The following is a 115,343-nucleotide window of genomic DNA, read 5'->3' as shown; positions in this document are numbered from 1 at the left end:
GCTGCTTCTTTATATGACCTTATACAAGCTGATCCAAAAAAACCAATGAATGCAATTGGAGAATGGAATACAGCAAAAATTATATCTAAAGATAATCATGTTGAGCATTGGTTAAACGGAATGAAAGTTCTTGAATATGAAAGAGGAAGTGATGAGTTCCTAAAACTTGTTTCCGAAAGTAAGTATGAAAAATGGCCAAACTTCGGAGAGCTTGAAAAAGGAAGTATTCTTTTACAAGATCATGGTAACCGTGTTTCATTCAAAAACATCAAAATAAAATCCCTTTAAACCAACAAAATTATGACAACTAGAAGAAACTTTATAAAAAATACCGTTTTAAGCAGTACAGCTATTGCTGTAGGTAGCTCCGTTATGGGAATGCCAGCAAGTAGTTACCGTAGAATTATAGGTTCTAACGAAAGATTAAACGTAGCAGTTGCTGGTTTAGGAAGAAGACTTGGCGCTTATTATGAGCCTATTTCTAGAAAATCCAGTAATGTAAACTTAATGTATCTGTGTGACGTAATGGAAAGTCAGCGTGCAAGAGCCATGAAAAACTTCGCTGAACGCATCGATTACAAACCGAAATTAGAAAATGATATCAGAAAAGTAATTGATGATAAAGATGTAGATGTTCTCGTTAACGCTACTCCAGACCATTGGCATACACCAGGATCAATTATGGCTATGAAAGCAGGACAACATGTTTATGTTGAGAAACCATGTAGTCATAATATGAACGAAAATGAGCTTTTAGTTGCTGCTTCAAAAAAATACAACAAAGTTGTTCAAATGGGAAATCAGCAACGTTCTGCTCCCCATACAATTCAAATCATAAACGAAATACATAATGGTATTATAGGAACTCCATTCAAAGCTGTTGCTTTTTATAACAATCAAAGAGGTGAAGTTCCTGTACAAAAGAAAGCTGCTGTTCCTGAAGGATTAGATTGGAAGTTATGGCAGGGACCAGCTGTACATCGTGAGTATACAGATAATACATGGGATTATAACTGGCACTGGTACGGATGGAATTACGGAACTGCTGAAGCTGGAAATAATGCTACTCACGAATTAGATATTGCTCGTTGGGCACTACAAGTAGATTTCCCTCAATATGCTGAAGTTGAAGCTGAAAAAAGACACTTCCTTAACGATGGTTGGGAAATGTACGATACTATGGAAGCTACTTTTAAATTCGCTGATAAGAAAATTATCCAATGGGACGGAAAAAGTAGAAACGGATACAGCACATATGGCGGTGGCCGTGGGACTGTAATTTATGGTTCTGAAGGTACCGTTTTTGTAAATAGAGGTAAATATATGTTGATGGATAGAGCTGGTAAACTTATCAAAGAAGTTACAGCCGACTCTCAAGAAGCTGGAACTGCTCTTGGTGGTGGTGGTGATATTTCAACGGACCATATGGTTAACTTTTTCGACGCTATTCGTGGAAAAGGCACCTTAAATGCCCCTATTGCTGATGCTAGTATTAGTATGGCAATGGTTCATTATGCTAATGTTGCTTACCGAACAGGAAAAGGCTTCAGAATAGATGACAATAATGGAAAAATGTTAGATCCTGAAGCAATGAAGTTATGGGGTAGAGAATATGAAAAAGGATGGGAACCAACCATATAAATATATAAACTTTCAAAGTAGTGATTGTAGAATCACTACTTTGAAAGTCCTTTTATCATTCAATCTATAAACCTACACGCTCCTCTATTCTTTTTTTAAAAATTGAATACTTAGAAAACTATAGGATCAAGCATTTTAATCGATGCTATCAATCCAATTCGAGGAGATTTCAGCAACAACTGATAAACACATAATTGTTTCATAAAAAATTTTAGAATGAATAATTTGAAAGATAAAGTAGCTATAATTACTGGTGGAAATGGAATTTTAGGTGGCGCTATAGCTAAAGGTCTTGCTTTGCAGAAGGTTAAAATTGCGGTGCTTGGAAGAACAGAAGAAACTGTTAATCAAAGAGTACAAGAAATAAACAATAATGGCGGAGAGGCAATTGCTCTCGTTGCTGATGTATTAGATAAAGAATCTTTAGAAACAGCAAAAACGAAAGTTATAGACACTTGGGGGAGTATTGATATTCTTGTAAATGCAGCTGGTGGAAATAGAAAAGGGGCAACTATAGCTCCAGATGAAACTTTCTTTGATCTTTCGTTAGAGGATTTCGGAAAAGTAAACGATCTTAATTTTAAGGGCACCGTTTTACCTAGTTTTATTTTTGGAAAGGTTATGGCTGATAATAAAAAAGGCAGCATTATTAATATTTCTTCTATGGCTGCTCAACAAGCTATTACAAGAGTTGTAGGCTACAGCGCTAGTAAAGCTGCTGTAGACAATTTCACAAAATGGTTATCCGTAGAAATGGCTTTAAAATATGGAGATGGTATTCGTGTAAACGCAATCGCTCCGGGCTTTTTTATAGGAGAACAAAATAGAGCACTATTACTTAATCCTGATGGTACTCTTACCCAACGAGGGCAAACTATTGTTACACAAACACCAATGAAACGCTTTGGTGAAGCAGAAGAGTTACAAGGAGTAGCAAATTGGCTTGCTGGAGATGACGCTTCCTTTGTAACTGGTATAGTGGTGCCTGTAGATGGTGGATTTAGTGCATTCAGTGGAGTTTAAAAAGAGAAAATGGAGTTACAATTAGAAAATACATGGCGTTGGTACGGCCCAAACGATACGGTTTCTTTAGCTGATATAAAACAAGCTGGAGCTACTGGTATTGTCACAGCGTTACATCATATCCCAAACGGAGAAATTTGGTCTATTGAGGAGATTAAAAAAAGAAAAGATACTATAGAAGCTAACGGTCTAACTTGGTCTGTTGTAGAAAGTGTTCCTATTCATGAAAATATAAAAACTCAAAGCGGAGATTATAAAAAATATATTGAAAACTATAAGCAAACTATAACAAATTTAGGGAGCTGCGGAATTGATACTATTTGCTATAACTTTATGCCTGTTTTGGATTGGACACGTACCGATTTAAATTTTTCTATGGAAGACGGCTCTACAGCTTTACGGTTTGATAAAATAGCTTTTGCTGCATTCGAATTATTCCTTTTGAAAAGACCTGGAGCAAAAGATCAGTATTCAGATAGTGAGATTGCATCAGCCGAAGCTCTTATTGAAAAAATGACTTCAGAAGATAAATCTCTATTGATAAATAATATTATTGCTGGGCTTCCAGGTGCCGAAGAAGGATATACTTTAGAAGAGTTTAATGAGATTCTCGCTACTTATAATAACATAGATGCTAAAAAGCTTCAACAGAATCTTTTTAGCTTTTTGGAACATATAATTCCTTCAACAGAAAAAGCAGGTGTAAATATGTGTATCCATCCAGATGACCCTCCCTACCCTATTCTTGGTCTTCCAAGGGTTGTAAGTACAGAACAAGATATTCTAGATCTTTATAAAGCTGTAGATAGTCCAAATAATGGACTCACATTTTGTACGGGATCCTTTGGTGTAAGAAGTGATAATGATTTAGTAAAAATGGTGGAAACACTCGGAAAGCGGATTCACTTTATCCACTTAAGAAGTACCAAAAGAGATGCTACAGGAAATTTCTATGAGGCAAATCACTTAGAAGGAGATGTAGATATGTTTGGAGTAATGAAGGCTTTAATTGCTGAACAGAAGAAAAGAAAATCTGAAGGGCGCAAAGATATTAGAATGCCTTTTCGTCCTGATCATGGACATAAAATGCTCGATGATCTTAATAAAAAAACAAATCCAGGCTATTCTGCAATAGGTAGACTTAGAGGCCTAGCAGAGCTTAGAGGATTAGAACTAGGTATTAGAAAGTCCTTATACTAGCTGTTTTTTCTTAAAAGAAAAGATTTAAGCTACTATCAAAAAGACTAATTAAAGAAGATAACGTAATGAAACATACCAACTTTATATACGATAATTTTTTACTTCATAATAAATATGCAGAGGAGCTGTATCATAACTATGCGAGTAAAATGCCCATTATAGATTATCACTGTCATTTATCTCCTAAAGATATTGCCGATAATAGAGTTTTTGAGAATATAACTAAAGCATGGCTAGATGGCGATCACTATAAATGGAGAGGTATGCGAGCTCTAGGGATTAACGAAAAGTTTATTACTGGAGACGCTTCTGATCAAGATAAATTTAAGCAATGGGCAAAAGCGGTTCCATACACAATGCGTAATCCATTATTCCATTGGACACAATTGGAGCTTGCTCGCTATTTTGATATTTATGAGCTTTTAAATGAAAAGAATGCTGAAAAAATTTATCACCAAACTACAGAAAAATTAAACAGTGGTTCTTTTAGCACTCAACAATTACTTTCTAAAATGAATGTAAAAGTGGTATGCACAACAGAAGATCCTACAGACTCTTTAGAACATCATCAAAAACTGGCAAAAAGTGATTTTAACACACATATAAGTACTTCTTTTAGACCAGACAAGGCAATTACTATAGGGAATGATGGTTTTTTACAATACATCGCTAAGCTTGAAAAAGCTGCTGAGATTTCTATTAACTCCTACCAAGATCTACAAGATGCATTGGTAAATAGAATTCAATATTTTAATGACAATGGATGCAAAGTATCTGACCACGGATTAAGTTCCATCCCATATACAAATCATACGGAGGTAGAAGTAAATAATATTCTGAAAAGGAAATTAAAAAATGAAACGCTTTCAAAAGATGAAATCTTAAAATTTGAAAGCGCTGTATTACAATTTTTATCAGAGCAATACCATTCTTTAGGTTGGGTGCAACAGTTTCATTTAGGAGCACTTAGAAATAATAACACTCGTATGTTAGACAAATTAGGTCCAGACACAGGGTGGGATTCTATTGGCGATTATTCTCAGGCTGAAAGTCTTTCTAAATTTCTAAACAGTCTAGACAGTAAAAATAAACTAACCAAAACCATTATATACAATCTAAATCCTGCCGATAATGAAGTTATTGCAACTATGATCGGTAATTTTAATGACGGCTCGGTTAAAGGAAAAGTACAATTTGGTTCCGGATGGTGGTTTTTAGACCAAAAAGATGGAATGACCAAGCAATTAAATGCTCTTTCAAACATGGGACTAATTAGTTGTTTTATAGGAATGCTTACAGATTCTCGTAGTTTTCTTTCTTATCCTAGGCATGAATATTTTAGACGTATTTTATGTAATCTCCTTGGTGAAGAGATTGAAAATGGTGAACTTCCAAACGAAATGGAATGGATAGGGAAACTTGTGGAAGATATTTCATACAACAACGCAAACGAATATTTTAAATTTTAATCATACCATAACAAAACTTTAGATATTGAAAAAAGTAGTAGCATTAGGAGAAGTTTTATTAAGATTATCTACAAAAGATCACTTAAAATTCTCACAAGCCATAGAGATGAATGCCGATTATGGAGGGAGTGAGTTAAATGTACTCACTGGATTGTCTAATTTTGGGATGCAGTCTGAAATGGTTACGCGCTTACCCGCAAACGATATCGCTACAACGGCACTTATGCAAATGCGTAAGTACAATGTAGGAACTAGCCATATTGTAAAAGGTGGAGACCGACTAGGACTTTATTTCTTAGAAAAAGGTGCCTCGGCAAGGGGAAGCAAAATTATCTACGATCGGGCATATTCTTCCTTTGCTAATATAGAAAAAGGAATGATCGATTGGAAGTCGGTTTTTAAAGATGCCACATGGTTTCATTGGTCGGGAATAACACCTGGCGTTTCTCAAGGAGCAGCCGATGTGTGTATGGAAGCCATCGAAGTAGCTTCGCAAATGGGGCTTACCATTTCTACAGATTTTAATTACCGTGCTAATTTATGGAACTACGGAAAAACTCCTGGAGAAGTCATGGAGAAAATGGTGGCCAAATGTCATATTATCTTAGCTGGAGATTATGCCTCCAAGCAATATTTTGATATTACTGCGGATGGAACTACCGAAGTGGAGCTTCAGGAATCACTTTGCAAAAAACTAAGAGCGCGTTTTCCAAGCAGTGATAAAATTATTATTACCAATAGAAAGAACATCAGTGCAATGCATAATATTTGGTCCGCTGTTTTATATGACGGTACCAAAATGCTTAGCTCTAAATCTTATGATATTACAGATATTGTAGATAGAATTGGTGCTGGAGATAGCTTTATGGGTGCATTAATTTACGGACTTAATAATTATGACGATCAAAAAGCCCTCGACTTCGCCGTTGCTGCCTCTTGTTTAAAACACACCATTTATGGAGATGCTAACTTAGTTTCTAAAGAAGATGTAGCACAACTCATGGCAGGAGATGCCACTGGAAGGGTAAGCAGATAGTAAAGAATTAAATACCAACTGATACTAATAGTTTATAAAACATAGTAATGAAAACATTTACAAGAATTGAAGTCGCAAATACCATGAAAGATACTGGCTTAGTGCCACTATTTTATCATGAAGATGCCGAGATTGTGAGTCAGGTTGTAAAAGCCTGTTATGATGGCGGCGCAAGACTCTTTGAATTTACTGCAAGAGGAGCCTTTGCCCACGAAGTATTTTCAGAATTAAGAAAATTTTGTTCAGAGCATTGTCCAGAGATGATTCTCGGGGTAGGATCTGTTACCGATGCTGCCGCAGCTTCGCTATACATGCAAATGGGAGCACAATTTATTGTTACTCCTGTTTTTAGAGAAGATATTGCAATCGTTTGTAATCGCAGAAAAGTATTGTGGTCTCCCGGTTGTGGTACCCTTACAGAGATTTCTAAAGCCGAAGAATTAGGTTGCGAAATTGTAAAATTATTTCCTGGAGATATCTATGGTCCCGGTTTTGTTAAAGCGATAAAAGGGCCTTGTCCATGGACAAGTATTATGCCTACTGGAGGAGTAGAACCTACAGAAGAGAATATCACTGCTTGGTTTCATGCAGGGGTAACTTGTGTAGGAATGGGATCTAAACTAATCACAAAAGAGCTTATAAAAAACAAAGATTTTAAGCTACTTACTGCCAATGTTCAAAATGCCATTAATATTATAAAATCTATAAAAGGATGAAGATTTATTTAAAATTAAGCTTCACTATTATAGCCCTATTATCTCTTATTTCTTGTAATCAAATAAGCGAGCATAAAACACTCAAGCTTGCTCACGGGCTGGATGTTAGCCATTCTGTACACAAGGCGATGCTACAAATGGGAAAAGATTTGGAAGAGATCTCTGGTGGAAAAATGGATATTAAAATTTATCCGAATCAGCAATTAGGCTCTGAGCGCGAGTGTTTGGAATTACTTCAGATTGGAAGCTTAGATATGACAAAGGTATCTGTGGGAGTGATGGAAAATTTTGCCCCTAAAATGAAAGTATTAGGACTGCCATTTCTCTTTAAAAACAAGCAACATTCTTTTAATGTACTAGATGGACCAATTGGAAAATCACTTCTTAATGAAGGGACTCAGTTTTGGTTAAAAGGACTCTGCTATTATGATGCTGGAAGCAGAAGTTTTTACACAAAAGAACGTCCTGTAAATTCTCCTGAAGATTTAGAGGGGATGAAAATTAGAGTTATGGAAAGTGTTACAGCCATGAATATGGTACGTAGTCTAGGAGGCTCTCCAACGCCAATTTCTTGGGGAGAACTTTACACCTCTTTACAGCAAGGTGTGGTAGATGGTGCCGAGAACAACCCACCTAGTTTCTACTTATCAAAACACTACGAGGTTTGTAAATTCTATTCTTTAGACGAGCACACAGTATTGCCAGATGTTTTGGTTGTGGGAACTCATTTATGGAATAGCTTAAACAAGCAAGAGCAAAAGTGGCTTCAGGAAGCTGCAGATAGATCGGTGAAAAATCAGCGTAAGCTATGGGCAGCTTCAGAAAAAGAAGCTTTAGAAGCTGTACAAAAAGAAGGAGTTGAAATTATCTATCCAGACAAAGAACCTTTTGCTAAGCAAGTACAAAGTATTTATGATACCTATAAAGAGGATAAAGAAATGTACTCGATAATTCAAGAAATAAGAAATACTAAATAAGATGAATTTTAGAAAAAAAGTAGATCTGATACTAAGCAGGGTGCTAATTTTTATAATGGCAATAATGGTAATTAATGTATTGTGGCAAGTATTTACAAGATACATTACAGGTTCTCCTAGCTCATTTACAGACGAATTAGCTCGTTATCTTATGATTTGGGTGGGAATATTGGGCGCTGCGTATGTTTCTGGAAGAAATATGCATGTAGCTATCGATGTACTGCCGTCAAAATCTAGTCCGAAAGCTCAGAAAAGAATGGCCACTATTGTAAATATATTGATCATTACCTTTTCGTTTTTGGCTTTTGTAATCGGTGGACTTCGATTGGTTTATATAAGTTACATTTTAGGACAACATTCTCCAGCATTAAACATGCCGTTATCTGCTGTCTATCTGGTAATCCCTATTAGTGGATTACTTATCATTTACTACAAAACCTCAGACCTCTTAAAAAAATAAATTATGGAATACATTCCCGTACTCATATTAATAATAAGCTTTTTATGCCTTTTGGCAATAGGAACTCCAGTGGCGTGGAGTATTACCATTTCATCATTACTAACCATGCTCGTTACGATTCCTGCGATGCCAGCTTTTACAACAGTTTCCCAACGGATGGCTACCGGTTTGGATAGCTTTGCACTGCTTGCCATTCCCTTTTTTGTTCTCTCTGGGGAACTCATGAATAAGGGAGGAATAGCACACCGACTCATTGCTTTTGCTAAAACACTGGTAGGCGCTCTTCCTGGAGGATTAGCACTTATCAACGTTATTGCAGCCATGTTAATGGGAGCTATTGCAGGCTCTGCAATGGCTTCTGCATCTGCCATGGGAAGTATTTTAGGTCCAGAAATGGAAAAAGAAGGCTATTCTAAAGAGTTTGGAGTTGCTGTAAATATTACATCTTCTACAACTGGACTTATCATCCCTCCAAGTAATGTTCTTATTGTTTACTCCCTTGCTAGTGGAGGTGTTTCTATTGCTGCACTTTTTCTAGCAGGTTACATCCCTGGTATTCTAACAGGTTTATTTTTAATGATTGTTGCCTCTATTTGGGCTAAAAAGAAAAAATATAAAGTAGGAAAAAGAAGTACTTTAAAACAAGTTTTTAGAACATTTATAGATGCTGTTCCGAGTCTTCTTTTGTTAGTTATTGTAATTGGTGGTATTGTCGTTGGAATTTTTACAGCTACAGAAGCATCTGCCATTGCTGTACTCTACACTCTAATTCTAGGTTTTATATACAAAGAGATTTCATTTAAAAACTTACCTGAAGTATTGCTTAATTCGGCTTCTACAACGGCTATTGTTATGCTATTAATTGGAGCTTCTATGAGTATGTCTTGGGTGATGTCTTATGAAAACATTCCTCAAAATATCAGTAGCTTATTATTAGGACTTAGCGATAATCCTATTATCATCCTTTTGATTATCAATCTAATATTGCTTTTTGTTGGGATTTTCATGGATATTACACCTGCGGTACTCATATTTACACCTATATTTTTACCAGTAGTGACAAAACTAGGTATGGATCCTGTTCAATTTGGAATCATAATGGTGCTTAACTTATGTATTGGTCTTTGCACCCCACCGGTCGGCTCCGTCCTCTTTGTGGGTGTTGGTGTTGCTAAAACAAGCATTCAGAAGGTTGTAAAGCCGCTATTACCACTATTTTTAGCCATGATCTTTGCATTATTCTTAGTAACGTATTTCCCACAACTTACGCTATGGCTACCTAGCTTATTCGAATTGTAGATAGATATAAAATCATTCAGAAGAAAATATTTTTTATAAACTAAAAAAGCTTCCTAGTAAATTCTAGGAAGCTTTTTGTCTATCTATAAAGCAGTAACTAAACCCCGCTGTATAATATAATTATTTAAATGTTGGCTCTACTTTTCTCTTGGAAACTGTAACCTAAAGAGAGTAACACATAGAACACAATTATTAATGGAATTGCTGCAAATTGAAGAGCCACTAATAAAATAGCGCTCAATATTAAAAACACATATCTAATACTATTTTCTTTAAATCCCCATGTTTTAAATTTTAATGCGAATAATGGTACTCTGGCATTTAACATATAGGTACTTAATATTGTAACAATTACTAAAAACCATTTATTTAAAATAATAGCATCTAAAAAACTACTATTTTGAAACTCTAATATTAAAGGCAAAGAAAGTATAAATAATGCGTTTGCGGGTGTTGGTAGCCCTATAAAAGAGGTTGTCTGCTCTTCATCAATATTAAACTTTGCTAAACGATAAGCAGATCCCAAGGTTATCAATATACCGAATAATGCTATTGGTGAGAAATTAAGTCCTTCTATTTGCATTACCGATGCGACCGTTTCATGATTTCCCCAAGTATAATTCCCTTCACTCATATTGAACAACTGGAACATTACAATTCCAGGAACTACTCCAGAAGTAACCATATCTGCCAAGGAGTCTAACTGTAAACCCAATTCACTTTGAGCATCTAATAGCCTAGCTGCCAATCCATCGAAAAAGTCAAAAAAGATTCCTGCAAAAACAAAGTAAGCGGCAAATATTAAATTTCCTTGTACAGCTAAAATCACAGCAATCGTACCACATAAAAGGTTTAATAATGTTAATCCGTTGGGAATAAATTTCTTCATTAGTTTAAAATTTCAGTTGTGTAAAATTACTACTTTTAAAATTCATCAGAATCAGATATTTTTTAAAAATCCAATAATTACACTTATCTCTTTTAGCTTCTTGTGGTGCTATCAAATATTATTAAGATATTAGCAGTATTAAAATTATTACATGAGAAATTCATACTTCCTTGCCATACTTTCAGGTTTATTATTAGCGTTAGCATGGCCTACATATGGCATTCCGATACTTGCTTTTATAGGTTTTGTTCCACTACTTTTAGCAGAAAAGCATATTCGTGAATCTTCATATAAAAGAAAGGGAGGGAAAGTATTTTTAGTTTCTTACGTCACTTTTATCATATGGAATTCCATCACCACATGGTGGATTTGGTATTCCACCCCTTTTGGTATGTTTTTCGCTTTAGCAGTAAACTCACTTTTAATGGCAATTGTATTTTCGCTATACCATTTTGTTGCTAAAAGATTACCTGCCAAAATTCACCTTATTTTCCTTCCTGCGATTTGGATGGCTTTTGAAAAATTCCACCTCAATTGGGATTTCTCTTGGCCTTGGCTTAACCTCGGAAATGTTTTTTCTGAATATACTACATGGATCCAATGGTACGAATATACAGGAGTATTTGGGGGTGCACTTTGGATATGGATTATTAATATTGGAATATATAAAACCGTTGTCAACTATAAAAATAACGGAAACAGAAGTATCTTGACTAAAGGAGTTGCGAGAAATGTATTATTAATTGCAATTCCTATTATCTTCTCTTTATTTCTACTGAATAATTATGAGGAAGGAACAAAAAAAGCACAGATAACATTGTTACAACCAAACGTAGATCCCTACTCACAAAAATATGATATCTCAAACATTCAAATGGCAAAAAATCTTATTGCCCTTGCAAAACAAGATATCAATCAGAATACAAATTATATCATAGCTCCTGAAACGGCGCTAGCAAAAGGCTCTTCTATAGATCAATTTGATGATAGTACTGAAAAAGTAATGCTACAAGATTATGTGAATCAATTTCCTAACATGCAATTTATTACAGGAGTAGATTTTTACCGTCATTACCCACAAAAAGAGAAGCCAACTATAACAGCAAATTTTTATGGGAGAAATGGATGGTTTGACTTCTATAATGCTGCTGTTCAGATAAATAAAAGTAATACTTCAGAAAAATACATAAAATCTAAGCTTGTTGTTGGAGTGGAAAATTTCCCATTCAAGACTGTTTTAGAGCCGCTTTTAGGAGATGTAATGCTCGATTTAGGCGGAACGGTTGCCATGCGAGCAACTCAAGAAGAGCGTTCTGTTTTTAAATCTAATGATAATGCATTTAGCGCTGCACCAATTATTTGTTACGAATCTATTTATGGTGAGTTTGTTACAGGTTACGTAAAAAAAGGAGCCAATTTCTTGGCCATAATTACAAATGATGCTTGGTGGGACGATACTCAAGGACACAAACAACATTTAAGCTACGCTAGATTACGCGCCATAGAAACAAGAAAAAGTGTTGCTAGAAGTGCGAATACTGGAATTTCTGCTTTTATAAATGAAAAAGGAGAAATTACTAAGACACTCGCTTTTAATTCTAAGGGAAGTTTATCTGGTGAAATTACTGTTAATAATAAAGAAACGATTTACGTTAAATACGGAGATTATATAGCCCGTATAGCGGTACTTTTTACAGTTATGATATTATTATATGCTATCGCTAGAAAGAAAAAGGTATAATATTAGGAAGCATCATTAGTTGCTAATAATGGATTCTTAAAGTCTATTTCTAAAATGTTTTTGACTATTTATGATTAAACTTTTTAACTCCCGCAGTAACAGCAATATCTAAAGTATTTTCTTCTGGAACAATAGGACAAGAAAATTTCTTGTTGTATGCGCAATATGGATTATATGCTTTATTAAAGTCTATAGTTATAGAATCTCCTTCTGGAATTCGAAGATCTAAATACCGCCCACCTCCATAGGTTTCTTTTCCATTAGTTTTATCAGAAAATGGTAAAAACAAATAATCTCTGTATTCTAAAGTTTCCTTTAACTCTTGATTCTGGTATACATTCAATGAAAATTTTTCTCCTTGCAATTCAAAGTATAAAACACCGTACAAAACCTCTTTAGATTTTCTTTCTGTTGTTGTTGGCATTAAGAAAGGTTGTTCGTTTGGAGTACGTTCTAATTTTGCAACTAGATTAAAACTAGTATCTATTGGAAAAAACTCTAAACTCTTAAAGCCTGCAAAATCTTCTTTTGTAAGTGGTGTTTTCTCAGCATCAGAAAACTCTTTATTGATCTCTTCTTGAAAATTCAATATTGATTGCTGAGCCGTTAAAATTGTATCTTTTTCTTTTTTTGCAACCTCAACAACATCTTTATCATCATGATATTTTTTATCATCCTTACAAGACATAAATAATATTAGGAAGGCTAATGTAAAAATGTAAGATAATCTCATCTGTGTTTATTTTTATTGAATTTTTTCAAAAAACAAAAATACAACTTATAGCTATTTTAAGTAGCTTTGTTGATATAAATTAAAAATGATGCGACTTATTACAACATATACTAATATTTCGGTGTGCTCAAAGCTACGCTGTAGGTGCTTTTGTATGATGTAATATGTAATTTCATTACTATTTTATAAAAGCCCAACGCCAAAACGTTGGGCTTTTTTTATAACCACTAAAACTATCAACCGATGAGAAAACTATACTCAGGGTACATTTCATCTTTTCAAGGACTCTCTAAAGAGGTATGGTGGCTTGCTCTAATTACATTAATTAATAGAGCAGGAACTATGGTAATCCCCTTCCTTTCATTATATCTAACCCAAAAACTAAATTTCACTTTAGGTGACGTTGGCTGGATTATGACATTCTTTGGTTTGGGTTCTGTAGTTGGCTCTTGGATTGGAGGAAAACTTACCGACAAGATTGGATATTATAAAATAATGACCTTTAGCTTGCTATGCTCAGCTGTATGCTTTATTGCGCTTCAATTTTTACAGACATTTTGGAGTATTTGTATAGGAATTTTTATAGTCATATTAGTTGCAGATATGTTTCGTCCTGCGGTATTTGTGGCACTAAGTGCCTATAGTAAGCCTGAAAATAAAACAAGATCTGTAACTCTTATTCGTTTAGCTATTAATTTAGGGTTCTCTGCTGGCCCAGCTATTGGCGGACTCATTATTACTAACATGAGCTATGGTGGACTTTTTTGGGTAGATGGAATTACTTGCTTCTTTGCAGGAATTCTTCTTTTAAATGTATTAAATCCTAAAAAAGCTAAGGTATTAGACGATTCTAAAAATGAGGCTCCAGAATCAGCATACAAGGATGTTCCATATTGGATTTTCTTTGTCGCAATGATATTATTCGGATTTATATTCTTGCAATATTTTTCTACAGTACCGTTGTTTTATAAAGAATTATTTTATTTAACTGAAAGTGATATTGGCTTGTTATTAGGCTTCAATGGGTTTTTAATCTTTCTTTTCGAAATGCCTTTAGTTCAGTATTTTGAGAGAAAATCTTGGGGTTCTATAACAAACGTAATCATTGGATGTGTATTAACACTTTTAAGTTTTTTAGTGCTTAATATTTCATCGTGGATTGGTGTTCTCGTGATCGGAATGATATTAATGAGTTTTGGAGAAATGCTTGTATTTCCTTTTTCGAATGCTTTTGCATTAAACCGTGCTAAACGTGGAAACCAAGGTGAATACCTAGCTCTTTACAGCATTGCTTTTTCTTTTTCGCACATCCTAGGTCATAACTCTGGATTTCATTTAATAGATTCTTTTGGGTATGAATTTACTTGGGGAATTATGACTTTCCTTGGAATTATAGCATGTGTGCTATTGTATTATTTAAAACATAGAATTACCAAAAATATAAATGAATGATGTCCTAGTTAAAGCTAATATTCATTAATTCTTTAAAGACTTATTCCATGTAAACGACAAATAGACTCTAAAAAGGAGTCTATTTGTCGTTTTTTATATTATGATAAATAGTTAGTACATAGCTTCTAAACCATATGCTTCTAGCAAGTCATTATATTCTGGCTGAATTCTTAAAAGTGTAATTCCTTGTTGGGTGTTCAATTTATCAGTATCTGTAAACCCATTATCTAACATCTTTTCAAGATAATATAATGCGACTCCATAATCCCCTCGTTTCACAGTATATTTTAGAACAGAGAGATAGGCATCATATGCTTTTGGATTAACAAGTGTTTCAAATATATTAATATACAAGAGGTTATCAAGTGCTTCGGTCTCGTTATATGAAGACGACAACTCATTTGGCAGCACACTCAAAAAATTAAGAACTCTCTTCCCCATTTTTCGCTTTGCTTCACTTGAGCTATTTATAAAATCTTTATTAATTGATTTCAACTCATCTTCCCAATAAATTAAAGAACCTAAGTCTCCAGCAGCAATATCTTTTGGTAAATATGTTAAGTAATCCACATAAAAATTAGACTCAATTTCATCTACTTCATATTCATTATTACGTTGAGTTCTATATATTTTATTTTTTCTGATTTCTTTTTGACGCTCTTTCATAGTATCATCATCAAAATAAAAACGATAATTCTCCATCATTTCATCCAAATCGTTATACGCACGGAGCAATTCCAATTTGCCAACCAACTTATCGTTAAATTCTAAATCTTCAGCATAAAATTCTTTTATTCTATTTTGGTCTTTAGGAATAATATTACGAGTCATTGATTTTAAAGTTAGTAACCTAACCCCTTTGGTAATATATTCTTTAGGAGGCCATACATGTTCCCCCGAAAATAAAAGAAGATCTGGATCGAATTTTAATCTAGTAAGGTAAGAATGTGAGTTTTTCATTTCTCTATAATTAAAATCCTCATCCCCAACTATTCCAACATATAAAAAACTATTCTTTTTAGGAGTATATGCATCTACACTTGCAAAAGAACCGCCACAGGCAATCACTCCTTTTATCTTTTTAGCAATGACAGCAACAGAAACTGCTAACCTAGCGCCGCCGGAAAAGCCTCCTAGATAAATTTTACTCTCATCAATATTAAAACGTCTTAAAACTTCACTATAAAAAACTCTTGCATCACCAAGACTTTCTTGATATGTAGTATTTTCAACCCCATTAGATCCAGCTATTATATAACCGTACTTATCTGCAGCTTCTACAAAATTTTCAACTGCAACTTTTCCCCTTCCAGAGGGATCAAATAACATAATTACTGGCCACTCCTTTTCCTTATCATAATTAGAAGGAAGGTAGACTGCATATGTGTCTTTTGTATTATTTATTTTAAGGGAATCTTGAACAACTCCTAAGGTTATCTCTTTCTCTTGAGCAAATCCTATAGTGCTTAATAAAAGAAGTAATAATATTTTTCTCATAAATCTAAATCTATCAAAAATCTAGCCAAAATTTGTTTATAAATTTATTGAAATTAATAGAGTTTGAGTAATCTAATTAAAAAAATATTAAAACACTAAGAATAGCTGTAACTCTATTCTAATTCTCTAGTAAAAAATATATCTTTGACCTCAATATTAAGACTTCTTAAATGACTTCAGAATTAAAACTTTTTATGGTGATGTTAGGCTGTAAACCCGAAGGTAGATTTACAGAGCAACATGATATTTTTTTTGGAATAGGAACTTCTTTGAAAGACTTAATTCCTCACATGAAAGCATTTTGGCCAGAAGCAAAAGGACAAATTCATATTGACGCTTGGCGAGAAGTCACTACAGTAGGGAATTTTAATATTACTGTAGAAGAAAAAAAAGATTTAGTAAAGAATGATGTCCAATTATTCTTTATTAATCTTGGAGGCTATAAGGAAAATGAGTTTGAAGAATATCATTATAAAATAGTATCAGTAGCTAAAACAAAAACTGCTGCTATTAAGGAGTCTAAACAAACTACCTTTTATAAACACTGCGGATTTAAAGGTGCAGAATCTCATATTGATGATAAATATGGAATTGATGTAGACGACATTTATAATATAGAAGAAATGCTGCCTGCTATTTTCAAGGAAAAGTATCAATTAAAATATACCGAAGCACCACAATTAAACGAGGACCAACTACATATTGGATACGTGAAAATTGCGAGTTTATAGCGCATATTTTTTTGGCTATCTATTTCTTCCTATAGGTTGATTTTCTACTACATTTGATAAAACTATAGAGGTTCTCACTTCTCCATAGGTAATGAGCTTATCTATAAATTCTTCTAAATGAAATTGGTCATACAACACTACTTCCATCACTAAATTTTCGTTTCCTGTAATTCTATAGCAATTTAAGACTTCCTTAAATTCTTTTACTTTCTCTAAAAACGGTTTTAACTTCCCCATAAAAGCTCTTAATGTTACAAAGGCTTTTAGCTGATATCCCGTTTCTATATGATTTACTTCTGCTCTGTATCCACCTATTACTCCAAGGTCTTCTAATTTTTTTATGCGTTCTGCAACGGCTGGAGAAGAGAGTCCTATTTGTCTTCCAATCTCTGCATTTGTAAAGCGTGCATTTTGCTGCAAAAGCCTTAAAATCGCCCAGTTAAGCTCGTCTATTTTCATTTTAAATGAAATTACTATTAATACCTTTGATTTTATTGCAAAATACGTATTTTACTTTAAATTCGAAATAATACTTTTTGATTTACGGAGTAATTTTGTAATAAAGTTGCAATGATGAAAAAGAATTATTCACGCTATAGCTATAGGAGGCGCAATGTAACCAAATTACCGGTTTACAAAAAGGCGCTCTATATCTTTAAGTTAAGTAGGCAAGTTGTAGAATATATAAGAGGAGATAAGTCTATATTAGAACTTCATTCTTCTAAAATTATTGCGGATCAGTTTTCTGACAAATTGGTAATGGCATCTTTGGGATTGGCCCCAAAAATAGCAATGGCTGAAGCTTCTGCAGATCCATCCATCAAATTAGAGTCTGTATCTTCACTAGAAAAAACAACTGTAGCTTTACTTCACTACTGTGAAAAGTTAGAGCTAAGCCACGGGCAAGGTAAAGAGTTTTTAAGCTTGCTGCGTAAAGAGGTTAAAAAATTTGGTCATTTACAAAACAAATGGGCTGTAGGAATTTGTAATAAAAACTAAATCTCCTTAAATTTATAGTCCTTAAAAGGCTATTAATCTCACATTTCACTTTCTTGTAACAAATGAAAAATATACTTATAACAGGAGCTACTGGAAACATTGGCAAGGAAGTAATTTACTACCTAAATACATTAGAAAACAATAGTCGTATAATTGCGGCTGTAAGAGATATATCTAAAGCAAAAACTACCTTTGCTACTTCTCAAGACATAAGCTACAGAACATTCGATTTTAAAGATAAAAGTACTTTTACCAAAGCACTTCATGCTGTAGACATTCTATTTTTATTGCGCCCGCCAGAGATATCAGAAGTAAACAAATATTTTAAACCCCTGTTAGAAGCCGCAAAAAAGGCTAACATCACTAAAATAGTATTTCTATCTGTTCAAGGCGTAGAAAGAAGTAAGGCAATACCACATCATAAAATTGAAATATTGATAAAGAATTTAGACTTTGAGTTTATCTTTATTCGTCCAAGTTATTTCATGCAAAACCTTACCACTACCCTTTTATCAGAAATAAAATCAAAACAAAAAATTACCCTTCCTTCGGGAAAAGCCAAATTTAATTGGATAGATGTAAAAAATATTGGAGAAGCTGCTGCGGTTTTAATCAATGATTTTTCAGTTTATAAAAACCAAGCGCTAGAAATTACAGGTTCTGAAAATCTTAATTTCTATGAGGTAACAAAACTGATCGACGAAGAGGCTGGAATTCCGATATTATATAATAGCGTAAACCCTATTAAGTTCTATTTTGTAAAAAGGAAAGAAGGGATTCCTAGTGAGTTTATAATTGTTATGCTTCTGCTTCATTTCTTACCACGATTTCAAAAAGAACCAAAAATTAGTAATTGGCATAAAAAACTAACTAGTAAAACACCTACTAAACTGGCTACTTTTATAAAAAGAGAAAAAGAAAGTTTCCTTCCTTTAAGCGTTACTAATTAGAAAAGCTACTCCATAATTATTATTTTTTAGTTCCTTCTATTTTTATCGCTTCACAAATCTAAATTGCGTTAATTTGCAAAAAATGTTTTAGTGAATTACTTATCAGTAGAAAATATAGCAAAATCGTTCGGAGAGAGAGTTTTATTTAAAGATGTTTCTTTCGGAATAAATAAGGACCAAAAAATAGCATTCATTGCTAAAAATGGTTCTGGAAAAACTTCTTTATTGAATATTATAACTGGAAACGATGCTCCCGATGACGGACAAGTAGTTTCTAGAAATGGTATTAAGATATCTTTCCTTTCTCAGGAGCCAGATTTAGATCCAAACCTAACAATCGAAGAAACTATTTTTGCTTCTGATAATGATGTTTTAAAAACAATTCACTATTACGAAAAAGCATTAGAAAACCTAGACGATACAGAAACGTATCAAAAGGCATTCGAGCAAATGGATATTAAAAATGCTTGGGATTTTGAAACGCAATACAAGCAGATTTTATTTCAACTAAAATTAGACGATCTCGATAAAAAAGTAAGTAATCTTTCTGGAGGACAAAAAAAGCGTTTAGCACTAGCTACGATATTATTAAATTCTCCTGATTTATTAATTCTCGATGAGCCTACTAACCATTTGGATTTAGAAATGATTGAATGGTTGGAGCAGTATTTTGCTAAAGAAAACATTACTCTTTTTATGGTTACTCACGACCGTTATTTTCTTGAGCGTGTTTGTAATGAAATTGTAGAATTAGACCACGGTAAAATATATCAGTATAAAGGGAATTATTCTTACTATTTAGAGAAAAAGGAAGCGAGAATACAAGCAGAAAAGGCTTCTGTAGATAAAGCAAAGAATTTATTTACAAAAGAACTAGACTGGATGCGTAGACAACCAAAAGCACGTACTACAAAATCTAAGTCTAGAATTGATGATTTCTATAAAATCAAAGAAAAAGCTAGCCAACGTAGACAAGACCATAAAATCCAATTGGAGATTAATATGGAGCGCTTGGGGAGTAAGATTGTAGAGTTCCATAAAGTATCTAAAAGCTTTCAGAATAAAAGTATCCTCGATAAATTCGAATATAACTTCCAAAAAGGAGAACGTATTGGTATTATCGGTAAAAATGGTACTGGAAAATCTACTTTTTTAAATATCCTTACTGGAAGAATAGAACCAGACGGAGGGAAAGTTATTGTAGGAGAAACTATAAAGTTTGGATATTACACCCAAAGTGGTATTAATCCTAAGCCTGAGCAAAAAGTTATAGATATTATAAAAGAGTATGGAGAGTACATTCCGCTCACAAAAGGACGACAAATCTCTGCTGCACAACTTTTAGAACGCTTTTTATTCGACAGAAAGAAGCAGTACGATTTTGTAGAAAAATTAAGTGGTGGAGAATTAAAGCGTTTGTATTTATGTACGGTTCTTATTCAGAATCCCAACTTCTTAATTCTCGATGAGCCTACAAACGACTTAGACATTGTAACCTTAAATGTACTAGAAGATTTTCTGTTAGATTTCCCTGGTTGCCTGTTGGTTGTTTCTCACGACCGTTATTTTATGGATAAGATTGTAGATCATTTATTCATTTTTAAAGGAGCTGGTATTGTCGAAGACTTTCCTGGTAATTATACCGATTATAGAGCTTATGACAGTAGTGAACCTCAAAAAGAGACTAAAGTTGTAACTGAAGATACTTCTAAAAAAGCATGGAAAAAAGATAGCAATGCTACTTTAAGCTATGAAGAACAGAAGGAGTTTAAAAAACTGGAGCGTGATATAAAGAAGCTTGAAGAGAAGAAAAAAGAAGCTGAAAATGTATTCGCTTCAGGAGAATTAGAAGGTGAAGAGATCGATAAGCAGTCGATTAAACTACAGGAAATAATTCAAGAGCTCGAAGACAAAACAGAAGCTTGGTTTGAGCTTTCCATGAAAATGGAAGAATAATAGTTTGCATAAAAGCATAGAAGTTGTTCCTTTAGAAATAACAATTTAGATTAAACATAATAGCTATTTTCAACCTTAAAATTGTTGTACTTAAGATTATCATACATAAAATATTTATTTCAATCGACCAATCAACACGGGGTGCACTCCCCTTTTGTGTATTGCTTGGCTACAAAAGCACTTTATAAAAAGTCAGATTTAACGACAAATATGCTGCTTGAAAATTGGAAAAAGGAAGTTTCATTCGATCCTAGGAAAGAAAAAATCATCAATAGAGCGTTGACATATTTCAATAACAGCTCTTTTTCTTCTGAACACGAAAATGCCTTCAGCAGTAACAAAACAACCTATTTTTCATTAAAAAACAGTTCTCTTGAAGATATTCTAGATGCTAAGAACGAATTTTCATTTTTTATAATAGATCATATAAACAACAGTTTCGAGGCTAAAAACCGTTGGCAACAATTAAAAGCAAAAGCTGCGTTTGATGTATCCATCGATTTTTATAATATTGGTTTTTTATTCATTAAAAACGGACAAGCAAAAGAAGATTTTTGTATTCGGATATAATTTGTTATTTTATATATTAGTTGGAAAATCCAACGAGTAAATTAGAGTTAGTTTTTCGAATATAATATCGTTTAACTACCTTTTGAAGTTAAAAGTAATTTAATATGGAAACTCATATTATTTGGATTGTTATTTTAGCTATCCTCTGTATCTTCGTTTTATTGAACAACAAACGGAATATGAAAAAGAGGAAACAAAGAAAAGCATACCGATTTGGCGATCGGTTTTCCTCAGAAAAAAACATAAAATAACATAATTTGAAGATTTACACTAAGACCGGAGACAAAGGAACTACAGCATTGTATGGAGGAACGAGAGTTCCTAAGCACCATATTCGTATTGAAGGATATGGAACTGTAGATGAGCTGAACTCATGGATTGGACTTATTCGAGATCAAGAAATCGAAGAAAGTTATAAATCTGTTTTAATCGAAATTCAAGACCGCCTCTTTACAGTTGGCGCTATTCTAGCAACACCTCCTGAAAAAGAGTTCCTAAAGAATGGAAAAAAGCGTTTAGATATCCCCGTAATATCGGCTAACGATATCTCACTATTAGAAAATGAAATCGATAAAATGGATGGTTCACTTCCGCCAATGACACATTTCGTTCTTCCAGGAGGACATACAACAGTGTCATATTGTCACATAGCGAGAACTATCTGTAGAAGAGCAGAACGAAAAGCCACTTATTTATATGAGAATGAACCTTTTGACGTATTAGTTCTTAACTATCTAAATCGTTTGTCAGACTATTTATTTGTATTGGCACGAAAGTTGACTTCTGATTTGAAGGCAGATGAGGTAAAATGGATTCCAAATAGGAAAACATCGAATCAATAGCATCAATTTATTGATTTATATTCAATATAACGCCCTAAAAACTACGTTCTTAGAAATAATATGTAAATAATATAAATTTTACTTGACTTTTTACTATAAAAATTTATTTTTGCACAAAATTAAAAATCAATAGCAGATGTATTGGACTTTAGAATTAGCATCATATTTAGACGATGCGCCTTGGCCAGCAACAAAAGATGAATTAATTGACTATGCTATTAGAACTGGCGCTCCATTAGAAGTTGTAGAAAACTTACAAGCAATGGAAGACGAAGGTGATATGTATGAATCCATTGAAGAGATTTGGCCGGACTATCCAACTGAAGAGGATTACCTCTGGAACGAGGATGAATATTAACAAACACATTAACATTATAAAGCAAAAAAGTCTCTGTCGAGGCTTTTTTTTTGCTTAATTTTGAAATATAAACACACATACAGACATGAGTTTACTCAATTCAGTTTTAAAAGTTTTCGTAGGAGATAAGGCGAAGAAAGATGTAAAGGCCTTACAACCTATTGTAGACCAAATAAAATCTTTCGAAGAAAAACTATCTCAACTCTCCAACGACGAACTACGCTCTAAAACACAGGAGTTTAAAGATAAAATAAAGGCATCTTGCGCGTCTTTAGAAGAAAAAATACAAGCGCTTAAAACAGAAGCAGAAGCATCTAACGATATCGACAGGAATGAAGATATTTATACTGAAATTGATGCGCTTAAAGAAAAGGTATACGAGAATACCGAAAAAACACTTAACGAAATCCTTCCTGAAGCATATGCAGTCGTTAAAGAAACTGCAAAACGCTTTGCCAATAACGAAACAATTACTGTTACAGCTTCAACTTTTGACAGAGAAATCTCTGGAAATAATGACTACGTTACGCTACAAGATGACAAAGCAATTTGGAAAAATTCTTGGGATGCGGCAGGAAAAGAAGTTACTTGGGACATGATACATTACGATGTACAGCTTATAGGTGGTATTGCTATGCACCAAGGTAAAATTGCTGAGATGCACACAGGAGAGGGAAAAACATTGGTAGCAACTTTACCAGTTTACCTAAATGCATTAACTGGAAATGGAGTACACCTTGTTACAGTAAATAACTACTTGGCACGTCGTGATAGTGCTTGGATGGGACCACTTTTTGAGTTTCACGGTCTTTCTATAGACTGTATCGATAATCACCAACCAGGATCTGTAGGACGTAGAAAAGCATATCTAGCAGACATTACTTACGGTACAAATAACGAGTTTGGTTTTGATTACCTACGTGATAATATGTCACACACTCCAGAAGACTTAGTACAACGCCCTCAAAACTATGCTATTGTAGATGAGGTCGATTCTGTACTTATTGATGATGCGAGAACTCCACTTATTATTTCTGGCCCGGTACCGCAGGGAGATATTCATGAATTTGATGCACTAAAACCTCAAGTTAGTGATATTGTTACTAAACAACGTCAGTACTTAACGGGTGTTTTAGCAGAAGCTAAAAAACTAATTGCAGAAGGAGACACTAAAGAGGGAGCTTTTCAATTATTAAGAGTTCACCGTGGTTTACCTAAAAATAAAGCATTAATTAAGTTTTTAAGTGAAGAAGGAATTAAGCAATTACTTCAAAAAACAGAAAACCATTATATGCAAGATAACAACCGTGAGATGCCTAAAATAGATGAGGCGCTATGGTTTGTTATTGATGAAAAAGGAAATCAGATTGAGCTAACAGATAAAGGAATTGAGTACTTATCTGGTGATACAGATCCAGATTTCTTCGTGATGCCAGATATAGGTACTGAAATTGCTCAGATTGAAAAACAAGGATTAGGAGCAGAAGAAGAAGCTGTACTTAAAGAGGATCTTTTTAAAGATTTCTCTGTAAAAAGTGAGCGTATCCATACTATGAATCAGCTTTTAAAAGCTTACACCCTATTCGAAAAAGATGTAGAGTATGTGGTGATGGATAATAAAGTTATGATTGTTGATGAGCAGACGGGTCGTATTATGGACGGTCGTAGATATTCAGATGGATTACACCAAGCAATTGAAGCTAAAGAAAGTGTAAAAATTGAAGCTGCTACACAAACATTCGCATCTGTAACGCTACAAAATTACTTTAGAATGTACAGAAAGCTTTCTGGTATGACAGGTACTGCCATTACAGAAGCTGGGGAATTCTTAGAAATCTATGAATTAGATGTTATGGAGATTCCTACTAATCGCCCAATCGCTAGAGATGACAGACAAGATCTTATTTATAAAACTAAGAGAGAGAAATACAACGCTGTAATTGAAGACATTGAAAAGTTAGTAAACGAAGGTCGCCCTGTTCTTGTGGGTACTACTTCTGTTGAAATTTCTGAGTTACTCTCTAAAATGTTATCAATAAGAAAAATAAAACACAACGTATTAAACGCTAAGTTACATAAGAAAGAGGCGGACATCGTTGCAGAAGCTGGTAATCCAGGTATTGTAACTATTGCTACCAACATGGCAGGTCGTGGTACAGATATTAAGCTTAAAAAAGAAGTAAAAGAAGCTGGAGGTTTAGCAATTATAGGTACAGAGCGTCATGACTCCAGACGTGTTGACCGTCAGTTGAGAGGTCGTGCTGGACGTCAAGGAGATCCAGGTAGCTCACAATTCTATGTTTCTTTAGAAGATAACTTAATGCGTCTTTTTGGTTCTGAAAGAGTAGCCAAAATGATGGATAAGATGGGACTTGAAGATGGAGAGGTTATTCAGCATTCTATGATGACTAAATCTATAGAACGTGCTCAGAAAAAAGTAGAAGAAAATAACTTTGGAGTTCGTAAGCGTCTATTAGAATATGATGATGTGATGAATGCTCAGCGTGAAGTTGTTTATAAAAGAAGAAGACACGCATTAGAAGGAGAGCGTTTAAAACTAGATATCGCAAACATGGTATATGATACCTGTGAAGATATTGTAGAAAATAATAAAGCAGCAAATGATTACAAGAATTTAGAATTTGAATTAATAAAATTCTTTTCAATCGTTCCTCCTGTTTCTGAAGATGAGTTTAAAAGCAAGTCTTCTAAAGAGCTTACAGGGATCGTTTATAAGGAGGCGCTAAACTATTACCAAAATAAGATTGAGCGAAATGCAAAAACAGCTTTTCCTGTAATTAGAAATGTATATGAGAATGAAAACAATAAATTTGAGCGTATTGTAGTTCCATTTACTGATGGAATAAAAACACTTAAAGTTGTTACCAATCTTAAAGAAGCATACGACTCAGAAGGAAAGAAATTAATTGCAGATTTCGAGAAAAATATTACACTTGCTATTATAGATGATGCTTGGAAAACCCATTTAAGAAAAATGGATGAGTTAAAGCAGTCTGTGCAACTTGCTGTTCATGAGCAAAAAGATCCATTACTTATTTATAAGTTTGAAGCTTTCGAACTTTTTAAAGTAATGATCGATAAAGTTAACAGAGAGGTAATTTCTTTCTTATTTAAAGGAGAGCTTCCAACAGAAGAATCTGGAAATATCCAAGAAGCTAGAGAGGTTAAGAGAAAAGAAAACCTACAGACTTCAAAAGAAGAAATTCCAAATAGTGATGAGTTAGCCGCTCAAAATAGAGCTGCTGGACAAACACAACAAAGACCGCAGGTTACAGAAACTATCGTAAGAGATCGTCCAAAAATTGGAAGAAACGATAAAGTAACTATTAAAAATGTAATGTCTGGAGAGAATAAAACTATTAAATTCAAACAAGCAGAACCATTACTTACAAAAGGAGAATGGGTTATTGTTGAAGAATAGGAAGAAATATATTTTCAAAAATCAAAAAGGGGTCAGAATTTAAATCTGACCCTTTTTTGATTTTCTACTATTTTATTTCAACTGAATAAAACAAAAACATACGTTATTTATAAATTCCACTGTTTCCTTTTTCTAATAACGGCATTAAATCTGCTACAATATCAGGATGTTCTGCTGCAACATTTACAGACTCTAATGGATCCTCTTTATGATCGTATAGCTCTATGGCTGGTTGTTGCTCTCTGTAATATTTTGTGAGGCGGTATCTTTGAGTTCGCATCGTAATTCCTTTTCTAAAGTAGCTGTACGCAACATTATCATCTTGGGCATTACTTCCTTTTAAAACCTCAACAAAACTCTCTCCATCAACTTTATGAGGCATTTTAACGCCACATAATTCTAAAAGACTTGGATAAATATCTACTGTTTCTACAATTGGAGTAACTTCTTGATTTTGGAATGCTCCAGGAACTTTTATTATCAACGGACTCTTCAATGCATTTTCAAAAATTGTATGCTTTCCCCATATTTGTTGATCTCCAAGATGCCACCCGTGATCACCCCAAATTACAATAATTGTATTTTTATCTAATCCCTGTGCCTTAATTTCGTCAACAATATTTCCTATCTGCTGATCTATGTAGCTTACACAAGCATAGTATGCATGTCTAAGTTTTCTTGAATATTCTGGAGACATAGGATGATCTAATGTAGCTTTTTCATCTCCTAATTTATACCCATTAAATTCCCCACTCCTAAAGATACTTGCTAGGTTTACATTTTCAGGCACCAAAGGGTTTTCAGAAGTTGGAATAGAATCACGATCATATAAATTCCAATACTTTTCAGGAGAATTAAAAGGTAAATGTGGCTTGAATAAACCTACCCCCATAAAAAAAGGCTTTGAACTCTCCTTTAAATCCTTCAACTTAGAAACAGCCAATTGAGCTGTAAGTCCGTCTACATAACCTGTATCACTTACAGCTCCTTTTTCGTATGGTTTCACTTGTCGGTTTAAACTCTGTCGGTTTTCTCCATTTTCATATCCAAAAAAAGCATTCCAACCAGTTCCCCATTTTCCAGAATTAAATAACAATTCGTCCCAACTATAAGGAAGCTCCTTCTTATCGGAAACTTCCTCTTCATAACCATATAAGTAACCATCAACAGAATGTGTTATTTTACCAATACCTACTGTATGATAACCATTTCGTCTTAACTGATGTATAAAAGATTCAGGCTCCTCCCCTTCTGGTTTATTAGAAATTACTTTTTCTGTAATACTATTTCTTAAATATTCATTAGATGAAGGACGTATTCCTGTAATCAAACATTGACGTGAAGCTCCGCATGTAGGAACGTTTACAAAGTGATTTTTAAACACCACCCCTTCAGAAGCCAGTTTATCTATATTAGGAGATTTTACAACCTCATTACCATAACATCCTAAGTCTGGACGTAAATCATCTACAGCAATAAATACAACATTAGGTTTCTCTACTTTCACTTCTTCCTTTTTTTCAGCACAGGAATATAAAAAAGAAGTTACAATACTAAATACAATCGATTGTAGTTGCATTTTAGATAGTGTAGGGTATACAATTTTCATTATTTATATAGATTGGTTTTAATTATAATAATGGTAGGTGGAATAGATAATAGCTTGCATTTATTTTTAAAAATACTGTTAGCCATATAAACGCCACTGCACAAATATAAAAATATATGGTTAAGGGACTTCTATATGGCTAACAAAAAAGAAGTTTGAGCTCCCTCCTGTAATTACTATGTTATACTTTAAAAACTAACTACCCTTTTATTTTTGAAGTATTAATCGTTCCATATTTATCAATAAGATATATCAAAGAAGTCATTGTTGCTGCTCCAAGTTCTAACTCACGTTTATTTACATGTTCAAAAGTATCATTTTCCGCATGATGATGATCAAAATAACGTTGAGAATCTGGTCGCAACCCAGCTAATACAGTTCCATCCCCTTTTAAAGGACCAACATCGGCACCACTTCCTCCTTTTTCAAAGAAATGAATCAGATAAGGCTTAAATAAGGGTTTCCAAGAAGTAATCTGTGAAAAATTAGCATCATCACAGTCAAAAGAAAATCCTCTTGGAGTAAAACCACCAGCATCACTTTCTAAAGCAAAAATATGATTCTCTCCTTTTTCTTTGGCTACCTCTGCATATTTATTAGCTCCTCGTAAACCATTCTCTTCATTCATAAATAAAACTACACGTATCGTCCGTTTTGGCTTATAACCCGTTTGTTTTAATAATCTTAAAACTTCCATACTCTGTACACATCCAGCACCGTCATCATGAGAGCCATCACCTAAATCCCAAGAATCTAAATGTCCGCCAACAGTAATAATCTCATTTGGAAAAGTAGACCCTTTAACTTCCCCTATAACATTATACGATTTAACATCTGGAAACACTTTACAAGTTTGACGGAAATAAAACTTAAGGTCATTATTAAGAGCTAAAAGACTACTTAACAATTCTGCTCCTTTAGTACTTATGGCTGCAGCAGGTATTCTTTTATTTACTGGTAAATCTCCATAACTCATACTTCCGGTGTGTGGAAACTCGTCTAAACGTAAATTCATGGAACGTACTATTACACCAACCGCTCCATATTTTGCAGCTTCTTCAGCACCTGAATATCGTTGATCCACACAACCTCCATAAGCTTCAAAAGTCTGAATTACATCCACCTGCATTGGTCGGTTGTAAAAAACAATCTTTCCTTTTATCTTTTCTTCTCCTAATTCTTTTAATTCTTCCAAGCCTTGAACCTCGATTACATTTGCTTTTAATCCTCCCTCTGGAGTAGCAATCGAACCTCCCAAAGCACATACATTTACGGCATTTGTATTTCCAGGAGCATTTTCAATGTAAGCGTATTCTTTTATTCCTCGTGTCCATTTAGGCACCATTACTGGTTGCAACCAAACACGATCTAAGTCAAGCGATTCTAACTCGTTTTTTGTATACTCAACGGCCTGTTCCGCATTAAAAGAACCAGACAAACGCCCTCCTATTTTATTCGATAAATAGTCTAACCAGCTATAACTTTTCCCTTCTGTTAATGAGGAAGTATATATTTCTTTTAATTGCTTTTCATCTTCTGTTTGAGAAATCCCTAACAGAGGAACTAATATTAGTAAGATTAGGTAACTTTTATTAATCATTAATTATAAGTTTATTCATTATTTAATTGTTCACGATATTTACTCAAATGTTCCTTAATAGCAGGATCCAATTCAGGATAAGCAATATCTTTATACTCTTTCAATTCATCATATAAAATATCTGCAACTATAGCTCTAGCAGCCTTTTTATTATCAGCAGGAACCACATACCATGGAGCATATGGAGTTGTAGTTTTATTTATTGCTTCTTCGTAATAAACTTGATAATTATCCCATAAAGCACGTTCTTTTAAATCTGAAGGTGAGAATTTCCAATTCTTTTCTTCGAGATTCAATCTCCTTAAAAGTCGGTTCTTTTGTTCTCCTTTCGACAAATGAAGGAAAAATTTAAAAATTATAGTTCCGTTATCCGATATATGCTTTTCAAAGTTTTTTATTTCTTCAAACCGCTTATCCCAAAAAGCATCTGTTATATCTTCTACTGAATCTATCCCTGGGATATTTTCTCCTAGAACATATTCTGGATGCACACGTGTAACCAATACATTTTCATAATGCGTACGGTTAAAGACTCCAAACTTACCCCTTCCTGGAAGGGCTATATAATGCCTCCATAGATAATCATGCTTACGCTCTAATTCAGTTGGAACTTTAAAACTATGAACCAATACACCCCTTGAATTAAAATCTTTAAAAACTTCTCTAACCAAACTATCTTTCCCTGCAGTATCTATTCCCTGTAAACAAATTAGCACACTATATTTTCCGTGTGCATAAATAACATCTTGCAGCTTCCCTAATTTCTTTCTTGTATGCTTTAATCGATCCTTTAATTTATCATCGGAAGCATTAAGATTATTAAGTGTTGGAATGTTTGCTAGTGTAGCTTTTTCATCAATTCTATAATCTGATGTTTTTATTGAATCCATATATCTTTTTTTAATAAAAAATGAAGGGTACACATATTCTATGAATAAGTTCACCACAAAGTTTTTTAAAAATACAATTTATATTGTAATATTGCTTTGCCCAAATAAATAAACCCAAATTTCATGAAGAATCCTACACTCATCTTGTTATGTTTTCTACTTTCTAGTTATGCATTTTCACAATGTAATTCTGCGTATTCTCAAGCAAGTTATGCTTTAGCCCACACAAAGAAATCTTTAAGCTCCGATAATTTTGATCATCAAAAATATTATGCTGGTAGAGCTATAGACGCACTAAACAAGACAAAATCTTTAGTTGAAAGCTGTGGTTGTAAAGAAGCAGTAAGTCCTATTCTTGATGCGCTCGATAATTTAACCCAAGCTGAAGACCCTGTAGATTGGGAGGCTGGTCGCTTTTACGCTAAGCATGGGTATGAACACCTACAAACATTAATGAACAAAATGGATGTTTGTACCAGTAGCGGTTCTAGCATTAACTATGCTGTTGAAACCCCTAACACCAATTCTAAAAATACCAACACGCCACCTACTAGTACGCCATCTGTATCTTCTACAGTAAAAACTGATAATAGTTTACAATCGCAGCAAGAGCAGCTAGAGCTAGAAAAACAAAAATTGATAGAACAACAGCGTCTTTTAGAAGAAAAAATACAAAGACAAAAACAATTGGCTGAGGAAGCTCGAATAAATCGACAATTAGAGCTAGAGGAGCAATTAAAATTAAAACATCTAGCTGAGCAAGCATTATTTGAAATGGAAAATAATTTTAAAGAGCTTACATCATTACTAAGCTGTAAAAATACATCTGCTATCTTACAAGGAGGTTATGCTAGAGAAGATAATGTTCTAAATAACGAGTCGTTAGCAGAAACTCGTTCTTATTACCTCAACTTAACCTTAGAAACTCAACAAAAAATACAAGACGCATTAAAAAACTGCTCTTCAAAATAGAACATAAAAAAGCTGTCTAATACATATTATAATTAGACAGCTTTTTTTATAATATATCATTCCTTGCTATTTACTAGCAAAAAGTTTTACATCTTCTTCACTTACTTCTGCATTCCCAAGAATAATCAATCTTTCAATTACATTTCGTAATTCCCTTACATTTCCTGTCCAATCATATTCTTGTAGCAGCTTAATAGCTTTATCAGAAAACTCCTTTTTTGTATCTCCGTGTTCTTTTGCTATCTTACTTGTAAAATGCTCAATAAGCAACGGTATATCATCACGACGATCGTTTAAAGCAGGTACATTTATTAAAATAACTGCCAAACGGTGGTATAAATCCTCTCGGAAATTTCCCTCTTCGATTTCTTTTTTAAGATCTTTATTTGTTGCTGCAACTACACGAACGTCTACTTTTATGTCTTTATCACTACCTACACGTGAAATCTTGTTTTCTTGTAATGCACGTAATACTTTTGCTTGCGCAGAAAGGCTCATATCTCCTATTTCATCTAAAAAAATAGTTCCTCCATTAGCAGCTTCAAATTTTCCTGCTCTATCTTTTACTGCTGAAGTAAAAGCTCCTTTTACATGTCCGAAAAGTTCACTTTCTATAAGCTCAGAAGGAATAGCAGCACAATTAACTTCGACCATAGGAGCTTTGGAACGATCGCTCTTCTGATGAATCCAATGAGCAACCAACTCTTTCCCTGTTCCATTAGGACCAGTAATCATAACACGAGCGTCTGTAGGAGCTACTTTTTCTATCATTTCTTTAATAATAGAAATGTTTTCGCTCTCTCCAATCATTTCATAATTCTTCCCTACCTTTTTCTTTAGAAGTTTGTTTTCCACAACTAATTGCTGCTTATCTAGAGCATTTCTAACGGTATTTAACAAACGATTTAAGTCTGGTGGCTTCGAAATATAATCATAAGCCCCCATTCGCATTGTATTCACCGCTGTTTCTAAATCTCCGTGTCCAGAAATCATCACGAAAGGAAGTTCTGGTTTTATTTTTTTCCCAGCCTGCAAAACCTCAACACCATCCATTTTTGGCATTTTTATATCGCATAAAACCAAATCGTAGTCGTTCTTTTTTATAGCTTCAATGCCTTCTAAACCATCATTTGCTTCTTCTAATTGGTAATCTTTATTTTCTTCAGAAAGGATTTTTACAAGCACTCGCCTAATAGCTGCTTCATCTTCTATAACAAGAATTTTTGCCATTATATCTTAAATTTTATTCCCCCTCTAATATAAAGGGTATTTGTATCATTTATTGTATACACGTCATCTAAATCTGCATCACGTAATCTGATGTTATTCATTAGCGTGTATCCGGAATAAAAATAAAACAATATATGCTCATTAAAAAAATGTTCGTAACCTATTCCTGATAAAATTGTGGTCATCGATATACTTTCTGCTATATTATTCTCTATTGCGACCTCTTTTTGAATATTGGAATAAAAACCATCTAGTGTAACAAATGCTTGTAAAACGTTGCTATTATTTATTTTATACTTAAGGTTTGTTTTAGGAACTCCCAATGTATATGCCCATGTATCATTAATTTCTTTATGATAATTAACATACGGGAGAGGTAAAGGAATACCAGAAACTGTATTGTATTGAATTCCCAATATAAGACGTCCTTCTCTACTATCTTTAGCTTTATTTCTTCTTTCTCGAATAAAATATATAGCGGCGTTCAATAAAAAATCATCTCCTATAATACCATCTTCAAAATTAGAAGCTAATTGTGGATTAACAACAGCACCAAAACGCCAACGCTCACTAAAACGAAATGTATAACCAAGTGTAAACTTAAAACTTTGCAACCTCTCAAAATCACTAGCCACAAAAGGATACCCATCTTTAAGTTCCATGTTAACATTAGAATACTCTACTCCCGTTACAATGTATTTATCCTTTCCAACTTTCCATGGAAAATTAAGCAACGTTTTAAAACGTTTAAAGGAGTTCTCTGAAGACGCCTGTGGAAAATAAGTGTATTCTATCCTAGCAAGATCTGTTAGTTGTGCTTTTGCTTCTAATGAACTAGCAAACACAACAAACAATATTAATGATATTCTTAAATAATTATTTAGATATCTCATTCACTTTATTTTTCAAGATGTAATTATTTATTAAAAATATGAACATCTCTCTGAGGAAAAGGAATGCTAATTTTATGTTCTCTAAATAGTTTATCAATTCTAAAACGTACTTCGCTTTTAATTCTTGGGTCTGAAAAACTGTCGTTTATAAAAAAATTGACATCAAATATCAATGCAGAATCTCCAAAGTCTTTAAAAACCACTGTAGGCTTAGGACTTTTTAAAACTCCCGTTTGCTCGGCAACACTTTGCAGCAACAACTTTTCTACAAGTCTTGTGTCACTTCCATAAGCTACTCCAACGGTAACTGTTTCTCTGGTAGTTTTATGGTTTTGTGTGAAGTTATATACAACTTCAGCTAAAAATATATGATTTGGAATAATAATTACTTTATCATCTCTGGTTATTGCACGCGTAGTTCTTAATTTAATATCTAGAACTTTTCCTACTTTTCCATTTATCTCTATAACATCACCAACGTGAAGCGATTGATCCAAAATGATTAATATTCCTGAAATAATATCTTGAAATAAATTTTGTAATGCAAACCCTAAACCTACAAATAAAGCTGCTGAAGCTGTTAAAAGCACAGTTAAATCGACCCCCGAAGAATTTAACACCGTAATAACAACTAGAATGTAAACTATATAATTTGTAAACTTAAAAATGCTTACAAATTTTCTTTTATCATCCAAAGGGAGTTTATCTGTTACAAGCTTTCTTATAAGTTTTAACAAATAATATGCTAAGACACAACTAAAAACAATAGCTAAAATGGTTCCTATTGTTATAGTAGAGCTATCCCCTTTATACAAGGGATAAGAAAAGAATTCCTTTATATTGCTGATTATACTGCTTATAATTTCTTTCATCTCAATTAATGTTCCAAAACTAGATGCAATATAGAATATTATCTATTTATATTTTAACCATTTATAAATTTCTTTATAACTAGGTTTTTTTCCATACATTAAAATACCTACTCTATAAATCTTAGCAGCTAGCCATACTATTAATAGAAAGGTAATAATTAAAAATAAAATAGACGTAATAAGTTGCCACCATGGCACTCCAGCTCCACCAACCCCATTTGGTAAACGCATCATCATAACTATTGGAGATGTTAGAGGAAATAAAGAAAAGGCGACGGCTATAGGACCATTTGGATTCTCAAATACCGAGAAAAAACCTACATAAATACCTAACATTAAAGGTGTAATTACTGGGAACATGAATTGCTGTGTATCTGTTTCATTATCTACAGCAGCTCCTATTGCAGCATAAATAGAGCTATAAATTAAGTATCCTAAAGAGAAATATAATAAAAAGCTTATAATCAATGTTCCCCATGGGATTTTCACCAGTTCATTTACATATAATTGAATAGTATCTTGAGAACCCGCAGCTTCATTAAGTGTCTGCATGGCTTCAGGAGAGATATTTGCTTTATAATGCATCGCATCAATCTCTATTCCCATAAATGATAATACCACATATGTTAAGACACCCGCAGAAATAATCCAAATTACAAATTGAGTAATTCCCGCCAAAGAAGTACCCAAAATTTTACCTAGCATTAATTGAAAAGGACGTACCGAAGATATTATTACCTCTATAATTCTAGTAGTTTTTTCCTCAATTACACTTCTCATGACAAAGGCTCCATAAATAATAATAAACATCATTATTAAGTATCCAAAACCACCGCCAATAAAAACTTTAAGTTCGCTTATACCCTTTAGATTTTTCTCGCCACTAAAGTTTACGATACTCATCTCATAATTATTCTCCAAATCTTTTAATACTTCTGGAGAAATGTTTAATTCCGCTAACTTATGCTCACGAACTTTATGTTCTATTTTCCCTTCTATACTGCCAAGAATATCAAGGCTTGGCGACTCTTTAGTGTAAAACTGAATCTTTTGAGCTACTTTATCTATTTCTTCCCCTTCAGGAATATGTAATAATCCATAATAGCCTGCTGCATTTACAGAGTCTATAGCTTTATCCAAAGAAATATTAGCAAAATCGATATAAGAAGCCTCTACACCTTCCGTAAACTGGTGACTAAAATATGGGCTTTCATCTAAAACAGCAATTACTCTCTTTTCATCTGCGTTTACTTTAGCTAAATAAACCACTAAAGCAATCATTGCAACGATAATAATAGGACTTAAAACAGTAAGAACAATAAAAGACTTGTTTCTTACTTTCGCCATATATTCGCGCTTAATTATAAGTAATAATTTATCCATTTAATTACGTTTTACCGTTTCAATAAAAATTTCGTTTGCTGTTGGTATTACCTCTACAAAATGTGTTACTGTACCTTGAGTAGTGAGATATAAAAGAAGATCGTTGGCTGTATTTCCATCTGTAAGCTGAATTCTTAACTGCAACTCGTTTCCTAAAGATTTAAATTGAGCCTTGGTAATTATATGCTTCGCCTCTAACGTTTGTCTTAAAACTTCCGGTTGATTGGTTTCTATACCAACTTCATAAGTTCCATTTCTAAACTCGCGTTTTATATCTATTAGCTTCCCGTCGAGAATTTTATTCGACTTATTTATTAATGCTATATGATCACATAATTCTTCTACGGATTCCATTCGGTGTGTAGAAAAAATAACTGTAGATCCATTTTCCTTTAAACGTAGAATTTCATCTTTAATAAGATTTGCATTTATAGGATCGAATCCACTAAAAGGCTCATCAAAAATTAAGAGTTTAGGCTCATGAAGTACTGTAACAACGAATTGAATCTTTTGTGCCATCCCTTTTGATAGTTCTTGCACTTTTTTATTCCACCAATCGCCAATTTCGAGACGCTCAAACCAATATTTAAGCTTCTTCTGCGCATCACTCTTACTCATTCCCTTAAGTTGAGCTAAATATAATGCTTGCTCTCCTACCTTCATACTCTTATAAAGTCCACGTTCTTCTGGCAAATACCCGATCATTTTAACATGTTCTGGTTTTAAATCTTCACCATTAAAAATAACTTTCCCTACATCTGGATATGTTATTTGATTGATGATTCTTATAAAAGTAGTTTTACCAGCCCCATTAGGGCCTAGGAGTCCGAAAATAGTTCCTTCAGGAATCTCTAAAGAAACATTATTTAGTGCTTTATAAGCTCCAAAACTCTTGGAAACATTCTGAGCAACTAATAGATTCGCCATATATAAATTGATTTTTCCAAATATATTGGATATTGATATACTATAAAAGCCAAACGCAATTATAGTTTATCATATCTCTTAAATAAAAACCCACCCTTAAAAAAATATCAAGGATGGGAAAAAATTGCTATGAAAAAGAAAAAATTGACACTAGGTTAGAACTAGTGTCTTCACAAAGATATATTTTTTTATATAACACAAAAGTTAAATTATGAAAACATATCTTTTACTTTTTCAAAAAACGATTTATCACTTTTCTCTGGATTAGGAGAAAAATTATCATCTCCTACCATTTTTTCAAAAAATTCTCTTTGTTCTTTATTCAGTGTTTTTGGTGTCCATACGTTAATATGCACTAAAAGATCACCTTGGCCATAACCATTTATACTAGAAATACCTTTTCCTTTAAGGCGTAAAATTTTCCCTGACTGAATTCCTTCCTCAAGTTTTATACGCACTTTACCAGATACGGTATCTATTTCTTTAGAAGTTCCTAACACAGCCTCTGCAATACTCACATATAGATCATAATGAAGGTTATCCCCTTCTCTTTTAAGTGTATCATGCACCAACTCTTCAATGGCAACTAATAAATCACCTGGCATTCCATTGTTTCCTGGAGCTTCATTCCCTTTACCAGTTACTTTAAGCTGCATACCTTCAACAACTCCTGGTGGTATTTTTATAGAAACTGTTTCCTCTTTTACCACAAGTCCTTGAGCATCTGCTTCAGAAGATCGTTTATCGATTACTTCTCCTGCTCCACCACAAGAATTACAAGTAGTAGCTGTTTGCATACGCCCTAAAATAGTATTCGTAACACGCATCATTTGCCCGCTACCGTTACATGTAGGACATGTTTTATAAGTTACATCCTTAGATTGGATTTTTCTCTTAACTTTTACTTTTTTCTCAACACCTTTGGCTATTTCTTCCAAAGTAAGCTTCACACGAATACGGAGGTTGCTACCTTTAACTCTAGCTCTTCCGCCACCGCCACCGAATCCACCAAAACCGCTGAATCCGCCACCGCCGCCGCCAAAGGCACCGCCAAAAATATCTCCAAACTGACTAAAAATATCATCCATGTTCATATGGCCACTACCGCCACCAAAACCACCAGCACCATCAAAAGCAGCATGCCCATATTGGTCATAACGCTGTTTTTTATTAGGGTCACTTAAAACCTCATATGCTTCTGCAGCTTTTTTAAACATACCTTCCGCCTCAGTATCTCCTGGATTTTTATCAGGGTGATACTGTATGGCCTTCTTACGATATGCTTTCTTTATCTCTGCAGCCGATGCATTCTTATCAATTCCTAGTATTTCGTAATAATCTTCCTTCATGTAAATATCTTAGAAAGGTATTCCCTTCGATTTATTTATTTTTATTTAATTAAGACTTAAAAATTGGTCTCTAGAATATAAAAATTCTTTGATTTTCTTGTTATGACAAAACGTCTACAAGTTTATTGTCCGACAATAACTTTTGGATGACGAATTACTCTCTCTCCAAGTTTATATCCCTTTTCGATAACGTCTACTATTTTTCCTTTTAAATCGTCTGATGGCGCTGGTATTTGCGTAATAGCTTCATGCAAATCTGCATCAAAAACATCTCCTGCTTTAGCTTCAACCGCCTCTAATCCTTTGCCTTGCAATGTATTTCTTAACTTATTATTTATAAGTTCTACTCCTTTAAAAAGCTCTTTATCTTCCGTTTTAGAAATCTCATTCAATGCACGATCAAAATCATCTAATACTGGTAACATTGAAACCATAATATCCTGACCCGCAGTTTTAAATAACTCAACACGCTCTTTAGATGTACGTCTTTTGTAATTTTCAAACTCAGCAAATAGGCGTAAAAATTTATCTTTTTCTACTGCCAAATCGTTCTCTAACTTCTCTTCGTTGCTAACTTCTTCAACAGTTTCAGTAGTTTCTTCTGCTGTTTGCTCTGTTGCCATATTCTCTTCTGCAGCTACCTCTTTATTTTTTTCTTCTTCCTTAGACATACGTTTGTTGTTTTTATTGACAGCTATCTGCCTGTATATTTTATTGAAAACACTATCTGTCAAGACACTATTTTCCTAACTTTCTTTAAACTCAATAACAGGAGGCAAAAGTATTGCCATTTATTCTAAAATGTCAAAATGTCACCAAAAAAAATTATTAAATATTTAATATAGTTATCCGAGGTTATTTATATTTTTGAAGACTAATCAAAAAAAATAATTCAAATGAAAAAGAATATCTTATCAATCTCATTGATAGCATGTCTTACAATTTTTACAGCTTGTAAAGATGACAAGAAAAACGAAACAACTCCATCTGAAGCGGAAGCTGCTAAAGAAGTAAGCGCTACGGCTACTAAATTTAAAGCTATTCCTGCTGAAAGTACTATCGATTGGAAAGGAGCTAAACCTACAGGAGAACATACAGGAACAATAGCTATTGAGTCTGGTGTTATTGCTGTAAAGGATGGTGCTGTAGAAAGTGGGAACTTTTTAATAGACATGAATTCTATTACTGTTACTGATCTTGAAGGTGACAAAAAAGAAAACCTAGAAGCGCATTTAAAAGGAACTGTTGAAGGTAAGGAAGATCATTTCTTTAATGTAAAAGATCACCCTACTGCTTATTTCGAAATTACAGGAACTGAAGTTAATAATGGGAAAACTTTTATAAAAGGAAATTTAGCTGTTAAGGGGATTAAAAGAAATATTTCTATTCCTGTTACGCTAACAGAAAATGGAGATACAATATTATTAGCTAGTGAAGCTTTTACTATTGACAGAACACAATGGGAAGTAAACTATGGTTCAAAATCTGTTTTTGGAGATTTAGGAGATAAGTTTATCAATGATGATATAGAACTAAAAGTTTCTATAAAAGCTAATAAAGCATAATTTATTTCAGAAAAAATTAAAGCTTATGAGGCCAATTCTTCACGGAATTGGCTTTTTTCATTTATAATATCTTTAAGTGCCAAACAAACATTAGAGAAGTTAAAATTATAACCTGATTCTTCAATTTTCTTAGAACTTACCCGCTGACTCGCGTATAAAATATAAGCCATTTCCCCTAGAGCCAATTTCAACAATGCCTTTGGAGCATTTGGCAACACTATTGGTTTATTATAAACACTAGCTATTTCGTGTGTTAGTTTCGTATTAGTTACTGGATTTGGAGCTACGCCATTATAAACGCCCTCTAACCTGTTTTCTATTACATGTAGATAAATCCTAGCAATATCAGAAACATGAATCCAACTTTGCCATTGCTCTCCACTTCCAAAAACGGTTCCCGCATAATAACGAATAGGCTTTGCCATTTTTGGTAAAGCTCCTCCATCCGAGGATAAAACTAACCCTGTTCGAATTTTTGCTACTGGAACCTCATGAACTTTTAATTGGTCGGCAGCAGCTTCCCATTTAGAAACTACTTCCCCTAAAAAAGAATCGTCTATTGTAGTAGTATCCTCTTCGTAGTAATTGGTATAAGAATCTGGGTAAATACCTATTGCAGAAGCAGAAACTATAGATTTAATATTATGATCTATTTTGGATAATGAATCGTTGAGTAATTGAAGTGAATCTACCCTGCTATTTAATATTTTCTTTTTATTCATAGGTGTCCAGCGCTTAGAAATACTAACGCCAGCTAAATTAATTATAGCATCAACACCTTCAAAACAAGTCAAATCAATTTTCCCTTTACTGGGATTCCAATAAAAGCCTTTATAATTTTCTCTATTCTCAATCTTAGATTTGCTAGTAGAAAGATAATTTACAGCATATTTCCTATTATGGCATACGCGCACAATTTCCTCTCCTATTAAACCTGTCGCCCCTGCAATTAAAATCCTCATACCTTGATTTTTGATAAAAATAGGGAAATTAATCTATCAGCTAGCAGTAATTAATTTACCTTTAACACTCTAGTTATAAGTTTTTAACGTATTTAAAGAATTTTCTTATCCTCTCTTAACAGCCCTTAACATTTCTCGCTTACCAGGAGGCCCCGGAAGTCTTTCTACTTCAAAACCAACTTCTTGCATCGCTCTACGAACGCTACCTTTTGCGGCATAAGTAACTAACATTCCATTACTTTTTAAAGCGTCATACATTTTTTTAAAAATAGATACTTCCCATAATTCTGGTTGTACGCGAGCTCCAAAAGCATCAAAATAAATGATATCAAAAATATTTTTATCTGAAATCTCATTAAAGAATATCTTTCTCTTTTTTAACTGAAAAGACTCTGATAACTCATGATAATCCCCCCAAGTTATCTGATGCATCTTATCAAAAACATCAGCCTTGTTTATAGCTTTAAGCTCTGCTACATAATTAAGGTGCTTCACCTCTTCTAAAGACACAGGATAAGCTTCTACTCCGTCATAAGTAACTCTCACACCTGTTTTCTCTGCTTCAATAAAGGTTATGAAGCTATTAAGTCCTGTTCCGAATCCAATCTCAAGTATAGAGAGTTCAGTACTGCTATTTTCTTTCAGAAATGGATAAAAACCACTTTTTATAAATACGTGGTAAGCCTCTTGGATTGCTCCGTGTTTGGAATGATAATGTTCATCTAACTCTTCAATATATATGGTAGACGAACCGTCGGAAGTTTGTATTATTTTTCTCTTCAAATCTATTTTTTTAGTAGCACCCCATTTGCTTCAAAGGCAAAGGTACGCTCTGGAGCTGTTATCGCCGCAATTTCCTCTTCTGTCTTCCCAGCATCTTGAGCATAATGTTTTAGATCACTTACAGAAACTTCATCTACAAAAGCATTCCCTTTTAAAATTACTTCTTTTCCAGCGATATCTTTAGGAACAAAAAAACCATAATCTTTAAATTTCACCATTGCCAACTCTCCATCTGGTAAATCGAGTTTCATCCAACATCCTTTCTTCTGGCAGACCTCCACAACTTCCGCTTTAACTACAACTGTAGTAGAATCTCCTACTTCTATAGAATGATATTTACTAAGGAGTTGTTCCGTATCGATACTATTATTCAACATAATAGTATCTCCATAAACATTATAGTTTTCTGCAATCTCTTTATTGTTATCGCGTTTATTTCCTGTACAAGAAGCTAGTAAACCTGCTAGAACTATGACGATTAATTTTATTTTCATATCAATTATTTTTTAATGTAAAGTGAACACAAAATAACTTATTTTTGCATTAAATAATACATGTTTTGCTAGAATATTTTCTAATTTAGCAGAATTAAAGATGAGTTATGAGCAAGGAAACAGTTACAAAAATTGAAATTGAGAAAGCAACTACTTCAAAAATTAATGAAGTAGATTTTAACAACTTAGTGTTTGGAAATATTTTCACTGACCATATGTTTGTATGTGATTTTGAAGATGGAGCTTGGCAAACCCCTAAAATCACTCCATACCAACCACTTACACTAGATCCTTCTGCAAGAGTTTTTCATTACGGACAAGCGGTTTTTGAAGGAATGAAAGCATATAAAGATGAGCACGATGATATTTGGCTTTTCAGACCAGAAGAGAATTTTAATCGTATCAATAAATCTTCTCATAGATTAGCAATGCCAGAATTCCCTAAAGAATATTTCTTTGAGGGACTAACAGAATTACTAAAACTAGAAAAGGATTGGATTAAAAAAGGATTTGGAAATAGTTTATACATCCGTCCTTTTGTAATTGCTACAGAACCAGGTGTATCTGCTTCACCAGCAAAAAAATATAAATTCATGATTATTTGCTCTCCTGCACAGTCTTATTATGGCGGTGAAGTTAGAGTAAAAATAGCTGATCACTACAGTAGAGCTGCTAGTGGCGGATTCGGATTTGCGAAAGCTGCAGGAAATTACGCTGGGCAATTCTTCCCTACAAGTATTGCAAACGAAGAAGGTTTTCAACAAATTATATGGACAGATTCTGAGCACCATGAGTATTTAGAGGAAGCTGGTACTATGAATATCTTCTTTAGAATTGGAAATAAACTCGTTACTTGTCCTATTAGTGATAGAATTTTGGATGGTATTACCAGAAGAAGTGTTATTACTATGGCGGAAGACATGGGTATCGATGTAGAAGTTCGTCCAATTAAAGTGTCCGAAATAATTGAGGCTGTAAACAAAGGAGAACTTAAAGAGATCTTTGGTAGTGGTACAGCTGCAGTTATAAATCCGATAGCTGGTTTTGGCTACAAAGGAGACAAATGGGAGCTTCCTAAGACAGAAAACACATATGCAGCAAAAATAAAACAAGCCATTATGGATATTCAATATAATACTGTTGAAGATAAATTTGGATGGAGAGTAAAAGTTTAAAATAAACGAAGTTTATTTTTCAAAAAAAAGGCATTAAAAAAGTTCTTCAACTTTTTTAATGCCTTTTTTTGCTACTGATCTAATACTTTAGCTATAGCAGGCTTGAAATAATCTGGCCCTTTTAAAACTTTTCCATCTTCCCTATAAATAGGTTTGCCGTCTGCTCCTAGCTTACTCATGTTACTTAATTGAATTTCATTAAACACATCTTCGATTACATGCTGCATTCCATGTTCTAAAATTGTTCCACAAAGAATGTACAACATATCCCCCAATGCATCTGCAACTTCCACTAAGTCATTATTTTTGGCGGCCTCTAAATATTCATCATTTTCTTCTGCCATTAAATTATGACGTAAAGCTATTTTCTCATCTTCTAATTGTGCTCTAAGAACATCAGAAACCCCTAAACCGAATGCATTATGGAATTTCTCTACTGCTGCTAATTTATTTTTCATCTATTGAATATGTTTAATTTTTATTTAAAAAGAAGTTTTTTATAAATGGTTTTTACTACAGCTAATTTGATTAATTTTGCCGAAAATTAAAAATATATGTTTAGCAGTGGTCAACTAATGTTTGCCGGATTATTTGTTGTTATTTTCGTCATTATAATGATAATTAGCTACAAAAGAGATAACAAAACACATAAAAAACAATATAAAGGCACTATATGGGTTCTTATATTTTTTATCATTTTCATATTTAGCATAGCTTTTATTAAGTATTTAACAAAAAACTAACATTTAAAACAGAGTAACCTCATATTTAGCGCCTTAATGTTAATTTTAGTGCTCGATATGAGATTTTATGTTATAATTTTCTTTACAATCTTATTCAGCCTGTTAATAATTAATGTGGTACTATTATTATTCAGTGTTAATAAACTTCCAAAAGCAAAAACCAAAACTGCTGCTATTTACAATACGCAACATAGTAAAGGTTTAAAAGCTGAGAAAGAGGTTTCTAGCAACGAACATGAAGTGGTTTTAAAAGAAGCCATATAATACACCAAAATTATTGACATTTAATGTATTTAAAAAATCTTTATAGAAACGTACATTTTTTGTACATTGGGTATAACATATACACTTTTTTATGAGAATTTTAAAATACCTTATCTTCTTACTCCTTATAACTGCTATAGGGGTAGCTATCTATGTAGCAATACAACCTGACAATTACAAGGTTTCAACAAACGCTACCATACAAGCACCTCAACCAGTAATATACAACTACATTAACGATTTAAAAGAATGGCCAAAATGGAGTCCATGGCATGAAAAGGATAAAAATGCTTCTGTTTCTTTTGGAGAAGTCTCTAAAGGACAAGACGCATCTTATTCTTGGAATGGAGAGACCATGGGAGAAGGTACTATTAAAACCAATTACAGTAAAAAAGATTCCATAAACCAAACTATTAATTTTATAACCCCTTACGAATCTACTTCAAAAATTTTCTGGACACTCTCTCCTGTTGAAAAACAAAAAGAAACAGTGGTAACTTGGGGGATGGAAGGAAAACTCAGCTTTACAGAGAAAGCTATGATTCTACTAAAAGGCGACATGGAAGCTGATTTAACAAAAGACTTTAATAGAGGACTACAAAAGTTAGATAGCCTGATTATATCAGACATGAAAAAATACAGTATTTCTATCATTGGAGAAACTGCATACGGAGGAGGCTACTACTTATACCAAACAGCTAGCGCCAAACAAAACGAAATTGATATTGCTACTAAAAGAATTTTTCCTGAGATTAAATCTTTTATGGAAAATAGTTATGTAACTGCAGCTGGAAATGAGTTCATCTTATTTCAACAGATGAACGATAATAACGAAACTGCCATCTTTTCTGCTAGTATTCCTATTAAAGAAAGAATAGGCACACCACCTGGAAGCACTATACTATGTGATTTTATTGAACCAGGCAACTATTTTAAAACAGTATTAAAAGGTGATTATAGCAACATTAATGAAACATGGATCAAGGCTAGAGAAGCAATGAAACAGCAAAACCTAGAACCAGATCCTACTAAATACCCATTTGAAACACACATTAGAACTTCAAAGGAATATCCTAATCCAGCTGATCATTTAACTGAGGTTTATATTCCAATACTATCATCTGTAAATACATCTTCAGTAATTAATACTGAACAATATTAGATATTCAATCAACTAAATAACAACATCTATATATAAGGAGTGATAATTACATCACTCCTTTATTATTTACAAGAATTTTGAGCATCTTCTATATGACTCATAAAATAATCATCCGATTAAGCTGTTATCAGATTGTTGTCAAAAATATTATGACAACTATCTCTCCCCTTGTTACGAGCACACCTTAGTAAGTTACCCTTTCTCTCAACTCCCCTCTTCTTCTGAATGCAGTAAAATCATCTACAACTATTGTATAAGAAGAAAGTCATAAACTATTATTTAGTAAGAATTACCTTCAGTCTTTGTGGCAATTATAATTCATTTCAAAAAATCCGAATTAACTACACTAAAACTTCATCATTTTTTAATTGCCCCTAAAAATTAAGCGTTTAAAAATTTAAAAATAACATCAATATTATATTTACCCCTAATTTTAATAGGGGTGTTATTAATAATTCAATAAAAATTAAACGAATACCCCCTATTTTTTTTCCCATAACAATTTTTTAACATAGTTTTAAGCAAACAAATCATTTAAATATGAAGAAAATTGAAGCCATTATTCGTAAATCAAAATTTGATGACGTTAGAGATGCGTTACATCAAGTAGAAGTAAACTTTTTTAGTTACTGGGATGTTACGGGAGTAGGTAACGAGAAAAAAGGCCATGTATATCGTGGGGTAAGTTACAGTACAGCCGACATCCAAAGACGGTATTTATCAATCATTGTTTCAGATGAATTTGCTGAACGAACGATTGAAGCAATCCTTAAATCAGCATATTCAGGAAATGTTGGTGACGGTAAAGTTATAGTATCTCCTGTAGAAGAAGCCTATCGCATTAGAACGAGAGAAAAAGGCAAAGAATCATTAAAATAAACCAACTAAACTAATTAAAAAAACTCTTTATGGAAACAAACGTTATAGAAGTGAACGCAGTTCTAGATATAATGTGGATAATGATCGCGGGAATCCTCGTGTTTTTTATGCAATCAGGTTTTACACTTGTAGAATCTGGTTTCACAAGATCTAAAAACGTAATCAATATAGTAATGAAAAACTTTGTGGATCTCGCTGTAGGTTCATTAGCTTTTTGGTTTATTGGTTACACATTAATGTATGGAGAGTCTATCGGTAGCTTTATCGGTACTCCTTCATTATTCTACAATGTAAGAGAAGATATGCACAACTTATTCTTTCAAACAGTATTCTGTGCAACGGCAGCTACCATAGTTTCTGGAGCTGTTGCAGAAAGAACTAAGTTTACTACATATGTAATCTTTTCTTTAATAATGACAACACTAATCTATCCTATCTCTGGCCATTGGGTTTGGCAAGGAGACGGATGGTTAACAAAACTAGGTTTTATAGATTTTGCTGGATCAACAGTTGTACACTCCGTTGGAGGATGGGCTGCTTTGGTGGGAGCAATTCTAGTAGGACCAAGAATAGGAAAATATACAGAAGGAAAATCAAATGCTATCCCAGGACACAATATGATGTTTGGAGCACTTGGAGTATTTATCCTTTGGCTAGGATGGTTTGGATTTAATGCTGGATCTGAGTTAGCAATTAGCGGAGAAAGCTCATTCAACGCAGCAGGAATTATCATCACTACAAACCTTGCAGCAGCAGCAGGTGCAGTTACTGCACTAGCGCTAACATGGATTCGCTACGGAAAACCAGAGGTATCTATGACTCTTAACGGTGCTTTGGCTGGTCTTGTTGGAATCACGGCAGGATGTGCTGCAGTAAGTCCTGGAGGCGCTGCTATTATTGGTGTCCTTTCTGGCTTAACAGTTGTTTTCTCTATAGAATTTATTGATAAAACTCTAAAAATAGATGATCCAGTTGGAGCAATTTCTGTACACGGTGTATGTGGAGCTCTTGGAACTTTACTAGTAGGTGTTTTCGCTACTGATGGAGGACTTCTTTACGGAGGAGGATTCGGTCAACTTGGAGTTCAAGCTATTGGAGTTGTAGGAATTGGTGCATGGGCATTAATCACCTCATTTATTGTATTATTCATTCTGAAGAAAACATTAGGATTAAGAGTTACAAAAGAAGAAGAAATAGAAGGATTAGATATGCATGAGCACGATGGTGCTGCATATCCAGATTTCACTATAGATCGTTAGTTAGTTAGTTTTTAATTAAGGGAAATGAACGGAGCGGTATTTGGCGGTACGCTCCGTTCTGCACCCACTTTCACATAGCTAACAATTATTATTTGATTCATTAAACACATAAACCAAACAACTATTAACTATAGAATTATGAAAGCGATTACAAAAACAAATATCGTAAAAAATATATTTATCCTAGCAGTATCTTTCGCTAGCTTTAGCACATTTGCCCAAGAAGACAAAAAGTTCTCTTTTAGCGGTTCTGCAGATGTGTATTGGAAAACTAATTTTACTGGTACTAATGAAGCTGATGAAGACGGAATGTTCAACACTCCTCCTACTTCATTTGCCAATAGAAGCGGTTTCGCCCTTGGAATGGCAAATCTAATAGCATCATACGAAGGTGAAAAGGTAGGATTTGTAGCCGATTTAGTATTTGGACCTCGTGGGGAAGACGCTGTATTCTTATCTACAGGATCTGCAAATATTGTTAATCAATTATACGTATACTGGAATGTAAGCGAGAAAGTAAGACTTACTATGGGTAACTTTAATACATTTTTAGGGTATGAAGTAATCTCTCCTGTAGGTAACTTCAACTATTCAACTTCTTATATGTTCTCGTACGGACCATTCTCACATACAGGAATTAAAGCAGACTTTACATTATCTGATGATTTCTCTTTAATGTTAGCTGTTATGAACAGTACAGACTTTACAGAAATTAATTTAGACGGAAGCTATACAGCTGGTGCTCAATTAGGATATAAAGGTCAATATTTAAACTTTATCTATGGAGCGCAGACAGGATTACCAGGAAAGACTTTCCAAGTAGATTATACAGGTGGATTTGATTTATCTGATGCTTTTTACTTAGGAATAAATACAACTTATAATACTACTGATGACTCTGGATTCTACGGTTTCGCACTATATCCGCAATATGACACTTCTGAAAAATTCTCTATTGGACTACGTGGGGAATACTTTAAAGAATTTGATGGCGGTGTAGGTGTTTTCGGATTAGCTCCAGATAGCGATGCTGATGTTTTTGAATTTACACTGACAGGAAATTATAAAATAAGTGATTTAACTATAAAACCAGAATTAAGAATTGATAGTGCTTCTGAAGACATCTTTTTAAATAATGACGATGAAGCCACTGGAAGTCTAGCATCATTCTTAGTAGCGGCAGTTTATTCTTTCTAATCAACCAAAAATATTCTTAGGTTATAATAAAATAATCCCTAAACGATTAATAAAATAAATAGCCAAAGAATAAAAGTCTTTAAAGACTAAAGAAATTTAAAATTAGCCGTTTACTCGTTCTAAGTGTAACCCTAGGGTTACGAAGCCTGGTGGTGGCTCCGCCAGGCTTTTTTTTATTCACTATATTTTGAGAACGTAACAACCTCAAACATAAGCCGAAAAAATCTCCAACCTTATCACTACTTATATTCTACATTATTATTCGATTAAACTATAATCGATTAAAATTTTCTTTACTTTTGATAGTCATCAGATTAATTGACTACCAAAAAACGGAAAGTGGCTGTACAAGATATTATAACATATGGTTTTAATGATATTTTCAATATAAGCATTGTTGACTTCGACAAAGCTTGCCTCATAAATGAATCTGGTCAACTAAATACATATACCATCTATTGGATCAAAGAAGGTAAGGCCGACTACAATATAGATTTCAAAACGTACGCTATAGATAAAAGTGTGATTTTCTTTCTTTCTCCTGGTCAAATATTCAGTGTTGATAATGAAAAAATAAAAACAGCTTATAAGCTCTCTTTTAAAAGAGATTTTTATTGTATCCAAACGCACGACAAAGAAGTCTCTTGTAATGGTGTTTTATTTAATAATCTATACGAAACACCTTTTGTAAGTCCGTCAGAAGAAGAGAATAAAAAGCTTCAGTTTATAATCGACAGCTTATTAGATGAACTAAAAAGTGAAAATACAGGACAATACGATCTCTTACAAGCGTATTTAAAACAGTTTATTGTTAATTCCGTTAGAATAAAAAAAGAAATTACTCCTTTAAAAACAGATGAAGAAACTGTACTTTTTAAAGAATTTAGCCTATTAGTAGAGCAATTTTATAAAGAAGAACACACCGTTACCTCATATGCTAATAGATTGGGTATTTCTCCAAAATCTTTAACCAAACATTTTCAAAGGTTAGGATTTGATACTCCAAGTGACATTATTAAAAATAGAATTATCCTCGAAGCCAAAAGGCAACTAAGCTATACAAACAACTCCGTTAAGGAGATTGCTTTTATGCTAGGCTTTAATGATCCTGCGTATTTTACTCGCTTTTTCAAAAAGGCATTAACTGTTTCTCCTCTTCAATACAGAAATAAAGATGCCAATTAAAGCTGTTAATAATTCAGCTAAAAGAAAAATACTACTCAAACTCTGTTTTTTCCACTTCAATCTCATAAACACCACATGTGCATGTGCTAGGAACCTTTGTCCATTTTTTCAACACTGTAAAGATCACATCTTTGTACCATCAAATTATAACAACTAAAATTATCAAGTTATGAAAACAGGAAATTATTTAATTCAATTAGGATTCGGTTTATTATTTATATGGGGAGGGATCGAAAAATTCATCGAAGGTTTTATGGGAGGAGTAGGTCTAGAAAATATGGCCGCTTTATTAATGAATAACGGATTATCATTTTTAGGAGAAAGCGGAGCTATTATGCTATCTGGAGTATTGGCTTTTTTAGAATTAATTGCTGGTATATTACTGGTTATCAATAAAAAAATATTTTACTCCTACACTTTCCTAGCATTTATAATGTTAATGGCCTTAATAATAGTTCATATCCCTTCTGGAAACTGGATGAATATAATGATACACATTGCATTACTATTAGCGCTATCTGGATTGGCAATTAATACACAAACCTCAACAATTACAAAAGTACAAGCGTAAGGAACTTTTGTCCATTTATCAGCCTCACTATATCCTTCATCTTTGTATCAAACAAAAAACAATAAAATAGAATATATATAAATCATTAAAACAAAATATTATGAGTACTAGAATCAAAACATTAAACCCAGAAACTACAACAGGAAAATCAAAAGAATTATTTGATGCTGTGCAGAAAAAATTAGGATTTGTTCCTAATCTATTAAAGGTATTAGGAAACTCTCCTGCAACATTAGAAACTTACTTAACACTAGGTAGTTTAACCGAAAAAGGAAATTTTAAGCACAAAGTAAGAGAACAATTAGCGCTTACTATTGCAGAAACCAATAATTGTGATTACTGTTTATCAGCACATTCAAAAATCGGATCTGGACATGGTTTAACTGCTGAAGAAATAAATAAAAACAGAAAAGGAACTTCTGAAGATGCTAAGATTGAAGCGTTACTTCAGTTTACAAAAAAAGTTACTGAAAATAAAGGAGTTGTTTCTGATGCCGACTTAAAAACCTTTAAAGACGCAGGATATACAGACGAAGACGTTCTTGAAGTAGTTTTAAATGTAGTTGCAAATACACTTACAAATTATGTAAACCATATTGCAGATACAGAAATAGACTTCCCTGTTGTAGAAGCAGGAAAATTCAACTAATTAATAAGTAACCAAAAAAATATAAAATTATGAGTACTACAAGCAACAATCACGAAACTGAAATTAAGAATGCTTTAAATGAACTAGAATCTTTACTTGGAAAAGGAGAATTCCTAACGGCAATGGATAAATACTTAGATGACGATGTTGTGCTTCAAGAAGCAAATAACGATCCTAAAATAGGTAAAGAAGTATGTATTATTGCTGAAAAAGAATTATTAGAAACAGTTTCTGAGTTTATCCGTTATGAAATTAAAAACATTGCAGTACAAGGGGATATTTCTTATTACGAAGCTATAATGGAGTTCAAAACAAAAGATGGTGAACATCATAAATTTGAACAAGTTAATAGAACACAATGGAAAAATGGAAAAATAATCAACGAGCGTTATTACCATTCATAAATAAAATTTCCCTTCATTAATCTTTGAGAGCTGCTTCCGAAAGGAAAGCAGCTCTTTTTATTTAAGAATCATGAAGCAATCGCTTCATACTTACATCTTCATAGTTTCTTCGTACAAATTCTAAAGCAACCCTTACAACTTGCCCCATTGAACGACATCTCTTAAACTTCATATCCAACGTATAGTTATAAAGTTCATTTTTTAACTCTTCCAAATTTTCAGGAGTAGTAATATGGTCATTTATCATGCAACGCAACAATGCCTTTAATCGCTTTTTTGTAGTTAAAATTCGCTTTGCTAATAACGAACGCTCTTCTTTTTTATATTGCTCAATAGATGCTGGCTTTAAACGCTCTTGCACCATTTCTACCATTTTAAAGTTTTCTTTAAAAAACTGTGGTTTATACACTTTAAAATTCCCTTCATAACACTGTTGGTCAAAATCAATAGCCCGGATTTTAAAAATCACATTGTCAAAATCATGAACAGGAATAATCACATAATTATAAGAACGCATATCTCCCAACAAGCGTATCATACAGCGCTCATTAAACTTAACAAACTCTTTTGCTATTTGACTTTTTTGAATATCTGTACATTGAGGTAATGAGTTTTTAATAAATTCATCTCCAGGAATTCCAGAAATATGCTCCTCAATAAGAGTATCGTCATATACTGCAAAATTCATTCTATTTGGGGATAATATATGCTCTAACTCTAAGCCATAAACACGAGAGGCATCTGCCTTTTTCACATATATATACGTATAATTATCATTTAAAACATTACGTACTTTTATACGAAAAGGTTGCGAATTTCCGAAGGTACAGAAATCAATAGCATCGATATTTAAATATTGAAAAGTATCTTCATTACCATCAGAAAAAATCAATGTATACACCTGCTTCAAATGGTAATCTATCTCCGGTCTTTCAAATTCAGAATAGTAAACACGAATCCATAACGTATCATTATCATCTTCGTCATAAACTACTACGGAACCTGAAAAGCGTAATAAATCATCATAAGAAATAGGAATCTTAGTGGTTCTGCTATAACGCTCCAAATAGGTTAGTAAACGCTCGCTCACCGGATAAGAAGGTTTTTTCTTCGACATTAATTTTTCACTCATATCCTTTTTCTTCTAATTTAATCAAATTTAATCTATATTATTGTAACAATTCTATTCAGAATTCGTCAAGTTAATAGAATCAACTCGAAAAAAGAAAAATTTGGAAACTATTCTTACTGTAAATAATCTTACCAAGAAATTTGATCTTTTGACTGCTGTGAACGATCTTTCTTTTACTATTGAAAAGGGAAACGTATACGGTATTCTAGGTCCTAATGGAAGTGGGAAGTCTACCACTCTAGGTATTGTGCTTAATGTAGTTAATAAAACTGCGGGAGAATTCTCTTGGTTTGAAGGAAATGTATCTACACACCAAGCACTAAAAAAAGTAGGCGCTATTATTGAGCGTCCTAATTTTTATCCTTACATGACGGCTATCCAAAACCTCAAATTGGTATGTAAGATAAAGGAAGTTCCTGAAGATAAGATCGAGGAAAAACTAGAACTCGTTGGACTTTTAGATCGTAAAGACAGTAATTTCAAGACATATTCTTTAGGGATGAAGCAACGCCTTGCAATTGCTTCTGCATTATTAAACGATCCTGAAATATTAATTCTAGATGAGCCTACAAACGGATTAGATCCACAAGGAATTCATCAGATAAGGGAGATTATAAAAAAAATAGCTGCCATGGGAACTACAATCCTTTTGGCCTCCCATTTATTAGACGAAGTAGAAAAAGTATGTTCACATGTAATCATTCTTAGAAAAGGAATAAAATTATATGCAGGCCGTGTAGATGAAATGATTGCTAGCCACGGATTCTTTGAATTGAAGGCTGAAAACGAAAAAGCTCTCATCGATTTATTAAATAATAACCCTGCTTTTGGTTCTATAAAAACTGAAAATGGACTTATTACAGCATTTCTAAAAGAGCCTATGGATGCTACTACATTTAATAAATTCATGTTCGAAAATGGAATTGTACTTTCCCATTTGGTAAAAAGAAAAGAAAGTTTAGAAGAGCAATTCCTAACCCTAACAAAAAATTAATCTCACTGATGAAAAGACTACTTCAAATAGAATTTATAAAACTCTGGAATAACCGCGCAAGCAAGTTTTTAATTATTGCATATTTTGTTTTACTAACCTTTATTGCCCTTTTTGCTACTGTAAAATTTGATATCGGTGAGGTTAATTTCCAATTAGCAGATCAAGGGATTTTTAATTTCCCATATATCTGGCATTTCAACACTTATATTGCCGCCTTCTTTAAGCTATTTCTAGCGATTGTTATTGTATCGATGATGTCGAACGAATACAGTAACAAAACAATAAAACAGAATCTTATTGACGGACTTAGTAAAAAAGAATTCATTCTCTCTAAGTTCCTTACTGTAGTTGTTTTTTCAATCGTCTCTACGATATTTATTTTTATAATATCTCTAATATTGGGGCTTTGTTACTCTGATTATAATGAGCTAAGTATTATTTTTTCTGACTTAGAATACCTATTTGCTTTCTTTGTAAAACTTCTTGGTTTTTTCTCCTTCTGTTTATTCTTAGGGATTTTAGTAAAAAGATCTGCATTTGCATTAGGTTTCCTAATTTTATGGCAAGTTATAGAAGGTCTTCTATTTGGACTTGTTCGTTGGCAAACTGATGGAGAAACTACGAGTTTGATAACACAATTTTTACCATTAAATGCAATGAGTAACCTTATCCCAGAGCCTTTTAGCAGACTTGGGGCTGTACAATCTGTAGCCAACCAAATGGGAGAACCTCTAAGTAAAGATTATGCTGTGCATTGGTACACGGTATTAATTGTTTTATTATGGACATTCATCTTTATTTACCTATCATTTAAACTTCTAAAAAAGAGAGACTTGTAAACAAATACTAAATGCCAGCCCTAAAATATTACCTACCTATACTTTTACTACTTTCTTTTGTAGAATTTAGTTCAGTACAAACACTATCTCCGCTCCCAAATGATTGCGTTAATGCAATAACTGTTTGCGGAGATGGCTCCATTTCTTCTAATGCTATAGGAAATGGCTCTACTGACTTTAAACCAAATGATATTTGCAGCGGAAGAGAGACAAATAGCATTTGGATAAAAATTAATATTTCTAGTACAGGAACACTTGGCTTTAATCTTAAGCCTCAGAACCCTGACCTATCTGTTGACTATGATTTTTTTGTATTTGGCGCAAATAAAGCATGTGGGAGCTTAGGCCAAGCAATTCGATGTTCAACTACAAATCCGCTCCAAGCAGGACTCACAACAAATATGACTGGGATGAATGGTAGTTCTATAGAAACTTCCGAAGGTCCTGGTAATGACGGAAACAGCTTTGTTAAATGGCTCGATGTTACCGCAGGAGAGTTTTATTATATTATGATTGAACGCCATTATGGTGATAGTAGTTTTAATATTGAATGGACAGGAAGCGCTACAACTGGAAAATCACCTTTCCCTCCAACTCCAACCGCAGCAAAAATTAAAGATGATACTATTTGTAATAATAGCGGAACAAATGTATTTAACCTCAACAATTATTCATCATCTATTAACTCAAACATCAATAACACTATAACATTCTATTCTTCGGAAAGTGACGCTTACGATAACATTAATCCGATTGCTTCTAATCAGACCCTTTCAGAAGAAGAAAAAACAATTTATAGCAGGGTAACCAATGTTAATGGTTGCTTTGACGTTACAAGTTTTAAAATTTCAGCATATAAAAATCCTACAGCTACTAACACCACTTTAGTGCAATGTGATCTAGATAATAATTCAACCGATGGAATTACAAACTTTAATCTAACACAAGCTGAAAATGAAATAACCAACGGCAACTCAGATATTCTAGTTTACTATTACAAATCTATTGCCGATAGGAATTCAGATAATTACATTATAAATCCTAATGATTTTAGAACTGATAAAACAATTATCTATACGAAAATAGTAAACAAAAATGGCTGTAATGACTTTGGAGAAATAAAACTAGAAGTTACACCTACACTAGCTAGTCTTAATGAAATAGGTCCTTTTTATACTTGCGAAAATGATGAAAACAACATTAATCCTGAGGGAACCTTTAATTTAAAAGATGTTAAAGAAACCTACTTTAAGAATTTAGACATTGCTTTTTATAGTACACGAAATGATGCCTCTTTAGAACTCAACAAAATCAATAACGATTTAATTACGTCGACTGATAAAGCAATTTTTGTTAGAATTGAAGACAACAATAAATGTCAAGAGGTAAAAAAGTTTGATCTAATTGTAAGTAAAAAACCTCTAGTAAATCTCCCCGATCCTCTTCCTAAGTTATGCCTTAACAATCCAACAGCTAGAATATCCGCAGAATCGGGTTTTGATAAATATGAATGGATAAAAATTAACAACAATGGAACTGAAACTACTATTGGGAATAATCAAAATATAGTAATCACTTCAACAGGTAATTACAAACTTGTTTTAACAAGCATATACTATAACACTTCTGGAGGCATAAAAAATGAATGTTCAAATTCTGAAGTTTTTACAATCAACGCTTCTAACATAGCAACTTTTAGACCAGAACCTGAAATAAATGATATTCATGGCAACAATAAAGTCACTGTTTTTGTTGAAGGCGAGGGCGATTATTTATATGCAATAGACAATCCCTCTGGCCCCTTCCAAGTAAGTAATATTTTTGAAGATGTTCCTAAGGGGTTTTCTACTATTTATGTCCAAGATAAAAATGGCTGCGGAATTGTTTCTAAAACCATTTCTGTGATTGGTTACGATAAGTTTTTCACCCCAAATAATGATATGCAAAATGACTATTGGAAAATTTATGGCATCAATTCATCTACCCAATCGAAATCACTTGTATTTATTTATGATAGATATGGAAAGCTTGTTAAACAACTGAACCCATTGAGTAAAGGTTGGGACGGCACATTTAATGGAACTCCACTACCCGCCTCTGATTATTGGTTTCGAGTAAAATTAGAAGATGGTCGTGATTTTAAAGGCCACTTCTCCTTAAAACGATAAGGTCTTTTAATTAACAATCACTTAAATTCACTCCTACAGCCAAGCCACCTTCTGAAGTCTCTTTATATTTAGAATTCATATCTTTTGCAGTTTCCCACATAGTATTTACCACTTTATCCAAAGGCACTTTTACGTTCTTCGGATCAGTTTCTAAAGCTAATTCTGCCGCATTAATAGCCTTTATGGCCCCCATAGAATTACGCTCAATGCAAGGCACTTGAACAAGCCCTGCAATAGGGTCGCATGTTAGTCCTAAGTGATGCTCCATTGCTATTTCTGCTGCCACTAAAACTTGATCTGGACTTCCTCCAAGAAGTTCCGTTAGCGCTCCTGCAGCCATTGCTGATGAAACCCCAATTTCTGCCTGACATCCACCCATTGCTGCTGAAATTGTAGCTCCCTTTTTAAAGATACTTCCTATTTCTCCTGCAACTAATAAGAACTTTTTTATTTCATCAAATCCAGCTTCATGATTTTCGATCACCATATAATACATTAAAACTGAAGGAATTACTCCTGCACTACCATTTGTTGGTGCTGTTACAACTCTCCCTAAAGCTGCATTTACTTCATTTACAGCAATTGCAAAACAACTTACCCATTTTAGAATTTGGCGGAATTTAACCTCCGTATGACGAATAGATTCCAACCATTCTTGAGGGGTATTATACTTTATATCTCCTATTAATTTTTTATGCGTATCATAAGCTCTTCTACGAACATTAAGACCGCCAGGAAGATTTCCTTCAGTATGACAGCCTGTATACATACATTCAAGCATGGTATTCCAAATACGGTGCAACTCACGATCTATCTCTTCATCAGAGCGTAAAGAACGTTCGTTTGCCAAAACAATTTCAGAAATACTTGAGTTTTCTTGAAGACAATATGCTAAAAGCTCTGTTCCCTTTTGTGTTGGAAAAGGGAATGACTTTAAAGTTTCTAAATTCTCCTTTGCGTGAATCAACTCTTCTTTTACAACAAATCCTCCACCAATAGAATAATACGTTTCTTGTACCGACTCTCCTGTAATTAGTTCTGCTTCGAAAGTAAGTCCGTTTGCGTGAAAAGGAAGAAAATCTCTGTGAAAAATAATTCCCTCTTTGAAATTAAAATCAAGTTTCTTTTCACCATTTAAATCCAAACGATTTTCAGTCTTTATCGTATTAACAATACCATCAATATCTTCGATAGGAATATACTCTGGATCTGCTCCAGTAAGACCTAATAAAATTGCAAGATCTGTAGCATGCCCTTTCCCTGTTAATGAAAGAGACCCATACACATGAACTTTTACGGCTACCACTTTATCAAATAAACCGTCTTCCTTCAATTCTGAAATCCATCGCTCTCCAGCTCTCCACGGTCCTAAGGTGTGGGAACTAGATGGTCCCACTCCAATCTTTAACATATCGAAAACACTAATACACTCCATTACGCAATCGTTTTAGGTGGCCGCAAATATACATTTTGTTAGTGAAGTAAAAAGTATTCCAAATGAAAGTTATAAACGAAAATTGAAAATTCTCACTTCTATTACATTCTTTAAACCAACTTATAAAAAACACCCTATATTTTGAACGAAAAACATACATCATTCTTTTTCATCTATCGTTCTAAAGGTTAGATTCACTCTTGGTTTCATTTTTAGTTTTGTAGGAGGAAGCCGATGTAGCCAATATGTTTGTGTAGTTCCTTTCATTTCTAACAAACTCCCATTTTCTAAGAAAACATCGATTTTCTCCTTGCTGCTTTTATGTTTAAAAGAAAACTTACGCTCAGCACCAAAGCTTAATGATCCAATAGATCCATTTTTTTTAAGAGCTGTCTCTCCATCGCTATGCCAAGCCATACCCTCACTCCCATCATGATATAGGTTTAATAAACAAGAGTTAAATGTTTCTCCAGTGGTTGCCTCAACTTTTTCCTTGAGTTCTAATAATGTTTCCGTCCAAGGAAGGGCAGATTTTGTAGTTTTTGAATAGGTATAATCAAAGGGTTTATCTCCATACCATGCCACTTTTCGCTTTGTAACAATAAGTTTACCAAAAATAATAGCCTCATCATTTCTCCATTGGATCTCCTCTAACAGCTGCTCATAATAAGCATTTGCTTCTTTCCTACTAAACAAAGTCCCGTAATAAAAAACTTCCCCATCATTAGGTAAAAGATTGCGTTCACTTTGGGGTGCTAAATTAAATAAGTCCATTGGGATAATATATACAAAAAGACGAATAGTTAAAAGCTATTCCAACTAAAAAATGTGTTTTGTAAACTGTATTATTCTTGAGAAAGTAAGCACAAACTATCCTCTATTGCAACTACAGAATGTGTAACTTCAACTGGAATATCAAACTCCTCATATTGATTTAGTATAATCGTTCTTCCCTCCTCGACATACTTTACAGCTCCTTCTAAAACTGTTAACTTTGAAATTCTATGCGCTTTATGTTCTTTTAAAACCATATCCTTCTTAAACCCCAAAACCAACACTTTAAAATGTGTATTTTGATGAAGCGATTGCGCAACTGGACTCTTACTACTGTCCAATTTTCGTTTTACATCTATAATAGTCATAACCCCTTGTGATTTACTGTTCTAATTCCTCTAATTTACGAAATAACAATAGTAAAAAGGGAGAATGTATATTAAAAAAACTTTCACATAACATAAACAACTTTCTATAGTAATGTTTGTTAAATTTGTAAGATGCGATTCAACATAAAATCAGACTATAAACCTACAGGTGATCAACCCAATGCTATTAAAGAATTGGTATCTGGAATAGACACTAACGAGAAGTACCAAACACTTCTGGGAGTTACAGGTTCGGGTAAAACTTTTACCGTTGCCAATGTTATTGAAACGGTTCAGAAGCCAACTTTAGTTTTAGCTCATAATAAAACTTTAGCTGCTCAATTATATTCGGAATTCAAACAATTTTTCCCTGATAATGCAGTAGAATACTTTGTTTCTTATTACGATTATTATCAGCCTGAAGCGTACATTCCTGTTACTGGAACCTATATTGAAAAAGACCTTTCTATTAATGATGAAATCGAGAAGCTCCGATTAAGCGCTACTTCTTCATTACTTTCTGGTCGAAGAGATGTGCTGGTGGTTGCTTCTGTTTCCTGTTTGTATGGTATTGGTAATCCTGTGGAGTTTCAGAAGAATGTAATTTCTATTGAAAAAGACCAAGTGATTTCTCGGACTAAGCTTTTACATAGATTGGTACAGAGCTTATACGCTCGTACTACTGCAGAATTTACACATGGTAGTTTTCGAGTAAAAGGAGATGTTGTTGATGTTTTTCCTAGCTATGCTGATGATGCATTTAGAATTCACTTTTTTGGGGATGAAATTGAAGAAATTGAAGCTTTTGATCCTAACACAAATAAAGTATTAGAAAAATATGATCGTTTAAATATCTATCCTGCCAATATGTTTGTAACCTCCCCCGATGTGTTACAAAATGCCATTCATCAAATTCAAGATGACATGGTAAAGCAAGTAGATTATTTTAGAGAAGTTGGAAAACCTTTAGAGGCAAAACGTTTGGAAGAGCGTACTAATTTTGATTTAGAAATGATTCGCGAATTAGGATATTGTAGTGGTATTGAAAATTACTCTCGTTATCTTGATGGAAGGCAACCAGGAACTAGACCTTTCTGTTTACTAGATTATTTCCCAGATGATTATTTAATGGTTATAGATGAAAGTCATGTTACCATTCCACAAGTACATGCTATGTATGGAGGAGACAGAAGTAGAAAAGAGAATTTAGTAGAGTATGGATTTAGGCTGCCTGCTGCAATGGATAACAGACCATTAAAATTTGAAGAATTTGAAGCCCTTCAAAATCAGGTTTTATATGTAAGTGCAACCCCTGCGGATTATGAATTACAACTGAGTAATGGCGTTTATGTAGAACAAGTTATAAGACCAACTGGGCTTTTAGACCCTATTATTGAAGTACGCCCAAGTGAAAATCAAATTGATGATTTAATTGAAGAGATTCATCTCCGAGTAGAAAAAGACGAACGTGTTTTGGTTACAACACTTACCAAAAGAATGGCAGAAGAACTCACTAAATACTTAAGTCGTATTCAAGTTCGTTGTCGATACATACATAGTGATGTCGATACATTGGAACGAGTAGAAATTATGCAGGATTTAAGAAAAGGAATCTTTGATGTTCTAATTGGTGTCAACCTTTTAAGAGAAGGACTCGATTTACCTGAAGTATCTTTAGTAGCTATTTTAGATGCTGATAAAGAAGGTTTTTTAAGAAGTAATCGTGCTTTAACGCAAACCGTTGGACGTGCTGCTCGTAATCTTAACGGTCGTGCTATAATGTATGGTGATAAAATCACAGCTAGCATGCAAAAAACGATTGATGAGACCAATTACAGACGTGAAAAGCAAATAAATTATAACACCAAACACAATCTTACGCCTACCGCTCTGAATAAAAGCCTCGATAGTGCTTTGGGTAAAAATTCTGTTTCTACTTATCAATTAGAAAAGGAAGCTGCTAAACAAGCTGCAGAACCTGAATTGGATTACTTACCGAAAGAGAAAATTGAAAAAATAATTCGCGAAAAACGTAAATCCATGGAAAAGGCAGCCAAAGAGCTAGATTTCATGGAAGCTGCAAAGTTGCGTGATGAAATAAAAAGTTTACAAGAAAGGGTTTAAGAATAAAAATGTCAAAGCAATTTACGATACAAGGAGATAACATTCATGATATTAAATCTTTTTACAAAGAAATAAATCGGTTGTTTATGAGTTCCGAAGATTGGGAAATTTCGGAAAGCCTCGATGCTTTTAACGATTTACTATATGGTGGTTTTGGGTCTCTAAGCTCTGATGAAGATATTGATTTGATTTGGAAAAACATCAGTAAAAACAAATCTGATTTAGGTATAGAAACTACGCTAGAATTTTATAAAAATAAACTAAAAGAGCCCACTATTTACAATACCGATTTCATTCAAGAAAAGATAACAGAATTAGAACAAGGTTTTGGTAAAACCTATTTTGAAATCCTAATGGAAATTATTGTAAATCAATCAAGAATACATTTGATAGAAAAGTAATTTTTTATTTACTTCTCTATGTCTAAACAAAAAAGCGCCTCGATAAAATCGAGGCGCTTTTAACTAACTAACCAACTTAAACATTATGAAAAAACTATCAATATGTATTATGCGATATCGATAAGCCTTTTTGGTTTTGGTAAGGCTTCTTCTTTTTTAGGTAACGCTAAGGTCAACACTCCTGCTTCATAAGTAGCATTTATCTCGTCACTGTTTACAGTATCTGGTAATGTAAATACTCTTTTAAATGAAGAGAAGCTAAATTCTTTTCTACTATAAACTTCATTTTCCTTAGAAGCCTCTTTTTCATTTTTTACTTCAGCAGAAACAGTTAATACATTTTTATCTATCTCTACTTTAAAATCGTCTTTTTTCATCCCTGGAACTGCTAATTCTAAAGAAAATCCGTTATCATTTTCTTTAATATTTACAGGAGGTACAAATGACTTTTTATTTTCAATTCCCCCGAACCAATCAGGATTAAATACTTCATCAAAAAATGATGGATAAACTACATTGTTTCTTTTTACTAAGCTCATAATTATATATTTTTTTAATTAAACTTTTAATTTTAATAATCGTTGCTAGCCTTAGAACAAAATCAATTCCAATTATATTTAAATGACAAAAAGTCATTATTCAACATTTAAACAATGACTTTTTGTCTTGTTTTACTTATTTTGCTTCAATATTTAAAAAAAGAACTGTCAATTAAAGCGAATACTTTATTTTTAAAATAGAAAAACAAGCCTTAATGAAGTTACTATTCAGAAAACTCAAAACTTTTCTAGACACCATAGAAAGTCAGATTGCCTTCTACCCTACGCTAATCGCAATTGTTGGATGCTTATTTGCTTTCACCATGATATATTTAGAGAGTTTAGGAGTTTCAAAATACTTAAGAGAAAACCTACCTATGCTAGTTTTAGACAACGAAGAAACAGCAAGGTCTCTATTAAGTGTATTTATAGGCGGACTTATTTCTTTGATGGTTTTTAGCTTCTCCATGGTAATGGTATTATTGAATCAGGCCTCCAATAATTTTTCGCCAAGAATTTTACCAGGTCTTATTTCTAATAGAAAACATCAATTAGTATTAGGAACTTACTTAGCAACTTTATTGTATTGCATATTTATATTGGTTTCTATAGAACCAACTGCAGACAAAGATAAAATACCCGGTTTCTCCGTTTTAATAAGCATTATTCTTACCGTTTTCTGTCTCGCTGCATTTGTTTACTTTATTCATTCAATCTCACAATCCATACAGATAAATAATATTTTGGAAGGAATTTTTAGAACTTCTAAAAATCGACTGCTAGCTATTGTAAACGACCAAAAAACGTATAAGGATAAATTTCCAGACACTACAGAATGGCATTCTTACAACTCAAATAGATCTGGATATTTTCAAAATATAGCAATGGATGCTTTATTAGGCATTGCCGAAGAAAAAGATACTAAATTTAAAATATTGGTTGCTAAAGGAAATTTTGTACTACATGGAGTTCCATTATTTTCTACTGAAAAAGAACTAGACGAAGAAACCGTAAAAGATATCTTGAGCACTTTTATCTTCGCTAAGGGAGAACTAATAGAAAACAATTATGTATTAGCTTTCAAACAAATTACAGAAATTACAGTGAAAGCAATGTCTCCAGGTATAAACGACCCCGGAACTGCACTAAATGCAATTGATTATCTGACGGAGCTTTTTGCTATAAGAATGAAAAAAGAAGATACAAGCATCCATTCTAAAGGTAAAAAACTTCTTATTTATCAAGCTTCGATAAGCTTTGAGGAGTTACTTTACAATGTAATGGCTTCTATAAGATTATATTGTAAACATGATATTATAATTATTCAGAAACTTATGGTTATGTTTAGGTTTTTACACTTCCAAGAATGTGCAGATGAAAACTATAAAAAATCTATCCTTAATGAAGTTAGAACTCTTGTTGACGAGGCTAATAATAACCTAACCAACAACAGAGATAAAGAAACATTAAGCAAGCATTTGGATTTCTTTAATATAGATATAAAGGAAGCCTAATTATAATATGTTTTAAAAATGGAGATTAATACATCTGGCGGAACTATTCCATTAGGATAATTATCTACTATTTGTAATACGCGATCTATCGCGAAGGGACTTAAACCCATTCGAACTCCAAATTCTTTTAAACGTTGAATTTCATTTGGATGCTTTTCCTTATCGATATTCATTAATAAAACCAAACGATGAAACTGAAGAATTCTTTCAGATTCTGGAGATGGCGGAATGTATTTTGCCTTATTACTAACAAACAAAGCATCTAACTCCTCTTTTTCTACATCCATATGTTTTGCTATAGTATAAATAAAATTATACTCTCTTTCGGTGACCAAATGATCTGCTTCAACTAAAGCTATCATTTCGGAAAGCAGGCTAAGTTTTTGTTCTTTCTCACTCATTTTGTTGGGACGATATTGAGTTGATATATAACCCTAAAATAGTAATTATTCTAATTGAATAATTAAAATAATCTTAATTTTCGATGAGAAACAACATAATATGAAGTGAAAAACGATTAAAATAAGTATATTGCGCCATTAAAAGCAATACTCTATCGAATAAATAGACTTTTATGATTTCAACAGAAAAAAGAGTGTATACTGAAAATGAGATTCAGTCTTTAAATAAAAAATATAAACCTCTTAATATACATGAGCGAGTAGCTGAATTGTATAACGATTTTTCCGAAGAGGAAGTAATGCTTACAAGTTCATTTGCTGCCACTTCAGCTTTTTTATTACATCTTTTTTCCGAAGTGAATAAAGATCAACGAGTTTATTTTATTGACACTGGATATCATTTTCCAGAAACATTAGCTTATAAGGAAAAACTAACGAAGCTATATGATCTCAATGTTTCTTCTATAAGTGCATTGCAAGAAGAGTATGAATTTACAGTACGTGATGAAACCTATAAGAAAAACCCTGAGTTCTGTTGTAGTATTAATAAAGTTAAACCACTAGATCTTATAAAAAAGAAATACAATGTATGGGTTTCCGGATTGATGGAATGGCAAAGCGACCACAGGTCTACGCTGGATATTTTTGAAATGAGAGGTGAAATATTGAAATTCTACCCACTGTTAGATATTAGTAAACAAGAAAGAGATCTATACATTAAGGAACACACACTTCCATTCCATCCATTAGTATCAAAGGGATATAATTCGATTGGATGTAAACATTGTACAGTTCCTGGAGATGATAGAAGCGGACGTTGGAACAATAGTCCTAAAACTGAATGCGGTCTTCATCTATAATTTGGACATTCATTAGGTATAATGAATTAATCATCCATAAAAAATAACATTCTTTAAGACAAAATTACCATCTCTTTGTGATATTATTCCTGTTAATAGTCAGAACTTTAATGTACTAATTATTAATTAAAAATATTAATATTATGAACAATCAAGAGTTAAAAGGAAAATGGAATCAAATAAAAGGTAAAGTTAAACAACAATACGGTGAACTCACAGATGATGACCTAACTTATGTTGAAGGTAAATTTGATGAAATGCTAGGTCGCATTCAAGAAAAAACCGGAAAAACAAGAGAGGATATCGAAAGAGAGTTTAAAAAGCTATAATATCCAAAGGCTTGACCTATTGATAAAAAGAAAAGCTTCCGATTTCTCGGAAGCTTTTTTACATATGTGAAGAAGATAATGGACTATTTTGCAACAATTCTTACATCTATTAGATACTCTTCACCAGCTTTAAGAGAAGAATTATTAATCTTCTTGTAGTTCATTCTACTTTTAATATAATCTTCTACCATTTCATTTTCTGCAGTTACAGTGAGTACAATTAGCTCACTTTTTTTATTCACCATAAAATGAACTTTTGCCAACATATCATTATCAGAAACTCTAAAGGATGGAGTTCCTAATATTAGAGATAGTTGTTTAGAAACTTCGCTGTTTGTTGGTTTCGGATCGTTGTTGCTAGCCATAACAATATTCGATACTGCTAGTAATGCTAGAATTAATGCTAATTTGAAATTTCTCATAATGCTTTTTGTTTTTTGATTACATGTCAAAAGTACAACGAGAAAACAATATAAAACACTATAAAATAGATAGTTAACTAACTCTTAAATAAGGTAACATTGTGGTAATAATGAAGATTTATAAATAGACATATGCATTAAATACGTCAGTAGTAATAAAAACAAGGTCTAGAGAGATTTCTATAAAAAGATAAGAAAATATTATTAAAATGAAGCTTTCAATACTTCAGCAAATTATATAAATAGGATGAAAAAAAATTGTGTAATACTTACTATAAAAGCAAAAATAAGTCGTTTAAATTAACAGACCCATATTTTGACATGAAATGAGTTTCTGGATAACGTTCGCTTAACAGATGAAAAGAAAACGAAACTAGCTTTACAATTTAAAAACAAAAAGCCCCGACAATGTCAAGGCTTAGCGTTATATATATTTTAAAAACCTTACGATAAAACAGCTTGTACTTTATCTGCAGCTTCTTTAAACTCGATAGCTGATTCTACAGCAAGACCAGAATTATCAATTAATTCTTTAGCGATCTCTGCATTTGTTCCTTGTAAACGTACAATGATTGGCACTTGAATTGCGTCTCCCATGTTTTTATATGCATCAACAATACCTTGAGCAACACGATCACAACGTACAATACCTCCAAAGATATTTACTAAGATAGCTTTTACATTAGGATCTTTTAAAATGATTCTAAAAGCAGTTTCTACTCTTTTAGCATCTGCAGTACCACCAACATCTAAAAAGTTAGCAGGTTCTCCTCCAGCCATTTTAATTAAGTCCATAGTTGCCATTGCAAGACCTGCACCGTTAACCATACACCCAACATTTCCGTCTAGGTTTACAAAGTTAAGTCCAGCTTCTTTTGCTTCTACCTCAATTGGATCTTCTTCTCTAAGATCTCTCATTGCCTCATAGTCTTTATGACGGTACAATGCATTATCATCTATAGATACTTTCGCATCTACAGCCATAATTTTATCATCAGAAGTCTTCAATACTGGGTTAATTTCAAACAATGAAGAGTCAGAAGATTCGTAAGCCTTGTATAAAGCAGTAACAAATTTTGTCATCTCTTTAAAAGCTGTTCCGCTTAAACCTAAGTTAAAAGCAATTCTACGAGCTTGGAAAGGTAATAACCCTGTAGCAGGATCAATCTCTTCATGGAAAATTAAATGTGGCGTTTTATCTGCTACCTCTTCAATATCCATTCCTCCTTCAGTAGAATACATGATCATATTCTTCCCTTTACTTCTATCTAACAATACCGACATGTAAAACTCAGAAGTTTCACTCTCTCCAGGATAATAAACATCTTCAGCTACTAAAACTTGGTGTACTCTTTTCCCCTCTTTACTTGTTTGAGGAGTTACTAAGTCCATTCCAATAATATTTCCAGCTATTTCTTCAACTTCTTTAAGGTTTTTAGCAAGCTTAACTCCACCTCCTTTTCCACGTCCACCGGCATGAACCTGTGCTTTTATTACGTGCCATCCAGTTCCGGTTTCTTCAGTTAATTGTTTTGCAGCAGCTACAGCCTCTTCAGGATTCTGTGCTACGACTCCACGCTGTATGCGCACTCCAAAACTTGCTAATATTTCTTTTCCTTGATATTCGTGTAAATTCATAACGATACGTTGTATAATTTAAAGCTGAACAAAAGTAACAAATGGAGTTTAATAAACCCAATCTAGATTTATTTTTTTAAAAATGATAACATTTTATACTGATTAAGCTCCTATTTCATACCAATTAACCCTTATTTACAATGTATACATTTATATACTTATAAAGACAAGAGAGAACAGAATAACATAATAGACTTAAAATAAGCACAGTATACATTTTACAATGTATTGGATTCTTTCATCTATAAATATGTGTTATAATTGCAGATTTATTAATTTTACAAAAAAATAATTCCATTTATAATTTAACCAGCAAGAGGAAAGTTATAAATATAACAATGTGTTTTATTTTTATTTATTTAGTGAAAAATATTTTTAATCAGGGATCACTTTTATAATTTTGTCCTCTAATATATATTGTAGTATGAATAATAGCGACCTTTTAAATGTAGCCAAAGAATTTGGCAGTCCGGTATACGTGTATGACTCAGAAAAAATAACCTCCCAATACCAAAGGCTTACTTCTGCTTTTAAAAATGTAAAACATTTAAAGCTGAACTATGCAGTTAAGGCGTTATCTAATGTTGCCATCCTTAAGCTAATGAATTCTTTAGGAAGCGGTTTAGATACTGTTTCATTACAAGAAGTACAGCTAGGATTAATGGCAGATTTTAAACCTGAAGATATTATATTTACTCCTAATGGGGTTTCTCTTGAAGAAATTGAAGAAGTTGCCAAACTTGGAGTACAAATAAACATAGACAATCTTTCGATCTTAGAACAATTTGGAACTCGTAATCCTAATATTCCAGTTTGTATCAGAATCAATCCTCATGTTATGGCAGGAGGAAATTCTAATATTTCTGTGGGACATATCGATTCTAAATTCGGAATAAGCATACATCAGATACCACATATCTTGAGAATTGTAGAAAATACTGGGATGCGAGTAAACGGTATTCATATGCATACAGGAAGTGATATCTTAGATATTGAAGTTTTTCTTTACGCTTCTGAAATCTTATTTGAAACTGCCAAGAATTTCCATGACCTTGAGTTTATAGATTTTGGTAGCGGATTTAAAGTTCCTTACAAAGAAGGTGATATTGAAACGAATGTTGAAGAGTTAGGTAAAAAACTAACAACTCGTTTTAATAAATTCTGTAAGGAGTTTGGGCGTGATTTAACTTTAGCATTCGAGCCTGGGAAATTCCTAGTTAGTGAAGCTGGTTTTTTCTTAGCGAAAGTAAATGTTGTTAAACAAACTACGTCTACTGTTTTTGCAGGAATCGATTCTGGATTTAACCATTTAATTAGACCTATGCTTTATAATTCTTACCATAGAATTATAAACATATCTAAACCAAAAGGGAAAGAACGCTTCTACTCTATTGTTGGTTACATCTGTGAAACAGATACTTTTGGTAGCAACAGACGTATTAATGAAATTTCTGAGGGTGATATACTTTGCTTTAAAAATGCAGGAGCATACTGTTTCTCAATGGCAAGCAACTACAACTCCAGATTTAGACCACCAGAGGTTTTATGGCACAATGGCAAAGCTCATTTGATTCGTAAGGGAGAAAACTTTAACGACCTTATAAACAACCTTGTGGAGCCTAACATTCCAGAACTTAATAAAAAAGAGCTTGTAAAAGAAGCTTAACAGATAAATTCAAAAAAAAAGCTCGGCAGAAATGCCGAGCTTTTTTTTGCCCATTTTTCAATAAGAACAACTTCTTTCATTAAAAGGTTATTTTAGTATCTTTACGAATGATGGCTCACTCATATTGTAAGCTTACTTATATAAAAACGTCTGAGCTACTGAAACACAACAAGCATAAAAATGAAAGAAACGATCCTCCTTTTTACGACCCTACTATTTACCTTTACTACACAAGCTCAAGAAATCGAATGGCTTTCTTGGAGTGAAGCAGTAGAAAAAGCCAATACCGATAAAAACCCTAAAAAGCTATTTGTAGATGTATATACTGACTGGTGTGGTTGGTGTAAAAAAATGGACAAAGACACCTTTAATAACCCTAAAGTTGCATCGTATATGATGGAACATTTTTATATGATAAAAATGGATGCTGAAGGAAAAGAGGAGATTGTTTACAAAAACAAAACCTTTAAATACATCCCCCAAGGGAAACGTGGTTACCATGAATTGGCAGCAGCATTATTACAAGGAAAAATGAGTTTCCCTACTGTAATATTTTTAAACGCTAAACAAGAGATTTTATCGCCAGTTCCTGGATACCAAAAGCCTGATGGTTTCTTAAAGATTGCTAAATATTTTGGTGATGACATTTATAAAGATAAAAAATGGCAAGAATACGATGCTGAAAAAAGCTAAGCTATAATTAAAACCTACCTACAACTTATGAAAACCTACTTAAACTCATTTATTTTATTACTTTTTGCCTCTCTAATAATATCTTGTGGAGATAAAAAATACAAAACTGAAGATCCATTAAAAACTGTTCTTAAATCTGATAACCCGCTAATAAAAAAAGTAGTTGATAGCGCTGATGCATATGAAGTTCAGATATTATTTAGCACTATTAATCGGAAAGAAGACAATGTTGAATTTACAGATTATAAGTTTAGAGTAAACGATTCTAATTACTTCTATCCTGCCAGTTCTGTAAAATTCCCTATAGCCGTTTTAACCTTAGAAAAGCTAAATAGAGACAATCGATTAAATATTAAAACACCTTTTTCTGTTGAAGGCGATTCTGTAGAAACAACATTTGAAAAAGAAATAAATAAAATTTTTGCTGTAAGTGATAATGACGCCTACAATCGTCTTTTTGAATATCTCGGTAAAGACTACATTAACAAATCACTTCATGAAAAGGGCATTAGTCCAGTAAGAATAAGTCATCGTTTATCTACTGATAATGCTTATGAACTCGATACAAAACCTCTTATTTTTAATACTGAAGATTCTATAATAAAAGTCCCTGGGACTAAAAATTCTGCTATAAAAAAACTAGACCTAAATAATATTCAAAAAGGAATAGGATATACAGAAGGAGACTCTATTATTAATCAACCAATGGATTTTTCTTTAAAAAATTACCTCCCAATAAATAGTTTACACGATATAATGAAACGTGTAATTTTCCCTGAATCTTTTTCAGCAGAAAAACAATTTTCATTAAGTAACACCGATAGAGAATTTCTATTAAAGTCGATGTCTACTTTACCTAAAGACCAAGGCTACGATCCTAAAGAATATTATGATAGCTATGTGAAATTATTCATGTATGGAGACAAAAAAACTGCTATCCCAGAACATATTAAAATCTACAATAAGGTAGGTTTTGCATACGGTTACCTTACTGATTGTTCTTACATTCATGATACTAAAAATGATATTGAATTCATTGTTACTGCTACAATTCATGTAAATAAAAATAAAATTTACAATGATGGCATTTATGAATATGATGAAGTTGGAATTCCTTTTTTAGCCGAATTAGGAAGACAATTATACAACACACAAAAAAATAACACCAAATAACCGCCAATTAAGATGAAAAAGTCATTTAAACCAATCGCACTTATAATTTTAGTATTATTATTTATGACCACAAAAACAAACGCTCAAACTTTTAAATTAAGCTTTGACCATCATGCCATTTTAGTTAAAGACCTCACAGAAAGTTCTAACTTCTATTTGAATATTATGGGACTAGAGGAGATTGAAAATAAAACTGGAAAATCTCATATCCGTTGGTTTTCCATGGGAGGCAACACTTCATTACATGTTATAGAAGATTCTAAACATAATGTTCCAGATGTAAAAGGGGTTCACTTTGCACTCCATACCAAAGATTTAGATGGTTTTATAAAGCATTTAAAAAACAACAATATTTACTTCGAAAACTGGCCAGGAGAACCAAATACAACAAATAGTAGAGCCGATGGAGTTCGACAGATTTACCTTAAAGATCCCAATAATTACTGGATAGAGGTAAACGAAAATTAAACACGTATAGATAGCATATAAATATTCTTTAGTCAACTTAAATTATTTCTGATGTAAGAATATTATTCTTTACACTTTGTAATATATTCTCAAAATATAATACCTTAGATAAGAAATTATGAAACTATAATACAACTCCTTATTGCTAAATCTTAGCTCCAAGGAGCTTTTAAATATGAACCAATCTACTACTTTACCTACAGACAGATATAAGGAAAAGGCTAAGCTAATTCTAAATGCGAATTATTTTTCTTCTATTCTGATGATATGCTTGGCTCCGCTATGCTATTATCTTCTTGACATAAAAGAAATAATTCCACACACTTTTGTTATTTATGGCGTGTTAAATATTCTCAACACGCTTTTATTTTACAAACACAAAAAGCTTATTTACACCTTTCTTTTTACTTCATGCATCGGTATTTTATCTGCTGCAATTGTTACGCTATACAGCGGTGGAATTAATAGTCCTTTTACTTTTGTTTTGGCTTTAATTGTTTTTGCAGGTTATATTTCCACTCAAAATTATGGTAGGCTTCATCTTTTTGTAATTATCCTTTTTATTCTATTCATATATTTCCACGACGTGTTTCACTTCACTTTTAGAAACGTAGTCCCTGCAAAATCACAAGATTCTTATAGCTTGATTGGCATTTTATTTAGTGTTTATATTTTGGGAGGAATCTTTGGAAAAATATTACTTACCAACTATAACAACCTATACATTTCAAAAAGAGAAATTGAAAAAAAGAATAATGAAAATGAAGTCTTATTAAAAGAAATTCATCACCGTGTAAAGAATAATTTACAAACCATTTCTAGCCTATTAAATATGCAAGCTAGAAACACAGATAATTTAGAAACAAAAGCTATGTTAACCAGTAGTCACAACAGAGTTTTATCTATGGCTATTGTACACGAAATGCTTTATGCTAAAGAAGATCTTTCTAAAATAGAATATAAAGATTATGTAACACAGCTTGGAGGGTTTCTATTGAAGTCGATAAACAAAAGCGATAAGGATATAAAATTTAATATTGATATTATAAATATTAAATTCAACATTGAAACTGCTATTCCATTGGGGTTAATTATTAGTGAATTCGTTACTAATTCTCTAAAACATGCCTTTATTAATACTGATGAAGGATCTATTTCGATCCAAATAGAGAAAAATGACCCTACATTTTACGAACTTACTTTAAAAGACAATGGAATAGGTTATGATACAGAGCTACACTGTAATGCTAAAAACTCTATGGGACTTAAACTTATAAAAAACTTAACCAGACAATTAAGAGGAACCCTCGATAAAACAACGTCCCTAGGTGATGGGGTTACCTATATTATAACATTTAAAGAAATACAAAGTCCTTAATTCTTATCCAAACGTTTTTTTAAGATAGGTATTTGAACTATTATTAAGCTCCCTACTGCTAAGATTCCGTAAATAAAAGTATTTGGTAATTTGATTGATAATAAATCTATATAAGATGATAACTCATTTACGGCTGGCTCTATTATATCATCACTAGGTAAAAAAGTAGACAACACAATAATTCCTACTAATAATACAAAAACAGCTACTTTAGCTTTATTAGAAATTAAGGATTTAAAGCGAATAACTTTTGATTGTGCATTTAAAGTCTCCATTATATTCAGCTTTAAGCTCACTGAAGGTCGCTCTTTACCAACTTCATGAACAAGTCTTCGAGTAAGTTCGTCTAATTTATGCTCTTCGTTCGTACTCATAGATTTATATTTAATTCTGACTTATTTTTTAATATTTTAAAAAGCTTTTTTCTGGCTCTAAAAAGTTTAATTTTCACATTATCAGCAGAAATATCAACAATCGCTGCTATTTCTTTTATAGAGAGGTCATCAAAGTAATACAACGTAATTATTGTTTGCTCTTCAGTATCTAATTTTCCCAAAGCATCTTTAATAACTTTTATGCGCTCTTTAGATTCTAACATATCCAAAGCATTATCAACCTCATCAAGTTGCTTATAAGACGCTTCCTCTATCACAATAGTTGCTACATTTCTATCATTTTTACGACACTTATCTAATGCGCTATGGTATACAATTCTATACAGCCAAGTGGAAAATTTAGAATCTCCTTTAAAAGATCTTAGAGAATGATAACACTTTATAAAAGCATCTTGTACAACATCTTCAGCTTCCTCCCTATTTTTTAAGATACGTATAGCCACTGTAAAAGCTAAATCTTGATACGTATCTACAAAATAAGAAAAAGCATTGGTGTTTCCTTCTAAAACACGCTTTATATATTCTTTATCTTTTTGGCTAGTCATTCACACATAAGACGTTGCTGTCTCACTATTGGTTACAAGATAATTCATCTTTATTAAAAATATTTGTAACCGAATTATTTAAACGTACGTCATAATAGCAAACAATAAACTAAAAAACATAAATTATGGAAGGAGTAATTATAGTTGCAATTATTTTTGGAGCAATATTCGGGGTTATTTATTTATTTATTACTGCAAGACACAAAGAGCGTTTATCTTTAATAGAGAAAGGAGCTGATGCTTCTATATTTTATAGTTCTAATAAAAGGAGAACTGCCCCTGTATGGAAAATATTAATCCTTAATACTTCTTTATTATTAATAGGAGTTGGTGTAGGGATATTTTTAGCAGGAGTATTACACAACAATTTTAATGTAGATGCAGAAGTAGCTTTCCCTGGAACAATCTTCACTCTGGCTGGAATTGGTTTATTTGTTGGATTTACTTTATCTAAAAATTTAGATTAGTAACATTTTACAAGCATAAAGTAAGGAATTTGGTTAATTTTAGACTAACTAGAAAAATAATTTTATGAAACTTATAAAACTAAATTCCTTACTTTTTTTATGTCTATTTACCATAAGTTGTCAATCTTCTACAAAAAAAGAAGCTTCTAAAACAACAGATGAAACTGCCAAAGTAGAATTTGAAAAACCTATTCAAGATTTATCAGAATATGAGACCGCATATTTTGCTAGTGGGTGTTTTTGGTGTGTAGAAGCTGTTTTTGAAAGTGTAAAAGGAGTTAAAGAAGCTGTTTCTGGTTATTCTGGAGGTACAGAAAATAATCCTACCTATCAAGAAGTTGGAGGAGGAAGAACAAGTCATGCTGAAGCAGTAATGGTATATTATGATCCCGCAGAAGTTTCTTATGAAACCTTAGTCCGTGTATTCTTTGGGTCTCAAGACCCTACGCAGTATAACAGACAAGGTCCAGATAGAGGCGCACAATATAGATCGATTGCTTTTTATAAAAATGATAAAGAGAAGGAAATTATAGAACGTTATATAAAACAACTAGAGGAGAAAGAGATTTATTCAAAGCCTATTGTTACTCAGGTAGTTCCATTTGATAAATTCTGGAAAGCCGAAGATTATCACCAAGATTATGAAAAAAGAAATCCTAACAATCCATACGTCCGTAATGTATCGATTCCTAGGCTAAAAAGGTTTCAAGAAAAATATCCTGAATTATTAAAAGATAATATTCATTAATTATTTTAGGACAACATCACTAAAGGTAGCAACAAGATTAATCGTTTTGTTGCTATTTTTTTGTGAAAAATATCCATTTGCCACTTCATTATCATACCTCTTAGAAACATCTAAAATTAATGCTTTTGAGTATTTCACCATAGAATTAGAGGCGTTACTATAAAAATTGAAGGCCGATTTTGGTAGTGTTAGCTCCGCTTCCGAATTATCTAATATGATATTAAGTGTATTAAAATCATCTGCTATTTGGGCAATTTCCAATGCTCCAAAACTTCCATTAATTATAGCATCCCCTGAAAAATTCTGAATAGCTACGTTAGAAGATTTAGAAACTAATTTTATACTGCTTACATGGGCTATATCTACAGACTCCACAAAGTTTACATGAAGTTCTCCTTGGTTCCAATTTCCAACAGAAATGGGAGAATAAGAAGCATTAATAACCGATTTATCGCCATCTACCCTTGAAGCATGCAACCTTGTATAAGACAAGGTTGCATTTATATTTGTTGTGTTTTCTGCTAAGGTTACCTCTCCATGACGAACATCCATATCAAGTTTAACTCCTTTAGGAATCTTAATCTTAATAGTCTTTTTTATTTTCAAATTATTGTTCGCTTCATTAGAGTTATAGTAAAAAACTTGATTTCCATTTCCTGAATTACTGCTACTTCTAATTTTAATAATTTCTTGTCGAGCTTCTTGCATAGCTTTTCTTGCTTCTACCGATGCTTTTCTAGCTTCTTTTTCAGCATCAATAATCTCTCTCTTATGAGATTGCCACTCCACTTGACGCTCTTTAACATTATTCTTCCATTCTTCTAAATTTGCTTTTACCTCATCATTAAAACTCTCATTAAATTGTTTTTTCCATTCTTTTAAATACGCATCACCATCTTTTTTGTAAGCCTCATAATCAAAAGAAAAACTTTCAAAATCCATAGGTAACGGAGGCATTGGCGGTATAGGAGCCATAACCATCATTGAATCCATTGGAGGCATTGGTGGCATTGGAGGCATCGGAGGCATTGGAATTGAATCTGGGAAATCAAAATCCATATCGTTTAACCCAGACAATACAATTACATTATTTCCTTGCGACCATCTAACTCCATTTGCAGTGGTAATTTTAACTTTACTTGAATTTCCCACAGCTTTAAAACCCCATTCCTCAAAATACTTGGCAGCTTCTTCTTTAGAGACGTCTTCTATTTCTATGGTCGCTTCTACTTCTACTCTATTTTTATTCCAAGTCTCAAAAGTTACATCGGCGTAGCTTGTATTAACTTCCACTACAGCATCATTATTTACTTCAAAAGACTCTTTATAATTTTTAGTTTGCTTTTGGGCTTGCATACAAAACGATACAAGCATAAAAAATGTAAAGCATCTATACATTTTTGTCATTGAATTTTTCATTTTCAGTTTCTTTAAGTTCTTTGATCTTTTCTTTTAATCGGTATAGTAACTGTAAACGTAATTGTAAATTATTGATAAGCGCATCAATGGTTTGACTATTCGGACCTACTTTATTCAACTCGACGGTTAACTCATTATATGCATCATTTAATTCTGAAAGCCGATTCATATAACCATCTAACAGCTTTTTATTAGCTGCTGTCAAATCGATATCAGCGAGTTCTAAGTTAATATTGGCTACATAGTATTGCTCTACCTTTTTTAAATCTGGAGAGATATCTCCTAACGTAATTTTAGAATCTTCAGAATTCTCTTTCTTTTGCTGAACATCAACAACAGTATCCTCTGAAACATCTTTATTATTCATAAAGACACCCATCCCAACTCCAAAAATTACGACGATAGCAGCTGCAACTTTCCATAGCATAAAAGATTTTTTCTCTTTTTTCTTTGGAAGTTCTTTCTCTAAAAGATCTGCAAAACGTTCACGATGACCTTTAGGCAATCTTTGTATTTGCTCTTCTGAGTCGTTATTTAATAGCTCTTTAATATCCTTTGCCATAATTCTTTTCTTTTAAAAGCATTTTTAATTTCTGCTTCCCTCTTAACAAATGAGTTCTTGATGTAGTATTATTTATTCCTAATATCTGAGAAATCTCCTCATGGTCATACCCTTCAATTAAGTAAAGCATCAAAACATATTTATACTTTTCAGGAAGCTCCTCTATCGCTTTTTTAACCTCAGAAACATCTACATCTTCATCAACTTTCCAATTATTATCAGCTACTAACTGTAAATCTGTTTCCTCGATAGAGATTTGAAATTGCTGCTTTGATTTTAAAAAGTCTAAACACTTATTAATTACAATTCGCTTTAACCAAGCTCCAAAAGTCACTTCTGCTTTAAACTGATCTAATTTCTGAAATGCCTTAATAAAAGCTTCTTGCATAACATCTTGTGCATCATTTGTATTCTTTACATAACGCATAGAAATACAATACATGCCATCGCAATACATATCGTAAAGTCTCATTTGCGACTTCCGATCGTTGTTCTTACACTTCTCAATTAAATCAATTTCAAGCATGCCGGCTTGCTTCTTTTAGTTGGTTATGGTTACTATTCATCTCTAAAGACGATTCAAAAAATAAAACGTTGCATTAATTTCTATAAAGTTACAATTAAACACTAATTACATTTTCGTAATTTAGCCTTTCAACAATAATAAAAGACCTTCACTTCTGATGAAAAAATATACAATAGAAAACAGCCTTATAAAATTAGTTACTATTGATTATGGAGCTACAATACACCAATTGATTACAAAAGATAGAAATGGAAATGATGTAAATGTAGTTATCAGTTTTAAGGAATTGGAGAATTATAAACACAATTCAAATTACCTCGGTGCTTCCGTTGGACGTTTTGCTGGTAGAATTAGAAAAGAAGGATTTAAATTGAACGGAAAACAATACGACCTCTACACAAAAAACGATGCTCATTTACATGGAGGTAAAGAAGGGTTTTCTTTTAAAACCTGGGAAATGGAAAGTATCACCGAAGGAGAAAATCCTAGTATTAAGTATTCTTACTTCAGTAAAGATATGGAAGAAGGCTATCCTGGAAACCTAAAAGTATATGTTACCTATACACTGATAAAAAATGAACTCACTATTTTATTCGAAGGAGAATCAGATCAAGATACTGTTCTAAATCTTACCAATCATAACTATTATAACTTAAATGGCAAGGGCAGCATCTTGGATCATGAATTACAGATAAATGCCAAAAACATTCTCGATACAGATGAAAACGCAATCCCAACAGGGAAATATAAAGCTGTAGAAAGCACCCATTATGATTTCCGTGAGAAAAGAAAAATTAATAGTGATTATGAGTTTAAAGGGATAGACGACACTTATGTTTTGGATGAGAAGGAACCGCTAGCTAAAATATACAGTGAAGAGAGTGGCATTGAAATGATTGTTGCTTCCAACCAACCCGGAGTTGTAGTTTATACACCAGAAACTATGGATGAATCTAAGATATCCAACAAACCTTTGGAAAGATACCCTAGTATTTGTTTTGAAACAGAAAAATTCTCTGATTCTCCTAATCATAATAATTTTCTATCTACAGAATTAAAAAAAGGAGAACACTATACAAATGAAACTACTTTGACTTTTAATTTAAAATAGTTTTTCCATAATAACATAATCAATTCCCCCTTTTGTAAAGGTTTCTTGTGTTGCTACAAATCCAAATTTTTGATAAAACGTTATTTTATCAACCCGGGCATTGCACCATATTCTTTTTACATCTGAAGGTATTCTTTCTTTTAAAAGATTATTTAATAAAAAAGAACCGTACCCTTTCCCCTGCTCATCGATGCAAGTTGCAAATTTTCTAAATTGTGCAACTTCTCCTTTTATAAATAGAGAAACTACGGAAACTAATTTATCCGCTATAAATAGTCCATAATGCAATCCCTCCAAATCATTAGAAATCTTTACATATGCTAACGGCTTATTAGGCCACATCACTTTATGTCTTATTTCCCAAGTCTGCTCGGCCTTTATCTTTTTAATTTTCATTATTAATGAATATAAAAAACCTCAGAATTGAGTAATTCTGAGGTCGTATTATCATACATTTTTTTAATGATATAATTATACCATTAAATTTAATGTTACATCTATATTGTCTTCGGTTGCTCTAGAATAAGGACAAACTTCATGCGCTTCGTTAACAAGCTCTTCCCCTACCTCTTCATCTATTCCTGGTATGGTTACGTCTAAGACTACTTCTAGTAGAAAACCTCCCAATTCAGGATGCTTTCCGATTCCTACAGTAGCTTTTACATCAAAATCAGTTCCTATATCTACCTTTTTTTCTTTAGCTACATGTTGCAATGCGCTTCCAAAACACGCAGAATAACCTGCTGCAAATAGCTGCTCTGGATTTGTAAATTCACCACCATTACCTCCTAATTCTTTAGGTAATTCTAGCTTCATATCAATTACTCCATCGTCGCTTTTTACGTGTCCTGCTCTTCCGCCAGTGGTCGTTGCACTAGCCTTATATAATGCTTTCATTTCTATTTATTTTTTAATTTAACCCTAATATACCCTTAATAAGACAGAATATCACAATATTAGTTATTAAATTTGTTTTAAAATTTTGCCATTTTGCCTACCAAAAAACCACATAAATCCACTTTAAAAGACAAAGAAGGTATTTCTATAAACGAAATAACAAATGCAGCTGCTATTGCTAAATTTAAAGCTAGGAGAAGTGAAAACATTTCAGCAGAAAAATTGGCTTCCTCTATTATTAATGGAGATACCATTGCTTTAAGTCGCGCCATAACACTTATAGAGAGTTCTAATCCTGAGCACACAGAAAAGGCTAATGCGGTTCTAAACTTATGCCTTCCGCATGCAAATAATTCCATTAGAATAGGAATTACAGGGGTCCCTGGAGTTGGAAAAAGTACTTTTATAGAGGCTTTGGGAAACACCATTGCTAATAAAGAAAATAAACTTGCTGTTTTAGCAGTAGATCCAAGCAGTTCGGTTACAAAAGGAAGTATTTTGGGAGATAAAACCCGCATGGAAGACCTCGTTAAAAATGAGCATGTTTATATCCGCCCTTCACCAGCAGGATCGTCTTTAGGGGGCGTTGCTCAAAAAACTAGAGAAAGCATTATTTTATGTGAAGCCTGTGGTTTTAAAACTATTTTTATTGAAACTGTAGGTGTCGGACAAAGTGAAACTGCTGTTCATAGTATGGTAGATTTTTTTTTATTACTGAAGTTAGCCGGAGCTGGAGATGAACTTCAAGGAATTAAAAGGGGGATTATAGAACTTGCAGATGCCATTGTTATTAATAAAGCAGATGGAGATAACCTGAAAAAAGCAAAAATTGCAAAAACAGAATTCAATAGAGCACTCCATCTTTATCCACCTAAAAAAAATGGTTGGATTCCTAAAGTGCTTTTAACTTCAGCTACTGAAAACATAGGAATAGAGAAGGTTTGGAAACTCCTTGAAGAATATATACAAAAGTCTAAAAGTGATGACGATTTTATAAACAAAAGAAAAGAGCAGAATAAATTTTGGCTCTATCAAACTATTAATGACCATATAAAATCAAACTTCTATCAGAATAAAAAAATCAAAGAAGCCTTAGAGATACAAATAAAAACAATCGAGCTTAATAAAACAACGCCATTTGCGGCAGCTCAATATTTACTTACTTTATTATAATTATTGCGCTAAATACCTACCTTTGCAAATCTTTTGTCTCAAAAAGAGCTCAAAAAATAGTTTAGATATATGGATTACGAGTTTACGATAATTGTTCCGGTTTATAACGAAGAAGACAATCTTGATAGAGTCGAAAAAGAATTTATCAAATACTTCGAAATAGCAACAAAAACTACGAAAGTACTTTTTGTAAATGACGGTTCTAAAGATAAAAGTCAGGAACTTATAGAAAGTATCTGTGCTCGTTCTCCACATTTTGAATACATCTCTTTTTTAGAAAATAGAGGATTAAGTGCCGCTATTAAAGCGGGGTTTGATTATGTTGACACTCCTCTTTTAGGATACATTGACTCCGACTTACAAACAGCTCCTGAAGATTTTAATCTTCTTTTAAATCATACAGAACATTATGATTTGGTAACGGGAGTACGTGCAAATAGAAAAGATTCATTCGTTAAAAATATGTCTTCTACCATTGCTAACGGAATTAGAAGAACATTTACGCATGATGGAATGGACGATACTGGTTGCCCGCTAAAAGTTATAAAAACAGACTTTGCAAAACGTATTCCAATGTTTAATGGATTGCATCGTTTTTTACCTGCAATGATATTACTGCAAGAAGGTAAAATTATTCAGATTCCAGTACAACATTTTCCACGTATCGCAGGAACCGCAAAGTTTGGTTTTTGGAACCGATTAATTGGTCCACTTCAAGACTGCTTTGCTTATTTATGGATGAAGAAAAAATACATAAATTATACCATCGCTAAAAAGGGATAAATGGCAAATTGGATTATATATTCCATAGGTTTCCTAGCACAAATACTCTTTTCGGGAAGGCTTATTTATCAATGGCTAGCTTCAGAAAAAAGTAAAAAAGTACTAACTCCTTCTTTATTTTGGAAATTAAGCCTATTCGCTTCTTTTCTATTATTTGTTTATGGATGGCTAAGAGATGATTTTGCTATTATGCTAGGGCAAATGCTCACTTATTTTATTTATATAAGAAATTTACAGTTGCAGGGAGAATGGCAAAAAGCTCCAAAGCTACTTAGAATATTTTTACTTATTTTTCCAATCCTTATCATCGTTTATGGTTATAACAACAATGCTTATGATGTTGATGATTTGTTTAAAAATGAAGATATCCCCTTTTGGTTACTAACTTTAGGAATTGTAGCGCAAGTGCTATTTACCTTTCGGTTTATTTACCAATGGATCTATTCAGAAAAAAGAAAAGAATCCTCACTACCAGCAGGTTTTTGGCTTTTGAGTCTGGTAGGCGCTTTACTTATATTGAGTTATGCCATCTTCAGAAAAGATCCTGTACTTTTAGTTGGGCATTCTTTAGGGACTATTATATATGCCAGAAATCTATTCATTCTAAAAAAACAAAATGATTGATTATATAGAAAAAAATACAGTTAAGATTATTCTTTTTGTTTGTATCGCCATCTTCTTAACCAATCTTAATGTGATTTACGTTAATATTATGGAAGCTCGTAACTTCGTCACTGCACGAGAAATGCTCCATAATGGAAATTGGATTCTTACAACTATGAACGATTTTCCTAGGTACGAAAAGCCTCCTTTTCCAACATGGCTTACCGCAATTAGCGCTAGTTTGTTAGGTGTTCATAATTTATTTGCTTTACGCCTTCCAGCAGCACTATCTGCAATTATATTAGTCTTCTTTGTATATAAAATATCAAACTTACTTTTCAACAATAAAAAGCTAAGCTTCTATGCTTCATTAATTCTCGCAACATCATTCTACATCATTTTTTCTGGAAGAAATGGACAATGGGATATTTTTACCCATAGCTTTATGTCTATTAGTATTTATTATTTAATAATGATGCTAAAACATAAAGAGCATTTGTGGCGAAACTCGCTGATTTCTGGGGTTTTCTTTGGAATTGCTTTTTTGTGTAAAGGCCCCGTTTCTTTATATGCATTATGGCTACCTTTCTTAATCGCTTACGGAATAACCTATAAAGAAGAAGTTAAGAAAAATAAAGTTTTACCATTTGTTATTAGCCTCATATTAGGACTACTTATTGGTATTTCTTGGTTTGCATATGTACGTATTGCAGACCCACAATCGTTTCTTGATATAGCAAAAGAAGAGGCTGGAAATTGGACAAGTTATAATGTGCGCCCTTTTTATTATTACTGGAGCTTTTTTACCCAAAGTGGGATATGGACAATTCCTGCTTTTGTAGCCTTACTTTATCCATACCTTAAAAATAGAGTTAGCGATAAAAAAGGTTATACATTCACTTTTGCATGGACAATGGCTTCCGTTATTTTACTTTCTATTATCCCTGAGAAAAAGTCAAGATATTTATTGCCTGTTCTTATTCCGATGGCACTTAACACTGCTTTTTATATTGAATATTTAATCCTTCATTTTAAAGAGCTAAAAAAAGGAGAGCGTTTTCCAGTTTACTTTAACTTCGGATTAATTGGATTGATTGGAGTAGCATTTCCTATCGGGGGATTTATATTTTTAAAGGATAAACTCGAAGGTTTTTATTTAAGCTTTATAGTAACATCAATATTTCTTTTTTCTATTGGAATATGCATTTTTTATTTTCTGAGGAAGAAAAAAATGGCGCAGGTATTTTACCTTACTATTTCGTTTATTATGACCATTCTAGTTTTTGGTTTCCCACTAGCAAAAACATTTAATACCAACTATCATTATAACAACATTGAAAACCTAAAAACAAATTTAAAATTATACTCTTTAGGAGAGCCCTCTCCGGAGATGATTTGGCATTTAGGGAGAACTGCACCAGAAATAAAACACGGGTCACACCTAACTATACCTGAAGAAAGTGTCTTTGGGATTTTAGTTAACAAAGATAATGAAGAAGAATTTAAACGTATCTTTGAAGATAAATATGTTGTAGAATTCATCGAAGAATATGATGTTAACTATACAGCAAATCCAGGCGAACGCGCATATAAAAACCGATTAACAAGCAATTTTTACATTATTAAAAAAGTTAATTATGACAATTAATAAAACCGAAAAATTAGGATATGCTTTTCTAGCAATCATTTTTATTATTAGTTTATATTTAGGATTTAGTAATCCAGAATATTTTAATAATACATTTGCCGCTGAAGATAAAGCGGTAGAATCTGGAACTGCAATTATGCTATTATTCATTAGTTTACTTTGCTTATTCCGTTTATTCACTATCAGCAAAGGAAAACCTATTACTTGGAAAATTGGCGTGTTCCTTTTCGCTTTATTGTTCTTTTTTGGTGCTGGAGAAGAAATCTCTTGGGGACAACGTATTTTTGGAATCGAATCTGGAGATTACTTTTTGCAAAATAATGCACAAAAAGAAACCAATTTACACAACTTAGTTGTAGAAGGAAAAAAGATAAACAAGATCATATTCAGTCAATTATTAATGGTAGCAATGGTTATTTACCTATTGGTTTTACCAGTATTATACCGCAAAATGGAATGGGTAAAAAACTTAGCTGATAAATTCGCCGTTCCTGTAGTAAAATGGCACCAAACAATTGCTTTTATAGCTTCAACTATTTTGGTTGCTATTATCCCTCCAGATAGAAAGTGGGAAGTTTATGAACTTGCTTTTGGAGTGATTTTCTTTTTGATATTCCTATATCCATTAAACGGATACATTTATAATAAAGAGTAAAACATTTTGAGTTAATTAAACTCAAAAATGAAAATAAAAATGACTAGTTCTTAGCTGAACTAGTCATTTTTATTTTAGACCAATTTGAAATCGTCAAACTTATATTAAATTATCTGCGCCCTCCTCCATAAACTCCAACGCCAACGCTAGGCACTACTCTTGGACCATGTGAGCCCCAAACAACATCTACTCCTGCATGACTAGAAATATGTGCATTAGCACAAGATGTTATACTTAGAACTGAGAAACATATAAAAACGAATGCTAAAAATGTTATTACTTTTTTCATCTGATTTGATTTTCTTAATTATTATAATTCTGTAAACAAACGGTTGCTCCATTAGGATCTTCAAATACAACAATAGTTCCTTGCCTAACATTCATATCTGGTTTGATATAAATATGTGCATCGGTTTGTTGCAAAGTTTGATATACCCCGTTAATATCAGAAATTTTAATATATGGCACCCATTGTGTATTTGCACCTTTTAGCGGATTATTCATCATTCCCGCTACTTTTTTATCATTGCTGTCATTAAAAATCCAATAACTCCTGTCATCATCTTTTGTCAAAGTAACTTCAAGATTAAGCACTTTGGTATAAAAATTTATGCTTTTATCAATATCTGTACTCCATAATTCTTCCCAAATCCACTTTCCTTCTACATTTTCTAATAACGACATAGCTGGATTGTCAGTTTGAATAAATGACATTTTTTCTCCCAAAGGACCCTCCACTATTACTTGCTTTCCTATGTTTTCTCCTATTGTGAACTTGTCGATTATAACACGACCTCCATTGGTTTTAACGCTGCTTATAGAAGCATCTATATTATTAGTTTTTACAGATGATATCCATGTCGAAGCATCCGCATTTTTTATTTCTATCATACTTCCAATGGGTTTTCCATTATTAGAAATAATACTAATGTTTTGACCTTTCTTATTAATATCCTTGAAAGTCCACTTACAAATTTTAGCATAAAAGGCTTTAGATTCACTAATATTCGGAGTCACTAGATTATACCATACAATCCCTCCATTTGTTTGCAAATATGTTTCTGCAACAGGAATTGGCGCCTCATAACTTCTTGAAAAGCCAAACTGAACGGTTAGCAATAATGCTACAAAGGCAATAAATTTTTTTCTCATAACTTATTTTAATTTAATCTATAATAGTAAAGTTATACAAAAAAAGTAACTTAATCACTTGATTTACACAACGTATCACCTAATCATAAAACATTCATCAATCAATACTTTTAAACTCTTTAATAGCTTCGTTTGGTGCTATAATATTATATCCCTCCCAAAATGAAGAGTCATAATCTGGCAAATATGTTGGAATTACTGTAGGTTCAGGAATAAATTCTTCAAACTGTTGTTTATCGACTGGATTACTTTCAAAAACTACTAATTCAACTTTAACTGAATTCTGAAGTGTAAAATCGACATCTGTTGCTATCTCATTTTGCTTTCTTCTACCTTTTACATTTTTATTCTTTTCAATAATAGTTACAGGTCTATCAAAACCTACTATCTCTCCACTATTTTCTTCTAGATATTTTAAACTATACTTTCCTCTGTCATTTTTAGTATATAGAAATGTTCCTTTTAAAAGGTAATCCTTATATGAAACTCCAAAGAGATTTATATTTTTTAAAGGTTTTACATTTTCATAATCTAGTCTTACAATAGCATAATCATCAGCATTCACATACATCATTCCTTTAAAATCTGCTCCTCCATCTGGCACAAAACTTATTTTATACACCAAGTCGTCTTTTAAGTACAATAGCTCTTCCAAAACAAAATCATACTTCCTTGACTTATGAATAAAATTTAGGTCGCTATCTTCATATATAAAATTTCTCTTTAAAATTATATTCATATAAGAAGATCTATATTTTAAAAAGTTCTCTTTTCTCTCTTTCTCCTTCTTGAGTTTGGCTTCCATAAGTGTATCCAACTCTTTATCAGCAAAAACTGATGAATCGATATCCGATTTCGCACCAATAAGGCCTGATTTTATTTTAAAGTAAGAATCGCGTTTTACATGCTTTCGCATTATATTTTGTAACTTCTCTTCTACTCCTTTAAATGAAAGCTGATTATTTTTATCATATAATTCTGAAGCTTTTAAAATCGCCAATTTAGAAGTTTGGTTATCTTCCTCCATTTTGACATAAAGGTCTCCTAAAATTTCAGTATGATACGACGATTTACTTGGTACCGCCATTATTAAACTGTCTGTAAACTGCTGATTAATTTCTGGAATTGAGCTTTCTTTTATCTTTACACTTTTATTTTGAACATTGGTATAGTCTGAAGTTCGAAAAAATACTTTTTGCTCAACATAGTCAGTATCATAATTCATTTCTAAACTATCTTTCACCCTGTCTAAAATTTCTTCTACTGAATAATTTTTATTCAACAAAACAATCTCATCAAGCTCTATTTCTTTTGTCTCTAATTGAATAATTTTATCAGAAAAATCATTAGCAGCATAACGAACTTCATTATAGCCTAAACAACTTATAAACAAGGAATCAGTCTCAGAAATCGCCTCATCTATATACAAAGTAAAGTCTCCTGTATCTGAGCTTATTACTCCATTCTTGTCATTATAAGAAATGGTAACAAAAGGAATGGGTTCTTGAGTTTTGGCATCTACAACCTTGGCTGTAATCGCTTCTTGAGAGAACAAATTATGAAGCGCTATTAAACAAAAGAAAAATGATAAGTAAATGTGTTTCATATAATAGATTTTAATCGAAAATAGCATATATACTGAATAATATACTCTCTTTTATAGTTTTGTTAGGTCAGTTTTATAACTATTTAACATCTTCTATAAAAAGTACATATCGTTATAATAATCACCAATTTGTACTCGTTAATTAAGAACCTTCCAATTTCTCAAAAAAATTTACCCTTTAGAAAGTTATTCCGTAACTTCGTAACCGCAAAATTTCAGATAAATAAAAAATCTACGATATGAGTAAATACGATGTAATCGTTTTGGGTAGTGGTCCAGGAGGATATGTAACTGCCATTCGCGCTTCGCAACTCGGTTTTAAAACCGCTGTTATTGAGAAGGAAAGCCTTGGAGGTGTATGTTTGAACTGGGGATGTATCCCTACAAAAGCCCTTTTAAAATCGGCTCAGGTATTCGAATACTTAAAACATGCAGACGATTACGGTATCAAGGTAAGCGATGTAGACAAAGATTTCGACGCTATTGTAAAAAGAAGTCGAGGTGTCGCTGAAGGAATGAGCAAAGGAGTTCAATTCCTAATGAAAAAAAATAAGATTGATGTTATCCAAGGTTTTGGAAAACTAAAATCTGGAAAAAAAGTAGACGTTAAAGATAAAGATGGGAAAACTACTGAGTATAGTGCAGACCATATTATTATAGCTACTGGTGCTCGTTCTAGAGAATTACCAAGCCTTCCACAAGATGGTAAAAAAGTAATTGGATACCGTGAGGCTATGACACTTCCTAAGCAACCTAAGAAAATGATAGTTGTTGGTAGTGGAGCGATTGGTATTGAGTTTGCTGGTTTTTATAATTCTATGGGAACTGAGGTTACCGTTGTAGAATACCTACCAAACATTGTTCCTGTAGAAGATGAAGATATCTCTAAACAATTAGAGAGAAGCTTCAAAAAAGCAGGAGTGAAAATAAAAACTTCAGCAGAGGTTACTAAAGTAGATACTTCTGGAAATGGAGTAAAAGCAACCATCAAGACTAAAAAAGGAGAAGAAGTTTTAGAAGCTGATGTTGTTCTTTCTGCAGTTGGAATTAAAACCAATATCGAAAACATTGGTTTAGAAGATGTGGGAATTTCTACAGACCGTGATAAAATTTTAGTTAACGATTACTACCAAACTAATATCCCAGGATATTATGCCATTGGAGATGTTACTCCTGGACAAGCATTAGCACACGTTGCATCAGCAGAAGGAATTCTTTGTGTTGAAAAAATTGCTGGAATGCATGTAGAAGCTTTAGACTACGGTAATATTCCTGGATGTACTTATTGTACACCAGAAATCGCTTCTGTAGGGTTTACCGAAAAACAAGCTAAAGAAAAAGGATTTGACATTAAAGTTGGAAAATTCCCATTCTCTGCAAGCGGTAAAGCAAAAGCTGCTGGAACACCAGATGGTTTTGTAAAAGTTATTTTTGACGCGAAATACGGTGAATGGCTAGGTTGCCATATGATTGGTGCTGGCGTTACTGATATGATTGTTGAAGCTGTTATTGCAAGAAAGCTAGAAACAACAGGACATGAAGTACTTAAAACAGTTCACCCTCACCCAACAATGAGTGAAGCTGTTATGGAGGCTGTTGCAGATGCTTATGATGAAGTAATTCACCTGTAGTATTATATAGTATTAAAACATATATTTTCTAAATGCTGTTTGAGTATATACACTCAAACAGCATTCTTTTTATGCCCTAAAACGAACAAACTTCTTACATGTAAAGTCTCAAGAAAGATGTTTTAACATCCCTTTAATTCAATATTAACAGTATTTAACAGCATAAAAGCCGCACATAGAGACTAAAAATATGTTAATTTTTTTCTATAAAACACTGACAGATAATACTCTATAATATTTTTTATAAAACGTGATTAAAATCATTATATAGAAGTATTTTTTCTACATACATTTGCTGTCGAATTTAAAAAATATCGAACATGAAGAAATTATTTTTTATTGCAGTAGCTGTATTTGGTTTTATAGCTACTACAAACGCACAAGGTTTTAATTACGGTATTAAAGGGGGAACAAACTTCTCTAATATTAGTGGAGACAATGGTGATGTAGACAATGCTAGAGTTGCATTATACGGAGGTTTATTTGCTGAATATGCATTTTCTGATAGAATTTCTATTCAACCTGAGGTGTTGTACTCTTCACAAGGAGCTCATGAAACTTTTAAAACTTTTGATGCTTCTGGAGTTAACTCTTTAGAAACTACAGTAAGATTAGAGTATTTAAATGTACCTGTTATGCTTAAGTATAGAGTGTACAAAGGTTTAAATGTTCAAGTTGGGTCACAAGTTGGATTCCTTTTAAATGCAGAGCAAGAAGTAGAAAGTGGAAGTAACGGTTACGAATTAGCTGAAACAACAACAAACATCAATGAGTTTGTAACAGATGTGAACTTTGGTGTAAACTTTGGTTTAGGGTATGAACTTAATAACGGACTTTTCTTTGACGGACGTTACAACCTTGGAGTTATTGATATTGCTCAAATGGACAATCAAGAGTTTAAAAACCACACATTCCAAGTTGGGTTTGGTTATAAATTCTAGAAATCTATAAACTAATATTGAATTTTACTTAATTAACGTTTTCATTTATAGATTTACATGCCCCGTAGAGATTTCTTTACGGGGCATATTTATTTTATTCGGGGAGTAAGTCACAATACCAAAAAGAAGTGTCCCATGTTACTTCTTTCTCATCTTTAAAACATTCATCGTCCTTAAAACAGTTATCATTATTACTCTTTGTGGGTGTATATGTTTTAAGAACCTTTTCGCCTATCTTAAAAGAAACTGGCGACTTAAATAACGGGCCATCAAAGACAAACGTGTGGAATTCTCCATTTTCTCCACAGACATCTACCCCAGCTGGTAAATCGTCAATAAATTGCTGATCTATAATTCTCCCTACAAAAGATTCATCTAATAACTTAGCGTTAACACTCACAGTGATTGCTTTAAATCCAAGCGCTATAAAATCTTCAATCAAAGCTTTGGTATCTATTTTCCATAAAGGGAATTCAGATTTAACACCAACCTCTTGTAATTTCTCTTCACGATACGTTTTTAAATCTTCTAAAAAAATATCTCCAAAAACAGCATTTGTATAACCTTCTGACTTTAATTCGTTCATCGCTTGTTTCATTGTGCTGTCATATGTTGACATAGAAACATTTCCTGATAAAGCAATTGTTTTTAAAGGAATCCCAATATTTTCTACTTGCTTAAATAATAATTCGTTCCGAAGCCCGTGCATAGAAACCCTATCTAAATCCGAATTTATAGTAGTAACCAATTTATCGATTGTAAAGTTAGGATTCTTAAGTATTTTATATAAAGCCAAAGCACTGTCTTTTCCTGTGCTCCAATTAAAATAAGTTTTATAAGGCATATATGAGTATTATATATTAGGGGAAAGCTATTTTAAGCTTTTGTTTATTAATTCTGAAAACTTTGAATAGCCAAATCATAACTCTGCATCCCGAAACCAAGAATAACTCCTTTTGCATTTGGAGATATGTACGATTGATGACGGAATTCCTCTCTACCGAAAGTATTAGATATATGAACCTCTACAACCGGCGTTGTAATACCTTTTATAGCATCTCCAATACCAATAGAAGTATGAGTATACGCTCCTGCATTAAGAATAATTCCATCATATTCAAAACCTACCTCATGTAACTTATTAATCAATTCTCCCTCCACATTCGATTGGTAATATGCTATAGAAACTCCTTTAAATTTTTGCTGAAGCACTCTCATATAATCTTCAAAAGTTTGCGAACCATAGATTTCAGGCTCTCGTTTCCCTAATAGATTCAAATTTGGTCCGTTGATAATGATAAGTTTCATGTGGTAGTCTTTTCCGTAAAAGTAAAAAAAATTAGCATAAAAAAACGGAAGCCAATGCCTCCGTTTTAAACTAATTCTATATTGTTTGCTATTCTAGAAGAAGAACCCTGCCCCTACTTGGAAAACACCATTATTCTGGTCATAATCATCAGATAAATCACCATCAAGAATATTTGATAAACCCCAATTATAACGACCATTCAAAAATAATCCGTTATCAAATTTATATCCGAGTCCAAAATTCAATCCAAAGTCAACACTACTGTAACTTCCATCTAAATCTAGGTCAGCATCAAATTCGTCACCATCATAAGAAACCTCATCATTAACAAGGAACCCTATCTGTGGACCCGCTTCTAAACTTAATCCATCAGCAACATAATATTTTGCCATCAAAGGAACATTAATGTAATCTAGCTTAAGCTTAACTTCTTCACCTAGAATATCCTGTTTCCCTCCTTGAGAAGAGTACAACACCTCTGGTTGAAAAGAGAACTGTTCGCTTATTGGGATTTCTGCGACAGCACCTACATGGAAAGAGGTTCTTGTGTCTACATTATCTGTTTCATCTCCATTAATTTTTGCAAAGTTAAATCCTCCTTTTGCTCCAAATTGAACGTCTTGAGCTTGAGATATTGCAAACGTTCCTATAGCTAATACTGCTAAAAAATATTTTTTCATTCTATTATTTTTTATTGGTTTATAGTGCTAAGCTATTCAATCGGACTACAAATTCGTGTTATCAGATTGTTAATTACTTACTAATGTTTCTTAAAATAGAAGTCAGTTGTTTTACTATAAATTAAGAATTAAGGATACTTTATTCTACTTTTCCAATAAAAAAATAAAAGCGTATAACTTTAAATAATATTATAATGATTGATGCTCTCTAGGTGCGAAGTGGAGCCTCACACTTATAAAAATTGACAGATAGTTACTTAAAGAAATAGCCTACTGAAAACTGAAAAACAGCATTTTTAGCGTATTCATCTACATTTGTAAGTCCTAAATTATAACGAGAATTCAAGAAAATACCATTGTTAAACTCATACCCTAAACCAAAATTTAAACCAAAATCAACAGTGTTATAATCTGGATTTAAACTATCGAAATCTTGCCCATTATATGACCAATCATCACTAACTAAAAAACCTACTTGTGGTCCAATCTCTAAACTAAAATTTGGAAGTGCATAATATTTTGCCATCAAAGGCACATTAATATAATCAAGCTTAACTGTAGCGTAATCATCGGTTAAATATATTTTTCCTCCTTGAGATGAATAAAGAAGTTCTGGTTGAAAAGAAAATCTATCGGAAATAATATACTCTCCAACAAGACCAACATGAAAAGAAGTTCTGGTTTTATAGTCACTTCCAGATTCCGAAACATATAAGTCTGAAATATTAACCCCTCCTTTTGCTCCCCATTTAAATTCTTGAGCATTTCCATAAAAAGTAAAAGCTAGCATAGTTATCGCTAGGAATAAATAATTTTTCATTTGATTGATTTTAAATGTTTAAAAAACTAAAATATAGATTTTTTACTAAGAGAAATGATAAATAAATCATAAATTAAAAGAAGAACTTTAGTGCTTGTATTCAAAATTGAAGAAAGAAACATTATTAAATTCATTATTTTTACCATTATGAAATGGAGCCAAGCACTTATAGATTATCAGAACTTTTTAAAGATTGAAAGAGGCTTATCTAAAAACTCTGTAAGTAATTATTGCCTAGACATAAAAAAGCTAATTAAGTTTTTAGAGCTCCATGAAATGGAAGTTTCTCCTATTAAAATAAACACTGATACGCTTCAGGAATTTATTTATGAAACTGCAAAAAATATAAATGTACGCTCACAAGCGCGACTCATTTCAGGACTCAATAGCTTCTTTAACTATCTCATTTTTGAAGACTATAGAACAGATAATCCAATGGAACTTATCGAGTCTCCTAAAATAGGAAGAAAGCTTCCTGACACACTTGCCATTGAAGAAATAGATAAAATAATAGCTACGTTAGACCTAAGCACTCCAGAGGGAGAACGCAACCGTACGATGTTAGAGACTTTGTATAGCTGTGGGCTTCGCGTTTCTGAATTGGTTAATCTTAAAATATCTGATTTATTTTTTGAAGAAGGGTTTATAAAAGTTAGTGGTAAAGGTGATAAAGAACGCTTTGTACCTGTAGCCTCTTCTACTATAAAGTACATCGATATTTATATTAGCGATGTAAGGCCACATATTAATGTTCAGAAAAGTTATGAAGATTTTGTTTTTTTAAACAGAAGAGGGAAAAACTTAACACGTGCCATGATTTTTACAATAATTAAAAGGGCAACAGAGAAAGCTGGCATCAAAAAAAATATCAGCCCACATACATTCCGACATTCGTTTGCTACTCACTTATTACAAGGAGGAGCAGACCTAAGAGCCATCCAACAGATGTTGGGTCATGAAAGCATAACTACAACAGAAGTTTATATGCATTTAGATAGAAATGACCTTGCTAATACAATCGAAAAACACCACCCTAGAAAAGATTTTTAACTTTTTGTTATTGCAATATCTCCAATATTATAATGAACTTTATAGAGTTACATACAATAAATTAAAATAAAGACTATGAAATTCTATACATTAAAAAATGACCAAAAACTACCTGCAATAGGACTTGGAACATGGAAATCTGAACCAGGAAAAGTAGGAGAAGCGGTAATAGAAGCTATAAAATCTGGATATAGGCATATAGATTGTGCCGCCGTATATGGTAATGAAGCCGAAGTTGGTGAAGCACTTAAAACTGCATTTGCACAAGGTCTTGTTGCAAGAGAAGATTTATGGATTACTTCAAAACTATGGAATAATGCCCATGAAAGCGATAAAGTAATTCCTGCTTTACAAAAGACATTAAAAGATTTACAATTAGATTATCTCGACCTCTATTTAATACATTGGCCAGTAGCTTTTAAAGCAGATGTTGGATTTGCTAGTAAAGCAGATGAATTTTTAACTCCAGAAGAGGCTCCAATAATTGAAACTTGGAAAAAAATGGAAGAAGCATACAACAAAGGCTTTGTAAAAAGTATTGGCGTTTCTAATTTTAGTTTAAAAAAATTAAAAAGCCTATTGGTAGACGCTACACTTCCGCCAGAAGTAAACCAAGTGGAATTACATCCTTTACTCCATCAAGAGGAACTTTTGGAGTTCTGTAATAACAATTCTATTATTCTAACTGGCTATTCTCCTTTAGGCTCTGGAGATCGCTCTCAAGAAATGAAGAAAGACGATGAACCAAATTTATTAGAAAATGAGGTGATTTCAAAAATTGCTAAGGCTCACGATTGCTCTCCTGCACAAGTTTTAATTAGCTGGCATTTAAGTCGTGGAACATCGGTAATTCCTAAATCTACTAATCCAAAGAGAATTAAAGAAAATTTAGATAGTTATAAAATAGAACTTACTGAAAAGGATTTACAACAGATAAAAACATTAGATAAAGGTTACAGATATGTAGACGCTACTTTTTTTGAAGTTCCAGGAGGTCCCTATAAAAATATATATGATGAATAGATCATAAATAAAATGCGGTAAAACTATTCTGTTTTTACCGCATTCATTTTTACAACTTTTGTTTTTTCCTTTTTATAAGGCCTTATTATCAAACGTGCTTCTCTGTCAAAACGGATATAATTGTATACCCAATTTATAAATACTACTACTCGGTTTCTAAAACCAATTAGAAAAAATAAGTGAACAAACATCCAAACAAACCAAGCGAATACCCCTTGAAATTTAAATTTAGGCATGTCTACAACCGCTTTATTTCTTCCAACGGTAGCCATCGTTCCTTTATCTTTGTAAACAAATGGTTTCATTACCTTTTCATCTTCTAGAAAAGCCACCAAATTAACTCCCAAATGTGTTCCTTGTTGAATAGCTACTTGCGCTACCATAGGATGTCCCGCAGGAAAATCATCACTTACCATACAGGCAATATCACCTATTGCGAAAATATTTTTAAATCCTTCAACTTGATTATAATCGTTTACCTTTATACGATTACTAAAAGTGATGCTATCCTTACCATCAATTCCTTTTATAGTTTCTCCTTTTACTCCAGCTGCCCATATTAAAGTGGCTGTATGGAATGTTAGATCTGTATTAGTGGTTACTAAATCTCCATCATAGCTGGTAACACGTGTATTCTTCCATACATTGACTCCCAATTCTTCTAAGTAATCCTCAGCCTTTTCGGAAGCTTTTTCGCTCATCCCTTTTAATAACTTATCTCCAGATTGCACAATATTTATTTGCGCTCTCCGCGTATCAAGATCTGGATAATCTTTAGGTAGAATTCCTCTTTTAATTTCGGCCAAAGCACCGGCTAACTCTACTCCTGTTGGACCAGCACCTACAATTACAAAATTCATTAAAGCATCTTGCCTGTCCATACTATCTGTTAGCAAGGCTTCTTCAAAGTTTTCAAGAATAAGACTTCTTAAGTTTAATGCTTCAGGAACCGTTTTCATTATCATACTATTGGCTTCGATCTCTTTATTCCCAAAGAAATTAGTTGTAGAACCTGTAGCTAATACTAAATAATCGTATTTAAGAGGTCCAATATCTGTATCCAACGTATTTTTTTCTGAATCTACACCTTTTACCATTGCCAAACGAAAATAAAAGTTCGGATATTTAGAAAGTATCTTTCGAATAGGATAAGCTATAGAATCTGGCTCTAAACCTCCCGTAGAAACTTGATATAACAAGGGTTGGAAAGTATGGTAATTATGTTTGTCTAGCAATACAACTTGCATTTCTTGTTTTGCTAGTTTTTTTGCCAAAGCAATGCCTCCAAATCCTCCACCAATAATAACAACTCGTGGGTAGCTAGTTTGAGGTATATTCATATATACAATAGTTATTTTCTCTATAAATTAATCTCAATAAAATGAGATTACATCTGTAATTACTTTACTTAAAAAGCTTAATAATGTTGTGTTTCTCAAATTTAAAGTTATTCTTCGAGAAAATTCAATATATCCATAAATATATCCCAAGAGCTTAATAGATTGAATAGGAGTCGAAATAAATTATATTAAACTTGTAACAAACTCCTATCTTTACCTACTAACTCATTAACACACATTATAAGTTTACATTAAAACAAAGTGTGCTTAATTGCCTAATTACCTTTTGTGACCAAAGAACTCGAACATAAATTTGTTTTAGAATTACAGGATAATCAGAATATCGTGCATAAAATATGCAAGATTTATACTGATGATACTGATGCACATAACGATTTATTTCAGGAGATTACCATACAGTTATGGAAGGCATATCCAAAATTTAGAGGAGACGCTAAGTTTAGTACATGGATGTATAGAATTGCATTAAATACAGCAATTACATTATATCGAAAATCAAAACGTCAAATACACACACAGGATTTTGATTCGGTAATCCATAAAGTCAAAGCAATTGACTATGATGATACCGAAGAACAGCAACTAAAATTAATGTATGATGCTATAAAGCAACTTAACGACATTGAGAAAGCGCTTGTGTTTTTGTATTTAGAAGATAAAAATTACAAAGAAATATCTGAAACAATGGGTATTTCTGAGGTAAATGCCCGAGTGAAGATGAATAGAGTTAAAACAAAACTAAAAAATACACTTAACCCCTAATGGACGAATTAGAATTTTTAAAAAAGGATTGGCAGAAAAAGGAAAAAGATCTTCCTAAACTTTCCTATGAGGATATATATAGTATGATGTTGAAAAAATCTTCTTCATCTATAAAATGGATTTTTTACATCAGTATGATCGAATTAGGATTAGGAATCCTAATGAGTATCTTTTACCATCCTTCCCTTGAACTAGAAAAGATGTTACCTCCATTTCTAAACTATTTCACGTATGGTTCTATCATCGTAATCCTATTCTTTATTTATCAATTTTATAAAAACTATAAAAAAGTATCTACAACATCTTCAGTAAAAGGTTTATTAGAAAGCATTATTAAAGCAAGGAAAACCGTACGCCGGTATATAATATTCAATTTAACTTTTGCGGGTATTTTATTTATAGTTTCAATAATTTACCTATCCATACAACAACAAGGAGGTTGGGTTAAATTTACTGAAACAGCAGACACTACAGATTACCTGATTATTTTTGGAATCTCTATAATTGCGACCATCCTTTTTATAGCCCTCTTTTTAGGGATTTATTATCTGCTTTATGGAATCTTAATGAGACGTTTAAAAAGAAATTATAAAGAACTTAAAAGAATGGATGTTTAATTCTAATAAAGTTTTTAGGTTGAAACTAATTGCTTTAAATAAAAAACCTTTGCAGATTAGCTAAGAAGTAAATCTGCAAAGGTTTTTATTTTATATCTAGAGTTCTCTTAAGTCTAACTCTAAATTAATATCCTTTATTATAATCCTTTTCTACTGCAGACCTCCCTTTTTCCATCCACTCTGGTGCTTGCTTTCCTTTTAAATAATGGTCAAAGAATTGCATCATTCTAATAGATAAATCTTTACGATTTCCCCAACTTTCCCCTTTCAAGTTATGAGGTTCATCGTTATAAGAAAGCATCCATACAGGTTTATCAAGTCTTCTTAAGGCAACATAAAATTCTATTCCTTGATACCACGGCACTGCACCATCATCATCATTATGCATCATTAAAAGAGGAGTTGTAACTTTTGGCGCTTTAAAGAGAGGTGAATTCTCTACATAAAGATCAAACTCATCCCATAGCGTACCCCCAATTCTACTCTGAGTATGTTCATATTGAAACATTCTACTCATTCCACTTCCCCAACGGATTCCTCCATAGGCACTTGTCATATTACTAACTGGTGCTCCAGCCATTGCTGCAGCAAATTTATCTGTCTTAGTTACAATATATGCAGTTTGGTAACCTCCCCAACTCTGTCCTTGTAATGCCATATGCTCGCCATCTATAAAGCTATATTTTGCTTCCATAGCTTCTACTCCACTTACTATACAGTTATATCCACTTTCTCCTGGATGCCCTTCTTTATATACAATATCTGGAACAAAAACGATGTAATTATTACTTGGATAAAACACCTTGTTTATTGTAGAACGACTTGGTGTAGGAGAATAAAAACGGTGATACGTATCTGATAATCGTTCATAGAAATATGAAACTAAAGGATACTTTTTATTTGGATCTAATCCTTCTGGGACATACAATAATCCTTGCAGTTCTACTCCGTCATAATTGGTCCATTTTTCTAAACTAACTTTCCCCCACTTATAATTATCAAGCTGCTTACCTCCATTTGTAACTTTCTCAGAATTTTTAAATGAAAGATCTGTTTTTAACACATCAGGATATAGAGTGTAAGCTTCTTTTGTGTAAAGAACTGTATTTGAATTTTTAGCTTTTAGAGGATTTCCAAGACGACAATCGTCATAAATAAAAGCATCTGGAGTATTTTCTTTTAGCAAATTAGCATATGCATAACCTGCTTTCTTATTAGCTTCATTAAATACTGATAAAAGTGCTTTCTTCGGATTGATAAAATCTTCATCTCTATCCAATTGAATATATCTATATTCAGTAGTATTTACTCTCCCGCTTTTGGTTACATTTTTTGGTGCTTTTGCTCCAGAAGGATCAATTTTCCAAATATCATAACGGTCGTAAATAAAAACTGATTTGTCATCTTCTTCCCAACCAGCAATACCATAAGGTCTCGGATCGTTTGGAGTATCGTTCAATTCATCATAAAAAGCAACACTAATTTTATCTGTAATAGGCTGCTCCTTTTGAGAAGCAATATTTATAGAATAATAAATGCTATCATTTCTATTATAATAAACAGCGTACTTTTGCGATGGTCCTACCCAAACGTTATTCTGACCAGTAATTAGTTCCTTTTTCACTCCAGTTTCTGTATCTACAAGATAAAAATCATCTAAAAATAGTGCAGACCATGAGGTTGCTCTCTTATATTTCTCATCGGTACTTCCAATAGCATATTTAGCATTTCCATCATTATACATTCTAATATCTGGAACAATAGTATCTCCTATTTGGACAGCTGTATTCTTTTCAAAATCATAAGCGGCCAAATATGTTTTATTCTTATCCTTCTTAACGTTTAGTTTTTGCATAGGTTGCAATTCGGTATCTGTCCAGGACCAAATATCTAAACGCTCTCTTTCTGCATTTAACAACGTATCCTTTTCACGTTCAATTCGAGCTTCTGCAGTTCCAAAAAACATACGTTTACTATCTTCAGAAAAATAAATATTTTGATTCTCCGAAGGAAGCCATCCTTTTGGTAATTCTTTTATACTACTTGTATTTACAGTTTTCACATTATTCTGCTCACCAACATACAATTCGTAGTTTTTAATATCTGTAGTATCTTTAGAAAGTAGAAACGCCAAACGGTTCCCTTTCTCATCAAGAGTAGTTTGCTTTATAATTCCTTCAGAAGAAAAAATAGTATCAAATTTCTGAGTATCTCCATCAAATTTTATTAAAGTCGAATTTGTAAGAGTAGAATCCTTCTTTTCTAAACTAAGTAGTAATTTATTTGCTGATTTTGACCAAGTGTAGTCATTCACATCCTTAAAGGCAATACTATCTTTGGAAAGAGGGTTATACGCTACTAAAATAGTATCATTCTTAGCTTTGCTTTTCTTCTTATCGTCATTATCTATACTATCCTTTACAACTGAAAGAGTATCTTTTTTGACCTTAACTATCGTTTTATATGCTAGCCAATCTCCACCTTCCTCAGGAAGTTTAAAACCACTATTATCTGCATATTTAAGAGTCTTTCCAGTTTCAAGAATAAAAACACCTAGAGAATCTTTTATTCGTTTACTCTTCTTTGCTTTTTCAGTTTCCTCTTTTCTACGGATCTCAATTGGAGCTTTAATTTTAAAAGCTACAAAACTACTTTTTCCACTTATTGTAGCACTATATCCTCTGGGGATAGAATCTGTTTTACCACTCTTAAGATTTGTAATAACTAATGTACCGTCTCCCATTCCTGGGTTATATTCGTAGACTAGATATTCTCCATTTTCTGAAATCTTCTTGTTTTCGATTTGTTTCCAAGTATCAAAATCTTCTACAGAGATTGATTTTTTTTGTGCAGTTAGGGAAACAGTTAAAACTTGAAATAAAGCTAATAGCGCTATTTTTTTTACCATTGAAACCTTTTTATAGTATGTGTTGAGTTTATTGCCCCAAGATAGCTAAATGAAGAGTTTCAATACAAGCAAAAAAGAATATAATTATGAAGAATAGCATATTTCAAGCTCCTATAAATACTAAGCATTGAAAATACACACTATAAAATAGCTATAGTGAATTTAATAATCCCATTGTCTCGTTTTATTAAGATCTTCCATCTCCGCAATAGCTTCCTCTGGGATCACCTTTAAAAATGAAGGATGCTGCTCGATAGCATATTCTATTTTTTCTACAATCTCATCTATAGATTCATTATCATAATCTATATCCAACGGTTCTTTAATTATCATTGACTGTAGAATTCCTTTTTTCTTAACTCGAAGTCCTTTTCTATCAAAAGACCTTCTAAAACCATCTATAACTACAGGAATTACAATAGGTTTGTATTGCTTAATGATATGAGCTGTACCCTTTCGGATAGGCTTCCAAGGTCTTGTAGTTCCCTGTGGAAAAGTAATTACCCAACCGTCATCTAAAGCTGTTTTTATATTTGAAATATCGCTGAATTTAACCTGCCTATTTACATCTTCTCCTCCTGCTCTCCATGTACGCTCAATACTGATAGATCCGGCATAAGCAAATATTTTAGGTAATAGCCCAGATTTCATTGTCTCTTTAGCAGCTACATAATAAATATTTAATTTTGGCTGCCATAAATAAGTAACATCTTTTATAGAATCTTCACGCCCGCTCAAACTAGCATTAAAAACATGAAACATAGCTACTACATCCGCAAAATAAGTCTGGTGATTGGAGATAAATAAAACTCCACTTTCTGGAAGGTTTTTTATAATATCAGAACCTTCAATTTGCAGTTCATTGAAGCCTCTATAGCGTCTATGAGTTAATAACCCCGCTATACGTATAAGCCACTTTTTTAAGAATAATATATGTCCGAAAGGATTTTTCTTAAACAATCCCATTACTAATAGTTATATGCTAGTGTTAATAAAGCTACAAAAATACAAAATCTTAACCTTAGATTAGCTTTTTAAACATTTCTTTAACCTCACTCAACATCATTGCTGTAGCTCCCCAAACGGTATAATCATTTAGCTTAAAGGCAGGTACATCTATATTTTTAGCGTAAGATGTTGTTAAGTTTTCTTCAAAAAGCATGTCGTCATTCATAAAGTCCAAAAAAGGAACTTCTATAATGTCTTCTACCTCATCCTCTTGCAAAACAAATTGCAATTCACTTTCTGCTATTCCTATAAAAGGTTGCACGATAAAGTTACTAGGTGGAATATAAACTTCAGACATTTTTTTTACAAGCTGAATCTTCTTTGGAGATACTCCAACCTCTTCCCATGTTTCTCTTAAAGCTGTTTCTTCAATATTTTTATCTGAAAGCTCTACCTTTCCCCCAGGAAAACCTACTTGATTGGAATGTACTCCGTTGTATGTTTTTCGAAGTATCAATAACAGTTTTGTATGAAGGTGCTCATCAGGATAAAAAAGACATACTACCCCAGCTTTTCTAGGATCTTTTTTCTTATAATTTTCTTCCTTTAATAATTGTGTCCTAATTAAAGGCGCCATTTTATTATGAGATTCTTGCCCTGGTAGTGGCATATTTTTTATTTTTGGAATCAAATCGTAAAAATCAGCAAATTTCATATGCATTATTATACAGTTAGAGTAATTACAATAATACTATTATTTATTTTATCAAGTTGTGGAGACTCTTCAAAAAAAGCTAAAGCCGCTACTGAAAAAAATGCTAAAGACACTGTAAAAGTCGATTCAGCAAAAATAAAAGAATTAGAACGTAAAAAGGAAAAAGAGAACCGTTTTGTGCTCACAGAAGAGAATGCAATTCCGTTTCTATTTGAATATCAAAAAGAACACTTAGAACATGTTGTGAAAATAAATACCTCCTTAGGAAGTTTTGTTGTTGATCTCTACAATCAAACCCCTTATCATAGAGCGAATTTTATTTATCTAACAAAGAAGAAGTATTTCAACAACACCTATTTTCATCGTGTAGTTAAAAACTTTATTATCCAAGGGGGAAATACAGACATGATGTCTACAGCCAAAAAGAGAGATAGCATAGGTTTTTACCTACTTCCACCTGATACTAAAAAAGGACTAAAACACGATCGTGGCGTTATTTCAATGCCAAGTAGTGATGATGTTGCAAACCCACACAAATTGGCTTCTCCTTTTGAATTTTTCATTGTGACTGCCAAACATGGAGCACATCATTTAGATGGAAAATATACAGCTTTTGGACGTGTAATTTCAGGAATGGATGTAGTAGATAAAATAAATAATGTACCTGCAGGAAGTGATGAATGGCCTCTAAAAAATGTTAATATAATTTCTGTTGAAATTGTAGAATAGCAATAAGTTTTTATCATACGTCGTCTACCTCATCTTTGTAAACTGAAGGAAGTTTTAATCCATATTTCACAGCCAAAAGTCGAACAACAATAACTACTATAATAGGAATAGCAAATGCTATATTACTTTCTATAGAGAAAAATTTTAATATAAAATAAGTTACTCCACCTAATATACACACAGTTGCATAAATTTCTTTTCTTCTAAATATTACAGGTATTTCATTGCATAAAATATCCCGCAAAACCCCTCCAAAACAAGCACTCACAGTTCCTAAAGCTATACACATAATGGGGTGTAATCCAGCAGCGACTCCTTTTTCTAATCCTACAACAGTATATAAACCTATTCCGATTGTATCAAACAGAAATAAAGACTTATTAAAATACTTTAACTTATCTCGAAAAATAACAGCAAATAAAACAGTTCCCATTACCACATACATATAGGTGGAATTTATAAGCCATGTTACTGGTTTTATCCCCAATAATACATCTCTTATCGTTCCTCCTCCTAATGCGGTTACAAATCCAATAATAAAAATCCCGAATGGGTCGAGACGTTTATTCATAGCAACCATTACTCCCGAAATTGTGAAGGCAATAGTTCCTAATAAATCTATTATATAATAAAACATTACATGTGTTGTGTATAGTAATTATAATCCTTTAAAACAGTTTTCACAAACGCATGTGTATTATTGTGAACGGACTCTATTCCTGTTACTTTCTCTATTCTATCTTTTAGCTTTTGCATCGTTTTATGATCCGATGCTTTTCTAGCAGTTTCGTATGTGTCTTTTATAATTCTTGCATCATTGTCAGATAATTTAATCACCAAAGGATAGGTTGGCTTATAATCTTCAGCAAGATCCATTAGAATAGTTTGATTCATTGTTACTTTATCCTTCAAAGTAATCACAGAAGTACCTGCTGTAATATCTCCTAATCGCTGACTCTTATTACTTACAATTATACTAATTAATGCTACAATCCCAGACATCATATTAATATCTATAACTCTAAACAACCAACGTACTACATAATCAGAAAAAGAAGCTTGATAACCATCAATTTTTACCACTTTTATCTTGAACACCCTTTTACCAATCGTTTGCCCTTCTAGAAGAGATTCGAACAGTAAAGTGTAAAAAATTACAGGAAGTAAAAATAAAATTATAAGTGCCATTTGCGACCAATCGTCTAGAGATCGCATATAATCCCAGAGTCCTGTTAAGTAAAAAATAAAATATCCTATTGTCGATACATATGCTATTTTAATCAAGAAATCTGTTGCATATGCCAGAATACGCTCCCCTACCGAAGCTGGCGTAAACATTATGTTTACATTTTGTGTGGTGTTAATTTGTAACTCTGACATTTTCTTCCTTAATTTAAACTTTTATTCTACATGAGAGAAGTTGCATTTATTAAACAAAATAAAGAAAAATGGCTGAGCTTTGAAAAAGCTATTTTTCATAATCAATTTAAAGATCCTGACGATCTAGCTTCTCAATACATACATTTGATTAATGACCTTTCTTTTGCGCAAACTTATTACCCCAAAAGTAAAATAATTAAATATCTAAATCAGCTTGCTGCAAAAGCATTTCAAAAAATTTATAAAACAAAAAGGCAAGATACTAATAGAATACTTTCTTTTTGGAAAACAGAAGTTCCACTTGTTGTCTATGAATACCGAAGGTATATTGCCTATGCATTTATTATCTTTTTCTGCTTTGTTACTATTGGAGTAATCTCTGCTGCTAATGATGATACTTTTGTACGACTTATTCTCGGTGAAGATTATGTTAATCGAACCATTGAAAACATTCAAAAAGGAGATCCAGTAGCTATTTATAAAACTGGAAGTAATTGGGGTGGTTTTATAGCTATTACCTTTAATAATCTTTTTGTAGGTATAAAATCGTTTATATATGGCATTTTTGGAGGCTTAGGAACGGGCTGGGTACTTATGAGTAACGGAATCATGCTTGGAGCTTTTCAATATATGTTTCAACAAGAAGGGGTATTTTGGGAAAGTGTTCGTGGGATTTGGATCCATGGAGCTATGGAGATTTTTGCAATTGTAATTGAAGGCGCAGCAGGACTTTTACTAGGAGCTAGCATTCTATTTCCTAAAACTTTCTCTAGAATAGAATCCTTTAAAATTGGCGTCAAAAATGGAGTAAAAATATTAATCAGCACTTTTCCCTTTACAATATCAGCAGGGTTTCTAGAAGGTTTTGTAACTAGATATTCTGATACCATGCCTCACTTTTTATCAATAGGAATTATTTTAATTACACTTAGTATTATTTCATTCTACTATTTAATTTACCCAAGAATTGTATATAAAAAACTAACTAAAGCATATGCAGCTATATAAATCTAGAACTTTTGGCGATTATTTTTCAGACACATTTACGTTCCTTAAAGAAAACGGAAAACATTTTTATAAAAACTACTTTATAATAAATGGAATCTTAATCATTATTCTTTTAGTAATGATGTTTTTCTTTTCTCGATTCTATACTAATGTAATTTTCTCAGATACTTTTGGAGACGGAGGTAACTCTCTAACCAACTACCTAGACCAAAATCTAGGAGTCTTAGCTATATTTGGTTTTCTATTTGTAATAATAGCGTTACTATTGGGAATTGTAAATTATGCCTACACACCTCTTTATTTTCTTTTATATGAAAAAAATAAAGGCAGTAATTTCTCTAAAAATGATATCGTTGACGCTTTAAAATCTAATTTAGGAAAAATATTTACCTTCCTGCTTGCAGGAATTTTAATCGCGATTCCTTTGTTTATGGCCTTAGGTCTTATTATCGTGATTTTAACTATTACAATCATTGGAATTCCACTTCTACTAATTGCTGTAGCTTGGTTATCACAATTTTATTATATCGCATTCATCACATATTTACAGACAAACAAAGGAGTTTTCGAGTGTTTTTCTTATGGTTTTAATCTTTCTTTTAAGAACTTCTGGGCTGCTAATGGCTGCGTGGCTTTATTTTATATCATGATTCAAGTGGTACAAGGTATTGTTACTTTAATTCCATATTCCTTTGCCATGGGCTCTTTAGTTTTAGGTGCAGAAGAAGCTTCTAATATGAATACTACAGACCAATCTATGACAATTATTACTATGTTGACTGCCGTTTATATGGTTGCATTTTTTGTGAACATAATTCTTACTACCATTTTACAGATGAATCAGAGTATCATATTTTTCAGCTTGAAAGAGGACATCGAAAATATTAATACCAAAAGCGAAATCGACGAAATAGGAAGTTATTAATATGCACCTCAAAAAGATATTTTTCTTTCTTATTTATCTTTCTATAACTTTTGGTTATGGGCAAAATTCCTTACAAAAAATTAAAGCTGAAGATTCTTTAAAAGTCGATTATAATACCACAATAGATAAGCGGAATTATGAAGCTAATTTTAAAGAAAAGTATACTTCTGACAGATACAATTACGAATCTGAAACCAATCCCAATGGTTGGTTTTCAAGGTTAAAAAAATGGTTTACTGATCTTATTAATGATCTCTTTAAACTAAACGATGATATTGAAGCGGAACAACTGGTAACTATCATTTCTAGAGTTATTTATCTTCTGATATTTTTATTTGTAATCTATATCATCGTAAAAGCGATTTTAAATAAAGAAGGGAATTGGGTTTTTGGAAGATATTCTGATAAAAAAGCATTAAACATCCACGATGTGGAAGCCAATCTTCATACTACAGATTTTGAAAAATTAATAGCGCAAGCTTATAATGACGAAAACTATCGCCTAGCGGTTCGTTATTATTATTTATGGCTTTTAAAAGAATTGTCTGATGGAGAGCACATACATTATGACGCTGAAAAAACAAATAGCGATTATATAAATGAAATTGACGACAAGACTCTAAAGTCTAAATTTTCATATTCCTCTTACCTTTACAATTATATCTGGTACGGAGAATTCCCTATTGAAGAAGCCGCCTATAAAAATGCAGCTGTTCGTTTTGAAACCCTCATAAAATCGGTTAAGAAATGAACAAAACACTAAAAATATATATCGCCATATTAACACTCCTTTTCATTGGAGCTATTGCTTTTGAAGCTTCTAGGCCTAAACCTATTGATTGGACGCCTAGTTTTAGTGAAAAAGATGCAATCCCCTTTGGAATAAAAGTTTTTCGTGATGAGTTGCCAACGCAATTCCCTAACGATTCTATTATAGATTTACATGAAACTGCCTATGAATTCTTAGAAGATCATTATAATTGGGATGAAGATATTTATAATGTCAAAGGGAGTTATATAAAGATAAAACCAAGCTTTAATGTTGACCAAGTTTCTATAGAAAAGCTTTTAAATTTTGCTGCGGAAGGGAATACCCTTTTTATAGCTTCGGAAGGATTTCCTGAAATCTTGCAAGACTCACTTCAATTTGTAATTGATAATAAATATAGCTTTCAAGGAAGTGCTAAATTTAGATTGGCCAATAATGCTTTCAAGGGCGATTCTATTACTGATACTAAAGGAAGAAGTAATTATTATTTCAAAAAATTAAATAAAGAAACCACAACTGTTTTAGGGTATCAAGATTTTGAAGACACACATATTAATTTTGTCAAAATAAAATACAAAAAGGGAGCTATCCTTCTGCATACACAACCGTATGCCTTTACAAATTACTATCTTTTAAAAGGTGATAATTATAAATATGTAACGGATGTTTTATCATACTTACCAGACGGAACAGTTTTATTTGATTCTGATTTCAAACAAGGGAATTATATTTCTGACTCTCCCCTGCGGTATATATTTTCAAAACCCGCTTTAAAATGGGCATGGTTATTAGCCGTATTTTTTATTATTACATTTATGCTTTTCAACGCTAAAAGAAGGCAACGTGCAATTTCAATCATAACACCATTACAAAACACAACCGTCCAGTTTACAAAAACAGTTGCAAACCTTTATTATGAATCTAAGGATCACAATAATATAATAGATAAAAAAATCACTTATTTCTTTGAAAAAATACGCCGTGATTATCATCTAAATACTGCGTTATTGGATGAGAAATTCATACATCAGTTTTCATTAAAATCTGGCGTTAAAGAAGAAAAAGTAAAAAAACTAATCGATTACATACTTTCAATAAAAGACAAGTCTAATTGTACAGAAGAAAATTTAATCGATTTAAATAAACTCATTGAAAAATTCTATCAGAAAAAATAAGCCATGGATACACCATTAGAAAATCAAGCAGAGGATCAAAATAAAGAGCAAGCTTCACAAAATGAAGATTTAGCTTTTAAAAATAGAGTTGATCTAACAGAGTTACAGGAAGCTATAAGCAACATAAAAACGGAACTAGGAAAAGTAATTGTTGGTCAGAAACACATGATTGATATGCTCCTTACTGCATTATTAGCAAACGGACATGTATTAATTGAAGGTGTGCCTGGCGTTGCAAAAACAATTACAGCAAAATTGCTAGCAAAAACACTAACAGTAGATTTTAGCAGGATACAATTTACTCCAGATCTAATGCCTTCTGATATTCTTGGAACATCTATTTTTGACCTTAAAAAATCTGAATTTGAGTTTAAAAAAGGACCTGTTTTTACAAATATGCTTTTAATCGATGAGATAAATAGGGCTCCTGCAAAAACACAAGCTGCTCTCTTTGAAGTAATGGAAGAAAAGCAAATAACTATGGATGGTACTCGTTATATATTAACCCCTCCTTTTATGGTTCTAGCCACGCAAAACCCTATAGAGCAAGAAGGAACTTATAGACTTCCAGAGGCGCAATTAGATCGCTTTTTATTCAAAATTGACATTACTTATCCCTCTTTAGAAGAAGAGGTAGATATTATTTTAAGAGAGCATCAGCTTAAAGAAAATAAAAAAATAGATAAGGTAAACTCTTTCCTTACTGAAGAACAAGTCATAAAATATCAGCAATTAGTAAATGAAATTATCATAGAACCTAATCTCATCAAATATATCGCAGAGATAATTCATCAAACAAGAAACAATGAGTTTCTATACATGGGAGCTTCCCCTAGAGCATCTATTGCTATATTAAAGGCTTCTAAAGCTTTTGCAGCAATAAACGGAAGAGATTTTGTAACTCCTGAAGACATTAAAAAAGTGGCGCTACCTGTAATTCAGCATCGAATTATAATAACTCCTGAAAGAGAGATGGAAGGAATTACTGCTAAGCAAATTGTAAATCAATTAATCCAAACTATAGAAATTCCAAGATAGCTAAATAGAGTTCAAAAGGATCAAAATAAATTTAAAAAAACACGTATTTGCTAAACATGAAACTTATAAAACAATTATATATTGAAAACAGGTTCTACTATTTCGCTTCAGGAATAGTAGTCCTATTTCTATTGAGTTTTATTTTAGAGTGGTTATTTTTTATTTCGCAAATAGTATTATTTAGCTTTATAGTATTTTTTATTTTAGATATTCTTATTCTTTTCTTCGTAAAAAAAGGACTGATTGCCTCTAGAGAAACTCCAGATAAATTTTCTAATGGAGACAAAAACACAGTACATATAACATTAGAAAATCAGTATAATTTCTCAGTAAATGCAATTGTAATAGATGAAATTCCAGCACAGTTTCAAATCAGAGATTTTAAAATTTCAAAAGCTTTAAAACCATCAGAAAAAGTAATCTTAAAATATGAATTAAGACCTACCGAACGTGGAGAATACTATTTTGGGAAATTAAATATTTATATCTCAAGTTTTATAGGCTTTACAAGTAAACGCTATCGGTTTTCTGAAAATACAATGGTGCCAACATATCCTGCATTTTTACAGCTTAAAAAGTACGATTTAATGGCTTTTTCAAATAGTTTGCATCAGTACGGAATAAAAAAAATCCGTAGAATTGGGCATACCATGGAGTTTGAACAGATTAAAGAATATGTTCAAGGTGATGATATTAGAACTCTAAATTGGAAGGCTACCGCTAAGAGAAATCAATTGATGGTAAATCAGTTTCAGGATGAAAAGTCACAACCTATATATTCTGTCATTGACAAGGGGCGTGTTATGAAAATGCCTTTTAACGGACTAAGTTTATTAGATTATGCTATTAATTCTACTTTAATAATAAGTAATGTTGTTTTAAAAAAGCAAGATAAAGCAGGAATGTTTACTTTCTCAAAAAAGGTTGAGAACACGGTAATTGCAGAACGTAGAAATAGTCAGATGAATCTTATACTGGAAACTCTTTACAATATAGAAACTGATTATTTCGAAAGTGATTTTGGTAGACTTTATGGAGACATAAAAACTCATATTAACCAAAGAAGTCTCCTATTCTTATATACAAATTTTGAAACTTTAGATGCGCTCCATCGACAACTTCCTTATTTAAAAGCTATTGCTAAGAATCATCTTTTAGTAATTATATTTTTTGATAATACGGAATTAGATTCACTAATAAAAGAAGAAGCAAATTCTACTCAAGAAGTATATGATAAGGTTATTGCCGAAAAATTCGCTTTCGAAAAGCGTCTTATTGTAAATGAGTTAAAAAAATACGGAATTTACTCTATTCTTACTTCTCCAGAAAATCTTACCATAGATACTATAAATAAATACCTAGAGATTAAAGCTAGAGGATTGATCTAATAATTAATGTTTTGGGTGATACATATTCTTATCTCAACACTTGACCCCATAAGCGGAACAAATGAAAAATACATCTCGCTATAAAGTTTTCTAATAGTTTTGTAACTTTGTAATAAATTATTTAGGATGACAATTACACAATTACAATATGTTTTATCGGTTGCTGAATATCAAAACTTCACACATGCAGCAGAGAAGAGTTTTGTTACGCAACCTACTTTAAGTATGCAAATACAAAAATTAGAAGATGAACTAGATATTTTAATTTTTGACAGGAGTAAGAAGCCAATCCAACTCACTCAAGTTGGTAAAAAAATTGTAGAGCAAGCTAAGAATATTGTCAATGAATCTTATCGAATTAAAGATATTGTAGACCAAGAAAAAGGGTTTATAGGAGGAGAATACCGATTAGGAATTATCCCTACTGTGATGCCAACGTTACTTCCTTTATTTTTAAAAAACTTTGTAAATAAATATCCAAAAGTCAACTTAAAAATTGAAGAATTAAGTACGCAAACAATAATTGAAAAACTAGAGGATGGATATTTAGATGCTGCAATTGCTGCAACTCCTCTTGAGAATGAAAATATAAAAGAAAGAGTTTTATTTTACGAGCCTTTTGTAGCTTATATTCCAGAGAATCACAGATTAAATAAATTAGATAAAATAAGTGTAAACGACTTAGATATTGATGATATTCTCCTTTTAGAAGATGGGCATTGTTTTAGAGATGGAGTTATAAATTTATGTAAATCTAAAAAAGGTTTTAAAGATGACCATTTCCAATTAGAAAGTGGTAGCTTCGAAACAATGATGAAGCTTGCTGATGAAGGTTTAGGTATGACTTTACTACCTTATTTACACACATTAGATGTTAGCGATAATCAGAAAAAGAATTTACGCTATTTTACGGAACCTAATCCAGCAAGAGAGGTAAGCTTAATATACCATAAAAGTGAGTTAAAAATGCATATCACCGATGCTCTAAAAGACATTATTGCAGGAGTAATTCGCGGAGCTATAGCATTCCAAAACGTAAAAATAATAAGTCCTATTAACAAGTAAAATACATCAATAAGGAATGTATAACCTGTTAGTTTATATAAATAAAAAGCCACTTAATAGTGGCTTTTATATTATTGATTGAAATAAATTAAAGATTTTGATAATTCTGGCCTACCTTGAATATATAGATTAACCCAAATTCTAAGTTCATCTAATTCATAAGGTAGCAACCTTTTTGCTGCTTTCTCTAGTTCTCTTGAAAAGAGCCTAGGATCGAAGCTTACCTTTTGCAACACCGTTTTAGTGTACTCAAACATAGCTCTTGCCATCCTATATTTTGTTTATTAAATTGGTTGTTTAAAATTAACGTTAGTTTCAATATAAAATTGTTGGCTAATAGTTAAAATCAAAACTTAATTGTTAAAGTTATGACGCTCTAGTTGCCTCTTGCATGTTTTCATAAAGACAAATCTCTTTAGGGTTTCGTCCATAAGCATTAGTTCCTTCTTTACCTTCTATAAAAAGAAGCATAATAATATAAAATGGAATCATCTGAAACCATCCACTTTTACCAAGATCATGACATCTTTTTGTATTCTGAGTAATATTAAAATAGAATACTGGTAAAAAGAATACCCAGAACAACAAACCTACTCCAGTTGTGTCGATAGTTATCCAAGATGCTAATAATGTGGTTAATGAAAATGCTATGAGATAGCCAATGAAGGTAATAATTAAACTTAGTCCATATTCTGTTCTTCGAATTCTTCCATCGAAAGAAAAAGTATTTTTAAACATAATAATTAAGATTTAGGTGCTCCTAAAATAGTTAATTTTTATTAGATTAAAAAATTAACACGTAAAATTGTTAAATAGTTGAGATTAAAATGCGACTCACAACCTATAGATATTCATTTTTAATTAATTTCACATTTTTAAAAATATTATACGTAAATGAAAAAAATTCTATTATTAATAATCGTTGTTCTAAACAGTATTGCTTGTTCTTCCGTAAAGAATCTTCCTAAGGAAGTAAAAACTGACTTGGATGCTGATTTTTTTAAAAATCAATTTACAGGTCTTTTTGTTTACAATCCAAAGTCGGGTGATACGATTATAGATTATAACGGAGCTAAATACTTTACTCCTGCTAGTAATACTAAAATTTTTACTTTTTATACAGCACACAAATTACTTCCAGAGAACTTACCTACACTAAAGTATTTGGTTAAAAATGATGAAATTTATATTGAAGGAGTTGGTAATCCAGCCAGTTTACATCCTTATTTAAAAGACAGTACGGCAATCTCATTCTTAAAAAATCAACAACATATAAACTTATATTATAACAATCTAGAGGACTCTAAATATGGACCAGGCTGGTCTTGGGATGATTACGACACCTATTATGCTCCTGAGCGAAGTTCGTTTCCTTTATATGGAAATGTAGTTACTGTAAATAATGAAGGTTCGTTGTACATTTCTCCTGATTATTTTAAAGAAAATATTAGTCTCATAAATGCACAACAAAGACGTTCGATGCATGAAAATAAGTTTTATTTAAATCCTTCAAAAAAAGACTCCGTCGAAATCCCATATATTACAGACAGTATAACTGTAAAAGGTGTTTTAGAAAACATCCTTCAGAAGAAAATAAAAATTACTTCTACTTTTCCTGAAGGAGAAAAAAAGATTATTTATGGAATAAAAGCAGATTCCGTATATAAAAGAATGATGCATGTGAGTGATAATTTTATTGCAGAACAGCTTTTAATACTTTCCTCTTCTACTTTGGGAGATAAATTAAGTAGCCATAAAGCACAAGATTACATTCTTGAAAACGATTTATCTGGCATTAAGCAAAATCCAAGATGGGTAGATGGTTCTGGACTTTCAAGGTATAATCTTTTCACTCCACAATCTATGGTATTTGTTCTAGATAAATTATATGAAGAAATTCCTACAGAAACGCTCTTTGATATTTTCCCTACTGGAGGAGAAACAGGGACTTTAAAAAATTATTTTAAAGGAAATCCAAAACCATATATACATGCTAAAACGGGTACTTTAAGCAACAATTATTGTTTAAGCGGTTATATAGAAACAAAATCTGGTGAGGTATTAATTTTTAGTTTTATGAATAACCATTATCGAGGTGGAAGTACAGAAGTAAAAAAACATATGACTCCACTTTTAGAATGGATAAGAGACAATTACTAATTATTTAAGATTACAGATTTTCTCTTGTATCATCTTAATTACTGAAAAATTATAGCTATCAACTTTATAATTTTATAAGTAACATTCAAACTAAAAATCCTATTTTTGCGGCATGGCAAGAAAGAACAAGAAACAGATTTTTGAAGAGGTAGAAGTAATAGATGCTGGCGCTAAAGGAAAAGGAGTTGCCAAAGCTCCTGACGGACGCGTAATCTTTCTACCATATGCGGTACCGGGAGATATTGTAGACGTACAAACTTTTAAAAAGCGAAAAGCCTTTTTTGAAGGTAAAATAGCCAAGTTCCATACAAAGTCTCCGAAGAGAACAAATCCTGAATGTGAGCATTTTGGAGTCTGTGGGGGTTGTAAATGGCAAAACATGGCTTATGAACATCAGCTTTTTTACAAGCAGAAAGAGGTTCTAAACAATCTAGCTAGAATAGGAAAAATAGAATTACCAGAATTCATTTCTATTTTAGGTTCTGAAAAGCAATACTTTTATCGCAATAAAATGGAGTTTTCTTTTTCTGATAGCCGCTGGCTTACGTTAGAAGAAATCCAAAGCGATAAAGATTTTGGAGATAAAAATGCCTTAGGATTTCATATCCCAGGAATGTGGGATAAGATCTTAGACATTAATAAATGTCATCTTCAAGAAGATCCATCTAATGCCATTAGAACAGCTGTTAAAGATTTTGCTTTAAAAAATAATTTTGAATTCTTTAATCCACGTAATCAAACTGGTTTATTAAGAACGATGATGATTCGTACTTCTTCAACGGGAGAGATTATGGTTTTAATTCAGTTTTACGACGATAAAAAAGAAGAAAGAGAACTATTATTAGATTTCCTTAAAGAGGAGTTTCCAGAGGTTACGTCACTCCAATATGTAGTCAACCAAAAGCCAAACGACACTATCTATGATCAAGAAATAGTATGTTATGCTGGTAGAGATCATATCTTTGAGGAGATGGAAGGTTTAAAGTTTAAAATAAATGCTAAATCTTTTTATCAAACAAATTCTGAACAAGCTTATGAGTTGTATAAAATAACTCGTGATTTTGCAGACCTTTCTGGAGATGAGCTTGTATACGATTTATACACAGGAACAGGAACCATCGCTCAATTTGTTGCAAAAAAAGCAAAAAAAGTAGTTGGTGTAGAATCGGTTCCAGAAGCTATTGAAGATGCAAAGGCAAATGCACAATTAAACGGGATAGATAACGTTACTTTCTACGCAGGGGATATGAAAGAAGTATTTAACGATACTTTTATCGAGCAAAATGGCAAGCCTGATGTAGTAATTACAGACCCTCCAAGAGATGGAATGCACAAAGATGTTGTGCAGCAGTTATTAAATATCGCTGCAGAAAAAATAGTTTATGTAAGCTGTAACAGTGCTACCCAAGCTAGAGACCTAGCACTTATGGATCATTTATATAAAGTAATTAAGGTGCAGCCTGTAGATATGTTCCCACAAACACATCATGTGGAAAACGTTGTACTTTTACAAAGAAGATAAAATAATTTTCCGCTAAAGAAGGAAACTAATTAAGATGAAGAAATTATTAGCAGTATTTTTTATATTAGCCATTGGTGGAGCTATTTTTTCCGCTTGTGAAAAGGATGATATCTGTCCAGAGGAAACGCAGACTACACCATATCTGAAAGTAGGTTTTTATGACTTTTCAGATCAAGAGGAAGAAAAAGCTGTTCCTAATTTAAGAATTATAGGACTAGATAATAATGATGAAGTCGTTGATACATTAAACACGTTTTCAGACAGATCTAGTCAAACTGAAGTAGATATCCCCTTAAGAACATCTGAAACTACAAGTAAGTTTTTATTTATTTATAATTCGCAAGATGATGACGATGGTCTAGAAACTGGAGATATCGACACTTTACAATTTAATTACGCTCGTCAAGAATATTTTATTTCAAGAGGTTGTGGCTATGGAGTTAATTTTTCAGAATTAGTTAGTATCTTAAATCCTGAGTATACAGGGCCCGATCCTAATCCTGACGAATGGATTCTTGCTTTATTAGACCAAGACACAAATTTAGAACATCAAGACACCATACATGTTAAAATATATCTTTAGTAGTCTATTTTTACTTTTCACTTTTTTTGGATTTTCTCAGGAGGAAACAAAAGCAATAGATAGTGTTGTTACTGATTCTATTGCCCCTATAGAGAAAATTGTAAATGACAGTATCTCATACAAACAACGTTACGGTTTACGTGTTGGAATAGACCTTAGTAAGCCAATTCGTTCTCTTATTGACGATGACTATAGAGGTTTAGAACTTGTAGCTGATTTTAGAGTTTCACAC

At 32.6% G+C, this 115,343-nt stretch carries 118 protein-coding genes (2 of these 118 cut by a window edge); 71 read left to right on the top strand and 47 right to left on the bottom strand.

Annotation, left to right across the window (positions count from 1 at the left end):
* The 10 genes from JM658_RS09880 to JM658_RS09835 all read left to right on the top strand — a co-directional run.
* Positions 1-288: the 3' portion of a 3-keto-disaccharide hydrolase gene (locus JM658_RS09880; RefSeq protein ID WP_236959095.1), read on the top strand. 1,095 nt of this gene lie to the left of the window's left edge; the window shows 288 of its 1,383 coding nt (coding positions 1,096-1,383); its start codon lies beyond the left edge, outside the window; it ends in the stop codon at positions 286-288.
* Positions 289-300: 12 nt separating this feature from the next.
* Complete coding sequence (locus JM658_RS09875; protein WP_236959094.1) at positions 301-1,641, top strand: Gfo/Idh/MocA family protein; 1,341 nt, start codon at positions 301-303, stop codon at positions 1,639-1,641.
* 216 nt (positions 1,642-1,857) lie between these two features.
* On the top strand, positions 1,858-2,664 hold the full coding sequence (locus JM658_RS09870; protein WP_236959093.1) for an SDR family oxidoreductase: 807 nt from the start codon (positions 1,858-1,860) through the stop codon (positions 2,662-2,664).
* Between the two features lie 9 nt (positions 2,665-2,673).
* Positions 2,674-3,864 carry a mannonate dehydratase gene (gene uxuA / locus JM658_RS09865; RefSeq protein ID WP_236959092.1) on the top strand — a complete coding sequence of 397 codons (1,191 nt, stop codon included), beginning with the start codon at positions 2,674-2,676 and terminating at the stop codon, positions 3,862-3,864.
* A gap of 65 nt (positions 3,865-3,929) precedes the next feature.
* Positions 3,930-5,333 carry a glucuronate isomerase gene (uxaC, locus tag JM658_RS09860; RefSeq protein ID WP_236959091.1) on the top strand — a complete coding sequence of 468 codons (1,404 nt, stop codon included), beginning with the start codon at positions 3,930-3,932 and terminating at the stop codon, positions 5,331-5,333.
* 25 nt (positions 5,334-5,358) lie between these two features.
* Entirely contained in the window at positions 5,359-6,369 is a 1,011-nt protein-coding gene (locus JM658_RS09855; protein ID WP_236959090.1) for a sugar kinase, read from the top strand.
* A 47-nt stretch (positions 6,370-6,416) separates the two neighbouring features.
* Positions 6,417-7,085: a bifunctional 4-hydroxy-2-oxoglutarate aldolase/2-dehydro-3-deoxy-phosphogluconate aldolase gene (locus JM658_RS09850; RefSeq protein ID WP_236959089.1), complete on the top strand. Its 669-nt coding sequence runs from the start codon at positions 6,417-6,419 to the stop codon at positions 7,083-7,085.
* A complete protein-coding gene (locus JM658_RS09845; RefSeq protein ID WP_236959088.1) occupies positions 7,082-8,062 on the top strand; it encodes a TRAP transporter substrate-binding protein in 981 nt (326 codons plus the stop codon). Before JM658_RS09850 ends, JM658_RS09845 begins: the two co-directional genes overlap by 4 nt.
* Position 8,063: 1 nt before the next feature.
* The gene (locus tag JM658_RS09840; protein ID WP_236959087.1) at positions 8,064-8,522 is read left to right on the top strand and encodes a TRAP transporter small permease; all 459 of its coding nucleotides are present in this window, start codon (positions 8,064-8,066) and stop codon (positions 8,520-8,522) included.
* 3 nt (positions 8,523-8,525) lie between these two features.
* Complete coding sequence (locus JM658_RS09835; protein WP_236959086.1) at positions 8,526-9,821, top strand: TRAP transporter large permease; 1,296 nt, start codon at positions 8,526-8,528, stop codon at positions 9,819-9,821.
* Positions 9,822-9,945: 124 nt separating this feature from the next.
* On the opposite strand, the gene JM658_RS09830 is transcribed toward JM658_RS09835, so the two are convergent.
* Entirely contained in the window at positions 9,946-10,710 is a 765-nt protein-coding gene (locus tag JM658_RS09830) for a CDP-alcohol phosphatidyltransferase family protein (RefSeq protein ID WP_236959085.1), read from the bottom strand.
* 151 nt (positions 10,711-10,861) lie between these two features.
* Here JM658_RS09830 and lnt point away from each other — a divergent pair, with 151 nt between their 5' ends.
* Entirely contained in the window at positions 10,862-12,451 is a 1,590-nt protein-coding gene (lnt, locus tag JM658_RS09825; RefSeq protein WP_236959084.1) for an apolipoprotein N-acyltransferase, read from the top strand.
* 64 nt (positions 12,452-12,515) lie between these two features.
* On the opposite strand, the gene JM658_RS09820 is transcribed toward lnt, so the two are convergent.
* Positions 12,516-13,184 carry a DUF1684 domain-containing protein gene (locus tag JM658_RS09820; protein ID WP_236959083.1) on the bottom strand — a complete coding sequence of 223 codons (669 nt, stop codon included), beginning with the start codon at positions 13,182-13,184 and terminating at the stop codon, positions 12,516-12,518.
* Positions 13,185-13,427: 243 nt separating this feature from the next.
* Between JM658_RS09820 and JM658_RS09815 the strand changes: the two genes are divergently transcribed.
* Complete coding sequence (locus tag JM658_RS09815; RefSeq protein ID WP_236959082.1) at positions 13,428-14,636, top strand: MDR family MFS transporter; 1,209 nt, start codon at positions 13,428-13,430, stop codon at positions 14,634-14,636.
* Positions 14,637-14,747: 111 nt separating this feature from the next.
* Here JM658_RS09815 and JM658_RS09810 read toward each other — a convergent pair whose 3' ends face one another.
* Positions 14,748-16,133 (bottom strand): alpha/beta hydrolase, encoded by a 1,386-nt coding sequence (locus JM658_RS09810; protein ID WP_236959081.1) that lies wholly within the window; start codon positions 16,131-16,133, stop codon positions 14,748-14,750.
* Between the two features lie 170 nt (positions 16,134-16,303).
* Here JM658_RS09810 and JM658_RS09805 point away from each other — a divergent pair, with 170 nt between their 5' ends.
* Positions 16,304-16,864: a DUF1543 domain-containing protein gene (locus JM658_RS09805; RefSeq protein WP_236959080.1), complete on the top strand. Its 561-nt coding sequence runs from the start codon at positions 16,304-16,306 to the stop codon at positions 16,862-16,864.
* A 15-nt stretch (positions 16,865-16,879) separates the two neighbouring features.
* Here the strand turns inward: JM658_RS09805 and JM658_RS09800 are convergent, their stop codons facing one another.
* The gene (locus JM658_RS09800; RefSeq protein WP_236959079.1) at positions 16,880-17,323 is read right to left on the bottom strand and encodes an Lrp/AsnC family transcriptional regulator; all 444 of its coding nucleotides are present in this window, start codon (positions 17,321-17,323) and stop codon (positions 16,880-16,882) included.
* A 111-nt stretch (positions 17,324-17,434) separates the two neighbouring features.
* Between JM658_RS09800 and JM658_RS09795 the strand changes: the two genes are divergently transcribed.
* From JM658_RS09795 to secA, 7 genes are all read left to right on the top strand, one after another.
* Positions 17,435-17,863 (top strand): hypothetical protein, encoded by a 429-nt coding sequence (locus JM658_RS09795; RefSeq protein ID WP_236959078.1) that lies wholly within the window; start codon positions 17,435-17,437, stop codon positions 17,861-17,863.
* Between the two features lie 62 nt (positions 17,864-17,925).
* A complete protein-coding gene (locus JM658_RS09790; RefSeq protein WP_236959077.1) occupies positions 17,926-18,813 on the top strand; it encodes an NmrA family NAD(P)-binding protein in 888 nt (295 codons plus the stop codon).
* 90 nt (positions 18,814-18,903) lie between these two features.
* Positions 18,904-20,769: an ABC-F family ATP-binding cassette domain-containing protein gene (locus tag JM658_RS09785; RefSeq protein WP_236959076.1), complete on the top strand. Its 1,866-nt coding sequence runs from the start codon at positions 18,904-18,906 to the stop codon at positions 20,767-20,769.
* A gap of 84 nt (positions 20,770-20,853) precedes the next feature.
* A complete protein-coding gene (locus JM658_RS09780) occupies positions 20,854-21,339 on the top strand; it encodes a hypothetical protein (protein WP_236959075.1) in 486 nt (161 codons plus the stop codon).
* Between the two features lie 257 nt (positions 21,340-21,596).
* A complete protein-coding gene (locus tag JM658_RS09775) occupies positions 21,597-22,181 on the top strand; it encodes a cob(I)yrinic acid a,c-diamide adenosyltransferase (RefSeq protein ID WP_236959074.1) in 585 nt (194 codons plus the stop codon).
* Between the two features lie 136 nt (positions 22,182-22,317).
* Positions 22,318-22,539, top strand: a complete 222-nt coding sequence (locus JM658_RS09770; protein ID WP_008612884.1) for a DUF2795 domain-containing protein — start codon at positions 22,318-22,320, stop codon at positions 22,537-22,539.
* 85 nt (positions 22,540-22,624) lie between these two features.
* A complete protein-coding gene (gene secA / locus JM658_RS09765; RefSeq protein ID WP_236959073.1) occupies positions 22,625-25,981 on the top strand; it encodes a preprotein translocase subunit SecA in 3,357 nt (1,118 codons plus the stop codon).
* A gap of 103 nt (positions 25,982-26,084) precedes the next feature.
* On the opposite strand, the gene JM658_RS09760 is transcribed toward secA, so the two are convergent.
* From JM658_RS09760 to JM658_RS09750, 3 genes are all read right to left on the bottom strand, one after another.
* Positions 26,085-27,590: a sulfatase gene (locus tag JM658_RS09760; RefSeq protein ID WP_236959072.1), complete on the bottom strand. Its 1,506-nt coding sequence runs from the start codon at positions 27,588-27,590 to the stop codon at positions 26,085-26,087.
* A gap of 199 nt (positions 27,591-27,789) precedes the next feature.
* A complete protein-coding gene (locus tag JM658_RS09755; protein WP_236959071.1) occupies positions 27,790-29,190 on the bottom strand; it encodes a M20/M25/M40 family metallo-hydrolase in 1,401 nt (466 codons plus the stop codon).
* Between the two features lie 11 nt (positions 29,191-29,201).
* Positions 29,202-30,080, bottom strand: coding sequence for a PPK2 family polyphosphate kinase (locus JM658_RS09750; protein ID WP_236959070.1), 879 nt, complete (start codon positions 30,078-30,080; stop codon positions 29,202-29,204).
* A gap of 123 nt (positions 30,081-30,203) precedes the next feature.
* On the opposite strand from JM658_RS09750, the gene JM658_RS09745 reads away from it, so the two are divergent.
* On the top strand, positions 30,204-31,052 hold the full coding sequence (locus tag JM658_RS09745; protein ID WP_236959069.1) for a hypothetical protein: 849 nt from the start codon (positions 30,204-30,206) through the stop codon (positions 31,050-31,052).
* Between the two features lie 66 nt (positions 31,053-31,118).
* Here JM658_RS09745 and JM658_RS09740 read toward each other — a convergent pair whose 3' ends face one another.
* From JM658_RS09740 to JM658_RS09710, 7 genes are all read right to left on the bottom strand, one after another.
* Complete coding sequence (locus JM658_RS09740; protein WP_236959068.1) at positions 31,119-32,282, bottom strand: sigma-54-dependent transcriptional regulator; 1,164 nt, start codon at positions 32,280-32,282, stop codon at positions 31,119-31,121.
* The gene (locus tag JM658_RS09735) at positions 32,282-33,175 is read right to left on the bottom strand and encodes a DUF6268 family outer membrane beta-barrel protein (RefSeq protein WP_236959067.1); all 894 of its coding nucleotides are present in this window, start codon (positions 33,173-33,175) and stop codon (positions 32,282-32,284) included. Before JM658_RS09735 ends, JM658_RS09740 begins: the two co-directional genes overlap by 1 nt.
* Before the next feature lie 23 nt (positions 33,176-33,198).
* Positions 33,199-34,047 (bottom strand): mechanosensitive ion channel family protein, encoded by an 849-nt coding sequence (locus tag JM658_RS09730; protein ID WP_236959066.1) that lies wholly within the window; start codon positions 34,045-34,047, stop codon positions 33,199-33,201.
* 42 nt (positions 34,048-34,089) lie between these two features.
* Complete coding sequence (locus tag JM658_RS09725) at positions 34,090-35,430, bottom strand: ABC transporter permease (protein WP_236959065.1); 1,341 nt, start codon at positions 35,428-35,430, stop codon at positions 34,090-34,092.
* Complete coding sequence (locus JM658_RS09720) at positions 35,431-36,357, bottom strand: ABC transporter ATP-binding protein (protein ID WP_236959064.1); 927 nt, start codon at positions 36,355-36,357, stop codon at positions 35,431-35,433. It abuts the gene before it with no gap.
* Positions 36,358-36,566: 209 nt separating this feature from the next.
* Positions 36,567-37,706, bottom strand: a complete 1,140-nt coding sequence (gene dnaJ, locus JM658_RS09715) for a molecular chaperone DnaJ (RefSeq protein ID WP_236959063.1) — start codon at positions 37,704-37,706, stop codon at positions 36,567-36,569.
* A 122-nt stretch (positions 37,707-37,828) separates the two neighbouring features.
* Positions 37,829-38,377 carry a nucleotide exchange factor GrpE gene (locus JM658_RS09710; protein WP_236959062.1) on the bottom strand — a complete coding sequence of 183 codons (549 nt, stop codon included), beginning with the start codon at positions 38,375-38,377 and terminating at the stop codon, positions 37,829-37,831.
* A gap of 225 nt (positions 38,378-38,602) precedes the next feature.
* On the opposite strand from JM658_RS09710, the gene JM658_RS09705 reads away from it, so the two are divergent.
* Complete coding sequence (locus JM658_RS09705; RefSeq protein ID WP_236959061.1) at positions 38,603-39,271, top strand: YceI family protein; 669 nt, start codon at positions 38,603-38,605, stop codon at positions 39,269-39,271.
* 23 nt (positions 39,272-39,294) lie between these two features.
* On the opposite strand, the gene JM658_RS09700 is transcribed toward JM658_RS09705, so the two are convergent.
* From JM658_RS09700 to JM658_RS09690, 3 genes are all read right to left on the bottom strand, one after another.
* Positions 39,295-40,233 carry a TIGR01777 family oxidoreductase gene (locus JM658_RS09700; RefSeq protein WP_236959060.1) on the bottom strand — a complete coding sequence of 313 codons (939 nt, stop codon included), beginning with the start codon at positions 40,231-40,233 and terminating at the stop codon, positions 39,295-39,297.
* A 105-nt stretch (positions 40,234-40,338) separates the two neighbouring features.
* A complete protein-coding gene (gene mnmD, locus JM658_RS09695) occupies positions 40,339-41,016 on the bottom strand; it encodes a tRNA (5-methylaminomethyl-2-thiouridine)(34)-methyltransferase MnmD (protein WP_236959059.1) in 678 nt (225 codons plus the stop codon).
* A gap of 2 nt (positions 41,017-41,018) precedes the next feature.
* On the bottom strand, positions 41,019-41,510 hold the full coding sequence (locus tag JM658_RS09690; RefSeq protein ID WP_236959058.1) for a DUF4920 domain-containing protein: 492 nt from the start codon (positions 41,508-41,510) through the stop codon (positions 41,019-41,021).
* A 107-nt stretch (positions 41,511-41,617) separates the two neighbouring features.
* Between JM658_RS09690 and JM658_RS09685 the strand changes: the two genes are divergently transcribed.
* Positions 41,618-42,685 (top strand): branched-chain amino acid aminotransferase, encoded by a 1,068-nt coding sequence (locus JM658_RS09685; RefSeq protein ID WP_236959057.1) that lies wholly within the window; start codon positions 41,618-41,620, stop codon positions 42,683-42,685.
* A 71-nt stretch (positions 42,686-42,756) separates the two neighbouring features.
* Here JM658_RS09685 and JM658_RS09680 read toward each other — a convergent pair whose 3' ends face one another.
* Positions 42,757-43,143 (bottom strand): nucleoside triphosphate pyrophosphohydrolase family protein, encoded by a 387-nt coding sequence (locus JM658_RS09680; RefSeq protein ID WP_236959056.1) that lies wholly within the window; start codon positions 43,141-43,143, stop codon positions 42,757-42,759.
* Between the two features lie 399 nt (positions 43,144-43,542).
* Between JM658_RS09680 and JM658_RS09670 the strand changes: the two genes are divergently transcribed.
* The 9 genes from JM658_RS09670 (at position 43,543) to JM658_RS09630 (ending at position 50,998) form a co-directional block, all read left to right on the top strand.
* Positions 43,543-43,692, top strand: a complete 150-nt coding sequence (locus tag JM658_RS09670; RefSeq protein WP_236959054.1) for a hypothetical protein — start codon at positions 43,543-43,545, stop codon at positions 43,690-43,692.
* A 91-nt stretch (positions 43,693-43,783) separates the two neighbouring features.
* A complete protein-coding gene (locus tag JM658_RS09665; protein WP_236959053.1) occupies positions 43,784-44,854 on the top strand; it encodes an SRPBCC family protein in 1,071 nt (356 codons plus the stop codon).
* 540 nt (positions 44,855-45,394) lie between these two features.
* On the top strand, positions 45,395-45,733 hold the full coding sequence (locus JM658_RS09660; RefSeq protein ID WP_236959052.1) for a P-II family nitrogen regulator: 339 nt from the start codon (positions 45,395-45,397) through the stop codon (positions 45,731-45,733).
* A gap of 29 nt (positions 45,734-45,762) precedes the next feature.
* On the top strand, positions 45,763-46,992 hold the full coding sequence (locus JM658_RS09655) for an ammonium transporter (protein WP_236959051.1): 1,230 nt from the start codon (positions 45,763-45,765) through the stop codon (positions 46,990-46,992).
* A 138-nt stretch (positions 46,993-47,130) separates the two neighbouring features.
* Positions 47,131-48,189, top strand: coding sequence for a porin (locus JM658_RS09650; RefSeq protein WP_236959050.1), 1,059 nt, complete (start codon positions 47,131-47,133; stop codon positions 48,187-48,189).
* Between the two features lie 339 nt (positions 48,190-48,528).
* Positions 48,529-49,374 carry a helix-turn-helix domain-containing protein gene (locus tag JM658_RS17215; protein ID WP_236959049.1) on the top strand — a complete coding sequence of 282 codons (846 nt, stop codon included), beginning with the start codon at positions 48,529-48,531 and terminating at the stop codon, positions 49,372-49,374.
* Positions 49,375-49,543: 169 nt separating this feature from the next.
* A complete protein-coding gene (locus tag JM658_RS09640) occupies positions 49,544-49,945 on the top strand; it encodes a doxX family protein (RefSeq protein ID WP_236959048.1) in 402 nt (133 codons plus the stop codon).
* A 100-nt stretch (positions 49,946-50,045) separates the two neighbouring features.
* Positions 50,046-50,594: a carboxymuconolactone decarboxylase family protein gene (locus JM658_RS09635; protein WP_236959047.1), complete on the top strand. Its 549-nt coding sequence runs from the start codon at positions 50,046-50,048 to the stop codon at positions 50,592-50,594.
* Positions 50,595-50,623: 29 nt separating this feature from the next.
* On the top strand, positions 50,624-50,998 hold the full coding sequence (locus JM658_RS09630) for a hypothetical protein (protein WP_236959046.1): 375 nt from the start codon (positions 50,624-50,626) through the stop codon (positions 50,996-50,998).
* A 61-nt stretch (positions 50,999-51,059) separates the two neighbouring features.
* Here JM658_RS09630 and JM658_RS09625 read toward each other — a convergent pair whose 3' ends face one another.
* Positions 51,060-52,130 (bottom strand): hypothetical protein, encoded by a 1,071-nt coding sequence (locus tag JM658_RS09625; protein WP_236959045.1) that lies wholly within the window; start codon positions 52,128-52,130, stop codon positions 51,060-51,062.
* A 100-nt stretch (positions 52,131-52,230) separates the two neighbouring features.
* Here JM658_RS09625 and JM658_RS09620 point away from each other — a divergent pair, with 100 nt between their 5' ends.
* From JM658_RS09620 to JM658_RS09610, 3 genes are read left to right on the top strand one after another with little or no spacing between them, the layout of a single operon-like run.
* Positions 52,231-53,124, top strand: coding sequence for an ABC transporter ATP-binding protein (locus JM658_RS09620; protein ID WP_236959044.1), 894 nt, complete (start codon positions 52,231-52,233; stop codon positions 53,122-53,124).
* A gap of 8 nt (positions 53,125-53,132) precedes the next feature.
* Entirely contained in the window at positions 53,133-53,963 is an 831-nt protein-coding gene (locus JM658_RS09615; RefSeq protein ID WP_236959043.1) for an ABC transporter permease, read from the top strand.
* A gap of 11 nt (positions 53,964-53,974) precedes the next feature.
* Entirely contained in the window at positions 53,975-56,131 is a 2,157-nt protein-coding gene (locus JM658_RS09610) for a T9SS type B sorting domain-containing protein (RefSeq protein ID WP_236959042.1), read from the top strand.
* A 10-nt stretch (positions 56,132-56,141) separates the two neighbouring features.
* Here the strand turns inward: JM658_RS09610 and JM658_RS09605 are convergent, their stop codons facing one another.
* From JM658_RS09605 to JM658_RS09595, 3 genes are all read right to left on the bottom strand, one after another.
* Positions 56,142-57,566, bottom strand: coding sequence for an L-serine ammonia-lyase (locus tag JM658_RS09605; protein WP_236959041.1), 1,425 nt, complete (start codon positions 57,564-57,566; stop codon positions 56,142-56,144).
* Between the two features lie 159 nt (positions 57,567-57,725).
* Positions 57,726-58,340 carry an alpha-ketoglutarate-dependent dioxygenase AlkB family protein gene (locus JM658_RS09600; protein ID WP_236959040.1) on the bottom strand — a complete coding sequence of 205 codons (615 nt, stop codon included), beginning with the start codon at positions 58,338-58,340 and terminating at the stop codon, positions 57,726-57,728.
* A 71-nt stretch (positions 58,341-58,411) separates the two neighbouring features.
* Positions 58,412-58,708, bottom strand: a complete 297-nt coding sequence (locus JM658_RS09595; protein ID WP_236959039.1) for a cupin domain-containing protein — start codon at positions 58,706-58,708, stop codon at positions 58,412-58,414.
* Between the two features lie 132 nt (positions 58,709-58,840).
* On the opposite strand from JM658_RS09595, the gene uvrB reads away from it, so the two are divergent.
* Positions 58,841-60,832, top strand: coding sequence for an excinuclease ABC subunit UvrB (gene uvrB / locus JM658_RS09590; protein ID WP_236959038.1), 1,992 nt, complete (start codon positions 58,841-58,843; stop codon positions 60,830-60,832).
* A gap of 8 nt (positions 60,833-60,840) precedes the next feature.
* Positions 60,841-61,233 carry a ribonuclease inhibitor gene (locus JM658_RS09585; RefSeq protein ID WP_236959037.1) on the top strand — a complete coding sequence of 131 codons (393 nt, stop codon included), beginning with the start codon at positions 60,841-60,843 and terminating at the stop codon, positions 61,231-61,233.
* 107 nt (positions 61,234-61,340) lie between these two features.
* Here the strand turns inward: JM658_RS09585 and JM658_RS09580 are convergent, their stop codons facing one another.
* Entirely contained in the window at positions 61,341-61,772 is a 432-nt protein-coding gene (locus JM658_RS09580) for an Hsp20/alpha crystallin family protein (RefSeq protein WP_236959036.1), read from the bottom strand.
* A gap of 215 nt (positions 61,773-61,987) precedes the next feature.
* Between JM658_RS09580 and JM658_RS09575 the strand changes: the two genes are divergently transcribed.
* Positions 61,988-63,286, top strand: coding sequence for a DUF2254 domain-containing protein (locus JM658_RS09575; protein ID WP_236959035.1), 1,299 nt, complete (start codon positions 61,988-61,990; stop codon positions 63,284-63,286).
* On the opposite strand, the gene JM658_RS09570 is transcribed toward JM658_RS09575, so the two are convergent.
* Positions 63,283-63,687, bottom strand: coding sequence for a TerB family tellurite resistance protein (locus tag JM658_RS09570; protein WP_236959034.1), 405 nt, complete (start codon positions 63,685-63,687; stop codon positions 63,283-63,285). The genes JM658_RS09575 and JM658_RS09570 overlap by 4 nt on opposite strands.
* A 173-nt stretch (positions 63,688-63,860) precedes the next feature.
* Between JM658_RS09570 and JM658_RS09565 the strand changes: the two genes are divergently transcribed.
* Complete coding sequence (locus JM658_RS09565; protein ID WP_236959033.1) at positions 63,861-64,547, top strand: phosphoadenylyl-sulfate reductase; 687 nt, start codon at positions 63,861-63,863, stop codon at positions 64,545-64,547.
* Positions 64,548-64,690: 143 nt separating this feature from the next.
* Entirely contained in the window at positions 64,691-64,876 is a 186-nt protein-coding gene (locus JM658_RS09560; RefSeq protein ID WP_236959032.1) for a CsbD family protein, read from the top strand.
* Between the two features lie 83 nt (positions 64,877-64,959).
* On the opposite strand, the gene JM658_RS09555 is transcribed toward JM658_RS09560, so the two are convergent.
* Together JM658_RS09555 and sucC are read right to left on the bottom strand one after the other, a co-directional pair.
* Positions 64,960-65,298 carry a hypothetical protein gene (locus JM658_RS09555; protein WP_236959031.1) on the bottom strand — a complete coding sequence of 113 codons (339 nt, stop codon included), beginning with the start codon at positions 65,296-65,298 and terminating at the stop codon, positions 64,960-64,962.
* A gap of 444 nt (positions 65,299-65,742) precedes the next feature.
* Complete coding sequence (sucC, locus tag JM658_RS09550) at positions 65,743-66,936, bottom strand: ADP-forming succinate--CoA ligase subunit beta (protein WP_236959030.1); 1,194 nt, start codon at positions 66,934-66,936, stop codon at positions 65,743-65,745.
* A 424-nt stretch (positions 66,937-67,360) separates the two neighbouring features.
* On the opposite strand from sucC, the gene lysA reads away from it, so the two are divergent.
* The 5 genes from lysA (at position 67,361) to JM658_RS09525 (ending at position 72,314) form a co-directional block, all read left to right on the top strand.
* The gene (lysA, locus tag JM658_RS09545) at positions 67,361-68,602 is read left to right on the top strand and encodes a diaminopimelate decarboxylase (RefSeq protein ID WP_236959029.1); all 1,242 of its coding nucleotides are present in this window, start codon (positions 67,361-67,363) and stop codon (positions 68,600-68,602) included.
* Between the two features lie 180 nt (positions 68,603-68,782).
* Entirely contained in the window at positions 68,783-69,295 is a 513-nt protein-coding gene (locus tag JM658_RS09540; RefSeq protein WP_236959028.1) for a thioredoxin family protein, read from the top strand.
* Between the two features lie 27 nt (positions 69,296-69,322).
* On the top strand, positions 69,323-70,468 hold the full coding sequence (locus JM658_RS09535) for a serine hydrolase (RefSeq protein WP_236959027.1): 1,146 nt from the start codon (positions 69,323-69,325) through the stop codon (positions 70,466-70,468).
* Between the two features lie 12 nt (positions 70,469-70,480).
* The gene (locus JM658_RS09530; protein WP_236959026.1) at positions 70,481-70,936 is read left to right on the top strand and encodes a VOC family protein; all 456 of its coding nucleotides are present in this window, start codon (positions 70,481-70,483) and stop codon (positions 70,934-70,936) included.
* Between the two features lie 175 nt (positions 70,937-71,111).
* Positions 71,112-72,314 (top strand): sensor histidine kinase, encoded by a 1,203-nt coding sequence (locus JM658_RS09525; protein ID WP_236959025.1) that lies wholly within the window; start codon positions 71,112-71,114, stop codon positions 72,312-72,314.
* Here JM658_RS09525 and JM658_RS09520 read toward each other — a convergent pair.
* Together JM658_RS09520 and JM658_RS09515 are read right to left on the bottom strand one after the other, a co-directional pair.
* Positions 72,311-72,688 carry a hypothetical protein gene (locus JM658_RS09520; protein ID WP_236959024.1) on the bottom strand — a complete coding sequence of 126 codons (378 nt, stop codon included), beginning with the start codon at positions 72,686-72,688 and terminating at the stop codon, positions 72,311-72,313. The two genes, JM658_RS09525 and JM658_RS09520, sit on opposite strands and share 4 nt — an antisense overlap.
* A complete protein-coding gene (locus JM658_RS09515) occupies positions 72,685-73,254 on the bottom strand; it encodes an RNA polymerase sigma factor (protein WP_236959023.1) in 570 nt (189 codons plus the stop codon). Before JM658_RS09515 ends, JM658_RS09520 begins: the two co-directional genes overlap by 4 nt.
* Before the next feature lie 125 nt (positions 73,255-73,379).
* On the opposite strand from JM658_RS09515, the gene JM658_RS09510 reads away from it, so the two are divergent.
* Positions 73,380-73,721: a DUF6249 domain-containing protein gene (locus JM658_RS09510; protein ID WP_236959022.1), complete on the top strand. Its 342-nt coding sequence runs from the start codon at positions 73,380-73,382 to the stop codon at positions 73,719-73,721.
* A 64-nt stretch (positions 73,722-73,785) separates the two neighbouring features.
* A complete protein-coding gene (gene msrA, locus JM658_RS09505) occupies positions 73,786-74,469 on the top strand; it encodes a peptide-methionine (S)-S-oxide reductase MsrA (RefSeq protein WP_236959021.1) in 684 nt (227 codons plus the stop codon).
* On the opposite strand, the gene JM658_RS09500 is transcribed toward msrA, so the two are convergent.
* The 3 genes from JM658_RS09500 to JM658_RS09490 are packed head-to-tail and all read right to left on the bottom strand — an operon-like array spanning position 74,470 to position 76,976.
* Complete coding sequence (locus JM658_RS09500; protein WP_236959020.1) at positions 74,470-75,888, bottom strand: hypothetical protein; 1,419 nt, start codon at positions 75,886-75,888, stop codon at positions 74,470-74,472. It abuts the gene before it with no gap.
* Positions 75,860-76,450, bottom strand: a complete 591-nt coding sequence (locus JM658_RS09495; RefSeq protein WP_236959019.1) for a hypothetical protein — start codon at positions 76,448-76,450, stop codon at positions 75,860-75,862. Before JM658_RS09495 ends, JM658_RS09500 begins: the two co-directional genes overlap by 29 nt.
* Positions 76,434-76,976 carry an RNA polymerase sigma factor gene (locus JM658_RS09490; protein WP_236959018.1) on the bottom strand — a complete coding sequence of 181 codons (543 nt, stop codon included), beginning with the start codon at positions 76,974-76,976 and terminating at the stop codon, positions 76,434-76,436. The genes JM658_RS09495 and JM658_RS09490 overlap by 17 nt, the downstream gene beginning before the upstream one ends.
* 157 nt (positions 76,977-77,133) lie before the next feature.
* On the opposite strand from JM658_RS09490, the gene JM658_RS09485 reads away from it, so the two are divergent.
* Entirely contained in the window at positions 77,134-78,087 is a 954-nt protein-coding gene (locus JM658_RS09485; RefSeq protein WP_236959017.1) for an aldose epimerase family protein, read from the top strand.
* Here JM658_RS09485 and JM658_RS09480 read toward each other — a convergent pair.
* Together JM658_RS09480 and JM658_RS09475 are read right to left on the bottom strand one after the other, a co-directional pair.
* A complete protein-coding gene (locus tag JM658_RS09480) occupies positions 78,079-78,483 on the bottom strand; it encodes a GNAT family N-acetyltransferase (RefSeq protein WP_236959016.1) in 405 nt (134 codons plus the stop codon). The two genes, JM658_RS09485 and JM658_RS09480, sit on opposite strands and share 9 nt — an antisense overlap.
* Positions 78,484-78,558: 75 nt before the next feature.
* A complete protein-coding gene (locus tag JM658_RS09475; protein WP_236959015.1) occupies positions 78,559-78,984 on the bottom strand; it encodes an organic hydroperoxide resistance protein in 426 nt (141 codons plus the stop codon).
* A gap of 93 nt (positions 78,985-79,077) precedes the next feature.
* Here JM658_RS09475 and meaB point away from each other — a divergent pair, with 93 nt between their 5' ends.
* The 5 genes from meaB to JM658_RS09450 all read left to right on the top strand — a co-directional run bounded on the left by meaB (position 79,078) and on the right by JM658_RS09450 (position 83,846).
* Complete coding sequence (meaB, locus tag JM658_RS09470; RefSeq protein ID WP_236959014.1) at positions 79,078-80,157, top strand: methylmalonyl Co-A mutase-associated GTPase MeaB; 1,080 nt, start codon at positions 79,078-79,080, stop codon at positions 80,155-80,157.
* A gap of 69 nt (positions 80,158-80,226) precedes the next feature.
* Positions 80,227-80,940, top strand: coding sequence for a glycosyltransferase family 2 protein (locus JM658_RS09465; RefSeq protein ID WP_236959013.1), 714 nt, complete (start codon positions 80,227-80,229; stop codon positions 80,938-80,940).
* Entirely contained in the window at positions 80,941-81,564 is a 624-nt protein-coding gene (locus tag JM658_RS09460) for a lipid-A-disaccharide synthase N-terminal domain-containing protein (RefSeq protein ID WP_236959012.1), read from the top strand.
* Entirely contained in the window at positions 81,557-83,191 is a 1,635-nt protein-coding gene (locus JM658_RS09455) for an ArnT family glycosyltransferase (RefSeq protein ID WP_236959011.1), read from the top strand. The genes JM658_RS09460 and JM658_RS09455 overlap by 8 nt, the downstream gene beginning before the upstream one ends.
* Positions 83,181-83,846, top strand: a complete 666-nt coding sequence (locus JM658_RS09450) for a hypothetical protein (RefSeq protein ID WP_236959010.1) — start codon at positions 83,181-83,183, stop codon at positions 83,844-83,846. The genes JM658_RS09455 and JM658_RS09450 overlap by 11 nt, the downstream gene beginning before the upstream one ends.
* Positions 83,847-84,149: 303 nt before the next feature.
* Here JM658_RS09450 and JM658_RS09445 read toward each other — a convergent pair whose 3' ends face one another.
* Positions 84,150-84,998, bottom strand: a complete 849-nt coding sequence (locus tag JM658_RS09445; protein WP_236959009.1) for a VOC family protein — start codon at positions 84,996-84,998, stop codon at positions 84,150-84,152.
* 97 nt (positions 84,999-85,095) lie between these two features.
* Entirely contained in the window at positions 85,096-86,604 is a 1,509-nt protein-coding gene (locus tag JM658_RS09440; RefSeq protein ID WP_236959008.1) for a carboxypeptidase-like regulatory domain-containing protein, read from the bottom strand.
* 239 nt (positions 86,605-86,843) lie between these two features.
* Here JM658_RS09440 and lpdA point away from each other — a divergent pair, with 239 nt between their 5' ends.
* The gene (gene lpdA, locus JM658_RS09435; protein WP_236959007.1) at positions 86,844-88,235 is read left to right on the top strand and encodes a dihydrolipoyl dehydrogenase; all 1,392 of its coding nucleotides are present in this window, start codon (positions 86,844-86,846) and stop codon (positions 88,233-88,235) included.
* 320 nt (positions 88,236-88,555) lie between these two features.
* Positions 88,556-89,176, top strand: a complete 621-nt coding sequence (locus JM658_RS09430; RefSeq protein ID WP_236959006.1) for a porin family protein — start codon at positions 88,556-88,558, stop codon at positions 89,174-89,176.
* A 94-nt stretch (positions 89,177-89,270) separates the two neighbouring features.
* Here JM658_RS09430 and JM658_RS09425 read toward each other — a convergent pair whose 3' ends face one another.
* From JM658_RS09425 to JM658_RS09410, 4 genes are all read right to left on the bottom strand, one after another.
* Positions 89,271-90,020 (bottom strand): Dph6-related ATP pyrophosphatase, encoded by a 750-nt coding sequence (locus JM658_RS09425; RefSeq protein WP_236959005.1) that lies wholly within the window; start codon positions 90,018-90,020, stop codon positions 89,271-89,273.
* 47 nt (positions 90,021-90,067) lie between these two features.
* On the bottom strand, positions 90,068-90,484 hold the full coding sequence (gene aroQ, locus JM658_RS09420; RefSeq protein WP_236959004.1) for a type II 3-dehydroquinate dehydratase: 417 nt from the start codon (positions 90,482-90,484) through the stop codon (positions 90,068-90,070).
* A 93-nt stretch (positions 90,485-90,577) separates the two neighbouring features.
* Positions 90,578-91,165, bottom strand: a complete 588-nt coding sequence (locus tag JM658_RS09415; RefSeq protein ID WP_236959003.1) for a porin family protein — start codon at positions 91,163-91,165, stop codon at positions 90,578-90,580.
* 253 nt (positions 91,166-91,418) lie between these two features.
* Positions 91,419-91,985, bottom strand: a complete 567-nt coding sequence (locus JM658_RS09410; protein WP_236959002.1) for a porin family protein — start codon at positions 91,983-91,985, stop codon at positions 91,419-91,421.
* Between the two features lie 147 nt (positions 91,986-92,132).
* On the opposite strand from JM658_RS09410, the gene xerD reads away from it, so the two are divergent.
* Positions 92,133-93,035, top strand: a complete 903-nt coding sequence (gene xerD / locus JM658_RS09405; RefSeq protein ID WP_236959001.1) for a site-specific tyrosine recombinase XerD — start codon at positions 92,133-92,135, stop codon at positions 93,033-93,035.
* Positions 93,036-93,110: 75 nt separating this feature from the next.
* Positions 93,111-94,058, top strand: a complete 948-nt coding sequence (locus tag JM658_RS09400; protein WP_236959000.1) for an aldo/keto reductase — start codon at positions 93,111-93,113, stop codon at positions 94,056-94,058.
* 23 nt (positions 94,059-94,081) lie between these two features.
* On the opposite strand, the gene JM658_RS09395 is transcribed toward JM658_RS09400, so the two are convergent.
* Complete coding sequence (locus JM658_RS09395; protein WP_236958999.1) at positions 94,082-95,398, bottom strand: NAD(P)/FAD-dependent oxidoreductase; 1,317 nt, start codon at positions 95,396-95,398, stop codon at positions 94,082-94,084.
* A 288-nt stretch (positions 95,399-95,686) separates the two neighbouring features.
* On the opposite strand from JM658_RS09395, the gene JM658_RS09390 reads away from it, so the two are divergent.
* Complete coding sequence (locus JM658_RS09390) at positions 95,687-96,181, top strand: RNA polymerase sigma factor (protein ID WP_236958998.1); 495 nt, start codon at positions 95,687-95,689, stop codon at positions 96,179-96,181.
* Entirely contained in the window at positions 96,181-96,798 is a 618-nt protein-coding gene (locus JM658_RS09385; protein WP_236958997.1) for a hypothetical protein, read from the top strand. The genes JM658_RS09390 and JM658_RS09385 overlap by 1 nt, the downstream gene beginning before the upstream one ends.
* A gap of 124 nt (positions 96,799-96,922) precedes the next feature.
* Here the strand turns inward: JM658_RS09385 and JM658_RS09380 are convergent, their stop codons facing one another.
* From JM658_RS09380 to JM658_RS09370, 3 genes are all read right to left on the bottom strand, one after another.
* Entirely contained in the window at positions 96,923-99,706 is a 2,784-nt protein-coding gene (locus JM658_RS09380) for an alpha/beta hydrolase family protein (protein WP_236958996.1), read from the bottom strand.
* 162 nt (positions 99,707-99,868) lie between these two features.
* Positions 99,869-100,672 carry a lysophospholipid acyltransferase family protein gene (locus JM658_RS09375; protein WP_236958995.1) on the bottom strand — a complete coding sequence of 268 codons (804 nt, stop codon included), beginning with the start codon at positions 100,670-100,672 and terminating at the stop codon, positions 99,869-99,871.
* A gap of 55 nt (positions 100,673-100,727) precedes the next feature.
* On the bottom strand, positions 100,728-101,369 hold the full coding sequence (locus JM658_RS09370) for an NUDIX hydrolase (protein ID WP_236958994.1): 642 nt from the start codon (positions 101,367-101,369) through the stop codon (positions 100,728-100,730).
* Here JM658_RS09370 and JM658_RS09365 point away from each other — a divergent pair, their 5' ends adjacent.
* Entirely contained in the window at positions 101,370-102,098 is a 729-nt protein-coding gene (locus tag JM658_RS09365; RefSeq protein WP_236958993.1) for a peptidylprolyl isomerase, read from the top strand.
* Between the two features lie 13 nt (positions 102,099-102,111).
* Here JM658_RS09365 and JM658_RS09360 read toward each other — a convergent pair whose 3' ends face one another.
* Together JM658_RS09360 and JM658_RS09355 are read right to left on the bottom strand one after the other, a co-directional pair.
* A complete protein-coding gene (locus tag JM658_RS09360; protein ID WP_236958992.1) occupies positions 102,112-102,735 on the bottom strand; it encodes a trimeric intracellular cation channel family protein in 624 nt (207 codons plus the stop codon).
* Positions 102,735-103,478, bottom strand: coding sequence for an RDD family protein (locus JM658_RS09355; RefSeq protein ID WP_236958991.1), 744 nt, complete (start codon positions 103,476-103,478; stop codon positions 102,735-102,737). The genes JM658_RS09360 and JM658_RS09355 overlap by 1 nt, the downstream gene beginning before the upstream one ends.
* Before the next feature lie 30 nt (positions 103,479-103,508).
* Here JM658_RS09355 and JM658_RS09350 point away from each other — a divergent pair, with 30 nt between their 5' ends.
* From JM658_RS09350 to JM658_RS09320, 7 genes are all read left to right on the top strand, one after another.
* Positions 103,509-104,486, top strand: a complete 978-nt coding sequence (locus JM658_RS09350; RefSeq protein ID WP_236958990.1) for a stage II sporulation protein M — start codon at positions 103,509-103,511, stop codon at positions 104,484-104,486.
* Positions 104,473-105,411, top strand: a complete 939-nt coding sequence (locus JM658_RS09345; RefSeq protein ID WP_236958989.1) for a hypothetical protein — start codon at positions 104,473-104,475, stop codon at positions 105,409-105,411. Before JM658_RS09350 ends, JM658_RS09345 begins: the two co-directional genes overlap by 14 nt.
* Position 105,412: 1 nt before the next feature.
* On the top strand, positions 105,413-106,162 hold the full coding sequence (locus tag JM658_RS09340; protein ID WP_236958988.1) for a DUF4129 domain-containing protein: 750 nt from the start codon (positions 105,413-105,415) through the stop codon (positions 106,160-106,162).
* On the top strand, positions 106,159-107,355 hold the full coding sequence (locus JM658_RS09335; RefSeq protein ID WP_236958987.1) for a DUF4350 domain-containing protein: 1,197 nt from the start codon (positions 106,159-106,161) through the stop codon (positions 107,353-107,355). The genes JM658_RS09340 and JM658_RS09335 overlap by 4 nt, the downstream gene beginning before the upstream one ends.
* A gap of 3 nt (positions 107,356-107,358) precedes the next feature.
* Positions 107,359-108,393 carry an AAA family ATPase gene (locus tag JM658_RS09330; RefSeq protein WP_236958986.1) on the top strand — a complete coding sequence of 345 codons (1,035 nt, stop codon included), beginning with the start codon at positions 107,359-107,361 and terminating at the stop codon, positions 108,391-108,393.
* Positions 108,394-108,449: 56 nt separating this feature from the next.
* Positions 108,450-109,781: a DUF58 domain-containing protein gene (locus JM658_RS09325; RefSeq protein WP_236958985.1), complete on the top strand. Its 1,332-nt coding sequence runs from the start codon at positions 108,450-108,452 to the stop codon at positions 109,779-109,781.
* Between the two features lie 126 nt (positions 109,782-109,907).
* Positions 109,908-110,846 (top strand): LysR substrate-binding domain-containing protein, encoded by a 939-nt coding sequence (locus JM658_RS09320; protein WP_236958984.1) that lies wholly within the window; start codon positions 109,908-109,910, stop codon positions 110,844-110,846.
* 71 nt (positions 110,847-110,917) lie between these two features.
* On the opposite strand, the gene JM658_RS09315 is transcribed toward JM658_RS09320, so the two are convergent.
* Both JM658_RS09315 and JM658_RS09310 read right to left on the bottom strand, forming a co-directional pair.
* Positions 110,918-111,115, bottom strand: a complete 198-nt coding sequence (locus JM658_RS09315; RefSeq protein WP_236958983.1) for a hypothetical protein — start codon at positions 111,113-111,115, stop codon at positions 110,918-110,920.
* 97 nt (positions 111,116-111,212) lie between these two features.
* A complete protein-coding gene (locus JM658_RS09310) occupies positions 111,213-111,584 on the bottom strand; it encodes a DUF805 domain-containing protein (RefSeq protein WP_236958982.1) in 372 nt (123 codons plus the stop codon).
* 156 nt (positions 111,585-111,740) lie between these two features.
* Between JM658_RS09310 and JM658_RS09305 the strand changes: the two genes are divergently transcribed.
* The 4 genes from JM658_RS09305 to JM658_RS09290 form a co-directional block, all read left to right on the top strand.
* Positions 111,741-113,006 (top strand): D-alanyl-D-alanine carboxypeptidase/D-alanyl-D-alanine-endopeptidase, encoded by a 1,266-nt coding sequence (locus JM658_RS09305; RefSeq protein WP_236958981.1) that lies wholly within the window; start codon positions 111,741-111,743, stop codon positions 113,004-113,006.
* A gap of 112 nt (positions 113,007-113,118) precedes the next feature.
* Positions 113,119-114,528, top strand: a complete 1,410-nt coding sequence (gene rlmD, locus JM658_RS09300) for a 23S rRNA (uracil(1939)-C(5))-methyltransferase RlmD (protein WP_236958980.1) — start codon at positions 113,119-113,121, stop codon at positions 114,526-114,528.
* A 34-nt stretch (positions 114,529-114,562) separates the two neighbouring features.
* On the top strand, positions 114,563-115,111 hold the full coding sequence (locus JM658_RS09295; protein ID WP_236958979.1) for a DUF6452 family protein: 549 nt from the start codon (positions 114,563-114,565) through the stop codon (positions 115,109-115,111).
* Positions 115,092-115,343: the start of a DUF6048 family protein gene (locus JM658_RS09290; RefSeq protein WP_236958978.1), read on the top strand. 546 nt of this gene lie beyond the right edge of the window; the window shows 252 of its 798 coding nt (coding positions 1-252); the start codon lies at positions 115,092-115,094; the stop codon falls past the right edge of the window. The genes JM658_RS09295 and JM658_RS09290 overlap by 20 nt, the downstream gene beginning before the upstream one ends.

It is taken from the genome of Joostella atrarenae (genome assembly GCF_021764745.1).
In the GTDB taxonomy this organism is placed as follows: Bacteria; Bacteroidota; Bacteroidia; order Flavobacteriales; family Flavobacteriaceae; genus Galbibacter; species Galbibacter atrarenae.
The sequence above is the reverse complement of the archived record's forward strand: the minus strand, read 5'-3'. Positions and strand labels throughout refer to the sequence as shown.

Bases quoted from the DNA above. Each gene is read 5' to 3' on its own strand.
- JM658_RS09875 (WP_236959094.1), top strand. From the start codon at position 301: ATGACAACTAGAAGAAACTTTATAAAAAATACCGTTTTAAGCAGTACA.
- JM658_RS09870 (WP_236959093.1), top strand. From the start codon at position 1,858: ATGAATAATTTGAAAGATAAAGTAGCTATAATTACTGGTGGAAATGGA.
- uxuA (WP_236959092.1), top strand. From the start codon at position 2,674: ATGGAGTTACAATTAGAAAATACATGGCGTTGGTACGGCCCAAACGAT.
- uxaC (WP_236959091.1), top strand. From the start codon at position 3,930: ATGAAACATACCAACTTTATATACGATAATTTTTTACTTCATAATAAA.
- JM658_RS09850 (WP_236959089.1), top strand. From the start codon at position 6,417: ATGAAAACATTTACAAGAATTGAAGTCGCAAATACCATGAAAGATACT.
- JM658_RS09845 (WP_236959088.1), top strand. From the start codon at position 7,082: ATGAAGATTTATTTAAAATTAAGCTTCACTATTATAGCCCTATTATCT.
- JM658_RS09840 (WP_236959087.1), top strand. From the start codon at position 8,064: ATGAATTTTAGAAAAAAAGTAGATCTGATACTAAGCAGGGTGCTAATT.
- JM658_RS09835 (WP_236959086.1), top strand. From the start codon at position 8,526: ATGGAATACATTCCCGTACTCATATTAATAATAAGCTTTTTATGCCTT.
- JM658_RS09830 (WP_236959085.1), bottom strand. From the start codon at position 10,710: ATGAAGAAATTTATTCCCAACGGATTAACATTATTAAACCTTTTATGT.
- lnt (WP_236959084.1), top strand. From the start codon at position 10,862: ATGAGAAATTCATACTTCCTTGCCATACTTTCAGGTTTATTATTAGCG.
- JM658_RS09820 (WP_236959083.1), bottom strand. From the start codon at position 13,184: ATGAGATTATCTTACATTTTTACATTAGCCTTCCTAATATTATTTATG.
- JM658_RS09815 (WP_236959082.1), top strand. From the start codon at position 13,428: ATGAGAAAACTATACTCAGGGTACATTTCATCTTTTCAAGGACTCTCT.
- JM658_RS09810 (WP_236959081.1), bottom strand. From the start codon at position 16,133: ATGAGAAAAATATTATTACTTCTTTTATTAAGCACTATAGGATTTGCT.
- JM658_RS09805 (WP_236959080.1), top strand. From the start codon at position 16,304: ATGACTTCAGAATTAAAACTTTTTATGGTGATGTTAGGCTGTAAACCC.
- JM658_RS09800 (WP_236959079.1), bottom strand. From the start codon at position 17,323: ATGAAAATAGACGAGCTTAACTGGGCGATTTTAAGGCTTTTGCAGCAA.
- JM658_RS09795 (WP_236959078.1), top strand. From the start codon at position 17,435: ATGATGAAAAAGAATTATTCACGCTATAGCTATAGGAGGCGCAATGTA.
- JM658_RS09790 (WP_236959077.1), top strand. From the start codon at position 17,926: ATGAAAAATATACTTATAACAGGAGCTACTGGAAACATTGGCAAGGAA.
- JM658_RS09770 (WP_008612884.1), top strand. From the start codon at position 22,318: ATGTATTGGACTTTAGAATTAGCATCATATTTAGACGATGCGCCTTGG.
- secA (WP_236959073.1), top strand. From the start codon at position 22,625: ATGAGTTTACTCAATTCAGTTTTAAAAGTTTTCGTAGGAGATAAGGCG.
- JM658_RS09760 (WP_236959072.1), bottom strand. From the start codon at position 27,590: ATGAAAATTGTATACCCTACACTATCTAAAATGCAACTACAATCGATT.
- JM658_RS09755 (WP_236959071.1), bottom strand. From the start codon at position 29,190: ATGATTAATAAAAGTTACCTAATCTTACTAATATTAGTTCCTCTGTTA.
- JM658_RS09750 (WP_236959070.1), bottom strand. From the start codon at position 30,080: ATGGATTCAATAAAAACATCAGATTATAGAATTGATGAAAAAGCTACA.
- JM658_RS09745 (WP_236959069.1), top strand. From the start codon at position 30,204: ATGAAGAATCCTACACTCATCTTGTTATGTTTTCTACTTTCTAGTTAT.
- JM658_RS09740 (WP_236959068.1), bottom strand. From the start codon at position 32,282: ATGGCAAAAATTCTTGTTATAGAAGATGAAGCAGCTATTAGGCGAGTG.
- JM658_RS09735 (WP_236959067.1), bottom strand. From the start codon at position 33,175: ATGAGATATCTAAATAATTATTTAAGAATATCATTAATATTGTTTGTT.
- JM658_RS09730 (WP_236959066.1), bottom strand. From the start codon at position 34,047: ATGAAAGAAATTATAAGCAGTATAATCAGCAATATAAAGGAATTCTTT.
- JM658_RS09725 (WP_236959065.1), bottom strand. From the start codon at position 35,430: ATGGATAAATTATTACTTATAATTAAGCGCGAATATATGGCGAAAGTA.
- JM658_RS09720 (WP_236959064.1), bottom strand. From the start codon at position 36,357: ATGGCGAATCTATTAGTTGCTCAGAATGTTTCCAAGAGTTTTGGAGCT.
- dnaJ (WP_236959063.1), bottom strand. From the start codon at position 37,706: ATGAAGGAAGATTATTACGAAATACTAGGAATTGATAAGAATGCATCG.
- JM658_RS09710 (WP_236959062.1), bottom strand. From the start codon at position 38,377: ATGTCTAAGGAAGAAGAAAAAAATAAAGAGGTAGCTGCAGAAGAGAAT.
- JM658_RS09705 (WP_236959061.1), top strand. From the start codon at position 38,603: ATGAAAAAGAATATCTTATCAATCTCATTGATAGCATGTCTTACAATT.
- JM658_RS09700 (WP_236959060.1), bottom strand. From the start codon at position 40,233: ATGAGGATTTTAATTGCAGGGGCGACAGGTTTAATAGGAGAGGAAATT.
- JM658_RS09690 (WP_236959058.1), bottom strand. From the start codon at position 41,510: ATGAAAATAAAATTAATCGTCATAGTTCTAGCAGGTTTACTAGCTTCT.
- JM658_RS09685 (WP_236959057.1), top strand. From the start codon at position 41,618: ATGAGCAAGGAAACAGTTACAAAAATTGAAATTGAGAAAGCAACTACT.
- JM658_RS09680 (WP_236959056.1), bottom strand. From the start codon at position 43,143: ATGAAAAATAAATTAGCAGCAGTAGAGAAATTCCATAATGCATTCGGT.
- JM658_RS09665 (WP_236959053.1), top strand. From the start codon at position 43,784: ATGAGAATTTTAAAATACCTTATCTTCTTACTCCTTATAACTGCTATA.
- JM658_RS09660 (WP_236959052.1), top strand. From the start codon at position 45,395: ATGAAGAAAATTGAAGCCATTATTCGTAAATCAAAATTTGATGACGTT.
- JM658_RS09655 (WP_236959051.1), top strand. From the start codon at position 45,763: ATGGAAACAAACGTTATAGAAGTGAACGCAGTTCTAGATATAATGTGG.
- JM658_RS09650 (WP_236959050.1), top strand. From the start codon at position 47,131: ATGAAAGCGATTACAAAAACAAATATCGTAAAAAATATATTTATCCTA.
- JM658_RS09640 (WP_236959048.1), top strand. From the start codon at position 49,544: ATGAAAACAGGAAATTATTTAATTCAATTAGGATTCGGTTTATTATTT.
- JM658_RS09635 (WP_236959047.1), top strand. From the start codon at position 50,046: ATGAGTACTAGAATCAAAACATTAAACCCAGAAACTACAACAGGAAAA.
- JM658_RS09630 (WP_236959046.1), top strand. From the start codon at position 50,624: ATGAGTACTACAAGCAACAATCACGAAACTGAAATTAAGAATGCTTTA.
- JM658_RS09625 (WP_236959045.1), bottom strand. From the start codon at position 52,130: ATGAGTGAAAAATTAATGTCGAAGAAAAAACCTTCTTATCCGGTGAGC.
- JM658_RS09615 (WP_236959043.1), top strand. From the start codon at position 53,133: ATGAAAAGACTACTTCAAATAGAATTTATAAAACTCTGGAATAACCGC.
- JM658_RS09610 (WP_236959042.1), top strand. From the start codon at position 53,975: ATGCCAGCCCTAAAATATTACCTACCTATACTTTTACTACTTTCTTTT.
- JM658_RS09605 (WP_236959041.1), bottom strand. From the start codon at position 57,566: ATGGAGTGTATTAGTGTTTTCGATATGTTAAAGATTGGAGTGGGACCA.
- JM658_RS09600 (WP_236959040.1), bottom strand. From the start codon at position 58,340: ATGGACTTATTTAATTTAGCACCCCAAAGTGAACGCAATCTTTTACCT.
- JM658_RS09595 (WP_236959039.1), bottom strand. From the start codon at position 58,708: ATGACTATTATAGATGTAAAACGAAAATTGGACAGTAGTAAGAGTCCA.
- uvrB (WP_236959038.1), top strand. From the start codon at position 58,841: ATGCGATTCAACATAAAATCAGACTATAAACCTACAGGTGATCAACCC.
- JM658_RS09585 (WP_236959037.1), top strand. From the start codon at position 60,841: ATGTCAAAGCAATTTACGATACAAGGAGATAACATTCATGATATTAAA.
- JM658_RS09580 (WP_236959036.1), bottom strand. From the start codon at position 61,772: ATGAGCTTAGTAAAAAGAAACAATGTAGTTTATCCATCATTTTTTGAT.
- JM658_RS09575 (WP_236959035.1), top strand. From the start codon at position 61,988: ATGAAGTTACTATTCAGAAAACTCAAAACTTTTCTAGACACCATAGAA.
- JM658_RS09570 (WP_236959034.1), bottom strand. From the start codon at position 63,687: ATGAGTGAGAAAGAACAAAAACTTAGCCTGCTTTCCGAAATGATAGCT.
- JM658_RS09565 (WP_236959033.1), top strand. From the start codon at position 63,861: ATGATTTCAACAGAAAAAAGAGTGTATACTGAAAATGAGATTCAGTCT.
- JM658_RS09560 (WP_236959032.1), top strand. From the start codon at position 64,691: ATGAACAATCAAGAGTTAAAAGGAAAATGGAATCAAATAAAAGGTAAA.
- JM658_RS09555 (WP_236959031.1), bottom strand. From the start codon at position 65,298: ATGAGAAATTTCAAATTAGCATTAATTCTAGCATTACTAGCAGTATCG.
- sucC (WP_236959030.1), bottom strand. From the start codon at position 66,936: ATGAATTTACACGAATATCAAGGAAAAGAAATATTAGCAAGTTTTGGA.
- lysA (WP_236959029.1), top strand. From the start codon at position 67,361: ATGAATAATAGCGACCTTTTAAATGTAGCCAAAGAATTTGGCAGTCCG.
- JM658_RS09540 (WP_236959028.1), top strand. From the start codon at position 68,783: ATGAAAGAAACGATCCTCCTTTTTACGACCCTACTATTTACCTTTACT.
- JM658_RS09535 (WP_236959027.1), top strand. From the start codon at position 69,323: ATGAAAACCTACTTAAACTCATTTATTTTATTACTTTTTGCCTCTCTA.
- JM658_RS09530 (WP_236959026.1), top strand. From the start codon at position 70,481: ATGAAAAAGTCATTTAAACCAATCGCACTTATAATTTTAGTATTATTA.
- JM658_RS09525 (WP_236959025.1), top strand. From the start codon at position 71,112: ATGAACCAATCTACTACTTTACCTACAGACAGATATAAGGAAAAGGCT.
- JM658_RS09520 (WP_236959024.1), bottom strand. From the start codon at position 72,688: ATGAGTACGAACGAAGAGCATAAATTAGACGAACTTACTCGAAGACTT.
- JM658_RS09515 (WP_236959023.1), bottom strand. From the start codon at position 73,254: ATGACTAGCCAAAAAGATAAAGAATATATAAAGCGTGTTTTAGAAGGA.
- JM658_RS09510 (WP_236959022.1), top strand. From the start codon at position 73,380: ATGGAAGGAGTAATTATAGTTGCAATTATTTTTGGAGCAATATTCGGG.
- msrA (WP_236959021.1), top strand. From the start codon at position 73,786: ATGAAACTTATAAAACTAAATTCCTTACTTTTTTTATGTCTATTTACC.
- JM658_RS09500 (WP_236959020.1), bottom strand. From the start codon at position 75,888: ATGAAAAATTCAATGACAAAAATGTATAGATGCTTTACATTTTTTATG.
- JM658_RS09495 (WP_236959019.1), bottom strand. From the start codon at position 76,450: ATGGCAAAGGATATTAAAGAGCTATTAAATAACGACTCAGAAGAGCAA.
- JM658_RS09490 (WP_236959018.1), bottom strand. From the start codon at position 76,976: ATGCTTGAAATTGATTTAATTGAGAAGTGTAAGAACAACGATCGGAAG.
- JM658_RS09485 (WP_236959017.1), top strand. From the start codon at position 77,134: ATGAAAAAATATACAATAGAAAACAGCCTTATAAAATTAGTTACTATT.
- JM658_RS09480 (WP_236959016.1), bottom strand. From the start codon at position 78,483: ATGAAAATTAAAAAGATAAAGGCCGAGCAGACTTGGGAAATAAGACAT.
- JM658_RS09475 (WP_236959015.1), bottom strand. From the start codon at position 78,984: ATGAAAGCATTATATAAGGCTAGTGCAACGACCACTGGCGGAAGAGCA.
- JM658_RS09465 (WP_236959013.1), top strand. From the start codon at position 80,227: ATGGATTACGAGTTTACGATAATTGTTCCGGTTTATAACGAAGAAGAC.
- JM658_RS09460 (WP_236959012.1), top strand. From the start codon at position 80,941: ATGGCAAATTGGATTATATATTCCATAGGTTTCCTAGCACAAATACTC.
- JM658_RS09455 (WP_236959011.1), top strand. From the start codon at position 81,557: ATGATTGATTATATAGAAAAAAATACAGTTAAGATTATTCTTTTTGTT.
- JM658_RS09450 (WP_236959010.1), top strand. From the start codon at position 83,181: ATGACAATTAATAAAACCGAAAAATTAGGATATGCTTTTCTAGCAATC.
- JM658_RS09445 (WP_236959009.1), bottom strand. From the start codon at position 84,998: ATGAGAAAAAAATTTATTGCCTTTGTAGCATTATTGCTAACCGTTCAG.
- JM658_RS09440 (WP_236959008.1), bottom strand. From the start codon at position 86,604: ATGAAACACATTTACTTATCATTTTTCTTTTGTTTAATAGCGCTTCAT.
- lpdA (WP_236959007.1), top strand. From the start codon at position 86,844: ATGAGTAAATACGATGTAATCGTTTTGGGTAGTGGTCCAGGAGGATAT.
- JM658_RS09430 (WP_236959006.1), top strand. From the start codon at position 88,556: ATGAAGAAATTATTTTTTATTGCAGTAGCTGTATTTGGTTTTATAGCT.
- JM658_RS09425 (WP_236959005.1), bottom strand. From the start codon at position 90,020: ATGCCTTATAAAACTTATTTTAATTGGAGCACAGGAAAAGACAGTGCT.
- aroQ (WP_236959004.1), bottom strand. From the start codon at position 90,484: ATGAAACTTATCATTATCAACGGACCAAATTTGAATCTATTAGGGAAA.
- JM658_RS09415 (WP_236959003.1), bottom strand. From the start codon at position 91,165: ATGAAAAAATATTTTTTAGCAGTATTAGCTATAGGAACGTTTGCAATA.
- JM658_RS09410 (WP_236959002.1), bottom strand. From the start codon at position 91,985: ATGAAAAATTATTTATTCCTAGCGATAACTATGCTAGCTTTTACTTTT.
- xerD (WP_236959001.1), top strand. From the start codon at position 92,133: ATGAAATGGAGCCAAGCACTTATAGATTATCAGAACTTTTTAAAGATT.
- JM658_RS09400 (WP_236959000.1), top strand. From the start codon at position 93,111: ATGAAATTCTATACATTAAAAAATGACCAAAAACTACCTGCAATAGGA.
- JM658_RS09395 (WP_236958999.1), bottom strand. From the start codon at position 95,398: ATGAATATACCTCAAACTAGCTACCCACGAGTTGTTATTATTGGTGGA.
- JM658_RS09385 (WP_236958997.1), top strand. From the start codon at position 96,181: ATGGACGAATTAGAATTTTTAAAAAAGGATTGGCAGAAAAAGGAAAAA.
- JM658_RS09380 (WP_236958996.1), bottom strand. From the start codon at position 99,706: ATGGTAAAAAAAATAGCGCTATTAGCTTTATTTCAAGTTTTAACTGTT.
- JM658_RS09375 (WP_236958995.1), bottom strand. From the start codon at position 100,672: ATGGGATTGTTTAAGAAAAATCCTTTCGGACATATATTATTCTTAAAA.
- JM658_RS09370 (WP_236958994.1), bottom strand. From the start codon at position 101,369: ATGAAATTTGCTGATTTTTACGATTTGATTCCAAAAATAAAAAATATG.
- JM658_RS09365 (WP_236958993.1), top strand. From the start codon at position 101,370: ATGCATTATTATACAGTTAGAGTAATTACAATAATACTATTATTTATT.
- JM658_RS09360 (WP_236958992.1), bottom strand. From the start codon at position 102,735: ATGTTTTATTATATAATAGATTTATTAGGAACTATTGCCTTCACAATT.
- JM658_RS09355 (WP_236958991.1), bottom strand. From the start codon at position 103,478: ATGTCAGAGTTACAAATTAACACCACACAAAATGTAAACATAATGTTT.
- JM658_RS09350 (WP_236958990.1), top strand. From the start codon at position 103,509: ATGAGAGAAGTTGCATTTATTAAACAAAATAAAGAAAAATGGCTGAGC.
- JM658_RS09345 (WP_236958989.1), top strand. From the start codon at position 104,473: ATGCAGCTATATAAATCTAGAACTTTTGGCGATTATTTTTCAGACACA.
- JM658_RS09340 (WP_236958988.1), top strand. From the start codon at position 105,413: ATGCACCTCAAAAAGATATTTTTCTTTCTTATTTATCTTTCTATAACT.
- JM658_RS09335 (WP_236958987.1), top strand. From the start codon at position 106,159: ATGAACAAAACACTAAAAATATATATCGCCATATTAACACTCCTTTTC.
- JM658_RS09330 (WP_236958986.1), top strand. From the start codon at position 107,359: ATGGATACACCATTAGAAAATCAAGCAGAGGATCAAAATAAAGAGCAA.
- JM658_RS09325 (WP_236958985.1), top strand. From the start codon at position 108,450: ATGAAACTTATAAAACAATTATATATTGAAAACAGGTTCTACTATTTC.
- JM658_RS09320 (WP_236958984.1), top strand. From the start codon at position 109,908: ATGACAATTACACAATTACAATATGTTTTATCGGTTGCTGAATATCAA.
- JM658_RS09315 (WP_236958983.1), bottom strand. From the start codon at position 111,115: ATGGCAAGAGCTATGTTTGAGTACACTAAAACGGTGTTGCAAAAGGTA.
- JM658_RS09310 (WP_236958982.1), bottom strand. From the start codon at position 111,584: ATGTTTAAAAATACTTTTTCTTTCGATGGAAGAATTCGAAGAACAGAA.
- JM658_RS09305 (WP_236958981.1), top strand. From the start codon at position 111,741: ATGAAAAAAATTCTATTATTAATAATCGTTGTTCTAAACAGTATTGCT.
- rlmD (WP_236958980.1), top strand. From the start codon at position 113,119: ATGGCAAGAAAGAACAAGAAACAGATTTTTGAAGAGGTAGAAGTAATA.
- JM658_RS09295 (WP_236958979.1), top strand. From the start codon at position 114,563: ATGAAGAAATTATTAGCAGTATTTTTTATATTAGCCATTGGTGGAGCT.